Origin of the sequence: Arsenicicoccus dermatophilus (assembly GCF_022568795.1) — a bacterium.
Classification (GTDB): Bacteria; Actinomycetota; Actinomycetes; order Actinomycetales; family Dermatophilaceae; genus Arsenicicoccus; species Arsenicicoccus dermatophilus.
In genome coordinates this window covers 2,279,427-2,392,567 of record NZ_JAKZHU010000001.1, presented here as the reverse complement: position 1 = coordinate 2,392,567, position 113,141 = coordinate 2,279,427, and the positions used below count along the sequence as shown (strand labels likewise).

The window sequence follows — 113,141 nt, the reverse complement described above, 5'->3', positions numbered from 1 at the left end:
CACCCCGGCGACGCTGCCGTGGGCCATGGCCGCCGTCGGTGCGCTCATCGGCCTGCCGATGTTCTTCGAGATCGGCCTCGTGCTGCTGATCCCGGTGATCTACCTCGTGTCCCGCCGCTCCGGCCAGTCGATCGTCCGCATCGGCATACCGACCCTCGCCGGACTGTCCGCCATGCACGGCTTCGTGCCGCCGCACCCCGGACCGCTGGCCGCCATCGACGCCGTCAAGGCCAACCTCGGTCTCACCCTGGCCCTCGGCGTCGTCGTGGCCGTGGTGACCGTGATCGTCGCCGGCCCGATCTTCGGCAACGTCGCCGGCCGCTGGGTCGACGCCCCGGCGCCGGAGATGTTCGAGACGCGTGAGTCCACCACCAGTCGTCGCCCGGCCTTCGGCATCACCCTGGCCACCGTCCTGCTGCCCGTCGTGCTGATGATGGGCAAGGCGCTCGCCGACATCTTCATCGGCAGCAAGAAGGACCCGCTGCGCGCCTCCCTGGACTTCCTGGGCACGCCGCTCATCGCGCTGCTGATCGCCGCGCTCGTGGCGATGTTCACCTTCGGCCGCGGCGCCGGCTGGAGCATGCGGGAGACCGCCAAGTCGGTCGAGTCCTCCCTGCCCGGCATCGCCGGCATCATCCTCATCGTCGCCGCCGGCGGCGGCTTCAAGCAGGTCCTCATCGACACGGGTGTCGGCAAGCTGGTCGCCACCTGGGTCAACAGCTCCGGCATCTCGGTGCTGCTCGTGGCCTGGCTGGTCGCCGTGCTCATCCGTCTGGCCACCGGCTCGGCGACCGTCGCGACGGTCACCACCGCCGGCATCGTCGCCCCGCTCACCGTGGGCATGAGCCAGAGCCACATGTCGCTGCTGGTCCTCGCCATCGGCGCCGGCTCGGTGTTCTTCTCGCACGTCAACGACGCGGGCTTCTGGCTCGTCAAGGAGTACTTCGGCCTCAAGGTCTCCGAGACCATCAAGACCTGGTCGATCATGGAGACGATCATCTCCGTCACCGGTCTGCTCACCGTCCTGCTGCTGTCCGTCGTCATCTGACGACCGGCACCCCGGCGCCCGTCCCCGTGGGCTCACGGGGACGGGCGCCGCGCCGTGCGCTCGGGGAGATGCCCGCGACGGCACCGGCGCCGGGGTCTGGCGGCGAGCGGTATGACGGCGAGCGCGGAGCCCCTTCGAGGCGCCGCCGCGCTCGGTAGTCCTGCGGCCCGCGTGCGTGAGGATGCCTGACACCGGTCGTACCAATGAGTACGGTCCCGACCTCCGAATGGCTGACTCTGTCGCCGAATCGCCATCCGGGTCTGGTGTGTTCGCCCATCCAGAGGCACATTCGGACACGCACCGCTCACCGCCACGGGCCGACCCTGGTGTGTCGGCCTGTTCTGGCGTCCTCCTAGGTGAGCGAACCTCACGCAAAGTAAGGACCTTCATGCGTACCTCCCGACTGGTCGCCCTGTCCGGCGCCGCCCTCATCGCCACCTTCGGCACCGCCTCCAGCGCCTCCGCCGCCACCACCCCCGCCCCCGCGCCCGCCAAGGCCGCCGCCTCGTCCCACGGCATGGGCCTCGACCTCAACGTTGCCAAGGCTCGCAAGGCCAAGTTGGCCAAGGGCGTGCGCGCCTTCGGCACCGCGCAGGCGCTGCGTCCTGCCGGGATCAAGGCCGGCGAGGGTGACCTGAGCCAGTACGCCCTCACCCCGGGCAACCAGGGGAACATCGGCTCCTGCGTGACCTGGGCCACCGGCTACGCCGGCTACGGCATCCTGATGAACCAGCAGAAGATCAGCGGTGGCCCCATGGCCCCGATGTTCATCTACTCCCAGATCTCCCGCGGCAACGACCGTGGCACCACGGCCAGCGTCGCGCTGCCCATGGAGCAGGAGCAGGGCATCGACACCCAGTCGCACTACAAGCACGGCCCGGAGGACTACGTCAACCAGCCGACCCAGGAGGAGCGCCAGAACGCCGCCAAGTACAAGCTGAGCGGCTACAAGGAGATCTCCACCGACGCGGCCACCGCCCGTCCGGCGATCGAGGCTGCCATCAACGCCGGTCACCCGGTGCCGATCGGCATGCAGCTGCGCGAGAACTTCAACGACATGGACGCGCAGACGGCGGCCAACTACAGCTACCGTCCCGCGGGTCGCGCGATCGGTGGCCACGAGATCACGATCATCGGGTACAACTCCAAGGGCGTGAAGATCCAGAACTCCTGGGGCCCGAGCTGGGGCGACCGTGGCTTCTTCACCCTGTCCTGGGACGCGCTCTTCGGCGGGGACCTGATGGAGGCCCACACGATGGACGGTGTCCAGGGCGGCGCCCCCGGCCCCGCGCCCACCAACGGCCCGACCGACTCGCCCACCGACCAGCCGACCGACGAGCCCACCAACGGCCCCACGGACGAGCCCACCGACGGCCCGACCGACGAGCCGACGGACGGCCCCACGGACGAGCCGACGGACGAGCCCACCGACGGCTCTGACGACCCGGAGGACGGCGGCGACTGGTGGGACGACTGGTTCGGCGCCAAGAAGAAGTGACGACCAGCACTGACTGACCCCGGGCGTCATCGGCGTCCAGGGTGACCGGATCGGGTCCCCCGCCAGGCGGGGGACCCGATCGTCGTACCCGACCGGAGGAGCACGCGTGAACCGTTCGTCGATCCGTCTGTCCGTCCTGATCCCCCTCGTCGCAGCCCTGGCCGCCTGCTCGGGCGGTGGGGGCTCCACGCCGTCGTCGTCGGGCTCGTCGCCGGCGAGCACGGGACCGGCCACCGGCACGGGCAGCGCGCCGGCCAGCGGCACCGCCGAGCCGTCCGCCCGTCCCTCGCCCAAGATCAGCGGGCGGCTGTTCGGCCCCGAGGCGCACTGCATGGGACCGGCCAACTGCTTCCTCAGCAACCCCAAGAAGCTCTCCGAGAGCGAGCTCGCCACCATGCTCAAGGGCCTGTCCGGGGCCACCGCGGCCCCTCCGGGCGAGGCTCCCTGGCCCTTCGTGGTGCTGGACGCGCCGGAGGCGGGTCTGCCCGTGCGCTCCCGGCCTGCGCCCGACGCCCCGGTCGTGGCGGAGGAGGGGACGGCGCTGCGGCACCGGCTCGTCTACGCCTACTGCCGCTCCACCACCGGCCCGGACGGATGGTTCCGCATCCAGTCCCTGCAGGACGCCGCGGAGGGCGAGTACTACGTCGAGGGCCGTTACCTCCACGCCTTCCACCACGACGGTCAGATCCCCACGTGCCGCTGAGTCGGCTTGCGCCGGGCCGGTAGGCTGTCTCCTCGTGGCTGTCGACTTCCCCGAAGAGATCAAGACCCTGCGCGCGACGATGGACTCGGTGCGCCAGGTGACCAACCTCGACGCGCTCGCCGAGCAGATCAAGGACCTGGAGGCCAAGGCCAGCGCCCCCGACCTGTGGGACAACCCGGACGAGGCGCAGAAGGTCACCTCGGCGCTCTCCCGCGCCAACTCCGAGCGGGACCGGGTCGTAGGGATGGACAGCCGGATCGACGACCTCGAGGTCCTCGTCGAGATGGGCACCGAGGAGGGCGGCGACGCCGAGACGATGCGCGAGGCCGAGGTCGAGCTGGCGTCGATCCGCACGGCCGTCGGTGAGCTCGAGGTGCGCACCCTGCTGTCGGGGGAGTACGACGAGCGCGAGGCGGTCGTCACCATCCGCGCCGGCGCCGGTGGCGTGGACGCCGCCGACTTCGCCGAGATGCTCATGCGGATGTACCTGCGCTGGGCGGAGCGGCACGACTACCCCACCAAGGTCATGGACACCTCGTACGCCGAGGAGGCGGGCCTGAAGTCCGCGACCTTCGAGGTCAACGTGCCCTATGCCTTCGGCAACCTCTCCGTCGAGGCCGGCACGCACCGACTGGTGCGCATCAGCCCCTTCGACAACCAGGGTCGCCGTCAGACGAGCTTTGCCGCCGTCGAGGTCATCCCGCTCATCGAGACCACCGACACGATCGAGATCCCGGAGAACGAGCTCAAGATCGACGTCTTCCGCTCGTCGGGGCCCGGCGGCCAGAGCGTCAACACGACGGACTCCGCGGTGCGCATGACGCACATCCCGACCGGGATCGTGGTGTCGATGCAGAACGAGAAGTCCCAGATCCAGAACCGCGCCGCCGCCCTGCGCGTCCTGCAGTCACGCCTGCTGCTGGTCAAGAAGCAGGAGGAGGACGCCAAGAAGAAGGAGCTCGCGGGCGACGTCAAGGCGAGCTGGGGGGACCAGATGCGGTCCTACGTGCTGCACCCCTACCAGATGGTCAAGGACCTGCGGACGGAGTACGAGGTCGGCAACACCTCGGCGGTCCTCGACGGCGACATCGACGGCTTTCTCGAGGCCGGGGTCCGGTGGCGGCGCAACCAGGCCAACGCCAAGGACTGACCCGTCCGGCATACCTCCTGTGACGCAGACCCCCCGCCTGGATGCACCGGGTGAGGGGTCTGCTCCGTTCGGTCGCATCCCGATGCGCGGTTCTGGGTGTTCACCCTTCCGTGATCACGCTGTGACCTAGTCTTTGTCCATGGCATTGCTCTGGGGCGACACCCGCGCCGACCGACAGGTCCTGCTGCTGCGCCGGCGCGTGGAGCTCCTGGAGGAGCAGGTCCGCCTGCTGGCACGCTTCACCGGGATCGACCCGCACCACCTCCCGCAGGAGCGTGAGGTGCTCGGCGAGGAGGCGGCCCGACTGGCCCTCGCCGGGCACAAGGTCGCGGCGGTCCGGGCGCACCGCAAGGCCGAGCACGTCGACCTCAAGACCGCCGTGGTGGACGTGGAGACCTTCCTCGCCCAGCACGAGCGGGTATGACGACACGACTCCCACCTGGATCTATCACCGCGCGCAACATCTGATTATCGCTTTGCGATCACGACATCGCCGCCAGGTCCCGCCCGCGCCGCCCGCGGACGCCTAGGCTCGGCCCCGGCGGGGGCCTTCACCCTCGCGTTCCAAGCACGAGGGTGAGGCGCGCGCAGATGATCAGGTTCGACCACGTCTCGATGGTCTACCCCCGCGCCTCCCGCCCGGCCCTGGACGACGTGACCACCACCATCGAGCGCGGTCAGTTCGTCTTCGTCGTCGGGTCGTCGGGCTCGGGGAAGTCGACCTTGCTCCGGCTCGTCGTGTGCGAGGAGACCGCCACCGCAGGTCGGGTCACCGTCGCCGGCCGGGAGCTGGAGCGGCTGCCGCGTCGCGAGGTGCCGCGGCTGAGGCGCGAGATCGGCAGCGTCTTCCAGGACTTCCGGCTGCTGCCGGGCAAGACCACGGCGGAGAACGTCGGCTTCGCCCTGCAGGTCGTCGGGCGCACCCGGCACCTGAGGCGGCACGTGGACGAGACGCTCGAGCTCGTGGGACTGGCGGGCCTGGGCGACCGCTACCCGCACGAGCTGTCCGGCGGGGAGCAGCAGCGCGTGGCCATCGCCCGGGCCATCGCCGTCGGGCCGACGGTGCTGCTGTGCGACGAGCCGACGGGCAACCTGGACCCGGCGACCAGCCTCGACATCGTCACGTTGCTGGACGAGATCAACCGGCGCGGCACCACGGTGGTGATGGCGACCCACGACGACGAGATCGTGGACGCCATGGGCAAGCGGGTGATCGAGCTGCACGACGGCCGACTGGTGCGCGACGACGCGGTGGGCGCCTACGCGCTTCAGCGTCAGGCCGCGCTGCGGGCCGCCGCCGGGCCCCGCGACGCATGGGGGGATCGGGCCGCCGTGCCGACGGGCGACGCCGGTCGTGACGGCGACGGACGCGCCGTCGGCAGGACCGCGGAGGATCTCGCGGGCGCGACCCGTGTCGAGACGGGGGAGGACCGATGAGGGCGGGTTTCATCCTGCGCGAGGCGATGACCGGGCTGCGCCGCAACCTGTCGATGGCCGTCTCGGTGGCCCTGGTGACCATGGTGAGCCTGCTCTTCCTCGGCATCGGGATGCTCAGCTATCACCAGGTCCAGACCATGAAGGGCTACTGGTACGACAAGATCCAGGTCTCCGTCGTCCTGTGCAACGCGACCTCCGGGGAGGCGGCCTGCTCGCGGGGGGCGGCGACCGCGGCCGACCGGGCAGCGGTCGAGCGGCAGCTGAAGGCCATGCCCGTGGTGCAGTCCTGGCACTACGAGAGCCAGCAGGAGGCCTACCAGAACTTCCAGCAGCAGTTCCGGGACAACCCGATCGTCGCGGGCACCAGGCCCGAGCAGCTCAAGGCGTCCTACCGGATCAGGCTCACCGACCCGCAGGAGTACCCGCAGCTCACCAGCACCTTCCAGGGCTCGCCCGGCGTGGAGAAGGTCGAGGACCAGCGCAAGGTCGTGGAGCCGCTGATCGACCTGCTGTCGAGCCTGACCCTGGCCACGATGTCCCTGGCCGCGGTGATGCTGCTCTGCGCCGTGCTCCTGGTGGCGACCACGGTCCGCAGCTCGGCATACACCCGCCGACGCGAGACGGGGATCATGCGTCTGGTGGGGGCCGGATCGATGACGATCCGGGCGCCCTTCGTGATCGAGACCGTCGTGGCCGCGCTGTCCGGGGCGGCCCTGGCCATCGGCCTGCTCGCCGGGCTGCTGGGGTGGCTCTCCTCGCGTCAGGCGGGCCAGTCGGTGGTCTTCGGCGGGGTCGCCCTGGTGGGTCCGGGAGACCTGTGGCGGGTGGCTCCGTGGCTGGTGCTGGTGGCGGTCCTGGTGGCCCTGGTGACCTCCTGGTCGGCGCTGCGACGGCACCTGCGCGTCTGATTCGTCCGGTTTCTGAACCCTGGCGTGGGGCAGGGCCATTCGGGCTACCGCAGATGGCGAACGGGTGACTAATGCGTCACAACGGAACGAAGTTGTTCGTCACCGGTGGTGTGACTGATGTGACGGGTGGTACCAACGGAGAGTGCTGGGCTGCTGAGGCATCCCGCCGACCGTGTCCCCGACCACAGGATCTCTCATGCGCGCACTCACGCCCGGCACGACCCTGCGAGGCTCGCTGGCGCTCTGCTGCGCCCTCGCCCTGGGACTGCCGACGCCGGCCTGGGCCCAGGAGTCGGGGACGGACGAGCAGCTGCGCGGCCGCCAGGCCCAGGTGCAGGAGTCCCTGCAGGGGGCGCAGGGGCAGCTGGAGATCACCACGGCCGAGCTGGCCACGGCGTACGACGCCCTGGTCCAGGCCCAGGGTCAGCTGCCGCGCGCCCAGGCGCAGGAGACCGCGGCCACCCGGGTCTGGCAGGAGGCACGGCGCACCGACCGCGAGCTGGCCGACCGGCTGGCGGAGGCGACGGTCCAGGAGCAGCAGGCCACCGCGGAGCTGGCCGCCACCCGCACGGCCCTGGCCACGGTCACCGGACGGCTCGGGCAGGTGGCCGCCGAGATGCAGGCCGGCGGCTCCGGGGAGCTCGACCCGCTGAGCGTCCTCGTGCAGGCGCAGACCCCTGACGAGCTCTACACGCGCTACCAGGGCCTGGAGGCCGTGGGCAGCGTGCAGGCCCGGGACGCGCGTGACCTGGCGACCGCCCGCGCCGAGGAGACCGCCAAGCAGGCTCGCCTCGGCGCCGCCCAGGACGAGGTCGCCCGCCTCAAGAAGCAGTCCGAGCAGCGGGTCCGCACGACCGCCCAGGCCCAGGCCCAGGCGGCCACCGCCCGTGCCCGCGTCGAGCAGCTCGTCGCCCAGACCACCCGGGCCAAGGCCACGATCGAGTCGCGCAGGTCGGAGGAGGAGGCCCGGGTCGCCGACCTCGACGCGCAGGCGCGGGCGCTGACCGACGAGCTCGCCGACCGCACCCGCCGGCGCAAGGAGGCAGCCGCAGCGGCCGCCGTGCAGCAGGCCCGCGACGAGGCGGCGGACCGGGCCGCGGCCAAGGCCGCCGCGGCCCGAGAGGCTGCGCGGGAGTCGGCCAAGCAGACCGCGAAGGACTCGGCGAAGGATGCGGCCGACGCAGACACCGAGGGGGCAGCCGCGAAGGGGAAGCACGGGTCCGCCGCCGAGGCGGCGAAGGAGACTCCTACGGTGACCGGCAGCCCGGCTCCCCGGACCAGGGCGAAGGTGAAGGCCAAGCCGTCCGCCACGCCGCGGGCCCCCAGGCAGCGTGCTCCCGAGCAGCCGGCCGTCACGGCCGCGCCCCGCCCGCGCGCGGTCCCGCGCCCCGCCACCCCGCGCCGAGGCGGTGCCGTCCTCTCCATGCCGGCCGCAGGGCCGATCACCTCGCCCTTCGGCATGCGCTTCCACCCGGTCCTGAAGTACGTCAAGCTGCACACCGGCACCGACTTCGGCACCGGCTGCGGAGCGCCGGTCTACGCCGCGGCGGACGGGCAGATCGTCAGCGCGGGGTTCAACCGGGCCTACGGCAACCGCGTCGTCCTGGACAACGGCATCCTGCGCGGTCGCGACCTGGTCACCACCTACAACCACCTGACGAGCATCACGGTCCACGGCGGGCGCGTGCGGCGCGGGCAGCTCCTCGGCTACTCCGGCACGACGGGCTACTCCACCGGCTGCCACCTGCACTTCGAGACCATCGTCGACGGGGTCTTCCAGAACCCCATGCTGTGGTTGTGAGGTCGTCCTCCCGGCATACTCGCTCGAATCCCACCGCCCGGCGGCCCTAGACTGGACCGCTATGGCCAAGGAGCAGGGCACGAAGGTGATCGCGCGCAACAAGAAGGCGCGCCACGACTACCACATCCTCGACACGTGGGAGGCGGGCCTCGTGCTGTCCGGCACCGAGGTCAAGTCGCTGCGGCAGGGGCGGGCCAGCCTGGTCGACGGCTTCGCCCAGGAGTATGCCGGGGAGCTCTACCTCGAGGGCGTGCACATCCCGGAGTACTCCCAGGGCACCTGGACCAACCACGCCGCCCGCCGCCGGCGCAAGCTGCTGCTCCACCGCGACGAGCTGCTGACCATCTTCGCCAAGTCGCAGGAGAGCGGGCACACCATCGTGCCGCTGGAGCTGTATTTCAAGGACGGCCGGGCCAAGGTCGAGATCGCCCTCGCCAAGGGCAAGAAGCTCTACGACAAGCGGCAGACGCTGCGCGAGCGTCAGGACGGCCGGGAGGCCGCCCGGGCGGTGTCCGACGCGTTCAGGCGGGCGCGCGGCTGATCGGTGGCCGGTTGCAGGGAGCCGGTCGGTTAGATTCGCCGTCGTAGGGCTGTGCAGCCGACGAGCAGGGGGACCTCCATGAGCCTGACCACGACCGCTCGACCGGGTGGGACCGGGCGGCTGCCGGCGGCCCTGGCCGCCACGGTGGTGTCCCTGTGGCTGCTGCTCATGGGGGCGGTGCCCGCGTCGGCCGTGACCGCGTCGGCCATCGCCGCTCGGGCCGAGGGCACCGACCGGGTCCTCCACCTCGCCGTGGACTACCGCGTGGACGCCCAGGGCGGCGTCGACGTGACGGAGTCCTACCAGTACCAGTTCAACGACCAGGGCCGGCACGGGTTCACCCGCTATGTCCCCACCGTCGAGGGCTATGACCCCAAGGGTGGCAGCGCGGACAGCACGGAGCACCGGGTCTACGAGATCCGCGACATCAAGGTGACCAGCCCCGACGCGCCCGCCGACGCCTCGGTCAGCACCCTCGGCAACAACACCGTCATCCGGGTCGGCAGCGCCAGCCAGACCGTCAGCGGCACCAAGCACTACGTCATCAGCTATCACCTGGACCACGTCGTCAACGAGCAGAAGGCCGGGGTCGAGTTCTACCCCAACGTCCTGGGCAGCCAGTGGCAGCGGCCGATCGACCAGGTCGACGTCACGGTGACCGGTCCGGCGGCGCCGCTCAAGGTCGGGTGCACCTATGGCCCCGTGGGCACCAAGAAGGTCTGCGCGACGGCCACGAACGGCACCCCCGCGAGGTTCTCCGCCACGGGCCTGGCACCGCGCGACGCCATGACCGTCGGCGCGATGTTCCCACGCTCGGCCTTCACCGATGTCAGCAAGCAGATCGAGCAGGGCGGCCCGGAGACCTCCGACGGCCGCGTGGCCATGTCGCCGTCCGAGGCCAAGGCCCGCACCCTCGGCCAGCTCGGCGTGGGGCTCGGGGCGCCGCTGCTGGCCGCGCTCGGCATGGGGGCGCTGGTGTGGCGCCGCGGCCGGGACGAGCGGTACGTCGGGCTCGCGCCGGACACCCTGCCGGCCCCCGGTCAGCAGGTCGAGACCACCCGCGGCGGCAAGGCCCTGCCGGTGGCCGTGCGGTTCACCCCGCCGGACGACGCGACGCCGGGCCTCATCGGGACGATCTACGACGAGTCGGCCGACACCATCGACGTGTCCGCCACCGTCATCGACCTCGCGGTCCGGGGCTACCTGCGGATCGAGCAGACCCAGGACGGCGGCGTCTTCCAGACCAACGACTGGAAGCTGGAGTACCTCGGCACGCCCAAGCCGGGTGACCGTGGGCTGCTGCGCTACGAGCGGACGATCCTGGACGGGATCTTCACCTACGGCACGCCGGTGATGATGTCCGAGCTCAAGAACCGCTTCGCCCCGACGCTGGCCGCGGCCAAGCAGGAGATGTATGCCGAGACCGTGCAGCGCGGCTGGTTCCGCAGCTCGCCGGAGCAGGTGCGCAATGCCTTCGGCTGCCTGACCTGGCTGCCCTTCCTGCTCCTCGGCGGCTGGTTCTTCTTCGGCAGCGGGTCCTTCGTGGGCGCGCTGGAGTCCGACCAGATCGCCGGCATCGAGCTGCCCGTGCCGTCGCTGCTGCTCGCGGGCGCCGGGCTGTTCGCGGTGCCGTTCATCGTGCGGGCCCTCGCCAAGCGGATGCCCGCGCGGACCGCCGACGGGTCCGCGGTGCTCTACCAGGCCCGCGGGTTCCGGGAGTACCTCCTGACCGCCGAGGCCGAGCAGATCACGTTCGACGAGGCGCTGGACATCTTCAGCCGCTACCTGCCCTACGCCGTGGTCTTCGGCGTGGCGGACCGGTGGGCCAAGGTCTTCGCCCAGGTCGCGGAGATGGCCCAGGCCCAGGGCTACGACGTGGGCATGCCGACCTTCTACGTGTGGTACGGCGGGGGCTTCGGGGACTTCTCCGACTTCGGCAACGCCGTGGACTCGTTCTCCACGACGGCGGCCGGCGCGTTCAGTCGACGCCGGGCTCCTCGGGCGGCAGCGGGTTCGGCGACGGCGGGTTCGGGGACTTCGGCGGCTTCTCCGGCGACGGCTTCGGCGGGGGCGGCGGCGACTCCTGGTGAGGTGACCGGCCGCCGGGCGCCGACCGGGCGAGCCGACGAGAAGAGCTGACGACAGGACGCGTCGGGGGACGCGTGGAGATCGACATGGGTCGGGCCGCCCGGGCGCCGTGCGCCGGGCGGTCCGACCCACCGGGGGAAGGTCCAGGGGGACACGATGGCGAGGACGGATCTGGGTTTCGTGGTGCTCGGCGTGCTGCCGGTGCTGCTGGTGGCGGGGGTGCTGTGGTGGTTCCGGCGGCGACGCCGCGACGAGATGTACGTCGGGGTGACGCCCGGGGAGAGGCCCGCACCGGGCACCGGCATACGCACCCGTCGTCTGGGAGGCACGGGGGAGTGGACCGGGACGGTGGCGGTGCGGTTCACGCCCCCGGACGGGGTGACCCCCGGGATCGCGGGCACGGTCGTCGACGGACGCGCCGACCAGGTCGACCTCAGCGCGACCATCATCGACCTCGCGGTGCGGGGCCACCTCACGCTCACCGCGGTGCCCGGGGACGGCTCGACCCGGGCCGAGGATCCCGACGGGCCCTCGCGCGCCGTCGACTGGGAGCTGGAGCGGCACCGGGAGGTGCGCGACGGGCTGCGGCCCTTCGAGGCCGAGCTGCTGGGCGAGCTCTTCGCCGGCGGTGACCGGGTGCGGCTCTCGGCGCTGCGGGGGAGCTTCGGGATGACCTTGCGCAAGGCCCAGATCGGGCTCTACCGCGAGGTGGTGGACCACGGGTGGTACGTCGACCACCCGCAGCTGCGCAACCGGCGGCTCGGCTGTCTCGGCTGGCCGATCCTGCTCGCCGGTCTGGCGCTGCTGGGGCTGCTCGCGGTCGACCTGGTCACCCACCGGCGCTACGGGCCGCTCGAGCTGCTGCCGGGTCTCGGCCTGCTGGTCTCGGGGCTGCTGCTGGTGCGGGGCGGGCGGGGGCGGACCCCGCGCACGGCCGAGGGCACCGCGGTGCGGGTGCAGACGCTGGGCTTCCGGGAGTACCTCACGACCGCCGAGGCCGACCAGATCCGCTTCGAGGAGGCGCGCGACGTCTTCAGCCGCTACCTGCCCTATGCCATCGTCTTCGGCTGCGCCGACCGGTGGTCGCGGATCTTCGGCGAGGTCGCGGCCCGGGCCCACCTGGCCGGGGTCGCCGACGTGGCCTTCGACCTGGACTGGATCCAGGGCGTCGACCTGCTCGCGGACGTCGCCCACCTGGGGATTGACGTGGTCCGCGTGGTCGACGCCTTCGACGGGCCGGGGCTGGTCGACGTGGGTGCGGGGCTCGGTGACCTCGTCGACGGCGACCTGGTCGAGACGCTGTCCAACGGGCTGGGCGAGCTGGCCTCGGGGGTGGGCGACTTCGTGGCGTCGTCGGCGGACCTCGTGGACGGTCTGGACGGTTGCGACCTGGACGGCTGCGACCTGTGAGGTCGGCCCGCCCCCCGCCCCCCGGGCCGGGGGGCGGGGGGTGTCCCTATGTTCTTCGTCAAGCGGTGAGGGGCGTGGGTGCGGGCGCTGGGGCGCGGTAGGTCTCGTGGTTGCGGAGCATGGCGTGCAGGACGTCGCAGCGTCGTCGGGCGAGGCAGATGAGTGCGGCGTTGTGCTTCTTGCCTTGGGCGCGTTTGCGGTCGTAGTAGGCGCGGCTGACGGGGTCGAAGCGCAGGGCCGCAAACGCGGATAGGAACAAGGCTCTCTTGAGGTGCTTGTTGCCTGACCTGGAGGGGTGCTCCCTGCGGATGCTGGTGCCGGAGCGTCGCGTGACGGGGGCCAGGCCGGCGTACGCGGCGAGGTGTCCGGCGGTGGGGAAGGCCGAGCTGTCACCGACGTCGAGCAGGATCCGGGCTGCTGTCCTGACTCCGACGCCGGGCATCGAGGTCAGGACCTCGGCAAGAGGGTGGGCATCGAGGACTTTCTCGACCTGGGTGGCCAGATCGGCTCGTTGGGCCAGGGTTGTGCGCAGCGTCGCGGCCAGGTGTGGCAGGACCTGCTCACCGGCGGTGGTGCCGGCCACGACCACGGTCTGCTCGGACAGGGCCGCCATGATCGCGTCGGTGAGCTCGCCCGCGCCACGGGGGTTGGCCTTGGTGATGACGCGTGCCAGGCGTGCGCGCCCGGCGCGGGTGATGCCTTGCGGGCCGCCGAGGTGTTCCAGGACGGCCAGGCCGGCCTTGGTGGCGATCTTGGGTCCGAGGACTCGTTCGAGGGCGGGGTGGAACTGGGTGAGCAGGCCACGGATCCGGTTGCTGAGGCGGGTGGCTTCGGCGGCGAGGTCGTCGTCGAAGCCGACCAGGACCTTCAGCTCGGCCAGGGCCTCTTCGCCGACGTCCACGCGGCGCAGGGTGTGGGGCATGGTGCGGGCAGCGTCGGCGATGATGAACGCATCGCGGGCGTCGGTCTTGGCGTTGCCCGGGTGCAGGTCGGCGATGCGGCGCATCGCCAGCCCAGGCAGGTACGCGACCGCGATCCCCATCGAGCGGGCCACTGCGATCGGCAGGGCGCCGATGGTGTTGGGCTGGTCAACGATCACCAGGACCCGACCCCGGGCGGTCAAGGTCGTGAAGAGTTCTTCCAGCCGTGCCTGGTCCTGGGGTAGGGCCTTGTCGAAGACCTTGTTGCCCGCGCAGTCCAGGGCGCAGGCGTGGTGGTCTTGCTTGCCAACGTCCAGCCCGCACCAGATGTCGTAGCCGATGTCCTCGCTCATGACGGTGACCATCCTTGCATCGCAGGACCGGTCGCCAGGCTGTGGTGAAGCGTCAGCTGCCGGCACCCACGTTACGAAGAGACCTCATCTTGGGCCGTGTCCCTATCAGCGGTCAGACCGACGCCACCAGGCCCGGTGACAACACCCCCCCCGGATCATGGAAGAGACAGGGGTGGTAAGTCATGCCGGGCCCGGCGACCGTGACCCCGCACCGCGGGGCCACCAGCAAGGTAACGTGGGCGGGCTCGCCGGTCCGGTGCGTTCGTCGCGGCCTCCGGCCGGAGCCGGACGCCGCGACGCGAGACGGGTGCAGAGCGGGAGGCGGGGCGCCCAGGCCAGACGGACGAGGGACGCCCCGTCCGGCGGGCGGTATGCCGGGGCGACGCGGCCGCTCAGGCCCCGGCGGTGACCCGCACGAGCTGGCGGACCAGGGCATGGCTGCGCTCGAACGACGACAGCGGCAGGAACTCCGCCGTGCTGTGGAAGTTGTGCGCGCCGGTGAAGAAGTTCGGCGTCGGGATGCCCTGCCGGGACAGCCAGGACCCGTCGGTCCCGCCGCGCATCGGGAGGGGGAGCGGCTCGATCCCGAGGCCGCCCATCGCCCGCAGCAGGTGCGCCACCGCCGGGTCGTCCGGGGCCAGGGAGTCGGCGATGTTGCCGTAGACGTCCTCGACGGCCAGCTCGATCACGGCCCGCGGGTGCATCGCGCGCACGGCCTCGACGGCGTCGCGCAGCTCGGTCTTGCGGGCGGCGAACCGCGCCCGGTCGTGGTCGCGGATGCTCACGGTGAGGACCGCCTCGGCCTGGCCGCCGGTGATCCCGTCGACCCACAGGTAGCCCTCCCGCCCCTCGGTGCGCTCAGGGGTCTGGGCGCGGTCGAGCCGGTCGATCACGTCGGTGGCGACCAGGATCGGGTTGACCAGCACCCCCTTCGCGGCCATCGGGTGGGCGGTGACCCCCTCGACGCGGATCGTCGCGGTCGCCGCGTTGAAGGTCTCGGTCACCAGCTCGCCGAGCTCGCAGCAGTCGATGGTCCAGGCGTGACGCACCGGGAAGCGGTCGAGGTCGAGGGTGCGCACGCCGCGCAGCCCGATCTCCTCGTCGGGGACGAAGGCCAGGTGGACGTCGCCGTGCACCTCGTCGGCGCCCGCGTCCAGCAGCCCCGCCGCGGCCTCCATGAGCACGCTGATGGCGGCCTTGTCGTCGGCGCCCAGGACGCTGGTGCCGTCGGTGACGAGGAGCCGGTCGCCGGCATACCGCGCCAGCTCGGGGTGCTCGGCGACGCGGATCCAGCGGTCCCACCGCCGGTCTAGGCACACGTCGCCGCCGTCGTGCTCGACGACGCGTGCGTGCACCTCGGGGCAGAGGTCGACGTCGACGGTGTCCAGGTGGGCGCAGAAGCCCACGGCGGGCACCGGCGGGTGGCCGTCGGGCAGGGTCGAGGGGATCCGGGCGGTCAGGACCGCGGTGTCGGACAGGTGGACGTCCGCGGCGCCCATCGCCACCAGCTCGTCGCGCAGGAGCTCGGCCAGCTCGCGCTGCCCGGGCGTCGACGGCACGACTACCGCGGCGGCGTCGCCCTGGCTGGTGACGGCGGAGTAGCGAAGAAAGCGCTCGACGAGGGCGTCCTGGATCCCGTGCGTGTCCACGCGGTCATTGCACCACGAGGTCAGGCCACCACGACGAGGAGGTCGCCTCCCTCGACGGCTTGCGTCGGACCGATGGCCACGCGCTGGATCGTTCCAGCCACGGGGGTGGTGATCGCGGCCTCCATCTTCATGGCCTCGATGGTGGCGACCTGGGTGCCCGCCGTGACCTCGTCCCCGACCGCGACCGCGAGCGTCACCACCCCGGCGAAGGGCGCCGCCACCTGGCCCGGGACGCCCGCGTCGGCCCGCTCGGCGGTGGCCACCGCCGAGGTCACCGACTCGTCGCGGACCGAGATGGTGCGCAGCTGGCCGTTGATGGTGCACAGGACGTTGCGCATGCCGCGGGCGTCGGGCTCGCCGATGGCGGTCAGCCCCAGGAGCAGCGTCTTGCCCCGCTCCAGCGGGACCTCGTGCTCCTCGCCGACCGCCATGCCGTGCAGGAACTCGCGGGTGCTGAGCACGGACAGGTCGGAGTAGGTCTCCAGCGCCCGCTCCAGGTCCGCGGTCGGCCCGGGGAACAGCAGCCGGTTCAGGGTGCGCCGCGGCTCGGTCCGCAGCGCCTGCTCGTCGTCCGCGGAGAGCTCGGTGACGACCGGGCGGGCATGCCGGCCCGCCAGCGCCTTGGTCCGGAAGGGCTCGGGCCAGCCGGCGGGCGGGGTGCCGAGGTCACCGGCGAGGAAGCCGATCACCGAGTCGGGGATGTCGAAGCGCTGCGGGTCCTGCTCGAACGCAGCAGGATCTGCGCCGGCGCCCACCAGCGCCAGCGCCAGGTCACCCACGACCTTGGACGAGGGGGTCACCTTGACGATGTTGCCGAGGATCCGGTTGGCCGCGGCATACATGTCCTCGATCTCCTCGAAGCGGTCGCCCAGCCCGAGCGCGATCGCCTGCTGGCGCAGGTTGGACAGCTGGCCGCCGGGGATCTCGTGGTGGTAGACGCGCCCGGTGGGACCGGGCAGCCCGGACTCGAAGGGGGCGTAGAGCCGGCGGATGGCCTCCCAGTAGGGCTCCAGGTCGCAGACCGCGTCGAGGTCCAGGCCGGTGGCCCGCTCGGTGCCGTCGGTGGCGGCGACCAGGGCGGACATGGAGACCTGGGAGGTGGTCCCGGACATGGCGGCGCTGGCGACGTCGACCGCGTCGACGCCGGCGCCGATCGCGGCGAGCAGCGTCGCGAGCTGGCCGCCCGCGGTGTCGTGGGTGTGCAGGTGCACCGGCAGGTCGAAGGACCGGCGCAGCTCGGTGACCAGGCGCGCGGCCGCGGGGGCGCGCAGCAGACCGGCCATGTCCTTGATCGCGAGCACGTGGGCGCCCGCGTCGACGAGCTGCTCGGCGAGCCGCAGGTAGTAGTCCAGCGTGTACGTCCGCTCGCCGGGGTCGAGCATGTTGCCCGTGTAGCACAGCGCCGCCTCGGCGACGGCGTGGTCGGTCGCGAGCACCGCCTCGATCGCGGGCCGCATCTGCGACACGTCGTTGAGCGCGTCGAAGACCCGGAAGAGGTCGACGCCGGTGCGGGCGGCCTCGGCCACGAAGGCCTCGGTGACGGCCAGGGGGTAGGGCGTATACCCGACCGTGTTGCGCCCCCGCAGGAGCATCTGGATCGGGAGGTTGGGCAGGGCCTCGTGCAGCAGCGCCAGCCGCTCCCAGGGGTCCTCGTGCAGGAAGCGCAGCGCTACGTCGTAGGTCGCGCCGCCCCAGGCCTCGACCGAGAGCAGGCCGGGGAGCATGCGGGCGACGTAGGGCGCGACGTGCAGCATGTCGCGGGTCCGCACCCGGGTGGCGAGCAGGGACTGGTGGGCGTCACGGAAGGTCGTGTCGGTGACGGCCACCCGGGTCTGCTCGCGCAGTGCCCGGGCCCAGCCCGCCGGGCCGAGGTCCAGGAGCCTCTGGCGGGAGCCCGCGGGCGGGGCCTGGCGCCATACCTGCGGGTCCAGGACGGGCAGCTTGTCCCGGGCCGAGCGCTGGGTGCGCTGCGGGCCGTGGGGCTGGTTGACGGTGACCTCGGCGAGGTAGGTGAGCAGCTTGGTGCCGCGGTCGGCGGGGATGCGCCCCTGCAGCAGCTCGGGCCGCTCGTCGATGAAGCTCGTGGTCACGTGCCCGGCGATGAACTGCGGGTCGCCGACGAGCTGCTCGAGGAAGGCGATGTTGGTGGAGATCCCGCGGATCCGGAACTCCTGCAACGCTCGTTGGGTCCGGCGCACCGCCGTCGCGAAGTCTCGCCCGCGGCAGGTGAGCTTGACGAGCATCGAGTCGAAGTGAGCACCCACCTCGGCGCCGTCGAAGACCGTGCCGCCGTCCAGGCGCACGCCCGCGCCGCCGGGGGAGCGGTAGACCATGATCCGGCCGGTGTCGGGGCGGAAGCCGTTGGCCGGGTCCTCGGTGGTGATCCGGCACTGCAGCGCGGCACCGCGCAGCCGGATCGCGTCCTGCGTCAGGCCCAGGTCGGCCAGGGTCTCGCCCGCGGCGATGCGCAGCTGGGCGCTCACCAGGTCGACGTCGGTGACCTCCTCGGTCACGGTGTGCTCGACCTGGATGCGCGGGTTCATCTCGATGAAGACGTGCCGCCCGTCCGGGCCGAGCAGGAACTCCACGGTGCCGGCGTTGACGTAGCCGATGTGCCGGGCGAAGCGCACCGCGTCGGCGCACATCCGCTCCCGCAGCGCCGGGTCCAGGTCAGGCGCCGGGGCGATCTCGACGACCTTCTGGTGGCGGCGCTGCACCGAGCAGTCCCGCTCGAAGAGGTGGACGACCTCGCCGGTGCCGTCGGCCAGGACCTGCACCTCGATGTGCCGCGGGTCGACCACGGCCTCCTCGAGGTACATGCGGTCGTCGCCGAAGGCGCTCGCGGCCTCGCGCTGCGCCTCCTCGATCGCGGCGCGCAGCAGCGCGGGCTCGGCGACCCGTCGCATCCCGCGTCCGCCGCCGCCGGAGACCGCCTTGACGAAGAGCGGATAGGTGAATCCCTCCGCGGCGCGCAGCAGCTCGTCGACGTCCGCGCTCGGCTCGGAGTCCTTGAGGGTGGGCAGGCCCGCCTCCTGGGCGGCCTGGATGGCACGGGCCTTGTTGCCGGTCAGCTCCAGCACGGTGTGCGGCGGCCCCACGAAGGTGATGCCCTCCTCCTCGCACCGCTGGGCGAGGTCGGGGTTCTCCGAGAGGAAGCCGTAGCCGGGGTAGATCGCGTCGGCCCCCGCCTCCTGGGCGGCGTGGACCATCCCCGCCACGTCGAGGTAGGCGCGGACCGGGTGGCCCTGCTCGCCGATCTGGTAGGACTCGTCGGCCTTGAGCCGGTACTCCGCGTTGCGGTCCTCGTAGGGGAACACCGCGACGGTGGTGGCACCGAGCTCGGTGGCGGCGCGGAAGGCGCGGACGGCGATCTCGCCGCGGTTGGCGACCAGGACCTTGCGGAACATGGTTCTCCTTCGAGGGTTCGAGGTGGGAGGGAGGAGGCTAGCGCGGTGTGCCCCGATCCTGACGCAGATCACGTGCTCGATCGTGGGGGTGGTCACGGTGTGGTCCTGCCGGGGAGCTCGCCGAGGGCACCACGACGCGGGTCGTAGGCCCAACCGGGATCGGTCAGGATGCGGGCCAGGGCCAGCCCGGAGCTGACGGCGGCGACGAGGAGCATCGCCGAGCAGGTCTCGGCGAGGAAGTCCGGCATGGACCCGGCGTTCAGATGGTGGAGCGCCTGGTGCATCGTCGTGCCGGGCAGCATCACCACGGCTGCCGGCACCGAGACGGTGATGCGGGGCAGCTGGGCCCAGGCGGCGCATCCGGCCGCCAGGAGACCGAGCACGAGCCCGGCGGCGAGGCAGGCGTTCTGCGGAGGCTGGCCGAGGCGGGCGAGGCAGATCCGCACCAGGTTGGCACCGCCGCCGACCAGGGCGGCGAGGACCACCATCCGCAGGTGGGAGTTGAAGAGGACGGCGAAGGCCCCGACGGCCACCACGCCTACGACCGCGGCGACGGGCAGGCTCAGGGGCGACCCGCCCGACGGGGCGGGGAGCATGGCCGAGGCGCCCGTGAGCGAGGAGACCGACCAGGCGACGCCACCGGAGACTCCGAGGACGCTCGTGACGTGGACCAGCCGGCCCTGGGCCGCCATCACGTCCAGGTGGGCCAGGTCCAGGAGGGCCGTGTAGAGCGGGAACCCGGGCACCAGGTAGAGCAGAGCTGCGACCTGTCCTGCCTGGTGGACCGGCGCAGGCTGGTGCAGCAGGCCGACCAGGCTCGCCAGCAGGACATGGGTCAGGCAGGAGACCAGCGCTGCTGCGGCGACGGCGGCGAGGTCCGCGAGGTGTCGTCCGACGAGTTCCGTGCGGGCCCGCTGGCCCAGGCCTGCAGCCAGGCAGACGGCCAGGGCGTCCGCGATCCCCAACCCGGACGACAGGGCGAAGGCTGCGCATCCCACACCGGCGGCGAAGGCTCTGGTGGCAGGTCCCCAGCGCCCCGGGACCTCCAGCACCCGCGAGAGGCGGGCGTCGATGGACGACGCCGCCTCGTCGCTGCGGACCGTGGCCGCCAGGCCCTCCAGACGGGCGATGCGCCCCGCATCGACGTGGGGGCCGGCGACCTCGCGCACTATCGTCCGGAACTCCTCGCCCCGGCGAGCGGTGACCGCGATGGAGGTCATGGTCACGGTCGCGTCCAGGGCATCGATGGAACGGGCGGCGGCGACCGTGCGCATGGCCTGCCGCACCCGGTAGGAGCCGGTGCCCGCGGCTGCCAGGTGTCCGCCGAGGCGCAGGATCACGCGCACGTCGTCGCCCAGCCGGGTGCGGCCGACCTGCGGATCCGCCGAGATCACGTCATGGGGCTCGCCCATCGGTCTCATCGACACCTCCCGGGGCAACGGCGCGGGAGGATCGGCGCAAGGCCGGGGGTGGCCCCGGCACTCATCGCGTCCTGCCCTCGGCCGGGGCTGGCACGGCAGTCGTGGCAGGCGACCGGGCTCGTCCCCCGGAGGGGGCATCACCGTTGCGGGACAGCGCCGGGATCACACCGGCTTCGCTGGGACACGACCGGCCAGGGGGACCCTGGCGCGTCCATCATGGCACGGCCCGACCGGTGCTCTGCTCTCGGTGTCCGGCAGGGCCTCGCCCGCGCTGCCCGGCGGGACGGCCGACGGTGCCGCGGGATGCGTCGCGAAGGATCAGGCGACCTGGGCGATGTCGTACGCGACATACGCCCGGGGGGTCCCGGCCGGCGTGATCTGCACGGTGCGGCGGTGCCCGCCGCGCGGGGCGGCGACCCGGACGGTGACCGTGGCTCCGGCGGGTCTGCCCGCAGTCGGCGCGGGCGAGGTGGCGGCCCGCCCACCGACGCTGACCCGCACCTCGAGGGCGGCCCGGTCGGGGCAGGCGATGGTGAGCTCGCAGGTGCCCGGCGACCGCTCGTCCTGCCCGCCGACCAGGACGGTGGTGGTGACCGGTGGGGCACCGCCCGGCATCGTGCGTCGGGGTGTCGTCCGTCCAGGCGCGGTGCGTGCGGGCCGGGTCGTCCGGTGCAGCATCCGCGTGGTGCGGCGCAGCGTCCGGGCCGATCCGGCGTGGGTCCGGCCGGACAGCAGGAGTCCCACCAGGGCTCCGGCGAGGAGCGATCGGGTGCCGGTGACCAGCGACATGGCTCCTCCTCCTGACCGTGGTGGCGTGGCCCGTCGACCCTAGCGGCCGGGCCGGGCGCGGTCGAGACGAGGACCGTTGTCCCCCAGCATTATCCAGGAGCCGCTCGGGGTATTCCCAGGGAGCGCTGCCAGGCCCGGGCACGAGAGCGCCGGGGAAGGCGTGGCCACACCTGCCGCCGGTCGTCGGACCCGCCTGCGCCCCGACCCCCGGCTCACCCGGCCACCGGCGGTAGGTTGCCGGGGTGACCGGCGACGTGCTCCTGCCCGACAGCCCCGCGCGCGCCGCGGCGCAGCGCCGCACCGTCCGCACCCTCGCGGTCACCAACGCCGTCGGCGGCGTCGGCGTCACCACCGGCATCACCGTCGCCACCCTGCTGGCCGCCGACGTGTCCGGTCGTGAGTCGCTGGCCGGCCTGTCGCAGACCGCCCAGGTGACGGGCGCCGCGCTGTGGGCCTTCGTCCTGTCCCGCGTGATGACCGCCCGCGGGCGCCGGGTCGGCCTGGTCATCGGCTACGGGATCGGGATGACGGGGGCGCTGCTCTGCGTCCTCGCCGGCGTCCTGCGGTCCTTCCCGCTGCTGCTCGGGGCCGCCACGCTCTTCGGGGCCGCGGGCGCCGCCAACTCCCAGTCCCGGTTCGCCGCCACGGATCTCGCGACCGAGGAGCACCGCGGTCGCGACCTGTCCCTCGTGGTGTGGGCGACCACCATCGGGGCGGTCACCGGCCCCAACCTCGCGGGTCTGGGCGGGTCGCTCGCCATACGGCTGGGCCTGCCCTCGCTCACCGGCGCCTTCCTGCTCACCGCCCTCGCCCTGCTCGTCACCATCGCGCTGGTGCACCTGCTGCTGCGACCGGACCCGCTGCTCGCCGCCCGCCAGGAGCCGGGCCGCCCCACCCAGGAGGTCTCGGCGTGGGAGGTGGTGCGCACCCGGCCGACGGTCGCCGCCTGCATGGTCGCCATCGCCCTGGCCCAGACGGTCATGGTCGGCGTGATGATCATGACCCCCATCCACATGCGCCACGGAGCCGCGTCGGTGCAGGTCATCGGGCTGACCATCAGCGGCCACATCCTCGGCATGTATGCCTTCTCGCCCCTCGTCGGGCGGCTCGTCGACCGCTGGGGTGCCTGGCGGGTCATGCTCCTCGGTGCCGCGGTGGAGGCGGCGTCGGTCGCGCTGGCTGCGCTCACCCACGCCGGGGCCTCGTGGCTGCTGTCGCTGGCGCTCTTCGGGCTGGGGATCGGCTGGGCCTTCGCGATGATCGGCGCGTCGAGCTCGCTGGTGGGCGCCACCCCGCTGCTCGCGCGCGCCCCGGTCCAGGGGCTGTCCGACCTGTGCATGGGACTGACGGCCGCCGTCGGCGGGGCGCTCGCCGGCGTCGTCGTCGGCGCGCTCGGCTACCCGGCGCTCGCTCTCTCCTGCCTGCCCGCCTGCCTGGTCGTCGGCCTCTGCGCGGTGCGGGTGCGCCGCCTCGGCGGGCCTGACCGCAGCGGTGCCGGGGCGCCGCGATAGGTTCGGGGCGATCGCAGCCCACGGAGGAGACAGTCGTATGCCGGAGAGCCTGCCCATCGCCGCCCTGGCCCGCCCCGGCCACACCGAGGACGTGGTCTACGAGCGCCGCGGAGCCCTCGGCCGGATCCTGCTCAACCGTCCCCGGGCGATCAACGCGCTCACCACGCCGATGATCGACTCGATGCGCGAGCAGCTCACCGAGTGGGCGGCCGACGACGGCGTCGTCAGCGTCAGCATCGAGGGCGTCGGGCCCAAGGGCCTGTGCGCGGGCGGCGACATGCGGGCCGCCCGCGAGGCCACCCTGGCCGGGCGGCGCGACGCGGTGGACTTCTGGGAGCGGGAGTATGCCGTCGACGCCCAGATCGCCTCCTATCCCAAGCCCTACGTCGCCTTCATGGACGGGATCGTCATGGGCGGCGGTGTCGGCGTCTCGGCGCACGGGTCGCTGCGGCTCGTGACCGAGCGGACCCGGCTGGCGATGCCGGAGACCGCGATCGGCTTCTTCCCCGACGTGGCGGGCAGCTGGTGGCTGGCCAAGGCGCCCGGCGAGCTCGGGGCTTACCTCGCGATGACCGGCGCCTCGATGACCGGGGCCGACGCCGTCGCGACCGGGTTCGCCGACGCGCTGGTGCTCACCGAGCAGATCCCCGGGCTGCTCGACCGGCTGGAGGCGGGGGAACGGCTCACCGCCGACTGCGGCGAGGTGGACGCCGACGAGGACATCATGGCGAGTCCGCTGATGGCGCAGCGGGACTGGATCGACGAGGCCTTCGCCGGGGACGACGCCGCGGCGATCCTGGCGCGGCTCGAGGCGAGCCCGGTCGAGGCGGCCCGCGAGTGCGCCGCGGTCATCCGCACCAAGTCGCCGCTGTCGGTGTGCGTGGCGCTCGCGGCGGTGCGGCGCGCGACGGGGATGAGCTCGGTCGACGAGGTGCTCGCGCAGGACCTGGTGCTGGGGCACCGTTTCTGGGAGCGCTCGGACATGCCCGAGGGGGTGCGGCACGTGCTGGTCGACAAGGGCCAGGGCGAGCCGCCGCGGTGGCTCTACGACCGGGTCGAGGACGTGCCGCTCGACGTCGTGACGGGCATGTTCGTCCGCCCCTGACCGCACCCGGCGTCCCCCCGTCCGCGGACGGGGGAAGCCGTCAGGCGATGGCGACGACCGGGCCGTCGCCCACGTCGTGGGCGCGATACATCCCGGGAGAGTCGAACGCCAGCACCACCTCGCCCGCCGGCGTCGCCGCCACCAGGCCGCCGTCGGCGCCGCGCGCCCCCACGAGCTCGTCGAGCGCCTCGCGCACCGCCTGCTCCAGCGGCTGCCCGCCCCAGCGCAGCCGGGCGTGGATCTCGTGCGCCACCGCCCCGCGGACGAAGACCTCGCCCTGCCCGGTGCAGGACACCGCCACCGTCTCGTCCGACGCCCAGGTACCACCGCCGATCAGGGGGCTGTCGCCGACCCGCCCCGGCAGCTGCGCGGTGATCCCGCCCGTCGACGTCGCGGCGGCCACGTGGCCCGCGCGGTCCCGGGCGACCGCGCCCACCGTGCCGTGCCGGTACTCCAGGAAGTGGCCCGTCTCGCGGAGCATCTGCAGCCGCGCCTCGGTGACGTAGTACGACGGGTCGACGACCTCCAGCCCCCACTCCTCCAGCACGACCCGTCGCGGCATCGCCATGAGCACGTGGTCGGTCTGCTCCATCACGGCCCGCGCCGCCATGACGGGGTTGCGCGGCCCGTTGGCGCAGGTCACCGCCCCGGCGCGGGAGTCGCCCAGCATCACCGCGGCGTCCAGCTCGGCGGTCCCCTCCGTCGTCAGGGCGGCCCCACGACCGGCGTTGAAGCACTCGCTGTCCTCCAGCACCACGACGCTCGCACACACCGCGTCCAGGGCCGACCCGCCCGCGTCGAGCACCGCGCGACCAGCGGCCACGGCCCCACCAGCGCCGACGTGGCGGCCCGCTCCTGGGCGGGGGACAACGTGGCCGGGTCGACGCCCGCACCCCCGTGCAGCGCGATCGCGGGGGCGTCCCCGGCAGGCAGGTGGGTGAGCACGACAGGCGGCAGGGACGTCATACGGCCATTGTCGTATGCCGGTCCTCATGCCCTTCGCACGGCGTTCACCCGGCGTCTCTAGCGTGTGAGTCATGCGCACCCTCAGCCGCCTTCGCGGCCTCGCCCTCGCGTCCCTCGCCGCCGCCACGCTGATCGTCCCCGCCGCCCCCGCAGCCGTCGCCGCCCCCCTGTCCGCCGACGTCCAGCCGGTGGACGGCGCCCACGCCCACAACGACTACCTCCACGCGCGTCCCCTTCAGGACGCCCTCGACCACGGCTTCACCAGCGTCGAGGCCGACGTCTGGCTGGTCGAGGGCCAGCTGTGCCTGGGCCACACCGCGCCCGACTGCCGCAAGACCCTCGAGGGCAAGTACCTCGAGCCCCTCGCCGAGCGCGTCGCCACCCGCGGCGGCTCGGTCTACTCCGGCTGGTCGGGCACCTTCCAGCTGCTGATCGACGTCAAGTCGGACGGACCGACCACCTGGCCGGTCGTCGAGAAGGCGCTCGCCGCCCACCCCGAGCTGATCACCCACTGGCAGGACGGGGTCCGCAGCCCCGCTCCGGTGATGGCCGTGATCTCCGGCAAGCGCAGCCTCACCCAGATCTCGTCCGCGCCGACCCGCTGGTCGGCCTACGACGGTGGCCTCGGCGACCTGGACCGGGGGCTGTCGCCCGAGCTCATGCCCATGGTCAGCGGGGACTGGTGGGAGACCTTCACCTGGCGTGGGGGCTACCCGATCCCGGCCGACCAGAAGGCCCGCCTCGAGGCCTATGCCGCCAAGGCCCAGGAACACGGCTACACGCTGCGGTTCTACGGCACCCCGGACCTCGACGACCCGGCCACGGCCGCCAAGCGCCGCAACGTCTGGAACGCCGAGAAGGCTGCCGGCGTGCACTGGCTCAACTCCGACAACCTCGCCGTGCTGGAGAGCTACCTGCGCGGGCGCTGACCGACGAGGCGGGCACGGCCGGGAATCTCGGTCGTGCCCGCCTCGTTGCGCCGGGTAGACTCACGGGTCTGGCCGGGTCCGCCCGGCGCTGCTTGACAAGTCCACAGCGTGACGTGCCCGTCCCATGGGGGTGATCGGTTTCGACGTCGGTCGATCTGCCAGGGGAAGCGGGCCGAGGATGCTGAGTTGTCTCGTTAACGCCCTCAGCAAACCAATAGGTGCCAATTCCAAGCGCACCGACTTCGCCCTCGCCGCCTGAGCGAGCCCGAAGTCTGTCGACCTAGGCCTGATCTCGTCCTAGTGCTCGGCATCAGCTAGAGATCTTGCTGCGCGCCGGTGTCGGGACGGCGCGCGGGACTCCTTCTCGACTGGGCCTGTCAGGGGACGTGTGCGCGCGAGCCCTGGGGCCGAGAAAATCCTCAGCGCACTGCGCCCGGAGAAGCCCTGGTGCGTCGTCGGCGGACGCGGGTTCGATTCCCGCCACCTCCACCACCAGAAGTCAGGCACGTCACGCCGTGGACCGTCAGCAGGGATGACGAGGGCCCCACCCGCTCGCCGGGTGGGGCCCTCGTCATCCCTGCTGCTCGTCCTCAGTGGTGGTCGGCGGCCCGGGATCGACCGTCCCGGGCCGGGAGCTCACAGGCCGGGGATGTCGGTGGGGGAGGTGCCCGTCTGGCCCTGCTGGGCCTGGTGCGTGGCGAGCTGCTCGGCATACTCGCGCTTGACGGTCTCCATGTCGAGCGCCTTGATCTGGGAGATCAGGTCCTCCAGCGCGGCCGGGGGCAGGGCGCCGGGCTGCATGACCAGCGGCACACCCTCGCGGAAGGCCATGATCGTGGGAATCGAGGTGATCTGCAGCATCGACGCCAGACCCTGCTCGGCCTCGGTGTCGATCTTGCCGAAGACCACGTCCTCGTGCGTGTCCGACGCAGCCTCGAAGACCGGGGCGAACTGGCGGCACGGCCCGCACCAGGCGGCCCAGAAGTCGAAGAGGACGATGTCGTTGTCCTGGATGGTCGACTCGAAGGTCGCCTCGGTGATCTCGCGGGTGCTCATGCCCCTGCCAACGAGCCGGGGCGCCTGGGGATTCCCCGCGGCCGGCCGGGGTCCGACGGGGACTGCTACCATGGGTGCACAGTCTCGCTTGTCCTGCCCTGGGATCGACGTGCGTCGGAGGTCTTCCGCGTATGTCGGGTCGCAGGGGCAGGTGCGGAGACCGAGCCCGGCTCACGGTGCTCGTTCACTCCACGGCGATCGCCCCCCTGGGGCCGGGCTCACCAGCCCTCATGGCCGCTGCCCGACGGCGGCCCACGAGAAGCGAGACGACGCCGGCGGCAATCCTCCGACCGGCCCGACCGGGCTCCCGCAGCTGGAGCCTGAGGCTCGTCTTCATCGTTGCCCTCGCCAGGTGGCTCGAAGCGTGCCTGCCTCTGCGAACAGGGAAAACTGCTCATGAGCAACATCAATCGATCCGGCGCGCCCAAGAAGGCCCGCTGGAGCACCGCCAAGAAGGTCGACGCACGCCGCGCCCCCTCCACCCACCGCGGCCAGGGTGACCGTGACGACCGACCCCAGCGCGAGGGCGTCGTCCGCAAGCCGCGCTTCGAGCGGGACGACCGTCCCCGTCGTGAGGGTGGCTATGACCGGCCGCAGCGCGGTGGGGGTTTCGACCGCAAGCCGCGTTTCGACCGTGACGACCGGCCGCGTCGTGAGGGTGGTTACGACGGCCCGCGTCGTGAGGGTGGCTATGACCGGCCGCAGCGCGGTGGGGGTTTCGACCGCAAGCCGCGTTTCGACCGTGACGACCGGCCGCGTCGTGAGGGTGGTTACGACGGCCCGCGTCGTGAGGGTGGCTATGACCGGCCGCAGCGCGGTGGGGGTTTCGACCGCAAGCCGCGTTTCGACCGTGACGACCGGCCGCGTCGTGAGGGTGGTTACGACGGCCCGCGTCGTGAGGGTGGTTACGACGGCCCGCGTCGTGAGGGTGGCTATGACCGGCCGCAGCGCGGTGGGGGTTTCGACCGCAAGCCGCGTTTCGACCGTGACGACCGGCCGCGTCGTGAGGGTGGTTACGACGGCCCGCGTCGTGAGGGTGGCTATGACCGGCCGCAGCGCGGTGGGGGTTTCGACCGCAAGCCGCGTTTCGACCGTGACGACCGGCCGCGTCGTGAGGGTGGTTACGACGGCCCGCGTCGTGAGGGTGGCTACGACCGGCCGCAGCGCGGCGGGGGTTTCGACCGCAAGCCGCGTTTCGACCGTGACGACCGCCCCCGCCGCGACCGCTTCGACGCCGAGCAGCCGGGTGCCCTGCACGACGAGCGCTCCCGCTCCTGGAGCGACGAGGAGGAGCGTCAGGCGATGGGCCTGGCCGTCGACCTCCCGGCCGAGCACGCGGATGCCGAGGTGACCGAGGACAACGGCTTCACGGCGCTCGGCCTGCCCGACGCCCTCGTCGAGCGCCTCGCCCGCGACGGCATCACCACGCCCTTCCCGATCCAGGTCGCGACCATCCCCGACGCCCTCGCGGGCCGGGACGTCCTCGGCCGCGGCCAGACCGGCTCCGGCAAGACCCTGTCCTTCGGGCTGCCCCTCATCACCCGCCTCGCGGCGGGCGGCCACGCCAAGCCCGGCCAGGTCCGCTCGATCGTGCTGGTGCCGACCCGTGAGCTCGCCCAGCAGGTGAGCGACGCGCTGCAGCCGCTGGTCCACGTGATGGGCCTGCGTCACAAGCTCGTGGCGGGCGGCATGCCCTACCCGCCGCAGATCGCCGCGCTGGAGAAGGGCCTCGACGTCCTCGTCGCCACCCCGGGCCGGCTCAAGGACCTCATCGATCGCGGTGCGGCCGACCTGTCCCACGTCGAGATCGCGGTCCTGGACGAGGCCGACCACATGGCCGAGATGGGCTTCCTGGAGGCCATCAGCGAGGTCCTCGACCTCATCCCGGCGGGCGGTCAGCGGCTGCTGTTCTCCGCGACCCTGGACCGCGGCATCGACACGGTGGTCGAGCGCTACCTCGTCGACCCGGTGACCCACGAGACCGACCCGGGCACCGCCAGCGTCGACACGATGGACCACCACATCCTGCTGATCGACCCGATGCACAAGAAGGTCATCACCGCCGAGGTGGCCAACCGCACCGGCCGCACCGTCGTCTTCGTGCGCACCAAGCTGGGCGCCGACCGTGTCGCGCTGCAGCTGCGCGAGCAGGGCGTCTTCGCAGCGGCCCTGCACGGTGGCCTCTCCCAGGTGCAGCGCAACCGCGTCCTCACCGGCTTCAAGGACGGCACCCTGCCGGTCCTCGTCGCCACCGACGTCGCGGCCCGCGGCATCCACGTCGACGACGTGTCCGTGGTCCTGCAGGTCGACCCGCCGGCCGACCACAAGGACTACCTGCACCGCTCGGGCCGCACCGCCCGCGCGGGGGAGCGCGGCACCGTGGTGACCCTCGCGCTGCCGCACCAGCGCCGCCAGATGGAGCGGCTGGTGGAGCAGGCGGGCGTGGACGTCACCCCGGTCAAGATGGCCCCCGGCGACCAGCGGCTGTATGACGGCGTCGGCGCGCGCACCCCGTCCGGCGAGGCCGTCGACGAGGGGCGCTACCGCCGCCTGATCGAGGGCGAGCCGCGGCCGTCGCGCGGTGGTTTCCGTCGCAGCGGGTCGCGCTACCAGCACGTGGGTCGCCGCAACGACCGCACCTTCCGCAGCAACGACCGGGACCGCGGCAACGACCGTGACCGGGGCGGCTACCGCGGCAGCCGTCGCCATGAGGGCTGATCGCCCGGTCCATGAGCACCGGCAGGCGCCGTTCCCCGCAGCGGGGAGCGGCGCCTGCCGCCATACGGGCCGCTGTCGCAGGCCGCCAGGACCTCCTCGTGTGCACAATGGCCCTGTGCTGACCCCCGACCTCACCGGACGACTGCTGGTCGCCATGCCCGCCATCGACGAGGGGATCTTCGCGCGCTCGGTGGTGCTGGTGCTGCACCACGGCGACGACGGCGCCCAGGGGGTGGTCCTCAACAAGCCCGTGGACGCCCCCGTGGACGCCGTCCTGGACGGCTGGCAGGAGCACGTCGTGGCCCCGGAGGTGCTCTTCCAGGGCGGCCCGGTCGGGTTGGACTCGGCCCTGGGCGTTGCCGTCGTGCCGGGCCTGGCCCAGCGTGAGATCCCCGGCGTGCAGCGGCTCTTCGGGGGAGTGGGCGTGGTCGACCTGGACTCCGACGCTGCGCCGGTGATGGCCGCCGCGAGCGGGGTGCGCGTCTACGCCGGCTATGCCGGGTGGACGGCGGGGCAGCTGGAGGCGGAGGTGCACGAGCGGTCCTGGTACGTCGTGGACCGGGAGCCCGGCGACATCCTCACCGACGACCCGACGACCTTGTGGCACCGGGTGATGCGACGACAGCCGGGCCGGGTGGCACTGGCGGCGTACTTCCCCGACGACGAGGACTACAACTGAGGGGGCCGACCTGCGCGGCGCTGCCTACACTGGCCCGCATGAGTCAGGGATATCCCGAGATGCCGCCGGACCCCTTCGCCGAGCCGGGCGGGCTGAGCACCTCCACCGCCGTCCTCGAGCGCGAAGAGGTCGAGGAGCAGCTCCAGGAGCCCGGCGACCACGAGCGCTTCTCGCACTACGTCCGCAAGGAGAAGATCCTCGAGTCGGCGATGAGCGGCGAGCCCGTGGTGGCGCTGTGCGGCAAGATCTGGGTGCCCGGCCGGGACCCGAAGAAGTTCCCGGTGTGCCCCATCTGCAAGGAGATCTACGAGGGTCTGCGGGCACCGCAGGACGGCGAGGACTGAGCGGTCCGCTCACGAGAAGTAACTTTCAGTGACTGAAAGCGGATATTTCCTCTACTCTGAGTGACAGGTGCAGATCGCACCAGCACCGCGACCGAAGGACACCGTCATGCGCCTCGTCACTCGCATCGTCACCGCCCTCGCCGTGGCCGGCCTCACCCTGGTCGCCGGTGGCGCCTCGGCCCAGGCCGCCCGCAGCACCGACACGGTCATCCGGATCGAACAGTCGCCGGACACCCTGATCCGCATCGACTGATCGCCGACGCCAGGGGGACCACCTCGCGTCGTCCACCTCGCGTCGCCTGCGTGACGCCGCGCCCGGCGGTGCGGTCGTCCCCAGGCCGACGTCGGCCCGCCCCGGCCCGGGCGGGTCGCCGTCGGTCCACGTCAGGGCTGTCAAGGACCCCCGCTCGGCATGTTGATCAGGGAAACCGTCTAGCCTGCAGGACGCCATGAGTACCTCTGCCGCCGAGCACCTGTCCCCAGCCTTTCCCGAGCGAGCGGCCTGGGGGACGGCGGGCAAGCTGCGAGCCTGGCAGGCGGAGGCGCTGGAGCGCTACCTCACCGACCGGCCGCGCGACTTCCTGGCCGTGGCCACGCCCGGCGCCGGCAAGACGACATACGCCCTGCGCGTCGCCACCGAGCTGCTGCGCCGCGGGGTGGTGCGCCGGATCACCGTGGTCGCCCCCACCGAGCACCTCAAGGTCCAGTGGGCCGAGGCGGCCGCCCGCGTGGGGATCCAGCTGGACCCGACCTTCACCAACGCGGCGGGAGCGCACAACAAGGCCTTCGACGGGGTGGCGCTGACCTATGCCCAGGTCGCCACCAAGCCGCAGCTGCACAAGGCGCGCACCGAGGCCGCGCCCACCCTGGTGATCCTGGACGAGATCCACCACGGCGGCGACAACAAGTCCTGGGGCGACGCCATCCGCGAGGCCTTCGAGCCCGCGGCGCGGCGACTGGCCCTGACGGGCACGCCCTTTCGCTCCGACACCAATCCCATCCCCTTCGTGCGCTACGAGGAGGGACCCGACGGGATCCGCCGCTCGGCGTCGGACTACTCCTACGGCTATGCCGAGGCGCTGCGTGACGGGGTGGTGCGGCCGGTGCTCTTCATGGCGTATGGCGGCGCGATGCGCTGGCGCACCCGGGCCGGCGACGAGCTGGCCGCCCGCCTCGGGGAGCCGCTGACCAAGGACCTGACCGCCCACGCCTGGCGCACCGCCCTGTCACCGCAGGGGGAGTGGATCCCCTCGGTGCTGCGCGCCGCGGACAAGCGCCTCACCGAGGTGCGTCGGCACGTGCCCGACGCCGGGGCGCTGGTCATCGCCACCAACCAGACCAACGCGCGTGCCTATGCCCGGCTGCTGCACGAGCTGACCGGCGAGAAGCCCACCGTGGTCCTGTCGGACGACGCGGGCGCCTCCAAGCGGATCGAGACCTTCGCGTCGTCGACCGACCGCTGGATGGTCGCGGTGCGCATGGTGTCCGAGGGCGTCGACGTGCCGCGTCTCGCCGTCGGGGTCTACGCCACCTCGACGTCGACGCCGTTGTTCTTCGCCCAGGCCGTGGGGCGCTTCGTCCGGGCCCGCAAGCGCGGCGAGGTCGCGTCGGTCTTCCTCCCCTCGGTGCCCACCCTGCTCGAGCACGCCGCCCGCCTCGAGGAGGAGCGAGACCACGCCCTCGACCGGCCGAAGAAGCCGGGCGAGGAGGAGCCGCTGTGGGCCGAGGAGGACGGCCTGCTGGAGGAGGCCAACCGCGCGGAGGGCGCCAGCGACGAGCTGCAGGGCTCCTTCGAGGCGCTGGAGTCCGACGCGGAGTTCGACCACGTGCTCTTCGACGCCCAGCAGTTCGGGCTCGTCGCGGACGTCGGGTCGGCGGAGGAGGACGGCTATCTCGGGCTGCCGGGCCTGCTCGAGCCCGACCAGATGGCGCACCTGCTGCGCGAGCGCCAGCGCCGGCAGCAGCCCAACGCCCGGGCGCAGGAACGCCACGAGGAGCTGTCCACGCATCGCGCGCTGCAGGCCCAGCGCAAGGAGCTCAACAAGCTGGTGTCGGCCTATGCCCGCAAGACCGGCACCAAGCACGCGATCGTGCACGCCGAGCTGCGGCAGGTGTGCGGCGGCCCGGCCCTGGACCAGGCCTCGAGCGAGCAGGTGGCCGCCCGGATCGACAAGATCCGCAACTGGTTCGTCGGCCGGCGGTGACGGGCGCGGCGACGGCGTCGGCCGCCGCAGGGGGCGACCGGGTCACCACCCGGTCGGGGGTGTCCGGTAGCCTGCCCTGACCATGTCGGATCTGGTCCTGGTCATCCCCGTTCGCGGGGAGCAGGATGTAGGCGGACGCCCGCCAGGGGGAGGGCGTCGTACCGAGGGAGAGATCATGCACCGCACCACGATCGTCACCTGCACCGCCGCCGCGCTCGCGGCCCTGTCGACGGCCACCGCCGTGGCAGCCGCGCCAGCGACGACGACCGTCGCCGCCCGTCCGACCGCCGTGGCCGCCCGGCCTGCCGCCGCCACGCCCGCCGTCAAGAGGTCGTACCTCGTCGCCACCCACGTGGGCAGGACCGCTCGCCTGCAGCTGGTCAGCCGGGCCACCGGGGCCGTCACCGCGACCCTCGCGACCGCCCCGATGACCGGCGGCCGCAACCCCCTCCAGGGGGCGTCGATCGCGCCGGACGGATCGGTCCTCGTGGTCAAGGAGGGACGCACGCCCTATGACGGGCAGCTGCTGCGCATCCGCGGCGGCCGGGTCACCGCCCTCATGACGGGCGTGCAGGCTGCCAAGGTCTCGCCCGACGGTCGGCGCCTGGCCGTCACCCGCTTGTCGCCCGACACCGACCGGGACGGACGCGGCACCGCGTCGCTGCAGGTCGGGCCGGTGAGCGGGACGGGCATGCGGCCCATCGCCGAGGAGACCTTCCCGGTCCGAGGGGGCGGGCTGCCGGCGCACGACCAGGCGATTCCCATGGTGCGGACCTGGCTCGGCAACCACGACATGGCCGTCGCGTGGGGCGTCGAGGACAACGGGAACGTCGCCGTCGTCTCCGCCGACCGCCCGTCGACCATGCGGTCCTGGCCGCGGGTCAGCGGCGACTCCAGCACCGACGTCGCCGGCGTGGTCGGCAGCATCGCCGTGGTGCCGGTCTACGTCAAGAACGGCTACGACATGGTCCACGTGTCGCCGGCTCGCCCCCGTGGCGTCAAGGTCGCGCACCTGAGGTTCACGCGGGACTCGGTGACCCCGGTCAAGAGCTACCTGCGCAAGATCGGGGCCGCACCCGTCGACGCGACCTACGCGCGGCTGCCCTATCGCGCCACCAAGGGCGTCGTCCTCGACCGCAAGTTCACCGGCCGCTGAGTCGAGAGCGCCCACGTGCCCCTGGGGGCGCAGGCGGTGGGGCAGGCACCATGCCGCTCAGGGGGCGTGGTCGACCGCCGCGTCCACCAGGGGTGTGGTGCGGGTCGCGAGGCGGGTCGCCAGGGAGATCACGGTGGTCGTCCGGATCACCGACCCGCCCGCGACCGCGTCGTCGAGCACTCGCTGGACGTCGGCGTTGTCCCGCCCCACCAGTCGGATCCAGATGTCGCCGCTGCCGGTGATGGTGTGCGCCTCGAGGACCTCGGGGATGCGCTCCAGCTCGGCGACGACCCGCTCGTGCCCGTGGTCCTGACGGATCTCGAGGGTGACGAAGGCCATCACCGGATAGCCCAGCGCTGCCGGGTCGACGGTGGGGGCGAGCGACCGGATGACGCCGCGCTCCTGCAGCCGGTCCAGCCGCGACTGGATGGTGCCGCGGGCGACCCCGAGCTGCCGGGCCGCGCCCAGCACCCCCAGGTGCGGGTCCGCGGTGAAGGCGTGCAGGATCCGGCGGTCCAGGTCGTCGATGCCCATGAGGCACATTGTCCACCCGGTGGGGGAAGTTCGGCATGCCGCTGGGCAGGTTGACCAGTGAACAGGGTCAAGGTTGCCGGAGAGTCAGGTGACCCACACAGTTAGGCACCATGACCGACACGACGCTTGACCTTACGGCGCAGGAGCGCCAGGCCGACCTCGACCTCAACCAGCTCAAGCAGCTGGTGGGCCTCGTGGACTACGACGAGGCGCAGGACCCCTTCCCGGTGACCGGCTGGGACGCCATCGTGTTCGTCGTCGGCAACGCCACCCAGGCGGCTCACTACTACCAGTCTGCGTGGGGCATGACGCTCGAGGCCTACTCCGGCCCCGAGAACGGCAACCGCGACCACAAGTCCTTCGTGCTGCGCTCGGGATCCATCCGCTTCGTCCTCAAGGGCGCGGTCGACCCGGAGAGCCCCCTCGTCGCGCACCACGGCCGTCACGGTGACGGTGTCGTCGACATCGCGCTCGAGGTCCCCGACGTCGACAAGTGCGTCGCGCAGGCCAAGGCCTGCGGCGCCACCGTGATCGAGGAGCCCCGGGAGGTTTCCGACGAGCTCGGCACCATTCGCTACGCGTCGATCGCGACGTACGGCGAGACCCGCCACACCCTCGTGGACCGCTCCCGCTACACCGGCCTGTACTGGCCCGGCTACACGCCGATGTCCTCCTCCTTCGTCCGCCGCGAGGGTGCGCCCAAGCGCCTCTTCCAGGCCCTCGACCACATCGTCGGCAACGTCGAGATGGGCAAGATGGACGAGTGGGTCGACTTCTACAACCGCGTCATGGGCTTCGTGAACATGGCCGAGTTCATCGGTGACGACATCGCGACGGACTACTCCGCGCTGATGTCCAAGGTCGTCGCCAACGGCAACCACCGGGTGAAGTTCCCGCTCAACGAGCCCGCGGTCGGCAAGAAGAAGTCGCAGATCGACGAGTTCATCGAGTTCTACCAGGGTGCCGGCGCCCAGCACCTGGCTCTCGCGACCGGGGACATCATCCGGACCGTCGACGAGCTGCGCGCCAACGGCGTGGAGTTCCTCGCCACCCCGGACACGTACTACGAGGACCCGGAGCTGCGGGCCCGCATCGGCGAGGTGCGCGTGCCGATCGAGGAGCTGCAGTCGCGCGGCATCCTGGTGGACCGCGACGAGGACGGCTACCTGCTGCAGATCTTCACCAAGCCGCTGGGTGACCGCCCGACGGTGTTCTTCGAGCTGATCGAGCGGCACGGGTCGCTCGGCTTCGGCAAGGGCAACTTCAAGGCGCTCTTCGAGGCGATCGAGCGTGAGCAGGAGCTGCGCGGCAACTTCTGATCGACTCTCCAGGACGGCGGCCGCCGACCCCACAACGGCGTGGGGTCGGCGGCCGCTCTCACGTCCGGGTCCGCGGGGCCTGCGGCGGCGTCATCGGCGGCGTGTGCCGGAAGGCCCCGGGGGCGCGAGTCCGGGCGGCCAGGTCAGGCGGGGGTGAGGTCGGGCAGGTCGACGACGAAGTCGCCCGCCTCGTGCGGATACTCGTCGCCCATCGACGGCTCTCCCGCCAGGTGGGCGCCCACCTCGGGGAAGATCGTCAGCAGGTGGTCGTCCAAGGCCCAGAAGGTGTCGGCCCACTCGTGGTGGCGGGCCTGGGCGGGGGAGAGGAACTCGCCGTTGAGCGGCAGCGGTGAGGACGCGGCCTGGCTGTCGACGAAGGTCGACCCGATCGGGGCGCCCGGTCGCGGTGCGACCCGCCCGGTCCGCGCCGCGAAGGTCACGTGGTCCGCGTAGCCCTCCTCGAAGGAGCCCATCGCGATCTCCACGAAGACCTCGCGGTAGCCGTCGTGGTCGTAGAGGAACATCCAGTAGACGGCACAGGTCTCGAGGTCCTCGGTGATCCTCCCGGTGTAGAGCACCCGACGGTCGGCCAGGGGACAGGGACACGGAAGGACCGTGCGGCCCCATGACTCCAGCTGGTAGATCATGGCCGCACCCTAGCGCCGCGCGGTGGTGCGGATCTGCGTCGGGGTCGGCTCCTCCAGGTCCTCCGCGAGCGCTCCGCGGAACTGCGCGCGGTAGAGGCGCGCATAGGCGCCGCGCTGCGCGAGCAGCGCCTCGTGCGAGCCCTGCTCCACGATCTGCCCGTGCTCCATCACCACGATCCGGTCGGCGTGCCGGATGGTCGACAGCCGATGCGCGATGACGAAGCTGGTGCGGTCCTGACGGAGCCGGTCCATGGCCTGCTGGACCAGGGCCTCGGTGCGGGTGTCGACCGAGCTGGTGGCCTCGTCGAGCAGCAGGATCGCCGGGTCGGCAAGGAAGGCGCGGGCGATGGTGAGCAGCTGCCGCTGACCGGTGGACAGTGCCGACCCCTCGTCGTCCAGGACGGTGTCGTAGCCGTCGGGCAGGGTGCGGACGAAGTGGTCGGCGTGGGCGGCCTGGGAGGCGGCCACCACCTGGGCTTCGGTGGGGTGCTCCGCGCCATACGCGATGTTGTCCCGGATGGTGCCGCTGAACAGCCAGGTGTCCTGCAGCACCACGCCGAAGGCCGACCTCAGCCCGCCCCGAGGAAGGTCGCGGATGTCCTTGCCGTCGAGGGTGATCCGGCCCCCGTCCACGTCGTAGAACCGCAGCAGGAGGTTGGCCAGGGTGGTCTTGCCGGCGCCGGTGGGGCCGACGATCGCGATGGTCTGGCCGGGCTCGGCGACCAGGTCGAGGTGCTGGATGAGCGGCTGGTCGGGGGAGTAGGCGAAGGACACGTCCTCGAAGGCCACCCGTCCGGCGACCGGCCGGGTCGGCGTCCGACCGGCACCCGTGGGGCCCGGGGCGTCCGGCGTGGCCGACGTGTCGGTGGCGGACGTCGCCGGCGCGACCAGGTCCGCCGACTCCTCAGGGGCGTCGAGCAGGGTGTAGACCCGCTCCGCCGAGGCCACACCCGACTGCAGCATGTTGGCCATGGCGGCCATCTGGCCGAGGGGCTGGCTCAGCTGGCGGGTGTACTGGATGAAGGCCTGGACCCCGCCGATCGACAGGGCGCCCGAGGCCACCCGCAGGCCGCCCAGGACGGCGATGAGCACGAAGTTGACGTTGGAGACGAACCACATCGCCGGCTGGATGATCGAGGAGACGAACTGCGCGCGGAAGCCCGCGTCGTACAAGGCCTCGTTGTGCCGGGCGAACTCCCGCTGCGACTCGGCCTGCTGGCCGAAGACCTTGACGAGGAGCTGGCCGGTGTAGGCCTCCTCGACGTGACCGTTGAGCCGTCCGGTCGCGGCCCACTGCTCGCGGAACTGCGGCTGCGCCCGCTTGGCGATGACCATCGTCAGCCAGGCCGCCACGGGCACGCTGATGATCGCGATCATCGTCAGCAACGGGGAGATCGTCAGCATCATGACGATGACCCCCACCACCGTCAGGGCGGAGTTGAGCAGCTGGGTCATGGTCTGCTGCACGGACTGCCCGACGTTGTCGACGTCGTTGGTGGCCTTGGACAGGATCTCCCCGCGGGCCTCGGTGTCGAAGTAGCGCAGCGGCAGGCGCTCCAGCTTGAGCTCGACGTTGCGCCGCATCCGGTAGACCGTCTGCTGCACCACGGTGGTCGTCAGCCAGACCTGCACCCAGGTGAGCAGGGACGACAGGACGAACAGCGCCAGGGCGAGCAGCAGCAGGCGGGCGACCGCGTCGGTGTCGATGCCGTGCCCGGGCACCAGGTCCGGCATGCCGGACACGAGGTCGGCCAGCTGGCCCCGACCGTGGGCTCGCAGGGACTCGGCGAGCTGGTCGCGGGTCGTCCCGGCGGGCAGGGTCCTGCCCATGGCGCCGGCGAAGACCAGGTCGGTGGCGCGGCCGAGGATCTTGGGGCCCACGACGCCCAGGGTCACCCCGACGACGCCGAGCAGGAGTATGGCGAGGACGTGCCCCCGGTGGCTCATCAGCTCGCGCAGGAGCCGCCGCCCGGAGGCGCGGAAGTCGTCGGGCCGCACGACGGGGGCGCCGGCACCCATGTGCCCGGCCCGCCGGCCCTGCGGGGCGCGACCGGCGTCCTGCGGCTGGGGGCGCTCGCTGGTGGCGGGGCTCACGCCGCCTCCTCCTGGCTCAGCTGGGACAGGACGATCTCGCGGTAGGTCTCGCAGCCGGCCATGAGGTCGGCGTGCCGGCCGCGGCCGACGATCTCGCCCTCGTCGAGGACGACGATCTCGTCCGCGTCGCGGATGGTGCTGACCCGCTGGGCCACGACGATGACGGTGGCCTCACGCACCACGGGGGTCAGCGCGTGGCGCAGGGCCGCGTCCGTGGCGTAGTCGAGCGCGGAGAAGGAGTCGTCGAAGAGGTAGACCAGCGGTCGGCGCACGATCGCGCGGGCCATGGCGAGGCGTTGTCGTTGCCCGCCGGACACCGTGGTGCCGCCCTGGCTGATGGGAGCGTCCAGCTGCCCCTCCATCGCCTCGACGAAGTCACGGGCCTGGGCGATCTCCAACGCCGCCCACAGCTCCTCGTCGGTGGCGTCCTCGCGCCCGAGCCGCAGGTTACTCGCGACGGTCCCGGAGAACAGGTAGGGCCGCTGCGGCACGAGTCCGAAGCAGCCCCACAGCTCGGCCGGGTCCAGCCGGCGTACGTCCACCCCGTCGATGGTCACCCGCCCCGTGGTGACGTCCATCAGGCGCGGCACGAGGTTGAGCACCGTGGTCTTGCCGGCTCCCGTGGAGCCGATGACCGCCAGGGTCCGGCCGGGTCTGGCCTCCAGGGTGATGCCGCGCAGCACCGGGTCGTCGGCGCCGGGATAGGTGAAGGAGACGTCCTCCAGCCGCACCACCCCCTCGTGCACCGCGCCGCGCACCGGGTCCGCGGGCGGCAGGATCGTCGGGCTGGTGCCGAGCACCTCGTCGATGCGCCTGGCTGACACCTGGGCCCGCGGCAGGACCATGAACATCATCGAGGCCATGAGCACCGACATGAGGATGTTCATCAGGTAGGTCATCATCGCGACGAGGTCACCGACCTGCATGTCGCCGCTGTCGATCCGCAGGCCGCCGAACCACACCAGCGCCACGGTCGAGGCATTCATGACGAGCATGATCAGCGGGAACATCGAGGTCATCAGCCGCCCCGCCCGGATCGACACGTCCCGCAGGTCCTCGTTGGCGACCGCGAAGCGCTCCTGCTCGGCGCGGTCCTTGACGAAGGCCCGGATGACACGGACGCCCGTGATCTGCTCGCGCAGGATCTGGTTGACCGTGTCGACCTGGACCTGCATCCGGCGGAACAGCGGGTGCAGCCGCCAGATGAGCAGCCCGAGCGAGACGAGCAGCACCGGCACGACGACCAGCAGCAGCGCGGACAGCGCCCGGTCGTGGTGCAGGGCGAGGACCACCGAGCCGATGATCGTCACCGGGGTCGAGGACACCAGGACCAGGGTGAGGAAGGCGAACATCTGGACCTGCTGCACGTCGTTGGTCGTGCGGGTGATGAGCGACGGCGCGCCGAAGCGCCCGAGCTCCTCCGCCGCGAAGGTCTCGACGTGCTCGAAGACCTCCGCCCGCAGGTCACGCCCGAGGCGCATCGCGGTGCGGGCTCCGAAGTAGATGGCGGTGAGGTTGGTGAGGATCTGCAGCACGGTCACGCCCAGCATCAGGGCGCCGACGCGGAGCACGTAGCCCGTGTCCCCGGTCGCGACGCCCTTGTCGATGACGTCGGCGTTGAGGGTGGGCAGGTAGAGGTTGCAGAGGACCTGGAGGGTCTGGAAGGCGGCGACGATCAGGAGGGCGCCCCGGTGGCGGGACAGGTGGCGGCGCAGGATCGCGGAGAGCACGATGCCCACGCTATCCCCCCCGGTGCGACATCCTCCCGGACTTCGCCGGGACGGGGGGTGACGACCTGGTGACGTGGCACCCTAGGGGCATGACGCAGCCTTCAGGGTGGTACGACGATCCTCAGGACCCCGCGTTCCTGCGCTACTTCGACGGGGTGACGTGGACCGACCACCGCGCCCCCAAGGTCGCGCCGCAGGTGCAGCGGTCCAGCATCGGCGAGGGGCAGCGGGCCGAGGACTTCCACCGGCCGACCGGCCAGGGTCCCGCCGGGGCCAGTCCGTACGTCGTGCCGTCGGGCCAGGGCGGGGGCCAGGGCGGCTACGGGACGGGCACGTACGGACCGGGCAGCTACGGGCAGCCGTCGTACGGATCCTGGCCCCAGCAGGGCCAGGTCCCCCCGGGCCACTGGCCGGCGTATGCCGCGGGCCCCGTGGGCCCGGACGGCCAGCCGCTGGCGGGGTGGTGGCGACGCGTCGGAGCCCACGTCCTGGACAGCCTCCTGCTCTCCCTGCTGACGGTCCCGCTCGCGATCAGCCTGCTGCGCGACTGGATCCCCGAGGTGCAGGCGTGGATGGACCAGGTCGCCGCCCAGCCGGAGACGACGACCACCATGCCCGCGATCCCGCAGCCCGACACCACGACCCTCCTGCAGGTCGGGGCGGTCACCCTGGCGGTGTTCTTCGTCTACGAGATCGGCTGCCTGTCGCGCTGGGGCCGCACCCTCGGGCGCGCCGCCACCGACATCAGCGTCCGACGGGCCGAGGCACCCCTGACCGTGCCCTTCGGCCGGCTCGCAGCCCGCACCGTCGTCAAGCGGCTCGGCGACCTGGTGCCCATCCCCTTCCTGGGCATGGTGTTCAGCCTCGTGGACGTGCTGTGGCCGCTCGGGGACAAGCAGCGTCAGGCCCTGCACGACAAGGCCGGCCGCACCCTGGTGGTCCGCGGACGCGTCGCCCGCGAGGATGGCGGCCGGGTCGGTCCGGGCCTCCCCGGCCAGGCCCCCGGCGACGACGGCCCGACCACCCGGCCATGACCGCCTCCGAGATCCTCGTCCGGCCGCGCCGCGACGACGAGGTCGCGACGCGCGGCTGGTCGAAGGGCTCTGGGAGCAGGCACACGGCCGTCCGTGGCACGAGCTCGGGGTGGTGCAGGTGCTGTTCACCTCTCTCGCCGGGCGGGGGACCGGGGCCGGGGCGCTGCTGCTCGACACCGCTGAGCCCGTGCCCTCCACGGGTGCCCGGCGTGGATCTGCGCACCTCCTGCGCTCGCAGCCCAGGTCGGTGGTGCCGGTCAGCCCACGCGTGGGGTGCCGTCGAGCTCCACGCCCGCGGCCCGCAGCTCGGCCAGCGCCCGGCTGGTGGTGTCGGCGGCGACCCCGGCAGTGAGGTCGAGCAGGACGCGCGTGTCGAAGCCCTCGCGGGCCGCGTCGAGCGCAGTCGCCCGCACGCAGTGATCGGTGGCGATGCCCACGACGTCCACGGCGGTGGTCCCCCGGGCGCGCAGCCAGTCGGCGAGCGTCTCGCCGGCGACCGATCGACCCTCGAATCCCGAGTAGGCAGCGGCATGCTCGCCCTTGCGGAAGGTCTCCTCGACGTGGCCGAGGGCCGGCTCCAGGCGCGGGTGGACCTCGGCGCCCGAGGTGCCGACCCGGCAGTGCACCGGCCAGGAGTCGACGTAGTCGGGGGTCTCGGACCAGTGGTCGCCGGGGTCGACGTGCCAGTCCGCGGTCGCGACGACGTGCGCGTACTCCCGCACCGCCGGCGACAGGAGCAGGTCGGCGACGTCCGCGGCCACGGCCGCGCCACCCGCGACGGCCAGCGACCCGCCCTCGCAGAAGTCCCGCTGCACGTCCACGACCACCAGCGCGCGAGCCCTGCCGGGACCCTGCTCGTCGTGGACGACCTTGGCGTCGCTCATCGCTCGTCGTCCTCGTAGATCGTCGGGATCGCCGGCTCGCCGCGGGACAGCCGGCGGGCGCGGGCGGGCAGCTCGGCGACCGACGACTCGTGCCGCGCCCGGGCGGCCGCCAGTGACTGGTCGCCGCACGCCTCACCGCCCGCCATCAGCTGCACCAGCAGCTCACGGTCGTTGCCGTCGTCGGTCGGGCGCTCGCCGATGCCGATCACCTCGGCCTCGGCGGCACCGCGCTCGTCCAGGCGGCGCAGGGCGTACTTGCGGCCTCCGACGGAGGTCTTGGACACGGAGGCCTTGGCCACCGAGACCCACTGGCCGTCGTCGCCCTTGCGGGAGACGAGCTTGTAGACCATGCCCGCCGTCGGGGCGCCCGATCCGGTCACCAGCGAGGTGCCCACGCCGTAGCCGTCCACCGGCGCGGCCGCCAGCGCGGCGATGGCGTACTCGTCCAGGTCGCTGGTCACGGTGATGCGGGTCGTGGTCGCCCCGAGCTCGTCGAGCTGGGCGCGTACCTCCCGGGCCTGCGCCACCAGGTCGCCGGAGTCCAGCCGCACGCCACCCAGCTCGGGACCGGCGACGGCGACGGCCTCGGCCACGGCGGCCTTGACGTCATAGGTGTCGACCAGCAGCGTCGTGCTCTTGCCCAGCGACTCCACCTGCGCCTGGAAGGCGTCGTGCTCGGTGTCGTGGAGCAGGGTGAACGAGTGCGCGGAGGTGCCCGTCGTGGGCACGCCATACCGCCGACCCGCCTCGAGGTTGGACGTCTTGTCGAAGCCCACGATATAGGCCGCGCGCGCGGCCGCCACGGCCGCCTCCTCGTGGGTGCGCCGCGAACCCATCTCGATCAGCGGGCGCTCCTCGGCGGCGGTGACCATCCGCGAGCCCGCGCCGGCGATGGCGGAGTCGTGGTTCATGATCGACAGGACCAGCGTCTCCAGGATGCAGGCCTCGGCGAAGGTGCCCTCGACGACGAGGATCGGCGATCCGGGGAAGTAGACCTCGCCCTCCGGGTAGCCCCACACGTCGCCGCTGAAGCGGTAGCCCGCGAGGAACTCCAGGGTGGTCTCGTCCACGACCTCGTGCTCACGCAGGAAGGCGATCTCGTCGTCGCCGAACCGGAAGCGCCGGATCGCCTCGACCACCCGGCCGGTGCCCGCGACGACGCCATACCGTCGCCCGTCCGGCAGCCGCCGGGCGAAGACCTCGAAGACGCAGTCCCGGTGGGCCGCCCCCGAGTGCAGGGCCGCCTGCAGCATCGTCAGCTCGTAGTGGTCGGTGAGGAGGGCCGTGCCGGCCACGTCGCTAGTCACGCGACGCACTCTAACCGGGCCCGACGGCGCAGCGGGGGCGGACCGCTCGGACGACGAGCGGCTCGCCCCCGCTGCGGGGAGGATCGTCTGACGGATTCGGTCGGTATGCCGGATCGGCCGACCCGGACGAGCAGGATCAGCCGATGCCGATGCCCAGGGTGTAGGCGCCCGAGCCGCTCGCCGCATCCACCCAGATGCGGTAGGCCCCGGCGGGGCTCGCATAGGTGATCCGCTCCTTGCTGGTGGGGCCGGTCGACCTGGCCACCGTGGCCCAGCCGGAGCCCGTCCACCTCTGCAGGTACATGTCGAAGTCCGCGTTCGTGGGCCCGGCCAGGCAGATGTCCTGGTCGCCCTCCCTCGAGAGGGAGTAGTAGGAGTTGTGGGGCTCCCGGCTGTCGCCGCCGGTCTGCAGGGAGCCCTTCCACACGGTGGGGTAGCTGCCGCAGTCGCCGCCGGGCGCAGGTGTGGGGTCCGGGGAGGTGGTGGTCGGGGTCGGCGTGGGGGTCGGAGCCGTGGTGGTCGGGGCCGGGGTCGGGGTGGTGGGCGCCGGGGTCGGCGTCCCGACGGAGCCGTTGACGTGGAGCAGCCTGTTGGGCGAGCCGTTGGTGCCCTTGACGACGTCCTTGGTGGCGGTGTCGATCAGCGCCTGCTGGGCCTGGGCCTGGGTGGCGTCGGGGTTCTTCTGCACGTACAGCGCCAGGCCACCGACGACGTGCGGGGTCGCCATGGAGGTGCCCGAGATGGTGTTGGTGGCCGAGCTGCTGCCGGTCCAGCTCGAGGTGATGGTGGAGCCGGGGGCGTACAGGTCCACGCAGCGACCGTAGTTGGAGAAGCTCGACGCGGCGTCGGTGCTGGTGGTGGCGCCGACGGTGATCGCGCTGGGCTCGCGGGCGGGGGAGCTGCCGCACGCGTCCTTGCTGTCGTTGCCGGCGGCGACGGCGATGATCACCCCCGACTCGCCGAGGCGCTTGACCGCGGCGTCCAGGCCGGAGTCGGCGCCGCCGCCGAGGCTCATGTTGGCGACGGCGGGCTTCTTGGCGTTCCTGATGACCCAGTCGATCCCGTCCTCGACGGAGGACCCGGCGGACGAGCCGCTGCACCCGAGCACCCGGACGGGCACGAGCGTGGTCTTCTTGGCGACGCCGTAGGTCGTGCCGCCGATGGTGCCGGCGACGTGGGTGCCGTGACCGTTGCAGTCCTCGGGGCTGCGGCCGTCACCCATGGCGTTGTAGCCGGCCTCGGTGCGGCCGGTGTACTCCTGGTGGGACATGTTCATGCCCGTGTCGATGACGTAGGCATGCACGCCCGAGCCGTCGCCCTGCGGGGCGTAGGTGTTGTCCAGGGGGAGCTGGCGCTGGTCGACGCGGTCCAGGCCCCACGTCACGGAGGCACGCTTGACCGTGGGCTCGGCGACCAGCTGCACGGCCGGGTCCTGGCGCACCGCGGCGAGCGCTGCCGCGTCCATGGCGGCGGTGTAGGCGCCCAGACCGGTGAGGGTCTTGTGGACCTTGGCGCCCTTGTCCTTGCCGCGGGCGGCGGCCGCGGTGGCGACCTCGGCGATGGTCCGACGCCCGGCGAGGGTGGCTCGCTGACCGGCCTGGGTGTCCTTGAGCATGACGACGTAGGTGCGTTCGCCGGCGTCGGTGACGCTGTGGCCGGCGGCGAGCTGGACGGGGGTGAGCGGGGTGGCGGTGTCGTCGGGGACGGCTGCGGCGACGGGGGCTGCCGCGGCCGAGGCGACCATGAGGGTGGTGAGGGCGAACGATGCCGCGAGACGGTGGCGCATGGGGGGCTCCTGGGCGGGATGAGGACCGGGGCGCTCCCTGTCATACGTTCTGGCGGTGCCCAGCGGAAGGCTGCCTCGGCGTGGCCCGTCGTGACTTCATACGTTCAGCGCACGGCCAAGAACTCACAGTGACACAGCTCGGGGCGAAGAATTCCCGGCATGGGCCGTGGGGCCGCCCGCGCGACACAGTCTCGGAGCACCCGGTGTGAACGTTCGTCCACCCCCGACCGTCCCTCTCGCCGATCTGTCGGGACGGTGGTGCCAGGAGCGGTGTGCGGACGCGCCCCGGACCTGGCAGGTCCGGGGCGCGTCGGGTGCGGGGTGCCGTCAGGCTCGGGTCACTGGACCGTGATGTCGTCGATGACGAAGGAGGTCTGGTTGATGGAGTCCTCGGTGGCGGCGAGCTTGAGGGTGACGGTCTTGCCGGCGTGCTTGGTCAGGTCGATGGTCTTCTGGACGTAGCCGTTGGTCTTGTCCAGGTTGGAGTAGGACGCGACCGCGGTGCCGTCGATGGTGATGGTGGCCTTGTCGTACTTGCTGTAGGCGGTGGTCTCGGCGGTGTCGATGGCGACCCAGTAGGTCAGCTTGGGGGAGCCGGTGGGGACGGTGATGGTCTGCTGGGCGTACTCGCTGGTGGTCTTGCCGTTGCCGCCGAGCCACAGCTTCCAGGTGCCGGAGTGGGCCTTGCGGCCGGTGTTGTCGGTGATCGGGCCGTTGGAGCCGGTCCAGCCGGACTGGCCGGCCTCGAAGTCGCCGTTGGTCACGGCGTTGCCGCCGGGCTGCGGGGTCGAGGTCGGGGTGCCCGTGGGCGTGCTGGTGGGGGTGCCCGTCGGCGTCGGCGTGGGGCCGTCACCGCCGCCGGTGAAGTCGTTGACGTAGAGCAGCCGGTTGGGCGTGCCCGACAGGGTGCCCGTGAGGACGTCCTTGGTGGAGCTGTCGACGATCGCCTGCGCCGCCTGGGCCTGGGTGGCGCTGGGGTTGACCTGGGCGTAGAGCACGAGCCCGCCGGCGACGTGCGGGGACGCCATCGAGGTGCCGGAGATGGTGTCGGTGGCGGTCGAGCCGCCCTTCCATGCGGAGGTGATGTCCTCGCCGGGGGCAGCCACGTCGACGCACTTGCCGTAGTTGGAGAAGTAGGCGAGCTTGTCGGACTTGTTGGTCGCCGCGACGGTGATCATGGAGGGCTCGCGCGCCGGGGAGTTGTTGCAGGCGTCGGTCGAGTCGTTGCCGGCCGCGACGGCGGTCAGGATGCCCGCGTCCACGAGCCGCTTGACGGCCTGGTCGAAGGCCGGGTCGGCGTCGCCGCCGAGGGAGAGGTTGGCGACGGCGGGCTTCTTGGCGTTCTTGACGACCCAGTCGATGCCGTCCTCGACGGAGGTGCCCTTGGAGGAGCCCTCGCAGGTCATGACCCGCACGGGGACGACGGTGGCCTTCTTGGCCAGGCCGTACTTCGTGCCGGCGATGGAGCCGGCGACGTGGCTGCCGTGGCCGTTGCAGTCGTCGCTGGTGCCGCCGAGGGCGGAGAAGCCCTGCTCGAGGCGCCCGGTGAACTCGGTGTGCTTGGCGTTGACGCCCGTGTCGATGACATACGCCGTGACGCCGGAGCCGTCACCCTTGGGGGCGTAGGTGTTGTCCAGGGGGAGCTGGCGCTGGTCGACGCGGTCCAGGCCCCAGGTCTCGGAGATCTTCTTGACTCGCTGCTCGGAGATCATCAGGACGTCGGGGTCGCGGCGGACCTTCTCCACGGTGGCGGCGTCCATCGTCGCGGCATACGCGCCGATGCCGGTCAGCGGCTTGACGTCCTTGGCGCCGGCGGTGGCGCCACGCTTGGCCGCCAGCGTGGCGGTCTGGGCGACGACAGCGAGGCCCCGGTCGCTCTTGCGGTCGGCGGCGGGCTTGTCCTTGAGGACCACCAGGTAGCCCTTGTCGCCCGAGGCGATCGCCGTGTGGCCCTTCGCGAGATGGACGGGCGCCGGGGCGCAGGGCTCGTCGGCGTGAGCGGCGAGCGGGGCGAATCCGGCGAGGACGAGGGCGGCGGCGCCGAGGCCCACCGCGCGACGTCGGGCGGTGTGGAGGGACATGGGATCTCCTGACGAGTGAAGCGATATCCGGGCAAGTGAGCCCGTACGGGTGATTATCCTCAGCCCCGACACAGGTTCCTGTCTAGCCTCCGTTCGTCTTTCTCTCGGTGAACTTTTCGTCACAGGAGCAGCCCGAGGAGTCAGGCGGGGGCGCCCGCGTCAGGTCGTGATCGATCCTGCATATGCCGATCAGGGCGTCCCGGGCCGGTGGCCTGGGACGCCCTGAGGCGGTGGGGGTGTGGGTCAGCCGATGGTGATGTCGTCGAAGACGAAGGAGGTCTGGCGGGTGTAGTCCTCGCTGGCGGAGAAGCCGAGGGTGATGGTCTTGCCGGCGTACTTGGTCAGGTCGACGGTCTTCTGGACGTAGCCGTTGGTCTTGTCCTGGGCGGAGTAGGACGCGACGGGGGTGCCGTTGATGGCGACGCGGGCGTTGTCGAAGCGGGCGTACTTGCTGGTCTCGGCGGTGTCGATGGCGACCCAGTAGGTGAGCTTGGGGTTGCCGGTGGGGACCTTGACGGTCTGCTGGGCGCGCTGCCAGTTCATGCGGCCGGTGCCGGCGAGCCAGAGCTTGCCGGAGCCGGAGTGGGCCTTGCGTCCGGGGTTGGTGTTGATGACGCCGGGGGTGGCGCTCCAGCCGGTCCCGGCGGACTCGAAGTCACCGTTCTTGACGGCGTTGTTGGTGCTCGGGGCCGGGGCGGAGGTCTCGGTGGGGACCGGGGCCGGGGTGGTGGTGGACGTCTCGGTCGGGGTCGGCGCGGGGGTGGAGGTCTCGGTGGGGACCGGGGCCGGGGTGGTGGTGGACGTCTCGGTCGGGGTCGGCGCGGGGGTGGAGGTCTCGGTGGGGACCGGGGCCGGGGTGGTGGTGGACGTCTCGGTCGGGGTCGGCGCGGGGGTGGAGGTCTCGGTGGGGACCGGGGCCGGCGTCGAGGTGGGGGCCGGAGCCGGGCCCTCCTTGAAGTCGTTGACGTACAGCAGGCGGTTGGGCGTGCCGTTGAGGGAGCCCTTGAGCGCGTCCTTGGTGGCCGTCTCGGTCAGTGCCTGCGCTGCCTGCTCCTGGGTGGCGCTGGGGTTGACCTGGGCGTAGAGCACGAGCCCGCCGGCGACGTGCGGGGACGCCATCGAGGTGCCGGAGATGGTGTCGGTGGCGGTCGAGCCGCCCTTCCATGCGGAGGTGATGTCCTCGCCGGGGGCAGCCACGTCGACGCACTTGCCGTAGTTGGAGAAGTAGGCGAGCTTGTCGGACTTGTTGGTCGCCGCGACGGTGATCATGGAGGGCTCGCGCGCCGGGGAGTTGTTGCAGGCGTCGGTCGAGTCGTTGCCGGCCGCGACGGCGGTCAGGATGCCCGCGTCCACGAGCCGCTTGACGGCCTGGTCGAAGGCCGGGTCGGCGTCGCCGCCGAGGGAGAGGTTGGCGACGGCGGGCTTCTTGGCGTTCTTGACGACCCAGTCGATGCCGTCCTCGACGGAGGTGCCCTTGGAGGAGCCCTCGCAGGTCATGACCCGCACGGGGACGACGGTGGCCTTCTTGGCCAGGCCGTACTTCGTGCCGGCGATGGAGCCGGCGACGTGGCTGCCGTGGCCGTTGCAGTCGTCGCTGGTGCCGCCGAGGGCGGAGAAGCCCTGCTCGAGGCGCCCGGTGAACTCGGTGTGCTTGGCGTTGACGCCCGTGTCGATGACATACGCCGTGACGCCGGAGCCGTCACCCTTGGGGGCGTAGGTGTTGTCCAGGGGGAGCTGGCGCTGGTCGACGCGGTCCAGGCCCCAGGTCTCGGAGATCTTCTTGACTCGCTGCTCGGAGATCATCAGGACGTCGGGGTCGCGGCGGACCTTCTCCACGGTGGCGGCGTCCATCGTCGCGGCATACGCGCCGATGCCGGTCAGCGGCTTGACGTCCTTGGCGCCGGCGGTGGCGCCACGCTTGGCCGCCAGCGTGGCGGTCTGGGCGACGACAGCGAGGCCCCGGTCGCTCTTGCGGTCGGCGGCGGGCTTGTCCTTGAGGACCACCAGGTAGCCCTTGTCGCCCGAGGCGATCGCCGTGCGGCCCTTCGCGAGATGGACGGGAGCCGGGGCGGAGGACTCGTCGGCGGACGCGGTGGTCGGGGCCAGGACGGTGGCGGCGATGGTGGCGGTGGCGAGGGTCAGCTGGGCCGACGCACGCAGGAGATGACGCATGGATGCTCCCAGAGCGGTGGAGGGATCGTTCACGGGTGTAGAGATGCGATGCCAGTCCTACGGCCTCTCCCGGGCTGTGCCAAGGCTGCGGCGGTCCGGGCCCCCCAGGATCATCCTTTCGGACCCGTCGACGGTGCGCACAGTGAGCAGGCACAGCACCATTGGCCTGTCACGACCGTCGTGGTCGTGCACGCGCCAGCCCGCTGCTCCTGACGCGCAGTGATCGGCCCTCGGGGTCGGCATCCGGGGCAGGACGACCCGGCCGAGCCCGCCCCGGAAGCAGCTCGTCGGCTCCGGCGACCTCCGGAGGGCGCGGTCGCGGGACCTACACTGACGCCATGTCCGTCGCACCTGTCGAGCTCGACCAGCCGCGGTCGCAGGAGGCTCTCGCCCCCGACCTGCCCTGGGTGACCCTGGTGTGGAACGACCCGGTCAACCTCATGTCTTACGTGACCTTCGTCTTCCAGGAGTACTTCGGCTACGCCCGGATCCACGCGGAGCGGCTCATGATGGACGTCCACCTGGAGGGTCGGGCGGTCGTGAGCAACGGCAGCCGCGACCAGATGGAGCGCGACACCGAGGCGCTGCAGGGCTACGGCCTGTGGGCGACCTACCAGCAGGACTCCTGATGGCTCAGGCATTTCGTCGGCACGGCGACACGGTCGTCGGTCACCTGGACGAGGACGAGCGCGACCTCGTCGTCAGCCTCCTGGGCCAGGTCGCCCGCCTGGTGCGGGAGATGGACCCGCCCATGCCGGAGCTGACGGGTGACCCGCTGGCGGACGCGATGGCCGGGCTCGACCACGCCCCCCGGCCCCAGGCCGACCCGGCGGTGCGTCGGCTCTTCCCCGACGCGCGGCGGGACGACGGCGAGCGCGCGTCCGTGGAGGGCGAGGAGTTCCGCCGGCTCACCGAGATGGGGCTGCGGCAGCGCAAGGTCGCGACGATCGACGCCGCGATCACCCTGCTCGCCCGGGCCCGCGACCCCGAGGTGGTCACCCTCTCGCCCCAGGAGGCGGGGCAGCTGACGGTGGCGCTCACGGACGTGCGGCTGGTCCTGGGGGAGCGCCTCGGGCTGCGCGCCGACGAGGAGCCGGAGGAGCTCGAGCTGCTCGTCGAGCGGCATGGCGAGGACGACCCGCACGTGCAGACCGCGGCGCTCTACGAGTTCCTCACCTGGCTGCAGGAGACGCTCGCCGAGTCCCTGATCCGCTGAGTCGCTCGGCGGTCCAGGGGGTCCGCAGGCCAGGCCGTCAGAGGCTTGGTCACGATTCGGATGCGGCGGGCACCACTGGGTGAAATTTGCATTGCGCTGCATTGCGCTGCATAGTGATGCATGACAGGGTACGGGCACCGCACCCCCACAGGAGGTCCCCGTGCTTCGTCGCTCCGCCCTGTCCACGGCCACCGCCATCACCCTCGCCGCCACCGCCTCCCTCGCGCTGACGGCCTGCGGGTCGGACTCCCTCGACACCCCCTCGACGGCAGGCAAGGCGGCGGGCACGGACTCCGCCCCGGCCACCCAGACCGTCGACGCGGCCCTGGCGGCCAAGGTCCCGGCCGCGATCAAGGCCAAGGGCACGGTCACGGTGGGCTCGGACGCGTCGTACGCCCCCAACGAGTTCATGGGCGCCGACGGCCAGACGGTGACGGGCATGGACGTCGACCTGTTCGCCGCGGCGATGCAGAAGCTCGGTCTGAAGGCGGAGTTCACCAACGCCGAGTTCCCGTCGATCATCCTGGGAGTCACCAGCGGGAAGTACGACGTGGGCGTCTCGTCCTTGACCATCAACGACGAGCGCAAGAAGCAGGTCACCATGGTGCAGTACTTCAACGCCGGCACCCTGTGGGCGGTGAAGAAGGGCAACCCCACGCAGGTGGACCCGGACAAGGCCTGCGGCCTGAAGGTCGGCGTGCAGAAGGGCACCGTCCAGGTCGACGACCTCGCCGCCCGCTCCAAGAAGTGCACCGACGGCGGCCGACCCGCCATCACCACGGTCGTCGAGACCGAGCAGTCCAAGGTCACCGCGGACCTGGTCTCCGGCAAGGTCGAGGCCATGGCCGCCGACTCTCCGGTCACCAACTACGCCATCAAGCAGACCAGCGGCCAGCTCGAGGTCGTCGGCACGATGTACGACTCCGCGCCGTACGGCATCGTCGTCCCCAAGGCCCAGGCCGACTTCGCGCAGGTGATCTCCGAGGCCTACGCCGCCCTGGCGAGGTCCGGGGACTACCGGAAGATCCTCGACCGGTGGAACAACGCCGACGGCGGCGTCTCCTCCTTCACCGTCAACCCCTGACCCATGGCCACCTCCGTCACCGAGCCGGTGCGCCCGGACGGCCCCGCCGCCGACCGGCCCGGCGCCATCGACGCGCGACCGGTGCGGCACCCCTGGCGCTGGGTCGCCGTCGCGGTCATCGCCGTCCTGGTCGCCATGCTGGTCAGCTCCTTCCTGACCAACCCGCGCTGGGACATCCCCTTCATGCTGCGGGTGATGAACTACACGCCCGTGCTCAAGGGGCTGATGCTCGGCACCGTCATCGGCACGGTCATCGCCATGGTGATCGGCGTCGTCCTCGGCGTGGTCCTCGCCGTGATGCGGCTCTCGGCCAACCCCGTGCTCAGCGGCACGGCCGCGGTCTACACGTGGTTCTTCCGCTCGATCCCGCGCCTGGTGCTGCTCACCATGCTCGGCACCGGCATCGGCTACCTCTACCCGCAGCTGTCGATCGGGGTCCCCTTCGGCCGGCAGCTCGCCGGGGCGCTCGGCCTGGACTGGGACGCGACCTTCGCCACGGTGGACATCAACGCGTGGTCCAACACCATCTGGGCCGGGGCGATCGGGCTGGGCATCTCCGAGGCGGCCTACATGGCCGAGATCGCCCGTGCCGGCATCCTGTCGGTCGACCCGGGCCAGCGGGAGGCGGCCCAGGCCCTGGGCATGTCGTCCGGGCAGACGATGCGCCGGATCGTGCTGCCGCAGGCGATGCGGGTGATCGTGCCGCCCACCGGCAACGAGACCCTCGCCATGGTCAAGGACACCTCGCTGCTGTCCGCGGTCCCCATCAGCTGGGAGCTCTTCTACCAGACCCAGGTCATCGGCAACCGGACGCTCAAGATCATGCCGACGATGATGGCCGCGGTGTGCTGGTACGTCGTGATCTGCTCGGTCCTGATGGTCGGCCAGTACTTCCTGGAGCGGCACTTCGGTCGCGGCTTCGGCAGCAAGCCGTCCCGGCGACAGCAGCAGGTCGACCACCTGCTCGGCACCACGGGGAGCCACTGATGACGGGCGGCGGCATGACGAACGGCGCCGGGGCCACGGCGCAGGAGAGTCCTCGCGCCACCGAGCCGGCGAGGCAGCCGCTCGTGCGGGCGCTCGGGGTGCACAAGGCCTTCCACGGCAACGAGGTGCTCAAGGGCATCGACGTGGATGTGCACGAGGGGCAGGTCGTGTGCCTGCTCGGGCCCTCGGGCTCGGGCAAGACGACCTTCCTGCGGTGCATCAACCAGCTGGAGTCGATCGACCGTGGCCGGATCTGGGTCGACGGGGAGCTGATCGGCTACCGCGAGGTCGGCGGCAGGCTGCACCACCTCACCGACGCCCAGGTCGCGGCCCAGCGTCGGGAGATCGGGATGGTCTTCCAGCGGTTCAACCTGTTCCCGCACATGACGGTGCTCGCCAACGTCATGGAGGCGCCGGTGCAGGTCAGGCGCGAGGCCAAGGACGTGGTGCGGGAGCGGGCGCTCGGGCTGCTCGACCGAGTCGGGCTGGCGGAGAAGGCCGCGGCCTATCCCGCCCAGCTGTCCGGCGGTCAGCAGCAGCGCGTCGCGATCGCCCGGGCCCTGGCGATGCAGCCCAAGCTGATGCTCTTCGACGAGCCCACGTCGGCGCTCGACCCCGAGCTGGTGGGGGAGGTGCTCTCGGTGATGCGGGAGCTCGCCGCGTCGGGCATGACGATGATCGTGGTGACCCACGAGATGGCCTTCGCCCGGGACGTGGCTGACCGGATCGTCTTCATGGACGGCGGAGTCGTGGTCGAGGAGGGCACGCCCGCCGAGGTGATCGGGGCGCCGCGCCACGAGCGGACCCGCGCCTTCCTGTCGCGCAGGCACCACGAGTGACCTGCCGGGGCGGTCGGGATCGCCTGGGCCGCCGGGCCCGGCGGATCCGGCCGCCCCCGGCAGGCCTGCGCGGGCAGGCAGGTCAGGCCGCACTATCCTCCTCGGGTGAGCGACGCACCCATCGGCATCTTCGACAGCGGGTATGGCGGGCTGACGGTGGCGCGGGCGGTGCTGGACCAGATGCCCAGCGAGTCCATCGCCTATCTCGGGGACACCGCGCGGGCGCCGTACGGCCCCAGACCCATCGCGGAGACCCGCCGCTATGCCCTCGAGTGCCTCGACCGGTTGGTCGACCACCGGGTCAAGTGCCTGGTGATCGCCTGCAACACCGCGTCGGCGGCGGTGCTGCACGACGCGCGGGAGCGGTATGTCGTGCCCGTCGTCGAGGTGATCCGCCCGGCCGTCCGGCGAGCGGCGGCGGCCACCCGCAACGACGTCGTCGGGGTGATCTCCACCCGCGGGACGCACCAGTCGCGGGCCTACCCGGACGCCTTCGCGGCGGCTCCGCAGATCCGGGTGATCAGTCAGCCGTGCCCGCGCTTCGTGGAGTTCGTCGAGTCGGGGGTGACGGGCGGCAAGGAGGTCGTCGAGGTGGCCCGGGAGTACCTCGAGCCGGTGATCGCGCAGGGCGTGGACACGCTGATCCTCGGGTGTACCCACTACCCGCTGCTGACCGGCGTCCTGTCCTATGTGATGGGAGACACGGTGACACTGGTGTCCTCCGCGGACGAGACTGCCAAGGACGTCTACCGCGTGCTGGCGGACGCCGACGCGCTGCGCCCGGCCGACCAGGGGACTCCCGTCCACAGCTTCACGACCACGGGGGACCCGGCCGAGTTCCGGCGACTGGCGCGCCGGTTCCTCGGGCCCGAGGTGGACACCGTCTTCGCCGACGACAGGGGGGCGCCGTGAGGATGACCGTCATCGGGTGCTCGGGGTCCTTCCCGGGGCCGGAATCGCCGGCGTCCAGCTATCTCGTGCAGGCGGAGGACGCCGACGGGCGCATCTGGTCGGTGCTGCTGGACCTGGGCAACGGCGCGCTCGGCGTGCTGCAGCGGCACCTTCCCCTGGGGTCCGTCGACGCCGTGCTCCTGTCGCACCTGCACCCCGACCACTGCCTGGACATGTGCGGGCTCTACGTCACCCAGAAGTACCGTCCCGGCGGCCCCGGCACGCCGGTCCCGGTGTGGGGTCCGGTCGGGACCGGCGAGCGGCTGGCCCAGGCGTACGGCGGCGGCGAGGGCTCGGACCTGTTCGCCGCCTTCGACTTCCACGACTGGGTGGCCGGGTCGCCCGTGACCGTGGGGCCGTTCACGATCACCGTGGCCGAGGTGTGGCACCCGGTCCTGGCCTACGCCGTGCGGGTCGAGGCCGACGGCGTGGTGCTCGTCTACTCCGGCGACACCGACCTGTGCGAGGGGCTCGTGTCGCTGGCCTCGGGGGCGACCCTGCTGCTGGCCGACTCGGCCTTCGTCGAGGGACGGGACGCGACCCGGGGCATCCACATGACCGGGCGTCGGTGCGCGCAGGCCGCCGTCCAGGCGGGGGTGCAGCGGCTGATGCTCACCCACCTCCCGGCGTGGAACGACCCGCAGGTGTGCCGCGCCCAGGCGGCGCAGGTGTGGCCCGGCGAGGTCGAGCTGGCGCAGCCCGAGGTGACGTACTCCCTCTGAGCGGAGCCGCCCGAGCTAGCAGGCGGTGAGCTCCTGGAAGGTCGCGTAGAGCAGCCAGAAGTGCTCGCCGCGGAGCGGTGCGCCGGTCAGCGAGCTCTCGAAGTAGCTCAGGTGGGTGATCCAGCCGGGCAGGTAGGACGCGGCCAGGTCACCGAGGTCCTCGTGGCGCAGCACCAGCAGGCAACGGTCGGCGCGGTCCTCCAGGGACAGGTCGAGCTGGGAGACCGGTTCGCCCGGGAGCTGCCAGGTCAGGTGCAGGAACTCGGCGGGGGAGTGGTCCAGGACCCGGCTGCGGCAGGGATGGCCCGGCTCGTGCTCGATGACGAGCTCTGCGCCTGGGTCCAGGGAACCGCTCACCAGCCGCCCGAGCCACTGCGGGAGGGTCTCCGCGCGGACCAGGTGCTCCCACACGCGGTGCCGGTCCGCGGTGAGCACCCAGCCGATACGGACGCCACCGGGCACGGGCCCGGTCTCCACGAGAGGCATGGCTCGATGCTGCTCGGCCCCAACGGTGATCGCAACCTGCCACCCCACGGTGACGCGGATGCGTCCGGCGTGACGGACGGGGGCTAACGGGCCTCGCGGGACAGCGCGGACGGCCACCACGTGCGCGGACCCAGCTCGCGGACGAGGGCGGGCACCAGCAGGGAGCGGACGACGAAGGTGTCGAGCAGCACACCGAAGGCCACGATGAAGGCGACCTGGACCAGGAAGCTGAGCGGCAGCACCCCCAGCGCCGAGAAGGTCGCGGCGAGGACGATGCCCGCGCTGGTGATCACCCCGCCGGTGACGGCCAGACCGACGAGCACGCCCTCGCGGGTGCCTCGCGCCCGGGCCTCCTCGCGGACCCGGGTCATCAGGAAGATCGAGTAGTCGATGCCCAGCGCCACGAGGAAGACGAAGCCGTAGAGCGGCACGGTCGGGTCGACGCCGGGGCAGTCCAGCACCCAGAAGAACAGCACCCCGAAGACCCCCATCGTGGCCGCGAAGCTGAGGACGTTGGCGAGGGTCAGCAGGATCGGGGCGACCAGGGAGCGCAGCAGGAGCACCAGCACCAGGAAGACCACGAGCAGGATGGCCGGGCCGACGACGCGCAGGTCATGGACGCCCGCGTCGCGCGAGTCCAGTCCCTGCGCGGCCGTGCCACCGACCAGGGCGGACTCGTCGATCGGGTGGACCGCCGCGCGGATCTCCCGCACCACGTCCTGGGCGGCGGGGGTGTCGGCGGCCGCGGTGGTGGTGGCCTGCAGCAGGACCCGGCCGTCGACGGCCTTGGGCGGCTCGCCGGCGCCGGGACGGCCGCCCGCGCCCCCGGGCTGGCCGCTGAAGGGAACGACCGAGGCGACCCCGTCGATCCCCGTGACGGCGGCGGCGGCTCGGGCGAGCCGGTCCTGCGCGACGATCACCTGCACGGGTGCGCCGGAGCCGCCGGGGAAGTGCTCGGCGAGCGCCTGGCCGCCGGTCACGGACTCCACCGGGGTGGTGAAGAAGGACGACTGCGGGGCGCCGTCGGCCTCGATCACCGGGACGCAGGCGGCGCAGGCGGCGAGCAGCAGGGCGGAGGCGACCCAGGCCCGGCGCGGGTGGTCGCCGACGAGGCGGGCGACGCGGCCCCAGACGGTGCGGCGGGAGGTGTCGGCCAGGGCGTCCTCGGCGTGCGCGTGGTCCACCCGGGGGATGGCGGGCCAGAAGATCCGTCGTCCCGCCAGGCCGAGCACGGCGGGCAGGAAGGTCAGCGCCGCCAGGATCGCCCCCGCGATGCCCAGGGCGCCGATCGGCCCCAGGCTGCGGTTGTTGCCGAGGTCGGACAGCAGCAGGCAGAGCAGGCCCAGGACCACGGTGCCGCCGCTGGCCACGATCGGCTCGACCGACCCGCGCCAGGCCCGGGCGAGCGCCGTCCAGTGGTCCTCCTGGTCGTGCAGCTCCTCCTTGTAGCGCGCGACGAGCAGCAGCGCGTAGTCCGTGGCCGCGCCCACCACGAGGATCGACAGGATGCCCTGGCTCTGGCCGGACAGGCTCAGCCGGTCGCCCTCGGCGAGCGGGTAGAGCACCAGACCGGCCGCGGCGAGCCCGAAGATCGCCGTCACCAGCACCGCGATCGGCAGGACCGGGCTGCGATAGACGACGAGCAGGATCACCAGCACCACCCCGAGGGCGACGAGCAGCAGGATGCCGTCGATGCCGGCGAAGGCCGTGGTGAGGTCCGCCGTGAAGCCGCCCGGCCCGGCGACGTAAGCCTGCAGCCCGTCCGCCCGCAGGTTGCCGTCCCGCGCCGTGCGCAGCGCCTCGGCGACGGCCCCGACCGGCTTGATCCCGTCCACCTCGGTGGCGGTGCGGGTGCTGTCCACGGTGACGGGCACGAGGAGCGCCTTGCCGTCCTGCGACGGTATGGCGACGACCGGGCCGGCCAGGAAGTCCTTGACGGTCCGGGTCGAGGAGCCCGGCAGGCGCAGGCCCGGCACCGAGTCGGCATAGCGCCGCACCGCGGCGAGGTCGGCCGGGGTGAGCCCCGAGTCCCGGGTCACCACCACGAAGTACGGCAGCGTGGTCTGCGGCTGGAAGCGCGCGGCCACCTCCCGGGCCTTGGTCGACTCGGCGCCCGCGGGCAGGAAGGACGCCTGGTCGTTCTTCTGCACCGTCGACAGCTTGCCGACCAGCGGGCCGCCGAGCCCCCCGACGGCCAGCCACCCGACGAGGGCCAGCACGGCGATCGCGAGCCACCCGGGTCGGCGGCGAGCGGTCGGGGCGGGGTGCGATGCCGTCATACGGCCATGACACCACGGGGGAGAGCGACCTGCCCGCAGGCTCGGAGGGGGGCGGGGCAGGTGTCCGGGAGGTGAACATCGTTGGCTAGCGTTGGGGTATGACGAAGGGCGTGGCGGTGGCGGGCGGGGGCCCGGTGCAGGTGGAGATGGTGCAGACGAAGGGGCTGGCGCACGCCGTGGCCTGGCAGCGTCGGGTGGGGTGGGCGGCGATCGCCCTGGCCCTGGCCTGGCTGGTGCTCAACGCGGTCCTGCTGCGACTGCTCGTCACCGCGCACGCCGCCCCGCCGGTCGGCAACGAGCACTGGTGGGAGCTGGAGCGTTCGCTGGAGGGGTGGAGCAACGTGGCAGCCATCGTCGACATCGCGATGCTGCTGACGGGCTACACCTGGGTGCGCTGCGCCGAGCGACTGGCGCAGCGGCTCGACCCGTCCGCCCGGCCGAGCGGTGACTTCACCAGCCTCCTGGGGTGGATCGTGCCCGTGGTGAGCTGGTTCTACGGCCCGTGGGTGATGTGGCGGGTGCTGCGGGCCACCGGCGTCGGCCGCCGGTTGCGCTGGGTCCTGTGGCCGGTGTGGGCCTACGGCTGGGTGCGGGTGATGGAGGTGCAGATCGGCGCTCGCTCGTCCGGCGGGCACCAGAGCCTCGGGGTCTTCGAGGACGTGCTGGCCTTCCGCGACGGGCTGACCACCTTCGAGGGCACGCCCGGGGAGTGGACCGCGCACTACGCCGCCGTGGTGGGCACCACCTGCCTGTGGGCGGCGATCATCGTGGCCGTGGGCGCGGCGCAGCGTCGTCGGCTGGCGCAGCCGGACGACGCCGGTCGGCATACGCCCTGACTAGGCTGGGGGACATGACTGATCGCCACGACGGCCGCGCCCCCGACCAGCTCCGCGAGATCCGGATCACCCGCAACTGGCTCGACCACGCCGAGGGCTCGGTGCTCGTCGAGTTCGGGCGCACCCGGGTCCTGTGCGCGGCCAGCTTCACCGAGGGTGTGCCGCGCTGGCTCAAGGGGCAGGGCAAGGGGTGGGTGACGGCGGAGTACGCCATGCTCCCGCGCTCGACCAACACCCGCTCCGACCGGGAGTCGGTCAAGGGCAGGATCGGTGGCCGCACCCACGAGATCTCCCGGCTGGTCGGCCGCTCCCTGCGTGCCGTCGTCGACACGAAGGCGCTGGGGGAGAACACGATCGTCGTCGACTGCGACGTGCTGCAGGCCGACGGCGGCACCCGCACCGCCGCCATCACCGGTGCGTATGTCGCGCTCGCGGACGCCATCACCACCGGACGGGAGCAGGGCGCCATCGCCCGGACCGCGCAGCCGCTGCGGGGCTCGGTCGCCGCCGTGTCGGTGGGCGTCGTCCAGGGGCAGCCGGTCCTCGACCTGGACTACCCCGAGGACTCCACCGCCGACACCGACATGAACGTCGTGATGACCGGCGACGGGCGCTTCGTCGAGGTGCAGGGCACCGCCGAGGCCGAGCCCTTCGACAAGGCCACGCTGGACGCGCTGCTCGTCCTCGCGACCGACGGCTGCGCCGAGCTCACCCGGCTGCAGGCCGAAGCGCTCGAGCAGGCGCCGCGGGAGCGGATCCGATGAGCCGCCTGGTCCTCGCCACCCGCAACGCCGGCAAGGTCCGCGAGCTGCAGGCGATCCTCGCCGAGACGCTGCCGGACGTCGAGGTCGTCGGGCTCGACGCCTTCCCCGGGCTGGAGGACGTCGTCGAGTCCGGCGTGACCTTCGAGGCCAACGCCACGCTCAAGGCCACCTATGCCGCCCGGACGACGGGCCTGCCTGCCGTCGCCGACGACTCGGGGCTGTCCGTCGACGTGCTCGGCGGCGCCCCCGGGGTCTTCTCCGCACGCTGGGCGGGACGCCACGGCGACGACCGGGCCAACCTCGACCTGCTGCTCGCCCAGCTCGCCGACGTGCCGGACGAGCACCGAGGAGCGCGCTTCCGCTGCGCCGCCGTGGTCGCGCTCCCGGACGGCACGGTCGTCTGCCGGGAGGGCGACTTCCCGGGGACGCTGACCCGGGAGCCGCGTGGGGACAACGGTTTCGGCTACGACCCGATCCTGCAGGTCGACGGCGACACCCGCACCGCCGCCGAGCTCGCCGCGGAGGAGAAGAACGCGATCTCCCACCGCGGCAAGGCCTTCCGGGCGCTCGCGGCGGAGATCCCCCGGCTGCTCGGCTGAGCCGCTCGGGCTCCGCACGGGCGAGCGGGTCGACGTGCCCCGCCCCAGGAGCCTCGTCCGTGCGGGCAGCTCGACACCAGGCTCAGTCGTCGCGTGCGGGGCGCGCCCGGTGGGACTTCACGTCGGAGCGACGCGCCTTGGCAGCGAGGCGCCGTCGCTGAGAGCCCTTGGTGGGCTTGGTCGCTCGCCGGGCGGGCGGCGGCGGGGCCAGGGCGGCCCGCAGGTCCGCGGCGAGGCGCTCGCGGGCGGCCACCCGGTTGCGGCGCTGCGAGCGGTGCTCGGAGGCGTCCACGGTGACCGCGCCGTCGACGAGCCGGGCACCCAGGTGCGCCACGACGCGGCTGCGCTGGGACTCGGTGAGCGCGGCCGACGACACCGGTGACCACGACAGCTGGACGCGCGAGTCGGTCGTGTTGACGCCCTGCCCACCCGGGCCGGAGCTGCGCGAGAAGCGCTCGACGAGCTCGGCGGCGGGGATCACGAGACCCTGGGGCAGCCCGGGTCCGGGCGGCACGGACAGGTCGCGGGTCGGCATATGGCCATCATCGCAACCCGGCCGCAGGCAGGGAGGAGGGGCGGGGCGGTGCGCACGGCGGGACTCGAACCCGCACGCCGGAGCACAGGAACCTAAATCCTGCGTGTCTGCCAGTTCCACCACGTGCGCGAGACCCGGTCGGCTGGCACCGCCGGGCTGGGGGCGAGACTACTCGCCCAGGCCGAGCAGGCCGGACAGCATCGCGACGTGCCCCTTGGCCTTGACGTTGTAGCGCGCGAGCTCGACCCGGCCCTGCTCGTCGACGACCACGGTGGAGCGGATGACCCCGGTGATGGTCTTGCCGTAGCTCTTCTTCTCGCCATACGCGCCGTAGGCCTGCAGCACCGCCAGCTCGGGATCGCCGAGCAGGGGATAGGTGAGGCCCTCCTTCTCGCGGAAGCGCGCCAGCCGCTCGGGGGCGTCCTTGCTGATGCCGACCACCTCGTAGCCCGCGGCCCGCAACCGCTCCAGCGAGTCCCGGAAGTCGCAGGCCTGGGTGGTGCAGCCGGGCGTCATCGCCGCGGGGTAGAAGAACAGGATCACCTTGCGCCCTCGGAAGTCCCGCAGCGAGACCTGCTCGCCGGTGTCGGAGGGGAGCGTGAAGTCGGGCGCGAGGTCGCCGGTCTCGAGACGGGCCACGGGGAGCCTCCAAGGGGTGTCTGCGGCGGGTGGTTGCAGCCCGAGCCTAGGGGGTATGACGAGGGTCGAGCCGCGTCTGCGCGGGATCCCGACCAGGGCACCCCGCCTGCGTTATCGTCACATCGAGGACCTGCGTCCAGCACGCCTAACGACCGCACGAGGAGATCATCGTGACCGACCAGAACAAGTCCGTGTCCGAGCTCGAGTCCGACATTGCCAAGAGCCGCGAGCGGCTGGCCGCCACCATCGACGAGCTGGCCTTCCGTGCGCAGCCCAAGAACATCGTCGAGGAGCAGAAGCGTGCGCTCCGCTCGACGCTGATGAGCAAGTACCGCTCGTTCATGGGCACCACGTCGGCCGACGGCTACGGCATCGCCCACGACGAGGACGCGTCCGCGGTCGACATCGCCAAGGCCAAGGCCGAGGACCTCAAGCTGCAGGCCATGGTCAAGGCCGACGAGCTCAAGGCGCAGGCGACCGCCAAGGCCGGTGACCTCAAGGCGCAGGCCACGGCCAAGGTCCAGGACCTGACCTCCTCGCGCTCCTCGAGCACCTCCGGCCAGGGCTTCGCCAGCACCACCACCAACGCCGACGGCACCACGACCTACGTCACCGAGGGCGCGGCCGGCACCGACCTCAAGACGCGCGCCCAGGTCGCCGCCGACCAGGCCCGCCTCAAGCTCGACGAGGTCACCCACGACAGCGACGGCGAGCTCCGCACCGACCGCGTGGCCACCGGCCTCGCCGTCCTCGGCGCGGCGCTGGTCGCCATGGGCGTCGCCAAGCGCAACGGCGACGAGGACTGACACCACCTCCTCCTTCTTCCCGCCCCGGCCGCGTCGCACGGCCGGGGCGGCGGCGTGCCTGGAGGCGCGTCCGACGTGTGCGGCGCGCTGCGGACGGGCCGTCGCAGGAGTGGTCAGACCCTCGATTTCACTGTCGGGCGGTTTGCTGCTAGAGTTTCACCTCGTTGCGCCGCTAGCTCAATGGCAGAGCAAGTGACTCTTAATCACTGGGTTCGGGGTTCGAATCCCTGGCGGCGCACCAGACTTCACGAAGGCCCTGGTCATCCGACCAGGGCCTTCGTCGTGCCCGGGCGAGGTGAGTCCGCGCGACCGCCGGGGGTCATGTCTCCCCAGGGAGCACGCACCGCCTGTCCATCCCGATCTGGCTCTTCGGACTCGAGCGTGGGTTGAGCACGGCGGCGTGGCTGGTGGTGCGGGTCGAGTCGCTGCCGGACGTGGCAGGGTGCCCGGTGTGCGGTGTCGTCGCGCACGCCCACGACCGTGACGACGTGACCTCGGTGGACGTGCCCTCGTTCGGTCGGCCGGTGCGGCTGGTGTGGGTCAAGCGCCGGTACGCCCGCCCCGAACCGGCCGTCTGCATCTCCTCCCCACGAGGCTATGGGCAAGAACATTCATTCGACTGATGTCGTGGTCGAGACCAGGAAGAGGATCTGCGCAGTGCCCGGCCGGACCCTTCTGGGCTCCTTGGAGCACGGAGAGGCACGCCTCCATCTCTCGGCTGAGGAAGGAAAGGGTGGACCCCGGTCCCGGGAGAAGATTCCTGGGCTACACCCGGAACATCCTCACCAGCATGGACACCATGACGACGATGCCGATGCCTGCCAGGCATCGGATGATCGGATCCTCGAGCCACAGGACCGCCAGCGTCAGAAGGAGGATGCTGGTGGCGGCGGACAGGCTGTGAAGGGCTAGAAATTTCCTTCGCAATGTTTGTCCTTCCCACATACCCATGTGACGGACCCGCGCAGCTCGCCGGGTCTGGTTGTGCCCAGGCTGAGTCTGCACCGGCCGAGCGTGGTCGTCGGCTCTCTCAGCGCAGGTGCTCGTCGAGCTCCTCCGCGCGGGTGGCGCGGCTCCTGCGGCGGGCCTGGCGCCGCCCGGCCCACACGAGCGGGATCACCAGGCCGAGCGAGACCAGCGGAAGGATCCAGCCCCACGCGCCGCCCGAGCTGCGGCGAGGCGCAGCCGAGGTCGTCGGGGCGGCGGCGGACGGCGCGCTCGAGGTGGTGGTGCTCGGGGTGCTTGCGGAGGCCGTGGCTGCGGCGGGGGCGCCCTTGACCGTGAAGGTGATCTGCCCCGAGATCCGGTGGGTGTCGGCGCTCACCACGCTGTAGACCACGCGGTAGGCTCCGCCGCCCAGCCCGGTCGGCAGCGACGCGGTGACCGTGGGCCCGGCGCTGCTCGTGGTCACCGGCAGCTGGGCCCCGTCCGGCCCGGTCACCAGGATCTTGCTGAACTGCCCCTTGACCGTCTCGTTGAAGGTCAGCGACACCGCCCGCGGCGCAGCCGCCAGCGTGGCGCCGTCGGCAGGGTCGGACCCCACGAGGGCGGAGTGGGCCGACGCAGTGGGTGCGGCCAGCAGTCCCCAGACCAGGGCGAGGACGCTGACGAGCGCAGCGAGCGGCATACGGGCACGGGTCGGGGTGGTCACGCGGTCCTCCGGGTCGGGACCGCGTCTGCGGGGCAGGTTGTCCACAGCGCGACGCGGTCCGGTGGTCGTTCGTCCCCAGGGTGTCACGTCCGCCGGTCGGTGCGGCGCCGGCGTCCTTAGTCTCGGACGCGGTCGTCGGGCGTGGCGACGTGGTCGAGGAGGGTGTGGATGGACGTGGTGATGCTGGCCGGGTGCGCGCGCGAGCTGGACGAGCGGGCGGAGTGGTTGGCCGTGGCGGCGGCCCGGGTGGCGGCTGAGGCCGCGGCGGTGGACTGGGAGTCCGCTGCCGCGGACCTCGCCCAGCAGCAGGTCGGCGGGCTGCTCCTGCTGCTGCGGGCGAGCAGTCGGCAGACGCAGCTGGCGGCCGCGGCGGTCCGGGCACACGTCGAGGCGGTGACGGCCGGTCTGGCAGCGGTGGAGCGGGCGGCCCGGGTCTGCGTCGAGGGAGTGGCCCGGTGAGCGACGAGTCGTATGCCGGGCAGGGCGTGCGGATCACCGGGGTCGTCGGCGGTGCGGGTGGCGTCCGCGTCGTGGTCGACGACGTGCAGCGCCTCGGGCTGCTGTGCCGTCAGGTGGCCGAGGAGCTGTCCGAGGGCGCGGTGGCGCTGGCGGTGGCCCGGGCCGCGGGGGCCGTGTCGGCGACGGCGGGGCTGTCTCCGGCCACGGCTGCCGTCGCCCAGGCGGCCCTGGCCCCGGTGGCGATCGGGCCGACCTCGCCACTGGTCGTGGGCCTCGGGGCGAGCGCGCTCGGGCGCGACCTGGTGACCGCCGCCGCGGCCTACGACCTGGCGGAGCGGACCGCCACCACGCTGTGGGACGGCGTCGACGCGAGCCGGGTCGCGGTGCGGGCCGCGGTGGCGCTCGGGCAGCCGGAGCTCGTCGCCGCAGGGGTGCTCGACGGCTACGTCGCCGAGTCGGTCGCGGCGGGCGAGCCGCTGGACCCCCAGGAGGCGTTCGGCCGCTGGGCGGTCGACCGAGGCCCGGCGCTGGAGCACGACCTCAACGGGGCGGCGGTGCTGGCGGCGTCCTTCGCCGCCCATGACCAGGCCCGTCGCGGCCAGGCCCCCATCGGTCCCCATGCCGAGGCGACCGCCGTCGGGGTCGACGCCCACGCCCTCGCGGACCGGTGGGCGGACGGCGAGCCCGCCATCACCGACCAGCCCGCCCCGCCCCGCGTCGACCCCGCGGCGGACTCGTCGCTGCTCGCCCACACCCCGGCAGAGACCCCCCGCGGGGTGGCCGACCTGCTCACCGGGGTCGCCGAGACCAACGACGCCCCGGACGGCGCCGTCGCCCTGCGGACCATCACCTCCACGGCGCCCGACGGGACGGCCCGCCGCGCCCTCGTGGTGGACGTGCCCGGCACCGACGCGTGGAGCGCCCCCGGCGCCGTCGACGACCGGGTGCGTGACCTGGGCGGCAACGTGCGGCTCCTCGGCGGCGAGGACTCGGCCTACTCCCGCGGGGTGGTGGCCGCGGTCGTGGACTCCGGCGTGCCGCGGGACGTCCCGATCACCCTCGCCGGGCACTCCCAGGGCGGTATGGCGGCCCTCGTCGCCGCCACCGAGCTGCGTCGCCGGGGCTACCGGGTCACCCACGTCGTCACCGCCGGGGCGCCCATCGGTAGCCTCCGGCAGCCCGACGGCGTCACCACGCTCGCGCTGGACGGCGACCAGGACGTGGTCACCAAGCTCGACGGGCGGGCCAACCGCGACCAGGCCCGCCGGGTGACCGTGCGGTTCGCGAGCGGGCTGCCCGACCCCGCGGGCAACCACGCGCTGGGGACGTACGTGCAGGCCGCCCGCGAGGTGGACCGGGCGGCGCCCGCCGACCCCTCGCTGCGGCCCGTGGTGGCGCAGCTGCGCGAGGAGGGGGTGCTGCCGCAGGGGGAGGCGACGACCTCGGTGCGGCGGGTCTACGTGCGGCGGCGCCTGGACGGCGGCCGGCCCGGACCTCTCGGCGGCGGGTGAGCAGCCGGCTGCCGGGATCCCACGGTCGTCGGGGGCCAGGTGGAGGGGCAGGCGGCACGGTCGCCGGGGGAGGACCCCCGGCATACGAAACGGCCCTGACCAGGACATGTGTCCGAGTCAGGGCCGTTGCCAGGGTGAGTGACGGGACTTGAACCCGCGGCCACCTGGACCACAACCAGGTGCTCTACCAGCTGAGCTACACCCACCATGCGAGCTGCCACGGAGACCGTGACGAGCAGCGCGGACAATACTAGCGCGAAATTCGGGTGCCCGTGACCACGGGTCGGTGGGCGCCACCCGGACCCCGCCGGGAGCCGCCGTGTCGGTCAGGAGGCGGTCGGGTCGGGCGAGCCGTACTTGCTCGCGATCGCCTTGGCCTGGTCGCTGGTCGGGCCCGGCTGCGGCACGAAGACCGCCTCGCGGTAGTACCGCAGCTCGGCGATCGACTCGGTGATGTCCGCGAGCGCCCGGTGGCCGCCGAACTTCTTGGGGGAGTTGAAGTAGGCCCGCGGGTACCACCGGCGCGACAGCTCCTTGATCGAGGAGACGTCGATGATGCGGTAGTGCAGGTGGGCCTCCAGCTCGGGCATGTCCCGGGCGAGGAAGCCACGGTCGGTGGCCACGGTGTTGCCGCCCAGCGGCGCCTTGCCAGGCTCGGGCACCCACTCGCGGATGTAGCCCAGGACGGCGGCCTCGGCGTCGGCCATCGACATACCCCCCTCGAGCTCGGCGAGCAGCCCGCTCGTCGTGTGCATCTCGCGGACGAAGTCGTTCATCTGCTCCAGCGCCTCGGCGGGCGGGCGGACGATGACGTCGATCCCGTCGCCGAGCTGGTTGAGCTCGAAGTCGGTGACCAGGGCCGCGACCTCGATGAGCGCGTCGTCGGTCAGCGACAGACCGGTCATCTCGCAGTCGATCCAGACGATGCGGTCGGTCAGGGCCTTGTCGGTGGGCGTCGAAGTCACCTGATCACCATAGCGAGCCCGGCCCGGACCTCCGCAGACGCATCGGTGGGCGGACGTGGCCAGCGGTTACCCTGCACGCATGAGCCGTGACCGGGGGGAGAGCGGGACGGGGGCAGGTCGTCCCCTCCTCGCCCCTCACGGCGTGCTCCGCCGGCTGCTCGTCTCCGCGCTGCTCGTGATCGGGTTCGGGCTGTGCGCGCTGGTCTTCGTCGCCGCCGTGGGGGGCTCGACCGGGCTCGGGGCCGGGCTGCTCGGCCTGATCTTCGCCGCGCTGCCGCTCGGGATCGTCGTCCCGTCCTTCCTGTGGATCGACCGGCTCGAGGCCGAGCCCCGCTGGCTGCTGCTCGTGGCGCTGGCCTGGGGTGCCCTGGTGGCCACCGCCGTCGCGCTCGTCGCCAACACCGGCACCATGGCGATCATCGCGGGGGCCACCGGGGAGAGCCCGACCAGCGTCGGCGCCGTGCTCGTCGCGCCCGTGGTCGAGGAGACCGCGAAGGGGCTCGGCCTGGTGCTCGTCCTGCGCCTGCAGCGCTGGGAGCTGGACGGCGTGGTCGACGGCCTGGTGTATGCCGGGATCATCGCGGCCGGCTTCGCGTTCGGCGAGAACATCCTCTACCTGGGGCGGGCGTTCAACGAGGCGGGCGCGGAGGGCTTGTTCGCGACCTTCCTGCTGCGCGGCGTCGTCGGGCCCTTCGCCCACCCGATCTTCACCTGCTGCACGGGCTTCGGGGTGGGCGTGGCGACCTACCGCCGGCCCGGGGTGGTGCGCGTGCTCGCGCCGCTGCTGGGCTGGACCCTCGCCGTGGCCCTGCACGCGGCGTGGAACCTCTCGGCGGTCGCCGGGCTGGACGGCTTCCTCGCGGGCTACCTGTCCATGCAGGCCCCCGTCTTCGTGGCCTTCGTGCTGCTCGCCCTGTGGGCGCGGCGCCGCGAGGCCCGCACCGTGGTCACCGAGCTGGGCCGTTATGCCCGGGCCGGCTGGTTCACCGACGCGGAGGTCTGGATGCTCGGTTCGGTGGCCGCCCGCCGCCAGGCCCTGGCCTGGGCGAGCGCCGCGCACGGCCGGCCCGGCAAGGTGGCGATGACCGGCTTCCTGGACGCGGCCAGCGACCTGGCGATGCTGCGGCACCGGATGCAGCTCGGCGATGTCGACGACGCGGTCCTGGCCGAGGAGCGTCGCCTGCTCGACCGGGTGGTTCGCTGCCGTGCCGAGCTCGCCCCGGGCCCGACGCGGTAAGGTTAACGGCAGGTTAACGATTCGCACGCCCCGCGCCACGGCCCCACGGCCGCGCCGACCTGGTCGCCAGGTCCGGTCGGCCGGGGCGTCATGACGGACAGGGATGACGAACCACGTGGCACGAGCCCAGCTGATCGGCGCCCGGACCCCCGACCCGCGCACCCTCGTCGACGTCCTGGAGCAGGTGGCCCGGGAGCACCCCGCCGCCCCGGCGCTGGACGACGGCACCCGGGTCCTCACCTACACCGAGCTGCTGGCCGAGGCCGGCGCCTTCGCCGAGCGGCTGCGCGGCGAGGGGGTCCGCCGCGGCGACAAGGTCGGCATCCGGGTCCCCTCCGGGACCTGCGAGCTGTACGTCGCGATCGTGGCGACCCTCCTCGCGGGCGCGGCCTACGTCCCGGTCGACGCCGACGACCCCAGCGAGCGCGCTGAGCTCGTCTTCGCCGAGGCGCGCGCGGCCGTCGTGGTGACCGCGGGCCTGCGGCTGCTGCGCCTGGACCTCGACGCCGACCGCGAGCCGGACGCCGACCCGCGACCCGGCCTGGACGACGACGCCTGGGTGATCTTCACCTCCGGCTCCACGGGCACCCCCAAGGGCGTCGCCGTCACCCACCGCAGCGCGGCGGCCTTCGTGGACGCCGAGGCGCGGATGTTCCTGCAGGAGGCGCCGCAGGGCCCGGGCGACCGGGTGCTGGCCGGGCTGTCGGTGGCCTTCGACGCGAGCTGCGAGGAGATGTGGCTCGCGTGGGGTCACGGCGCCTGCCTGGTGCCCGCGCCCCGCGCACTGGTCCGCACCGGCATGGACCTCGGGCCCTGGCTGGTCGAGCGGGGCATCACGATCGTCTCGACGGTGCCGACGCTGGCGGCGCTGTGGCCGGCGGAGAGCCTGGACGCGGTGCGGCTGCTGATCTTCGGCGGCGAGGCCTGCCCGCCCGAGCTCGCCGAGCGGCTCGTGCGCCCCGGCCGGGAGGTGTGGAACACCTACGGCCCCACCGAGGCCACCGTCGTCGCCTGCGGTGCCGAGATGACGGGGGAGGGGGCCGTGTCGATCGGCCTGCCCCTGGACGGCTGGGAGCTGGCGGTGGTCAAGGACGGCGAGCTCGTCGCCGAGGGCGAGGTGGGCGAGCTGATCATCGGCGGCGTCGGCCTCGCGCGCTACCTCGACCCGGCCAAGGACGCCGAGAAGTACGCCCCGCTCCCGCTCCTCGGGTGGGAGCGGGCCTACCGCTCGGGCGACCTGGTGTGCTACGAGCCCACCGGACTGATCTTCATGGGTCGCGCGGACGAGCAGATCAAGCTCGGCGGCCGGCGGATCGAGCTCGGTGAGGTGGACGCCGCGCTGCAGGCGCTGCCCGAGGTCGTCGGCGCCGCCGCCGCGGTCAAGACCACCGACGCGGGCAACCAGGTGCTCGTGGGCTACGTCGTCCCGGCCGCCCCGGCGACCTTCGACCGCGCCGCGGCCCGCCAGGAGCTCGCGGGCGTCCTGCCCGCCGCGCTGGTGCCGCTCATCGCCGTCACCGACACCCTGCCCACCAAGACCTCCGGCAAGGTCGACCGTGCCGCCCTGCCCTGGCCGCTGCCCGACCTGGCCCCCGCCCGCGGCGACGACGGGGTCGAGCTCACCGGCACCGCGGCCTGGCTCGCCGAGCAGTGGTCCGCCGTCCTCGGCGCCCCGGTCACCAGCCCCGACGACGACTTCTTCGGCCTCGGCGGGTCCTCCCTCACCACGGCCCAGCTCGTCTCGGTGCTGCGGCGCACCCACCCCGAGGTCACCGTCGCCGACGCCTACGCCCACCCCCGGCTGGCCGACCAGGCGGACTACCTCGACGGTATGGCGGCGCGGCTGCGCACCGACAGCACCCCGCCGCGCGCGGTGCGGCCGGTGCCGCGGCGCGCCCAGCTGACCCAGATGCTTCTCGGCATACCGCTGTCGACGCTCACCGGGCTGCAGTGGCTCGTCGCCGTCGCCCTGGTCAACAACCTCGCCCACCTCCTGGTGGACGTGCCCTGGGCCCCCACCGCGCCCTGGTGGGCGATCGCGCTCGCGTGGGTGCTGCTGCTCACCCCGGTCGGGCGGATGGGCATCACCGTGCTCGGCGCCCGCCTGCTGCTGCGCGGGCTGCAGCCCGGGACCTATCCGCGCGGCGGCTCGGTGCACCTGCGGATCTGGGCCGTGGAGCGGCTCGCCGAGTCCGTGGGTGCCGTGACCATGGCGGGGGCGCCGTGGATCGTCTACTACGCCAAGGCCCTCGGCGCGACCGTCGGGCCCGACGTCGACCTGCACACCCTCCCGCCGGTCACCGGGCTGCTCACCCTTGGCCGCGGCTGCTCCGTCGAGCCGGAGGTCGACCTCGCCGGCCACTGGCTCGACGGCGACGTCCTCCACGTCGGGCGGGTGACCGTGCGGCCCGGCGCCGTCGTCGGCGGCCGCTCCACCCTGGGCCCCGGCGCCGAGGTCGGGCGCGACGCCGCGGTCCTGCCCGGCTCCTACGTCACCGGCGTCGTCCCCGACGGCCAGCTGTGGGCGGGCTCGCCCGCGACCCGCGTCGGTCGCGCCCGCCCCACCTGGCCTGCCGAGCGACCCGTCCGCTCCCGCGCCTGGCTGTGGCTGTACGCCGCGAGCGCCGTCGTCGTCGGGCTCCTGCCCACCCTCGCGGCGGTGCCCGGTGCGGCGCTGCTCCTGCGGGCGGTCGACGGCACCTCCGGCCTGCGGCAGGCGCTGCTCGCGGCCCTCGCCTGGACCCCGGTCGCCACCGTCGTCTCCATGCTCGCCCTGATGCTGCTCACCCTGGTGTCCGTCCGCCTCCTCGGCCTCGGGCTGCGACCCGGGCACCACCCCGTCCGCAGCCGGATCGGCTGGCAGGTCTGGGCCACCGAGCGGCTGCTCGACAGCGCCCGGACGCTGCTGTTCCCGATCTACGCCAGCCTGTTCACGCCGGTGTGGCTGCGCCTGCTCGGCGCCAAGGTCGGCCGCAACGTCGAGGCCTCCACGGTCCTGCTGCTGCCCGCCATGACCCGGATCGGGGAGGGCTCCTTCCTCGCCGACGACACCATGATCGCGTCGTACGAGCTCGGCGGGGGCTGGGTGCACATCGAGCGCGCCAAGGTCGGCAAGCGGGCCTTCCTCGGCAACTCCGGGATGACCGCGCCCGGACGCTCGGTGCCCAAGAACGGCCTGGTCGCCGTGCTGTCCGCCGCCCCCCGCAAGTCCAAGTCCGGCTCCTCCTGGCTCGGCTCGCCGCCGGTGCGGCTGCAGCGCCAGGCCACCGACCACGACGTCTCCCGCACCTATCGCCCCCGCCGCCGGCTCAAGGTCGCCCGCGCCCTCGTCGAGCTGTGCCGCCTCGTGCCGGTGGTGTGCACCGTGGCGCTCGCCGTGTGCGTCGTGGGTGCGCTCGAGCTCGCGTGGGCGGGCGTCGGCCTGTGGGCCGCGGCCCTCGCCGGGGGAGTGGTGCTGCTGCTCGCCGGCGTCGTCGCAGGCCTGGTCACCGTCGCCGTGAAGTGGCTGCTCGTCGGACGCCTCCGCGTCGTGGAGCACCCGCTGTGGAGCACCTTCGTCTGGCGCAACGAGGTGGTCGACACCTTCGTGGAGATCCTCGCGGCGCCGTGGTTCGCATGGACCGCGACCGGGACGCCGGTGCTCAACCTGTGGCTGCGGCTGCTGGGCGCCACGATCGGGCGAGGCGTGTGGTGCGAGACCTACTGGCTGCCGGAGGCCGACCTGGTCACCCTCGGCGACGGCGTCAGCGTCAACCGGGGGTGCGTGCTGCAGACGCACCTCTTCCATGATCGGATCATGCAGATGGACACCGTCACCCTCGACGCCGGCTCCACCATGGGCCCGCACGGCGTCATCCTGCCCGCGGCGAGCCTGGGCGCGGCCACCACCGTCGGCCCCTCCTCCCTGGTGCTGCGCGGCGAGCACGTCCCCGACGGCACCCGCTGGATCGGCAACCCGGTCGCCCCCTGGCAGGTGGGCGCATGAGCCCTGCCTCGGCCCACGCCGATCCCTATGTCCCGACCCACGGCGACCCCACCTGGCGGCCCGTGCACCACGACCTGGTGCTGGACTACCGCGTCGCCAGCAACCGGCTGTCCGGGCGGGCCCGCGTCGTCGTCGAGCCGGTGACCCGCGTGCGCAAGGTGACCTTCGACCTGGCGCCGCGGCTGGCGGTCGTCAAGGTGCTCGTCGACGGGGGGCGGGCACGCTACGCCCACAAGGGTGCTCGGCTCACCGTGACCCTGCCCCGGGAGATCGGCCCCGGCACCAGCGCGGCCGTGGAGATCCAGTGGAACGGCAACCCGGCCCCCTCCCGCGGGCCCTGGGGCGAGGTCGGCTGGGAGGAGCTCACCGACGGCGTCCTCGTCGCCGGGCAGCCCGACGGCGCACCCACGTGGTTCCCGTGCAACGACGTGCCGGGGCTGAAGGCGTCGTACTCCTTCGAGGTGACCTGCGACTCGCCCTACGCCGTCGTCACCAACGGCGAGCTCGTCGGACGGGTCACCCGCGGGTCCCGGACCACCTGGACCTACGAGCAGCGCGAGCCGATGGCGAGCTATCTCGCGAGCCTGCAGATCGGCCCCTATGCCACGATCCCGCTCGCGGACGCGCCCGTGCCGCAACGGATCCACGCGCCGGCGCGGCTGCGCGCCCAGGCCCTGCACGACTTCGGACGGCAGCCGCAGATGGTGGCGCTCTTCACCGACCTCTTCGGGCCCTATCCCTTCGGGGCGTACGACGTGGTGGTCACCGACGACCCCCTCGAGATCCCGCTCGAGTCGCAAGGTTTCAGCACCTTCGGGGCCAACCACTGCCACGGGCGGCGGCACGAGGAGCGGCTCGTCGCCCACGAGCTCGCGCACCAGTGGTTCGGCAACGCCGTGGGTCTCGCGAGCTGGCAGCACATCTGGCTCAACGAGGGTTTCGCGTGCTACGCCGAGTGGCTGTGGGCGCCCGTCGGCGGCGGTCAGTCCACGGATGCCTACGCCCGCCGCTGGCACCGGTCGCTCTCGGCCCAGCCGCAGGACCTGGTGCTCGCCGACCCCGGCGCGGAGGACATGTTCGACGACCGGGTCTACAAGCGTGGCGCCCTGACGCTGCACGCGCTGCGGATGACCCTGGGGGAGGAGGCCTTCGGCTCGCTGGTGCGGACCTGGGTCGCGGACCACCTGCACGGCACCGTGACGACGCAGGACTTCCTGGACCACGCCGAGTCGTATGGCGGGGAGGCGGTCCGCACCCTGCTGCACAGCTGGCTGCTGCAGCCCACCCTGCCCCGGCTGCCCACCCGCTGAGGGCGGCTGCGCTCGGGGCAGCCGCCCTCGGCGGCGGGCTCAACCGAGGTCGAGCAGCTCGTCCCCGTCGCGGCGGGTGACCTCCATCGCGGCGACCCGGTCGTCGGCGTCGTGCAGCGCCACGGCCGCCACGTGCCCGTCCGGTACCCGCAGGTCCTCCAGATGGATGACGGGACGAGGCTCCTCGGGCCACCCGACGACGGCGGGCTCCTCGTCCGGCGGGGTCACCCGCACGCTGGCCGGATCGACCGTCAGGCCGTGGCCGGTGGCCTTGAGGGTGGCCTCCTTGCGCACCCACCAGGTCGCCCGAGCCCAGGTGCGCTCGCCCTCGGGCAGGGCGGCCAGCCGGGCCTGCTCCTGGGGGTGCAGCGACACCTCGTCGAATCCCTCGAAGTCGCAGGCCGACTCGACCTCCACGTCCACGCCGACCGGGCCGTCGGGAGAGAGGGCGACGGCGACCAGGTCACCCGCGTGCCCGAGCGAGACGTGCACCCCCAGGTCGGGGGCCTCCAACCGGCCGTGCTCGTCGGATCCGCAGGTGGGACACCGGCGCTCGAGCACGATCTCGCCGGCGTCGACGCCGCAGCGCACCGCGAGCGCCCGCCGCAGCAGCACGTGCGAGGCGACCAGCCGGGCCCGGTCCTGGGCCCGCACGAGGGTGTCCAGCCGGGCGAGCTCGCCGTCGTCCAGCAGCCCGCGCAGCGCCGGGGTGTCGACGACGCGGGCGACGTGGACCTCGACGTCGGCGGTCTTCATGGCGCCATGCTCTCCCTGCCGCGCCATGCGCGCTCGTCGGCAGGGGTCCGACACGCGACTAGACTCGTGCTCCCGGCCTCCATAGCTCAACGGATAGAGCATCGGCCTTCTAATCCGACGGTTGCAGGTTCGAGTCCTGCTGGGGGCGCAACGCGGAAACTCCCCCGCCACCAGGCATCATGCTGGTAGCGGGGGAGTCTCACCGGACGCGCACACAGGGTGCCCGTCAGTCGGTCAGTCAGTCAGGTGCTGGTCAGGCAAGATGACGGCCCTGATACTCACCGGACGCAGACACGACGACCGGGTCGCCGTCGTCGTGGACAGGGTCAGCCGGACCGGACACGACCCGGCCCTCGCCGTCGACACGGGCGGCGACCTTCGCGGCAGGCGTGACCTGCGCGCGGATCACCAGGCCCACGAGGACCATCCCGACCCCGAGGATCGCTGCTCGCTGATCCTCCGTGACCGGCACCCGGAACGCGACGAGCAGGGTGAGGACCGCGCCGATGGTCTGCGTGACGAGCGCGGGCTCGGCCTTGATATTCGCGGCGATCACCGCGAGGACCCGCTTCACGCCACGACCTCGGGCACGATCACACCGGCGTCGTAGAACAGCATCTCGAGCGTCTCGATGCCGACGGTGCCGGTCATGTCGTCCTCGGTCCAGCCGCGGGACGGTCCGACCCAGTGGCGGAAGGTGTCGATAGCAGCCTGGGTGTCGGTGCCTGCGATGCCGCGCCAGTAGTAGGCCTGGGTTACGAGACCGATGCGGTAGAGGCTGGCGAGGACGATCTTGACGGTGAGGTCGTCGCGCTGCGTGTGGGCCTTCACGCCGGCCTCGGCTGCTCCGTCCGCGGCGAGAGCGCGGTTCAGGGCAGCGACAGACAGGACGTCGCAGCTCTTCGCGGTGTCCACGACGTAGGGCTTGTCGACGCGCCGCCATCCGGGGGCGATATCGGTGCGCTTCGCCGGGGCGTTGCTGTTGCCCGCGGCGAGGGCGTCGGTGAGGCCCTCGGCCTGCATCTGCTCCAGCAGCGCGCCCATGTCGATCCAGCCGCGGATGACGGAGCGGGCCCGGTCCCGCAGCCACACGCCGCCCCCGTTGTTCTGGGAGCCAGCGTTGCCCGGGGAGGTGTTCCCGCCGATCTGCCGGTAGCCGGCGTAGTCGCTGGCGTCGGGGGCGCTGGTCTCGACGTGGGTGGCGTGCCCGGTGTGGCCGTCGTCCATGAGGGAAAGGTCGCCGGTCTGGGGGGAGTAGTCCCCGGTGCGCCACACACCGCGGTCCTTCGCCATCGACTCCAGCCACGGGCAGTAGAAGCTGTTGCCGTTGGGGAAGAGCTTGCGGAGGTCGACGCCGAACTGGAGGAGCCCGCCGGTGGGGGTTGCCGCGCACCACGGGGATCCCTGGAAGGAGGGGCGCACGTAGCCCCACAGGTCGCGGTCGGCGCCTGCGAGGTGGAGGGTGACGCGGTTGCTGCCGGCCGGGTCCTCGGTGCGGCCGACCTGGGTGCGCAGCCAAGAGACGTAGCGGGCGAGGAGCTGGCGGGCAGCCCCGGGCGCCGCGGCGGCGAAGCCGAGCGCTTCGGTGGGGGCGTCGGCCTTGCCGGGCTCGGGGTCCGGGATCCCGGTCAGGTCGGGCAGATCGGCCGGGTTCGGGTCGAGGGTGGGGTCGATGCCAACGATGTGGTCGGACATGGGTGCCTCCTGGGCATGGGAAAGCCCCCGGCCGGGGTGGTCCGGGGGCTGGTGGGCGGTCGGTCAGGGCAGGTCGGGAAGGTCAGGCGGGGTCTCGCGCTGCCGCAGCGCGGTCCAGTTCTGGACGATGGCGTGGGCCCAGTCGGTGATGAGCCGCAGCGCCTCCTCAGAGCGGGCCGAGCGGTTCTCGGCGGCGTCGGCGCGGCGGGTGGCTTCCGCTGCGGCAGCCTCAGCGCGAGCGGCTCGCGCCTCCGCTACCTCAGCGCGCTCAGACGCCGCCTTGGCGATGCCCAGCACGTACGCCAGATCACCACCACCAGCAGCGATCCGGTCGTCCTGGGTGATCGGCGTCTGCTTCGCGTCCTTGCGGTCGCGCTGCAGCACGGCGAGGATCACGGTGACGATCCCGCCGAAGATGCCGGCCGCGAGTTCGTAGGCATTCACTCAGTGCCCCCTGATGCGGCGGATGGTGCGCTCCTCGCGCCGGGATGCCCTGACCCGCCACAGCGCGGCGGCAGCGATGCTCAGGGCCATCCCGTAGGGCAGGGCCGACTCCACGCGGTACCAGGCGACGCACGCGGCGTACCCGACCCACGCAGCGGCGCCGAGGGTCAGGCCGGCGCGCTCGATCCGCCACCGCACCGCCAGGTCGTCCCAGCGGCGCAGCATCGCGATGAGCACCAGTGCTCCCCCCACGGCGAGCGGCAGCCCGAGCGCGAGGCACACGAGGTCGGGCAGCTCGGTGAGGGAAGGGGAGGGGTCGAAGCTGTGGTCCCAGGTCGCGGCGGTGAGCATGATCCCGGCGGCGATCCACCAGCCCATGAAGATCAGCTCCCACGGGTGCCGATCGAGCATCCCCGCGACGCGGTCTCGCAAGCGGTCGGGCGTGGCACGGTCCATCAGGGCTCCTGGGGGATGTAGAGGATTCCGGTGTCGCTGTCGAGCCAGGGCCCGGCGTCGGTCGGTCGGTCGGTGGGGGGTGGGCCGTTGCCCTCGTCCCATGTCTGCGGTGGAGGTGGGGGCGGCTGGTAGGCGTATGCCGGGATGAACACGGGCGGCTCCGGTGGGATGCTGAGGGCATGAGGCGAGGGATGCTCACGGCAGTGGTCGTGCTGGCTGTGGCGGGATGCTCGGGGCGGGCACAGGGTCCCGCCCCGGCGCCGCCGGTGGTGGGCACGGCAATGGCCGGGGCATGGCTGCAGGTGGCTCGGCCGATGACCGACGGCACCCCTACCGACGCCGAGCTGGAGGCGGTGAGGGTGTCGGCGTGCCGGGCCGTGGCCGAGGGCGCGGATGGTGCGGGGGTGATGCGCCGGATCGTGGCGGAGCATCGCGTCACGGTCGGGCACGTGCACCGCCGCGACGCGGCGCAGTTCACGGCGTCGGCTGCGTCGATGTGCTCGTGACCACATCGCCCCCACCCCTGGGTCGGGGCACCTCGCGGCCGTCGACTGACGGCCAGTTGGCGCACTCCATCAAACCGCGCCAGCATGCCGCGCATCGGGGCGGGCATCACACCTAGGCGGTCGGGTACCGTTCGCATGGACAGCGAGCTTTTGAGAGGGGGCCGACATGGACATCTACCGCACTCCGATCCTGACGGCCCGTGACGCCGCCCGGCACCTGCGGATGCCGGAGTCGACCCTTGACGTCTGGCTGAAGCCGCTCGATGGCGCGGAGCCACTGGTGCACTCCGTCGTCCCCGAGCGGCGCGGATGGCCTCGGGTCCCTTTCGTCGGTGTCATCGAAGCCCATGTCCTGCGCGAGCTGCGCACGGCAGGCATCCCTATGGACGAGATCCGCAAAGTCGTGCAAATCCTCCGCGAAGGGATGAGCGACCCCTATGCCCTGGCGAGTAGCCGACTGGCCACGATTGGAGACCCCTCCGGCGCGGCTGGGAAGGACTCGCGGCTCTTCGCGGAGCTCGACGACGCCCTCGTGAATCAGCACAACCAGGGCTCGATCCGGGAGGTGCTCGCCAGCCATCTCCGGTTCGTGAAGTGGGACGACGAGGGTCGCCCGAGGGCGTTGCGGCTGTCGCAGTACCCGGACAGGGCAGAGGTCATCATCGATCCTCGTTTCGCGTGGGGTAGTCCTGTCCTCGCAGAATCCAGGACTCCGATCGAGGCCGTCGTCTCTCTCTGGCAGGCTGGCGAGCCCATGGATGTTGTAGCCGAGGAGTTCGACCTCAGCCGCGACCAGGTAGAGGACATCTGTCGCGTTGCGGCCGCCTGAGTTCTTCGCCGACCGCAATCTCGGACGGGTGACCGTTGCCCGGCTGCGCGATGCCGGTTGGACGGTCCACATGCTCTCCGACGTCTACCCACGCGACGCCCAGGACGTGCCTGACGACACGTGGATCCGGTACGGCTGCGACCGCGGCTGGCCCCTGCTGACCAAGGACCGCCGCATCCGCTACCGCACGGAGGAGTTGTCCGCTCTGACAGATGGCAGTTTTCTCTTCTGCTTGGCGAGGCAGGATCTCAGGATGGACCAGATGGTGGAGGCCTTCATCACGGCCCGCCCTCGCATCGAGAAGGCGATCGATCGCAGCGACGCAGGGTTCTGGCACATCTACGCGGACGGGACCATCAAGCGGATGTGGCCGTAGCCCCGTGGGGTGGTGGCGTCGCCGTGCTCGTGATCAGGGCTGGTCTGGGGGCATCCACGGTGAGGCCGGGGCGTGGATGTCCTGGTATGCGGTGAGGGACTGGGGGTAGGTCTCGAGACGGTGGTCGTGGCCGTCGCCGGTGAGGACGTTGTTGTAGATCTCGTAGGCGTAGCCGTAGGCGCGGTGCCAGCGGGCCAGCTTATGGACGAAGCGGGGGTCGTCGCCGGTGGTGCCGTGGGGGTTGGTGGGGTCGTAGGGCCATAGGCCCCACTCGGTGTGGCCGAGAGCTTTGCCCTTGGCTCGGGCGAGCCGGACCTGATCGGCGAGTCCGTTCTTCCCTGCTCCGCGGGTGCCCTCGGTGATCCACGCCCACCGCTCCTCGAGCGGCGTGGGCTGCCCTTGGGGCGCCGTCGTGGCGCCCCACATGTAGTCGTAGCAGCCGATGCCGATGACGTCGATGTGCTGGTGCGCGGCCGTGGGGTACATCGACGCGAAATCGCCGGTCCACAGCTCGGTGCCGACGTTGGGGCACCACTCGATGCGGCAGGCGGGCATGGTGTCCTTGAGGATCTTCGCGACGCGCGCGAACGCGGCATTGTAGGACGCGAGGCTGCCCTGGTCGTCCCTGGTGAGGGACCACGGGTGGCCGGCGGCGTTGTGCTCCCATCCGAGGCGGATGATCCCGTTGCGGAGCTCGGGGTGGTCTTGCGCGCTGGTGGCCCAGGATCGGAAGTGCTCGTCGTGGCCACCGCCCGCGACGGCGGCGAGGTCGCCGGAGGTCTCCGCCGCGACGAGCGCGAGGCTGGTCGACCAGCGGCGGCCCGGCCTGGCAGTGACCCAGGCGGCCCACTCGGTGTGCCCCCAGGGCGTGGCGATGTCGGCCCAGGTGGAGTAGCCCGCGAACTGGTGGCCGAGGGGGACCTCCAGGCCGTGCGCGGCGATCCAGGCGTCGAGTGTTCCGGGGTCGTTGCCGGTGAACATGCCCCGCAGCGGTCGGACGGGAGGGGTGGCGGCGCCGGAGCCGGTGACGGATCGGCGCGCCGGGGCGGGGAGGGTCACGTCACACCACCACGGTGGGCAGCCACGTGTCGTGGATGCGGTCGAAGTCGGGCAGCCCGGTCGGGTCGGTCGCGGATCGCCACTCCACCCACGTCGCGGCAGGGCGCCCGCCCGTGCCGGGGGTGTCGGCCTCCTCGACCTGCACCAGCGTCACCGTCATCGGCGAGGCCGCGTCGTTGCTGATCTTGACCTTCATGCCGTTGACGGCTCCGGCCGGGACCTGGGTGTACGCGCTGGCGTAGGACCCCGGGCCAGTCCAGGTCGGGTCCCACCCGGGGCCGTTGATCCATCCCCAGGACGCGTCGAAGTAGCCGACCTCGGCGTGCCCGGAGGCGCCCGCGGTGACCTCGACGCGGGTGCGGACGCTCTTGCCGACCGGGACGTCGAGGGCCAGGGTAAGCATCGAACCGGCAGGGATCGTCGCGGCGCCCCCGCTGATCGACCCGGCCGTCCCTTCCCACTCCCACCCGGTCGCGTCGTCCAGGGCGGACACGGAAGCGGGGACGTAGGTCGTCCCGGGCGTACCGCCCTTCGTCGTCCCGTCCCACAGGTAGGGCAGGACCCCGTCGGCGGCGGCCCCGATCGCAGCACGCGCCGCGGCGGCGTCCTGGGCTCCAGCCAGCGCGGCACCCACCTGGGTGGGCACGGGACGCTTCCTCACCTCGGCCGCGGCCTTCGCGTTGACCGCGTCAATGCGGGCGAGCAGCCGGTCGAGGACTTCCTGGATCGTGGCCATGTCAGCTCCAAGCCTGGTCGATGGGGGCAGCAGTGGTGGTCGGGTCGGTCACGGTGCTGCCACCGCTGAGCTTTGTGGTGGTGGTCCCGGCCGGGGTAGCCCCGGTGAAGACGATCGTGTCGAGGACCGCGGTGCCGCCGTACGCCTCGATGCGGTAGTCGACGGTCTCTGCCCACTGCCCGGCCGTGCACGCGGGCGCGACGAGGTCACCTGCCCCGGTCTGGAAACCCTGCGACCCGTCGTACAGGCAGGTGATCTGCGTGTCGGCGCCCGAGTCGACGTGGACGGTGCCGGTGATGGTCATGCCCTCCACCACGGCGACTGTGACCGTCGCCTCCCCGCCGTCGGGGATGGTGAGCTTGCCCCCGGAGACCGTGGCGCCGCCCTTGAGCATCCACACGCCGGCATCGTCCATGCTCGTCTGCGCTGCGGTGAGGAGCGGCTTCGTGGAAGCGGGCGCTGCTTCGTACACGAGCCCGGTGTCGAGGTCGAGGACGGGTGTGGTCACGGGACCGGTCGGGGCGCCGTGCTGCGCGACGAGCGTCCCGGTGGGCACGGTACCGCCGGCAGCCGCTGGCGTGACCCAGGTCACGGCGCCACCAGACCGGCCAAGGAACTGCCCATCCGTACCGCCCGACGGAGTGATCAGCGCGCCAGCGTCACGCACCTGCTGCTGCGTGGGCCCGGCCTGCGGTCCCCACACCGGGCCGCTGTCGGTCTGCTTGAGGACCTGCCCGGCGATCCCCCCAGCTGGGACCTGCCGGATTGTGTTGACCGCGTCGGTGAGGATCGTCTTCGTGACCAGCGGAGGCGTGGAAGCCGCCGCCGTCGCCACCGTCGCATAGCCCAATCCGTCGGTGCTGACCGTAGCGCCGCTGCCGCTCTTCGCGTCAGCGGGCACCCACGACGACGTCGCAGCCGAGTAGGTGAGGACCTGCCCGTCCGCGCCAGACGGCAGCGCAGCGCCACCGGCCCCCGCAGGCGGGTTCACCCACGCGGGCACCCCGGACGCCGTCTGCGTGAGGACCTGCCCGGCGATCCCGCCAGGCGGGGTGCCGAGCTGGATCTTCTTATACGTGGTCATAGCGCGGTGGCCTCCGTGAGGTAGAGGATCTGCTGGTCAGGGTCGACGGTGGGGGCCGCCGCGGTCGTTGGCTCCCCACGAGACGCGGTGAGCGTGACCCACGGGTCTGTGCCGTAGGGCACGTGCAGGACACTGGTGGTGTCGTCGACCCAGGCGGTAGACGCCGTGTCGGGCGGCGCCCCGTCACCGTGGTCGATGCCGCCGGACGGCGCCGGCGGCAGGTACAGGACCCCCGCCGCGTCGTCCACATAGGCCCTGGTGAGGCCATCCGGGGGAGGACCCGATCCGTGGAGCAGCGCCAGGGTGTGCCGCACCACGTACACGTCGCAGCCGATCCACACCCCACCAGCCCGGCGCGCCACCTGCAGCTCGCGCAGTCCTCCGCCGCGGACCGCCTGGACGACGCGGACGCGGGTCAGGCCGTCGAGCGCAGTCACGATGCGACCGGGCCTCGGTAGTCCTTCGCGGTCACGTACATCCGCTCCCAGGGAATCGGTCCGAGGTCGCCCTGGTCCGGCCCGCAGATCGCCTTCCACGGGTTCGTCCCGGAGCCGCGGTACTGCTCGCCACGGACCATGACAGCTCCGGACGTGTCGGTGATGATCAGGCCCCATTCCTGCGCGATGTAGCAAATCATCTTCTGGAAAGGCGTCAGGTTCGCGGCGGCCACGTTGAAGGTCGGGTCGAGAATGAGACGGGAAGCCTGCAGCAGGCCATACGTGTTCGGGGACCACGCGTCGGACGTCTTCGCGGGCCACGAAAACGTGTCATAGTCGCCGTCGCACTTGGGGAACTCGACGCCAATGGCGTGGTCGATGTGGCGGCCATTCGCGATGAACTGCTGCGCCTCCCAGATCCCGATGTGCATAGGCCCACCAAGCAGGCCGGACGCGACGACGGATCCCTTGTCGAACTGCCCGCTGGCGCTGCTCCACACGTTGTCGGTGCGGGCCGCCGTGTAGAACTGCCAATCGCCGTTCTTCATCTCCCAAACCCACCCGCCATAATGAATGCCGGTGGCGATATCCACCCACTCGGCGGAAAGGTCGGTGCCATTAGCCGGGGCGAAATCCAACGGGAACGGACAATTGCGGAGCATCGTCTCGTAGTTGTTGTTCCACCGATCCTCGGTCCACGGGCGCTCGGCGGTGACGGTCTGCCTCGGGGAGAAACGCCGGTAATTTCCGCCACCCGACGACACCGGGCCGGCAGGCTTGCTCGTGTCGACGAGATACACGGGGATGTTGAAGATGTCCGCGTTGATCCCAGCTCCGGTCTCGTCGGCCATCACTCGCACCCGCCGCCCAGCTGCGAATCGGTCGGTCGGGTTGTGCGCCGGCCAGCCTTTCCCCGGAGCCCGGAACTGCGTCTTCCCCCACAGCGCCTTGTACGCGTCGGGGTGGAACGGCGACCCGCCCGCGACCAGCGCGGTCGTGGACGGCGGGGTCGTCGGCGTCGTGGACGGCGGCGGAGTAGTCGGCGCAGGAGCCGGGTCGCTGCTCGTGCCGGCCTTGATCACGTCGACCTTGAGGTCACCGATGAGGAAGTGCGCGGTCCGGCCACGAGCGTCCACGCCGACGAGGATGAACTCCGTCCCGGCCGGGATCGTCACGTCCAGGGAGTACGTTCCCGGCGTCGTCGGCAGGGCAGCAGGCGCGACGTCCTGGTCGGTGGAGTACAGCCAGTCGCCGCCACCCCCACCGACACAGTCCACGAGGATCCCCGCCTGACCGGTCGACCCGGCCAGGACAGTGACGGTGACGCGGACGACGGACTTCTCCGCTACCTGAGCTGCCGTCGACACGTTGAAGTACGACACGCTGCCGGAGCTGACGACCATCTGGCTGCCGCTGATCGAGCCCGTCGGCGCCGTCCACCCGTCCGAGCTGTCGAAGGTGGTGGTGTAGACCGTGGTCCCGGACGGCGCGGTCGATGCCGGGGCCGTTGTCGTCAACGTCACCGCTGTCGCCGGGCCCATCGCCCAGTCGCTCGAGACAGCCGCGATCTTGATGGTGTGGGTGGTGCCGCCGGTCAGTCCGGTCGCGGTGTACGACAGCGCCGTGGAGCTCACGTTGACGGGGGCTCCGCTGTCGACGGTGACCTGGTAGCCGGTGATGGTGCGGCCCTGCCCGACAGTCGCGGCCGTCCAGGACACCGTCATGCTGGTCTCGGTGACGCTGCTGCTCTTCACCGTCACCACGGACGGGATAGCGACGGCACCACCGGCACGGACGTCCTTGATGCTGGAGGTGTACTGCGCAGTCGCGTTGGTCGTGCCGACTGTGCCGAGCTGCGCGCCGCGCTGCCCCTCGCTGGTGGAGTGGTAGATCTCGCCCCAGACGTTCGCGGCGTTCGCAGCGAGCCACCGGTAGACGTCGGCGATGAACTTCGGGTTGTCCCGGCCGCCGGGGGTGAGGGCTGTCAGGGCCCACTCCGCGAGGCCCAGCTTCACGCCCTTCGCCTTCGCGAAGGCGAGCCAGTCGTCGAGGCCGAAGGGGTCGGTCTTGATGGTCTGCCATGCGGTGTCGCTGGTGTCGGCGGGCCACCAGTCCCACATGGTGAGGCCGATGACGTCGACCTTCCCGTCGACGTACACGTCACGGGGCTGCGCGATAGTGTGGGACGCCCCGAGCGACGGCGCCCACATGACCTGCACGGCGGGGTTCGCGGCCTTGATCGCGTCGTACGCCTTCGCCCACGCGGTACGCCACTGGGTGGCGTTCGCGTCAGTCGCGGCCCAATGCACCGTGTCGAGAGTGAACTCCCTCCCGAGGACGATGGTGTCGCCGTCGCGGAGCATCTTCGCGAGCTGCCCCCACGACGCCGCGTTGGTACCGGCGGCAGCCTGATCGATCGTGGAGTTTGCGGGCCAGAGTGGGACCTGCACGGCCAGGCGGGTGCCCGTGTGCGGGCGGGTCGTCCACGACGTGGACAGCAGCGTGGTCCACGACGCCGGGTCGGGCTTGACGTAGAAGACGTCGAGGGGGACCCCGCGGGTGGCCTCCAAGGCGGGCACGTCGGCGACGGTGGGGGTGTACGCGCCGGACAGGAACGGCATCCCCGACGCGGAGAGGACAACGCCGCCATCGGGCGTGGTGCCGCCCGTCGTCGGGGCCGGTGTGGGAGCCGGGGCAGTGCCTCCGGTGGACCCGCCGGGCGTGACGGTGCCGGCGTCGAGGAGCACGATCGACCCATCCGCGAGCGCCCCGGGGTCGGTCGGGTTCAGGTAGACCGGGACCGGCAGGGTGGCCCCGTTCATGACGAGGGTGCCCTTCTGGCCGCTCGCGGTGGTGGCGTCGGCGGCGTACTGGCGGGCCGCCTCGGCCGCGGTCTTCGCGGCATTCGCGGCGTCGGCTGCCGCGGCGACGCTGGTGCGCACCGAGGTCACCTCGTCGATGGCGCGCTTCGCCGCGTTGACCGCGTCTATCACGATGGGCACGACTTCCCCTGCGACGACAGGCTTGATACTCGCCACGCCGGGCTTCGTCAGCTCGAACCGGGCGTACTTGTCGGTGCGCAGCGACGTCATCCCGGACTGGCCGCCGGCTGTAAACGTCACCGGGGCGCCGGTCTCCGCGTCGACGAACCGCACGACCTGGTTCAGCGCGGCACGAACCGAGCCGCCGGCGTCGGTGTACACGATGGCGCCCTGGAAGAGGTAGTCGGCCATGGTGGCTCCTAGCTGGTCGGGGGGAGTCGGCGCTCGACGTCGCGGAGGCGGGCGTCGAGGCGGTTGACGAGGGTGGTGAGGTCGCGGACGCGGCGGGCGAGGGCTGCGAGGTCGCGGAGGAAGTCGGCGGGGCGGGGTGGGGCAGCCATACGGTGGGCCTTCCTAGAAGCCGAGGACTCCGGCGGGGGTGACGGACCGGTACTGCACGACTGCGCTGGAGGTGCGGGCGTTGTCGTCGGGCTTCACGGACGCGCCGGTGAGGCGGGTCGTGAAGACGATGGGCTGGATCTGCTTGCCGGGTGGCGCGTATGAGTAGGTGTCGGACTCGATGGACACGACCGCGTCGTCGCCGGGCTGCCAGGCCCCGTAGTCGGGGTCGCTGGCGAACGTGGAGAACTTCCAGCTGGTGGTGAATCCGCGGCGGGCGGCGAGGATGCCGCGGGCGTATGCGTCCCGGGCGGCTTTCGTCGGTGCGGCCGGACCGGCGACGACGACCTCCCGCAGCGGCCATCCCGCGGCGAGTAGGTCGTCGGCGCGGGCGTGTCCGGGCTCGTCGGTCTGGTCGGCGTCGGTGGCCTGATGCGTGGTCCACACCGCCGTCGCAGACCCCGCGCCGGTCATGTCGTCGCCCGGGTCGGTCAGGATGTTCCCGCCGTGGCGGCGCTTGGGGAGGACCCGGCCCTCGTCGTCTGTCATCCAGATCTCGTCGGGGGTGGGGTAGAGGTGCTGCAGCGTGGACCAGGCCCGGCCCGCCTCGGGGAACCTGACGGGCGGGGCGGTGTCGTAGTTCGCGACGAAGTCCAGGCTGATCCGGGACTCGGAGACCGGGCGGCCCAGGCGGGGTGCAACGCGCAGCACCCGCCGTGGCTGCGCCGCGGTTCCCTCGACTGACAGGCACCACTCGGGTGCGCCCTCGGGCTCGCACAGGTCCTCGATGACCGACATGACGCCCTTGAGCGACACGGCGCGGAGGTCGTCGGCCATCGTCACCGTCGACCCGCCATCCACGGCCTGCACCTCGAGGGGCCAGTCGGCGCCGACCCGGGTGGTCGCGGCGCCCGCGATCATCCTGATCAGCGCGACGCGGGAGTAGTCGACGACATCCTCGCTGACGAACATCGCCGGGGAGAAGCGCACGTCCTCCAGCGCAGTACCCCACTCCAGGGCGTCGATGCGGTACGTACGCTCCCCGGACCGGTGCCGGGAAGTGACCACACCACCCCACCTGACCTGGTCGTCCTCGCACACGAGGACACCGGTCGTGAACGGCCGCACGATCGGGAGCCACGCCGCCCCGAACCGCGGCACCGGAAGTGAGAAGCTGCACTTGCCGTGCTCGCTGACGGCCCGCTCGAACTCGATGTCGTGCGCTGGGAGCTGGTCGATGATGCGGTCGTCGCGCCACCCGGTGGCGTACACGTCCCAGCCCACGGGTCAGCCCACCGGCCAGGACAGCCCCGAAAGGCTGATCCATCCGGTGGCGTCGAACGGGTAGCCGGCCCCGTTGGCGCGGTCGTTGGTGAGCCACAGACGGTGGGAGCCGTCGCTCATCACGCGGTAGTCAACGCGGACCGTGTCAGCACCGGTGGTGAGCTTTGCGCGCGTGTCGTAGCAGAGGACCCCGTCGACGGCCTGGCGGGCGTCCGCGGGGATGGTGAGGAAGTCGTTTCCTGCGCTGGTCCCGGACCACGTCCCGGTGGGGGAGATGAAGTCAGGCTTGATGAAGCCGCGCAGGTACGCGATGCCGTCCTTGACGCGGTACTGGGGGGGCTGTGCTGACCCGCCGTACGAGACCCAGTTCGAGTAGATCGGCAGGTTCTTCCAGCCGGTGTCGCCGGTGGTCCACGATGTCCCGTTCCACTCGCTGCGCTCCCGCGTGCTGGTGTTGTAGGCCTGCTGGCCGGGCATCAGGTAGCCGGAGGGGATCGCGTCGCGCTGCGCCGTGGTCGAGTGGAGGAGGACCCCGCCGCGCAGCGCCGTCCACCGCCACAGCGGGGTGACGTTCGCCGCGGTCAGGCCCTTCGCGTTCGCCGGCACCAGAATCCGGAACATCGCGTAACTGCTCTCGGGGAGCGGGGGGTCGACGGGCTGCGTCGACGGGGTGCCCTGCCACGTCGTGAGCGTCGTCTCCCCGCTGCCGGGGTTGACGCGGACCCCGGCGATGTCGATCCTCGCGGTCGTCGCGGCCGGGGCCTTCCCGAGGACGTCGAGCTGCGCGGCGGGCTGCGCGTAGATGAAGTCGCCCGGCGTCGTCCCGGAGCCGTTGATGACGGCCGCGAAAGCGGTGCACGTGAACGCCCCGCTGGGAGTGGCGGTCGCGACGAGCTGCGGGCCGCCGCCCTGCGCAGGCAGGATCCCCGCGAGCGCACGCCCCGACGACGACGCCGTGATCCACGCCGCGGTCTGGACCTGGAACTCGTCGGCCGTCTGGCCGAGCTGGAGCAGTGCCTTGGTCATAGCCAGGCCCCTTCCTTCGCGATGATCGTGAGGGTGCCGTCGGGGTCCTCCCCGGCGGCGGTGAGCTGGAGCGTCTGCCGCATCCCGGGGTACACGGCCAGCCACGACCCGGCCCACGCCGTGCACCACTTCTGGCTGGTGACGCCGTTGAGGAGGACCGTGCGCTGACGGCAGTCGATGTCGAGCCACTGCCCCTCGGAGAGCTGCCCGTTGTACTGGATCCACTCGCCGGTCTCCGGGCAGGAGATCCGTGGGGTCGCCGCTGTGGTCTGCAGGCGCATCCGCGGCCACCAGGGCGTGTTCCCGGCGTTGTAGAGCGCGACCCGGTCGGAGATGCCTTCCTCACCGGTGGGCTCGTGCCAGTCGGTGGGGTACTCCCGGGGCCACTGCCAGCCCTCACCAGCCCGGGCCTTCGCGTGGAGGACCGCGGTGAGCAGCACATCCGGGGAGTACTTCGCCGGGTCCGGGGCGGTGAGGGTGAGCTGCCACTCCATGACCCGCGCCCCGTGGAGACGGGTCTTGATGACGCCGTCGAGCTCGACGTCCTGGACGTATCGGCCGGTGGCGTCGGTCCAGTCGAGGACGCCCTCGCCGATGTAGGCGAGGGCTAGGAGGTCGTCCTTGGAGCGCAGGAGGGCCTCGTTGTCGTCGGCGCGGATGACGCCCTCGAACGTGAACGTGTGCGCGTCCAGGACGCTGGTGCTGGGGTGCGCGCCGTCCTGCTGGGCTTTCTGCACGCGGGTGCGGCGCACCTCCGGGCTGGACCAGTAGCCTTCCTCCCCGCGCAACGTCCACTTCGACCCGTGACGGTCGATGCCCTGCACAGGCTGACCCATGATCGTGCACATCGGGATCACGCCGCGAACCCCCCGTACTGGCCCATCTGCCACGACAAGCTCGCGGCGACCTGCTGCCCGGTGTGGTACCCGGACCGGGCCTCGGTGACGTTGATGGTCTGGGACCCGATGAGCGCCCGCCCCACCTGCGCCGGCGGCAGGGAGGGGATGCTCGCCGCGGGGATCGGACGCAGCGCCAGGCTCGGCCCGGAGACCGCGGTAGCGGCGCGAGCAGAGCGCGCAGCGACCTCCGTGGCGGTGAACGAGATGACCGGGTTGCGCGTCGCGACGGGCTTCTTCTTCCCCGCGAGCTCGTCCGCGAGGGCCTTTTTCTGCGCGTCGTACCGCTCTGAGTCGAGGATGTTCCCCTGGATCCCGGACAGTGTCTTCGTCGTCGCGCGGGCGGCTTGCGCCGCGATCGCGCCAGCGGACTCCTCGCCCTCGTTGAGGAGGGCGAGGGCGAGCTTGGTGTAGCCGCGGCGCTGCAGCATGCGGATGTTGGCGAGGAACGTCGCGGAGGTGAGCATCGCGGTGCGCTTGCTCGAGGCGTATCCAGAGAGCGCGCCGACCGCGGAAGTCCACGCCGAGGCCTTCCCCGCGATCGCGTCGCGGCGTGCTTCGAGCCCGGCGGAGTACTGAACCTGCCCGGCCATGGCGCGGATCTTCGCGAGGGGCAGGCGGGCAGCGTCGTGGGCGACTCGACCTGCCTGGGCCTCGCCCTGCTGGAGGAGCGCGTCGGCGAGTCCGGGGTAGCCACGCCGGTAGATCGTCTCGACGTCGGCGATGAATGCCGCGGACGCGCGGTTGTTGGTCGCGGCGGTCGCGGTCCACTGCGAAGTGACGCCCATCCTGGAGGTGCGGCCGGCGGTGTTCATCGCGGTCTGCGTGGAGCGGACCTCGGCGTTCGCGGCGTGGTACTTGCGGAGCGCTTCGGCGGCCTTCCACGACGCGTCGGCGAACGCCTGCGTGCCCCGCTTCGCCTTCCTCAACTCGGTCTGGGCCTCGAAGTTGGCCTTCGCAGCCTGGTGCTGGGAGTCGATCGCGGAGTACCACGACTCGCGGAGCTTGGCGACGTCGGCAGCGCCGACGGGGGAGTACCCGGCGAGCATCTTCGTGGTGTCGGCGCGGTACCCGCCGCCGCCAGTGGACCCGCCGGTGGCGAAGCCGGGGACGCGGAAGCGGCCGGCTCGGGCGGCGGCACGCAGGGAGTACATGGCTGCGTGGCCGCCGACGGCATCGACCTCGGCTCCGGTCCACACGTGCTCGTGCCGGGAGAGGTTGACGACGCCAGAGGACAGGAAAGCGGTGATGCTGTCGCTGGTGCGGGACCCCGGACCGTGCACGGCGCCCCCGTCTGGGAGGGCAGTGAGGTAGTCGTTGACGCCGCCGCCGGTCGCGTAGCCCGGGACCCGAACGGTGCGTGCCGGACCGCCGTCCGCGTTGCCGAGCAGGCCGCCGATGGCGCCGGTGACGCGCTGCACCACGTTGATCACAGCGGTGCGGGTCCGGGTCAGGGCGTTGATAGCGCCCTCAGCAGCACTGGTAGCGGCTTTCACTGCGATCGTGCCCGTGCTGGAGTTGGCCTTCGCGACAGTCCCGCCGATGCTCTTCATGGCGGGGCCGTTGTTCGCGGCGAGGGTGGCGGTTCCCTTCGCGCTGTTGGCGGTTCCCTTCCACTGCCCGACGGTCGCGTTCGCGGGCCCGGACTGCGCGCCCAGCGTCGCCGTTCCTCGGGCGCCGTTGGCGGTGCCCTGCCAGCCGTGGAGGATGCCCATCGCTGGGGCCGCGTTCGCGGACAGCAGAGGCGTCGGGCGGGTGGCGTTCGCGGTCGCCGCCCACCCAGACAGGATGCTCATCGCCGGGCCGGCGTTCGCGCCGATCGTGGCCGTTGCCGTGGTCCCGTTCGCCGCTGCCTGCAGCACAGCCAGGGATGACACGCCGGGGACGATGTTCCCGCCGATGCTGACCTGAGCCTGCGTTCCAGCAGCAGCCGCAGCGAGCGCCCCCAGCGACGACACCCCAGGGGTCACGTCCCCGTTGATCGGGACGGTCACGTTCCAGGTCGCGAGCATCGACGCGAGTCCCTGCACCTGCCCGACAGCCGCGCTGGTGTCGGCGTTCGCGCCGACGGTGACGACCTTCCCGTCCACGCCGATCAGCTGACCGGTGAGCGCGTCGACCTTCCCGCCCGCGATGTCGAACCCGGACGCGTCGACCATCGTCTGGACGTTCTCGGGGATCAGGCCCATGCTCGTCGCGAGTGCCCCGGCCTGCGCCGCGGTGAGACCCATCGCGGTGCCCTGCGCGATGAACGCATTCCGTCCGGCTTCGACACGGGCGGACACGGACGCGACGGACTCCCCCGCTTGCAAGGACTTCGCGGCGAGGTTGAGGGTGGCGTTGGCGACACCATCAAGGGCGGCCTGGTTCGCACGACCCTTCTCCGTGCCCGTGTCCAGGGTGCGGCCGTTCTTCGCTGCGGCCTCAGCGGCGCCGTCGAGGGCAGCCTGGTAGCCGCGGACGGCCTCACGCTGCCCACCGATCGAGGAGCCCATCCCGGCAATCGCCTTCGTGAGCTGGTCAAACTGCCCAGCAGCCTCGCTGGCCTTGTCACCGGCTGCCTGGACCTGCCCACCGACGACGGACAGCCCCGCGCTGGCCTGACCCGCGCCGCTACCGATCTTCCCAGCCGCGGTACCCGCCTGATCCGCGGTCACACCGAAGGCCGCGGCGGCCTCGGACGCAGATGCCCCGGCCTCGATCATCTCCCAGTACCGGCCACGCGCGTCGGCGAGGTTGCCGTTGAGGCGGAGCAACGCAGACCCGGTCGAGTCGACGGCCCCGTCGGCGTCCATGTGCGCGCCGACCATGTCGTCGATCTTCTGCCGGTATGCGGCGTACGCCTCACCGGTACCGGTGACCGCCGCCGCGAAATCCGACATGGACACGCCCGCGGCCTGCGCGGTCTGGGTGACTCCGTCCTGCGCTGCCTGCGCGGCGAAGGCCTTCCGCGTGTACTCCCCGACAGCACTGCCGTCGGCCTGGTATGCGGCGGAGAGCTCCTGCACCTTCGCGGCGGCCTCAGCCTGCTTCTGCCCGAAGATCGTCAGGGCCGCGCCGGCGGCGGCGAGAGCGATGCCCCACGGCCCGCCGAGGAGACCGACAAGGCCACCGACGGCTCCCTTGAGCCCGCCCATGCTGGTGCCCACGGAGCGGGCCGTCGCGGCGATCCCAGACAGGGGGCCAGTCGCGCGTCCGGCGGCGGAGCCGGTGTCGGTGAGGGTCTTGGCGAGCAGGCTTCCGCGGGAATCGGACGCCGCGGACACGAAGGACCGCACACCAGCACTGGACGAGCCCATGCTGGTGCCCACAGACAGGGCAGCGGACGCGGTCTGCGCGAGCGGCGCTGCGGTCTTCCCCGCAGCGGCAGCGGTCTCGGTCAGGGACTTCGCAAGGACCTGGGAGCGACCATCCCCCACGGCTGCGGAGAACGCACGCGCCGCAGTCGACGTGGACGCCAGCTCGGTGCCCACGGTCCGGGCCGCCGTAGACACGGTCTGCAGCGGCGTGGTGGCCCGGGCAGCGTCGGAAATCGACGACAGGAACGTCTTCCCGGCCGCGCCGGCGCGGGTCATAGCAGCCTCGACACGGGGACCGACCAGAGCCATCGCCGTCAGCGCGGACACGGTGCCCATCACCGGTGCGGGCACCTGCCCGAGGACGTTCACGAGCCCGGTGACGCCCTGCACCGCCGGGCGCAGGAACCCATCGCTGAGTCCGCCACCCTTGATGAACAAGGTCTCCAGCGACCCACCGAGCTCCTCGAGGTCGCCCTTGAGGTTGTCGTTGAGGGCTGCGGCCTGCCGGGACGCACCGCCCCACTTCGTGACCGCCGCCGCGGCCTTGTCCCACTCCGATGCGCCGGCAGCGATCGCAGCGTTGGCGCCACGGACCGCGTCGGCGCCGAAGATCGTCGCGAGCGCGGCGTCCTTCTGGTTCTGCGCCATCCCCTTCGTGCTGGTCTGCAGCTGGTCGAAGATGGAGCGCATACCGACGAAGCGGCCCTGCGCGTCGTACACGCTGAGGCCGAGCTGGTCCATCGCGGTGCGGGCCTGGTCGGTGGGGTTCTGGAGCCGCTGGATCATCGTCTTCAACGACGTGCCCGCGTCGGACCCGGTCATGCCGGCCTTGGCGAAGAGGGTGAGGGCGGTCACGGTGTCCTGCATGGACATGCCCATGCCGTGTGCCACCAGGCCGGTCTGGTTGAGGGCGTCGCCCATGTCCTTCACGGACCCCTGCGCGCTGTTGGCGGCGTTGGAGAGCATGTCGGCGATGCCGGGGACGTGGCGGCCGGTGAGCTCGAACTGGGTCATCGCGCTGGCGGCGGTCTCGGCGGCGTCTGCGACGTCCATCTGCCCGGCCGCGGCGAGGTTCAGGGCGCCGGAGAGCCCACCCCGAGGATGTCCTTCGTGGAGATGCCCGCCTTGGCGAGCTCGTTGATCCCGGACGCGGCCTCGGTCGCGGAGTACTTCGTGGCCTGACCTGCGCTGATGGCTGACGCGCGCAGCGAGTCGAGCTCTGCTCCGGTCGCGCCGGTGTTGGCGCGGACCCCGGACATGGCGGCGTCGAAGTCGAGGAAGCTCGTGGCGAGCTTGGCGATGCCGCCGGCGACGACGAGGCCCCCGACGGACATCGCGGATGCCTTCGCGAACCCGGCCAGGCCTGCGCTGGCGCGGTCGATCGCGGACGCGGTGCGGGTCGTGGCGCGCTCGGTGGCCTGCCCGGCACGGACCGCCGCGGCCCCGGCCTGCGTGTGGGCGCGCTCCGTTCTGGCGGTCGCGGCGACGACCCGGTCAGCGCTTCCGGCCTGCCGGGCGTAGGCCTGCTCCACCGCGGCCGAGCCCCGGGCCGCGGACGCCGCGACCCGGGACTGAGCCTGCTCTGCCTTCGCCGCGCCGGACGCGAGCCCGGACATGCCCGCCTGCGACGCCGCACCGGACCGCTTCGCGGCGGCCTCGAACTTCTCGACGGCGGCGGTGGCCCGCTGGAAACCGGACACCAGGTCCGTCACGTCGCCACGGAGAGTAACGGTGGTGTTGAAGTCAGGCACCTAGGCCCTCCTCTCCTGGCGGGTGTTGTGGGGGTGGTGAAGTGGGTGGCGCGCCGACCTCGGACCAGATCGGGACCTGGTCGGCGAAGGGGTTGACGGCGGCGGTCTTCCCGCCGTCACGGACCCGCAGCAGCGTCCCCGCGGGCGGGCCCTCCTCACCGAAGGACCTGGACGCCTCGGCCAGGGCCTCCCCCGCCGTGCACCGTGCCTTCTCCACGACCCATAGGTGGTCGGGGTCGAGAGCGTCAGCGGACCACTGCCCGCACCCGCACGAGCAGATCCGACGGTCGTGCTCGGCGACGGCCTGCGCGAGGAGCCGAGCGGTCTCCCCCCACTGCGGCCACGGCAACCCGAGGTACGTGACCGGGGAGACGCGGTACGCGCGGGCGTCCCGCAGGTGGGTGAGGAGCCCTACCCAGCGGGGGTGGTGGAGGGCCTCAGCGAGAAATCCGCGGTCATCCCCCACGACGTGGGACCGGCCTGGGACAGGGCCGCGGTGCACGCTGCGTCGATCCGCTCGAACTCGTGCGGAGCCGCCTCGTGAAGACGGCGCATGGTGTCCGTGGTGACCCCGGCCGGGGTCACGGTCATCTCCGCGGTGACGTGGTAAGTGAACTCCTGCACCAGGTCGTCGGGGACCGCGCCGCCGGGCTGGGGCTCCACCCCGCGGGCCTGGCAGAACTCCGTGCGGGTCTGCGCGACCCAGTCAGCGGACCGCTCCTGCACCACCCACTCCACTGCGGACTCCTGGTAGGTGCGGCGCAGCTCCTCAAGCCGCTCCCGGGCCGCGAGGAACGCCGCAGCAGCGTCATCCTCGGCTGGGGTACCAACGACCGCGGCATGTGCGCGGCCGAGGTCCTCCAGCTCGTCGGCAAGGGCGTCGGCCTGCGCGACGAGGTCACCGCGGGGGTAGATCCGGATGCGGCGCAGGACCGGGCGGATCCCGGCGAGGAACTCCTCCAGGTCGAACGCAGCAGGGTCAGGGTCGGGGGTGGTGACGGTGGTGAGGGACGCCTCCACCACGTCAGCGTCAGCGGTGTCGGCAAGGGAGCGGTCGACGGAAGCCATGAGGGTTGCCTTGTCTGCGGGGCCTGGCGCGGGGTGAGGTGCTGGTGGCCCCGCAGGCCCCGCAGACGGCGGGGCCACCAGCGATCAGGGAGACGCGGGTCAGGGCGTCGCGCCGGCGACGACACCGTTCAGCTCGGCGTTCTGCACGAGCACGGGGACCTGCGCCTTGATGTAGCCCTCGGCGGGCTGGTCGACGGGGTTGTCCGTGAGGACCTCGAAGATGCGGTACTCGTCACCAGAGGCCCACGGCTCGGTGCTCTTCTTGCTGGTGAACCGCTGCACCAGGTACACCGTGGTGCCCTTGAGCTTCATCATCTGGTAGGCGCCGTCGCCGACGTTGTCGACGGCGGCGGTCTCGGCCTTCCCAGTGGCGGGGTCGAAGTAGCGGAAGAGGATCAGGTTCGCCTCGTAGTTCGAGACCGTGGGGACCTTGACGTTGCCGTCCTGGCACAGCGCCTTCTCATCGACGGTGTCGGACTCCGTCGCGCCGAGCTTGTAGTCACCGGACAGGACCCGGCAGGAGATGTCGAGGCCGGCGTTGAGCTCCGCGAGGGTCGCGGCCTTCCAGTCCTTGGGCGGGGTGGTGAGCGCGGTCAGCTTGATGTGGCCGTCGGCGAGGGACTTAGGCATGGGTCACGCCTCCTGGGTGTGGGTGTCGGTGGTGGGGTCCGGCGTGACGGCCGGGGAAGTGGCGGCACCGACGACCGCGGCGGCGGCCGTCGGGTCGTCGGTGAGGGCGGGCGCGGCGTCCGGGTTCGGCTTCGCGAACCGCCCGTTCGACGGGACGGGCTTGAGGTGCGCCGCGAAGGGCTGCTCGAGCCAGTGCCGCGGCACGGGGTTCTCTAGCTTGTCGCCGGTGCGGACGTCGTAGACGAGCACGAAGTCGTCGTGCGTGGGATCGGCCACGGGTGCCTCCTGGGTGTGGGTATGCCTGGGTGGCCCCTGGCACCCGGGAGGGGTGAGGGCCTGGAATGGGTGGTGCGGGGCTTAGGGGAGCTGCACGGTCAGCAGCAGCGGCGCATACCAGCGGGGCGGGTCGAAGGTGATGTCCTTCGCGATCGGGGTGCCGCCGGGGACGCCCCGGAACGGGCCTGCCCCGGGGAGTGGCGCCCATCCGGTGAGCACGGCCCGGGCCCGGGTGATGGCGTGCTCGCAGCGCTCCTGGTCGCCGCCGACGCACGTGACCTGCAGGTCGAGGTGGTCGAGGTCGCGGTGCCCGGCGAGGTCCTGGCTCCGTTCGTCCTCGACGCCGGCGGACAGGTACAGCACCACGTACGGGTGGACGCGGCGGTCGGGGTCGGTGGGTGCGACGTCGGTGGGGGAGCGCAGGACGTTCACGGTCGGCGCGGTGGCCTTGAGGCGCGCCTCGAGAGCGGCGCGTACGTCGGTGATCGTGTAGCCGCTCACGACAGGGCGATCCTGGGGATCTGCTCCACCGCGCGGGCGAGCATCAGCCCAGCCGCGACACCGGCTGGGCGCATGTGGGGTCGCGGCGCCATCCGCGCCGTCCCGTACTCCACGTACACGCCGTAGGACGCCCCGGACGTGACGGTCCCGGTGGAAGCGGCCCCACCGGTCGTGGATCCGTGGATCGACCCCCGCAGCAGGCCCGTGTCGACGGGGGCCAGTGATCTCGCGGTCCGCTCGCAGTGCATCGTCGCGGCACGCACCGCGGCCGTGTTCGCCTGCCGGGCGCGCGGCCCAGCGGCCTTGAGCCGGGCCGCCGTGGCAGCGAGGTCACCGGTGTCGATGCTGATCGTCGGCATGGCCCTACCTCCTGCCTACTCGGCGTGCTCGCAGATGAGGACGCGGTCGAACTCCTCCGACCCGCGCAGCCGCTCCATCACGGTCAGGCGGGTCCCGACGATGTTCTCGGCGGTGTGCTCGTCACGGGTCGCCGTCACGGTGACGACCATCCCCGCAGCGACGGTCTCCGACCCGGCCGCGTAGACCGGGACGGTGACGCGGTACTGGCGGCCGGTGATCTCCTCACCAGCCTGCTCAGCCTGAGTGGCCTCTCGGATCCGCACGACCCGGCAGGGAGTGCCGTCCGGGACCACGATGTACGGGGTTGCCGCGGCCCTCGTTCCGGTGGCGTCGTCGTAGACGCCGGGGGTCTCCCGGGCCGGGTCGGTGATGACGCAGGTCGCGTTCATGGACCCGATGACGACGGCCTGGTGCGCGCGGGACCACGCGCTGTGGATCATCTCCGTAGCGGGGAAAGGCACCAGTCACATCCCCGTCACGGTCGGCCACTCGGTCAACTCGGGACGCCGGCCGTACGGGTCGTCGCTGATCCCGCCGACCACGACGCACGCCCAGTCGTCGCCAGCGTCCTCGTCGGTCTTGTCCTTCGCCTGCCGGCGCAGGAGCGCGGCCCGCTTCATCAGGGCATCGGCGACGGCGGTGCCGTCGGTGGCGAGGTCCTGCGTGGTGATCTTCTTCCCGACCAGGGCCTCGGACGTCGCGATGGCCTCGCATGCGTCGGCCGCGGCGAGGCGCACGTTCCCGCCGTTGAGGGCGAGGAAGTCAGCCACGTCCTGGCTGGTGAGGTACTGCTGGACGCTGGTGTCGGCGATGAGGAGCCGCACCTGCCGCTCCAGCGACGGCGGCTCGACGGCGGGGACAGTCACGGGCGGTGGTCCTCTCGACGACGGGGGCATGTGGGTGGTGGGGCGCTGGACGCGCTGCTGCAGGCGGGCGAAAGGGGAGCGCACCCCCGGTGCTCAGCCGAACCGGGCCAAGGACCCACCCAAGCGGCCATCACCCGACACGCGGAACACGATCCGGGGGTGCTTCGCGGGTGTTGACGCCCCACCACCAAGCAGGGCCCAGGTGGCCGGCCGACGCTGTCGTGGCGGCCGGCCACCTGGGATGGTCAGAGCCGCGGGCGCTGCTCCGCGGCGACCATTGCCTCGAGACGCTTCTGCTCATCGGGGGTGGCCTTGCGGGCGCCCTCGGGGAGCAGGTGCTTCGCGCTGTCGAGCCACGCGCGCGGCGCGGTCGGGATCGACGGGATCGGCGCACCGGAAGCGGCCACGACCCACACGTGCCCGTCGGGGGCCTGCGGGACACCGGCCGCCGCGCTGGCGGCGCGCTCCTCCAGGAGCGCGTTCCGGGCCTCCAGCTCGGCGACGCGGGCAGCGAGGTCCGCCTGCGCCTGGGCGTCCGTGTCCGGCGCAGGCGGGGGCGTCGGGGCCTGGGCGTCGGCGTCGGTCTTCGCGGCGTCGGTGTTCACCGTGCTGGTCGTGCTGGTCTTGGCAGTAGCCATCGTCAGATCACCTGTCCTCAGGAGAGCATCGCCGCGACGTCCGCGGCCGTCGGCATACCGGTCGGCTCGGTCGTGCCGCCGGTGTTGTCGCTCGCGTACGTGAGCGTGGGGTCACCGGTCGCGACGCCCATGACATGACGTACGCGGTACTCGATGGAGTCGTCGTCGAACGAGCCCTCGGACGGGGCGAGGTCACCGCCGCCCAGCGCACGGCCCTGGTTGTTGCGGTACCGCAGGTCCGGGGTCTCGTAGCCGACGAGCTTCGCGAACCAGAACGGCTGGCGCGCAGCGGTGCCCGGCTTCGGGATGACCATCCACGACGTGCCCGGCCGCTTCTCATCCACGACCAGCTCGAACTTCCCCGCCAGCGGGTTGGAGCGGGTGATCTTCGAGCCGTCCGCCAGGGTCGTCTCGATCTGCGTGGCCTCCAGCAGGGACCGTGCGACGAGCTCCAGCGCGGGCCCCACGACGAGCATCTTCGACTGGAAGACGATGATGCCGCCGAGGTCGGGGTCACGCTTCGTGGACAGGAAACGGTCGACGCGCAGCAGGTTGGTCCGGTTCAGGACCATCGTGCCGAGGTTCTTGTTGGTGGCGTTGAAGAACGCCGTGGCCGGCGCTCCGGTGGTCAGGTTGTACATGAGGGACAGGGCCTTCATGTCCTCCGTGTTGACCGCGTACTGCGGGAACTGACGGACGACGGCCATGAGCTGGTCGAGGTCGTCGTTGAGCATCGCCTCCCACGACCACCCGTACCGCAGACCGGTCTTCCCGACCTGGATGAAGTACTCGCCCAGGCTGCTGCCCTTCGCCATGGGGTAGCGGGTCAGCTCGGGGATGTCCCGCAGGTGGTCCGTCCCGTCGTGCAGCTGCGCGATGCTCTTCGGCTTGAAGTTACGCACGGTGGTGGGCGTGAAGAACTTGCCCCACTGGGCGGGGATGGCCGGGTAGGTGCGCTCGATCTGCCGGTCGAGGGCGGCGCCGGTGGCCCAGCGCACGAGGTCGCTGGTGGAGATGGCCTCCGTGAGGCGCCGCTGAGCGGTCTTGTCGCCGTAGATCGCGTCGCGCATCACACTGGTGGTGCGCTCCACGACCTTCACGCGGGCCCTGTCAGCCTCGGTGACGGGCTTCTCCAGTCGCCGACGCATCAGCGCAGGCGCCGCCATCGGAGAGATCTCGGACTCGGCGAGCTCGAAGGGGTCAGACTTGGTGATCGTCATGGTCAGGCCCCTCCTCAGAAGCCGAGGTTGACGTAGATGGTGCCGGGGCCGTTGGCCTTGGTGCCGCCGATGACGGAGCCGAGGTCGGGCTGCCCGAAGGACGCGCCGATGCGAGTGCCGCCGGTCGCGGTGGTGGTGACGGTCTGCTTGACGCCGTCTCCAGCGGACACGTACAGGGGGGTACCGACGGTGGTGACGGCATCAGCGCAGGGAACCTCATACACGCCGCGGAGCCACACGGTGGCATTGCCGATCGGGTTGCTCGTGTTGGCGGTGTAGGGCTTGGCCGGGTCGATGGGCTCCTGCCGGTCGGTCGCGGCGACACCGACGTACGCGCCGACCACGACGATGTCCCCGGCCTTGGTGTCGGCCGGGACGGGCAGGGAGATCTCGTCGCCGTTGCGGAGGATCTCGTTCTTCATGTCAGATCACCTTCGTGATGTCGTCGAGGGCGGAGTCGATGGAGGCGACGTAGTCGGCCTCGGTGAGGTCAGCGGGGGTGATCCCACCGAAGCCGCGGACCTGACCGGCGCCGCCGGCGGCGGCCTTCTCCACGGCCGCAGTCTTCACAGCCTCGGTCAGGGCGGCCTCGTCGAGGTCACCCGCCTCCGTCAGGGGAAGGTCAGCGGTCAGACCGCGACGCTCCAGCTGGGTGAAGGTGACGCGATGCTCGGCCTCCACCGCCGCGATCACATCGCCGGCGCGGGCGGTGCGCGCGACACGACGCGCCTCGACGAGCTGGGCCTCGGCGGCGTCCGCGCGCTTCGTGGCCTCGGTCAGGGCCGTCTCGAGCTGGGTGGCCCGGCCGGCGTCCGTCTCGAGCTGGCGCAGTCGCGCCTCCTCGATCTGGGGCATGGCATCCTCCTGGGGATGGGTGGTGGTCCCGGCCGGGGCGACCGGGTGGACGTGGTGCGGGGTCTGGTGGGCCTCGCTCACCGCGGTGGGGGTGAGGGGCTGGTAGGTGGTGACGGCACGGACGTCGACGGGGGCGCCGGTGAGGGTGAGCACGCCGTCCTGCTCGACGTAGGGCTGCTCAATGAGGCGGGTGTCTCCGCCGTCGGAGCCGACGGCGATCCACGCGACAGACCGGTCCGGGTCGAAGTCCCGCAGGTACACCCACATGCCGGGCCCGCTGTGCGCGGCGCGGGCAGCGCGGTCCAGCTGGTCCTGCATGTCCTCCGTGGACGCCTCGGCGACGGAGCCGCGGGCGGACTCCAGGAGCGCGAGGACCTGACCTCCGCGGCCGGCGCGGGTGACGACGTCGACGGACTGGCACTCCACCAGCTCGGTGATGAGACGTCCCTTGCGGCCCTCTGCCTCGCCCTCGGTCATGGACCCGGTCGCGACGATGGAGACGCCGACGGCATCGAGGAAGGTCGGGTCGGTGAGCATGTCTCGGTAGCGGCCGACGGCCTGCGCTTCGATGACGGGTCCGCCGAAGGTGTCGTCCCAGACCGCGCCGGAGACGGCGACAGCGGCGAGGTCGCGGACGTCCCGCTCGGGTCTGTCGTACCGCTCCGACTCGCTGGGGTGGTTCATGTACATGTGCAGGCCCTTGCCCCACACGCCGGCCTCCAGCGCGTTGCGGAGGACCTTCTCGGAGTAGTAGCCGCTAGACCCCCATCCGGGGGAGATGATGCCGATGCGGAGTCGCCCGGTGGGGGAGTCCTTCGGGGCGTCGAGGATGACCGGTGCTGCGGTCTCGGTGATGCGCTTCACGCGGTCCTCCTGGGGAGCAGGGCGCTGGTCGGGGTGGTGGTGTAGGAGTCGCGCCACCCTGAGGTGGAGCGGCGGGTAGCGAGGGCCGACCATTCGACGTCGCCGGAGCGCAGCGCGGCGGCGACCCTGCGCCCCACGATGTGGTCTTGCACGGCGGGTGGTTGGGCGTCGAACCAGGCGCGTGCGTCGGGGAGCACGTCGTCGGGTTCGTCGAGGTCGAATCCGAGGTCCCGCCATGACCGGGTGAGGGGCAGCGCGGTGCACCGGCACTGCTGGTGCCCGAGGGGGCCGGCCTCACCTGCGGGGTGGCGGGTGCCGTGCATGGCCAGGCATGCGGGGCAGGTGCGGCGGTCCAGGGTCGCGCACCACGTCCACCCAGCCAGGACGGCCGTGTTCGCGGAGCGGGTCTCCCGGCTCGCGGCGCGGTGCGCGTCGAGGAGCTCGGTGCGGGCGATGACGAGGGCGCGGTTCCGGGCACCGTTGAACTCCGCCTCGATCCCGCGGGTGATGCGGCGGGCGGTGGCGCGGGGGTTCTCCCCGGCCGCTACCGAGCGGACGAGGTGCGCCTTCACGCGCGCCGTCGCGTCATCCGACAGAGGCCTGTGCAGCGCGGTGATCTGCTCACCCGTCCGCTTCACGATCGCGTCGAGGGCTGCCTTCGTCGGGTCCGTCCACGCCACGGCCCGCCCCAGGGGGAGCTGCGAAACGGCGAGCGCCTGCGTGGAGTCGACGGCGGCGCGGACCACCCCAGTGACAGCAGCCGTAGCCGCCGCATGCGACACCGCGACCAGACGGTCCAGCTCGCCGGTGATGTGGTCGAGTGCGTCCCGGACCCGCTGCTCACGGTCCAGGCGCGCCACGATCCCAGGCGTCGTGTCCGCACCGGCCACGGCGTCCTCCACGGCGGCCTGCCACTCGTCGGCCAGGGCCTCCCAGGCGCGCGCCCACTCGGAGTCGATCAGCGACGTCACCTCGACCACGGCGCGGCGCAGCGCGGCGCGGACCCGGTCGAGATCGTCGAGGGTGTCGGTGGTGACGGCCACGGGCTACACGTCCTGCTGCTGCAGGTCTGGGGTCTGGCCGGGCGCGAGGCCCTGGTACACGCCCTGCGTCTGGGAGCGGGCACGGGCCGAGTCGACCGGGTCGACCCAGTCGCCGTTCTCGTCGGTGATGTCGTCGATGATCTCCTCGCCGCCGTCGATCTCCAGGGCCCGGATGAGGAGCTTGGTGATCTCCAGCGGCGGCAGCTTGCCCGTGGCGTCGGCCGTGTTGATGGCCTGCATGAGCACGGCCAGGTCGGGCTTGCTGATCGGGGGGAAGTCGACGTCGATGGCGTCGGAGACGTCGCCGGTCAGGACGTACCGCTCGCGGCCGGTGACGGGGTCCACGGTCGGGGTGCCGCGCAGCGCCCCGCCCGGGGCGCGCATGCTCGACTGGACCGCCCAGTCCAGGACGCGCCGGTCGATGCTGGCGTGCAGCTCGCGGCGGCGCCCGAGGACCTCTTCCAGGGGCCGGTCGAGGGTCTCCGCGGTGGCTCGCGCGCCGGTGACGCCCGGGTCGGCGAGGAGCATCGTGACCGGGACGTCGAGGGCCGCGGCGACCATCGCGGCAAGGGGCCGGCCGGAGTTGCTGTCGATGGTGGCGCCGGACTTGCCGATGGCCTCGAACCTCTGGCCCTCGCTGGTGATCATGGTCTGACCGACGGGTGCTCCCTCGACGGTGGCGGGTGCGAGGGCGGCGCGGGTCTGCCCAGCCTTGGAGCCCTTGCTGGTGGCCTGGAACGCGAACTTCGACAGGGCCTTGACGAGCTTGGCCCAGTCGGTGAGGAAGTCGCGGTAGCCCTGAGCCCACGACAGGGCGGCGTAGGTGTCGGGGAGGCCGTAGTCGAGTCCGTCGACCTGGTTGACCTTGGCCATCAGGATCGGTGTGTCCCAGTCGATGTGGTCGCCGTCGATGCTGGTGGGCTTCGACCGGGAGTAGGTGACGCCGAGGGCGGGGTGCCACACGTGGGTGACGGTGTCCCGGGTTGTCGCGGTGACCGTGTCCCGGCCGGGGGTGAGGGTCATGCGTGACGACGTGACGCGCCGCTTGTAGAACCAGGGGTCGTCGCGGTCGTCGGGGTTGGAGATGACCTGGATGATGTCGGCGACGGGTACCCTGCGGGCCTGGACGCGCCCGTCGGCGGGGTTCGTGGGCAGCGCCACGCAGTAGGTCCCGTCGGTCGCGAACGCGCGCTCCCGTGCCTCCCTCGCCTGCGCCCCGGAGTACGTGGCCTCCTGGTCGGTGAGGAACATCTGCACGACGTCGTCGACGTCGGGGTCGTCAGCGGCGATCGTCGGCCCGGCACCCCACACGTAAGCGGCGCGCAGCGTCACCGCGCGCCGGATCAGCGGGTCAGCGACGGCCATGACCCGAGCCAGAGCAGCCCGGTCGAGGAGCTTCTCCCGGGTGATCGGCGCCCGGTCACCCGGGCCGCCGGAGAGGAGCGACCACCCCTGCTCGTCGACCCGCAGGGAACGCTCGGCGTCGGCCGCAGCCTCTTCGAGCTCTTCGAGGCGGTGCTCCAGCTGCGCGAGCTCGTGGGCGGGGACCTCGATGGTGGCGGGGGTCTGCTCGGGCATCTCGTTCACCTCGCCTCGCCTCGCCTCGGGTATGGGAGCGGCCCCGCACCCTCGGGGGAAGAGGTGCGGGGCCGCGTTGAAGGGGGCCGTCAGGTCAGCCGTACAGGCTGCCGCCGTAGCCGTTGGTGTTGTAGCGCCAGGGGTCGGGCGTCTGCTCGCACGCGCCGATCAGCGCGGCACCGGTCGCAGCGACAGCGGCGAGGGTCTTCATCATGGCGGGGCTCCTGGTATTTGTTCACTCGGGTGCGGGCATGGCTCGCCCGACGGGTGAGACGCTACACGCTACGAAACGTAGCCTGTCAAGCGACACGCGCGATCAGTAGTCGTCGGTAGCCCACCCCAGATCCAAGGCGCCCTCGTCACCGAGGACGTCCTCCGCGTCCCACACCACACCCGTCAGCATCGGCACCACCAGCAGCCGGTGCACCGCCTGACTCATCGCGTCGACCTGATCGTCATGCTTCCCGGCCGGGAACAGCGACGCCTCCGCGAGGAAATCCCCCACCCACGGCACCGAATCCGGCGGGATGAGCACCTGCCCCGCCTCGATCACCGGGGACACCGCCTCCACCCGCGACGTCTTCGACCCCTCCGGCAGCACAGGAATGAACCCCCCGAGCTGCGACTGCAGGGCGCTGATGACGGCTGGGCCGTTGGCCTTGTCCTCAACGAGCTTCGCGATCGCCTGAGGCCAGCGAGCCGTGAGGGCACGGACCTGCTGCACAGTCTCCGCGAACGACCACCTCCCGCGGACCTGGGCGAGGAGCCACGCCTGGTGCCCGCGGCGCATCCACACCTGCCCGACGACGAAGTCGCTGGTGTCGGAGCCCTTGAACGCCATGTCCCACGACTGAACGACCTCCAGCCCCGCGGTGTCGGGGATGATGCGGGCCCCGTCGTCACGGACGAGGTACGGCGGAGCATCCCACCGCTTCCACCACGCCGGCTTGAGGATGCTCCCCTCCGACGGCGTCGGGCGGCCCTGGTAGAGAGCGGCCCAGTCACGGGACCCGGCGGTGATCTTCCGCTGCTCCCACTGCTCCCGGGTGCGGCCCCGCGCCGAGACCATGAACTCGCCGTACTGCCGGCCGAGGGGGTCGTTGTCGGGGTCGTCGCACTGCGCGGGGATGTTCACTACCCGCCACCGGTATCCGTCCTCCGCGGCGAGGAGCCGGCCAGCGAAATCATCCTCGTGCCAGCGAGTCATGATGACCACCACAGGCGCCCCCGGCGCGAGCCGCGACGACGCCGTCGACGTCCACCAGTCCCACACCTTGTCCCGCTGCAGCGCAGAAGCCGCCTCGGCGCGGTCCTTCACCGGGTCGTCGATGATCATCAGGTCACAGGGCTTACCGGTAAGGGACCCGCCCACACCCACGGTGTACACGCCACCGATGTGCCCTTCGAGCATCCACTCGTTCTGCGCCGAAACGTCCGGGCGGACCGCGAGGCCACCCATCGCCAGACCGTGCTCACCGATGTCGTCGCGGATCACGCGCCCCCACCTGCGGGCCATGACCGCGGAGTACGACGCGATGATGACCCGTAGGTCAGGGTTCCGGGTGAGCGCGAGCTCCGGGAACGCGCGAGAAGCTCTCTCACTGTTGTGAGTCGGGAGCATGGTCCGGCCGGCTAGGAACGTGTGGTCTGGCGAGTCGACCTCGATGCAGACCGTCGGCACTGACTCGCATGGGGAAGCCGTGACGTATCGGACGTTCGCGACGCTGGAGTCCTTGCACCTGCGTGCCTTCCGGGCCAGGTGGGCGGCGTCGGCGAGGTAGAACCGGACTCGGTACTTGGGCCCGCAGTCTCGTCCGTTAAGGGTGGCACGGCCCGTGGTCATGACGGCCTTGGCTCCCAGGGTGTAGATCAGTTCGCGGACTCCCTCAGCAAGCCGGAGGTTGGTGGAGCAGAACTCGACCTGCCCCTTGGGCATCACGTAGCCGTCGGAGTCGATGAGGCCCTGCAAGAGCGCCAAGCGCTGCGCACGACCAGCACGCAGATACACCGCTGGGATGTGCTTGTCCCCCAGCACACCTGCTTCCCGTAGGGCTACCTTGGCGGGGCTTGGGCGTCCGCCCCGGTTTGCCCAGCCATCAGGGATCATCGACCAAGCAAACCGGGCAGAGTGTCGCAGGGGCCAACCCGCTTCTGTGAAGCGCTGGCGGACCTCTATGTCGTCGGGGTGACTGGTAATCATGGGTTGGAGCGTGGTGCCGTCACCGAGCCACACGCCGAGCACATAGGGGTCTAGCGGGAGCTCGACGTCGGGTAGGTCCAGGCCATCTCCGGTGAGGATCTGCGCTGCCTTGCCCCGTGGCTTGGCCAGGTCGGTGGTCTCCAGGATGCGGGTCGGTCCGTTCCTGGTTCGCCGGGCCACCCACTCGTGCGCGGCGTCAGCGATGATCCGTTCCCCGTCTCCAGTGGTCACGGCGTAGCAGTCCCGCCCTTCCCACACGGGAGACACCCACGTGACTGTGCATGGCTTACCGTCACCGTCCAGCACGAGGTCACCCGGGCGAAGCTCACCCATCGTGGTCCACCCGGCCGGGGTCGGTATCGGGGTGTCCAGAGCGAGCGCCTTGCCCTCCTGAGGTGCGACGCTGATGATCAGGCGCGCGTCGGGTGTGGTGAGAGCCCACATCAGCTCGCGGTCGATGAGGTCGAGGGCTGGGGTCTGCACGGTCCCGGGGCGGAGCGCGCGTGCGAGATCGCCGGGGGTGGCCCATCCAGCCCCGGCGATCTGCTCTTGCTGGGCGAGGCGCTGCAGCGCGGTGCCCCACATGCTGGGCGTGGCTACTCCTCCTCGACGATCTCGGCGTCCTCGATGGGTTCGTGCTGCTCGGTCTGATCGAGGCGGGTCAGCTCGCCCTTCACGAAGGTCATCGCGGCTTCGCGCTGCTCGGTGGTGACGGACGCGGCGGCGAGGGCACCGGTGATGAGTCCGAGGACGATCGTGGCTTGCGTCTCCTGGAGGGCCTGCTGCCGCTCGGCGATGCCGTGGGCGTGGGTGGCTCCGTACAGGTCGACGATGCGGTCGTGGGCTTTCATCACGATGTCCGCGGCCTTCGGGTCACCCGTGATCGCGGCGTCCCAGTGCCCGGCTGTGATCTTGTTCATGCGGAGCGCCTGGATGTCGCGGACACGGCCGGCTTCGCCGGGGTCGCGGGATCGCTCGAGGGCGCGGTCGATGGCTCGCATCGCCGCGGACCGGGTCTTCCAGCCGCACTCGTCCGCGATCTCGGCGTACGTCTTCCCCCTGGCGCGGAGCGTCAGTGCGCGCTCTTCGAGGGTGATCTGGTCGACGGGGTTGCGGCGCTTCCTCGGGGCGGTCACGACGTGGTCTCCTTGCGGGCCTGGTTGAGGGCGAGAGCAGCGGTCACCGCAGTGGGGTCCCACAGGGATGCTCCGGCCTTCGTGGTACCGGACCGGCAGATCACGCCTCGTTCGAGCTGGGTGCGGATGCTGGAAGCGGTGGTGCGGATCCCCTGGGCGGTGAGGATCTTCACGAGCCGGTCGGTGGAGACGAGCTCGACGGGCTCGGGAGCCCACTGCCGCCGCCACCAGGTGATCGCGCCGTCGGAGCCGCACCGGTCGCAGGTCGCTTCGATGATCGGGGGAGTGTCGCGGCCGGGCACGGGGGTGGGTTCGGTGGCGTACACGGGGCCCCCGCAGATCGCTTCGCCGACGGCGCCGGGGTCGGTGGGGTTCTTCCCGGTGCGGGTGAGGTGGCAGGTGCCGATCCGCTGCCGCGGGTAGGGGTCGGTGAGGGCCTGGACGGTGCGTGCGGCGCGGATCACGTCGAGGGTGAACGCGGCCCAGTAGGCGCCGTCGTCCCATGCGCGGATCCGGGTGAGGTGGTCACGGAGGCAGCGCGCGAGGCCTTGCGTGCTGCCGGTGCCGTGGTCGCAGGGCCCGTGGTGGTGGCGGTACGCGGACACCCAGTAGGTGAGGGTGCAGTGCACGTCGGCTCGGGTGAGCGCGGCCCCGGGGGGCAGGCTCCCCGGGGCATGCCGGCTGCTGCTACCTGTGGTCTTGGGTGGGTCTGCGGTGGCGTCCCAGTCGTCGTGGATGCGGGTGAGTGCGTCGCGGATCGTGGCGATGCTCACGCGGGGCTCTTCCGGGTGAAGGGGATGACGTTGCCTCGGGTGAGGTGGTCAACCTGCGCGGACAGGGCCTCGGTGATCTCGGCGAGCCTGGCGACGCACGACGGGCAGTACCCCTCCCACGGGTGGAGCTGCGCGGGGGTGGGCTGCCGGGTGGGTGTGGTGGTGCCGCAGAGGCCGTGGGTGGGGTCCGCGGTGGTGGGGATGTGGATGCGGCGCATGGTGTGGCCTCCGGGGCTGCAGTGTGTTGCGTGATGGGCTACGGACAGGGTATGCGTAGGCTCCCAGTGGCGGGCTAGTTGCCTGACCGCCCGGCTTGTTCTCGTGCTTCGCGCTCCAGGCGGGCAACCTCGCGAGCGATGGTCGGCGGCAGATATGGCCGTTCGGATGTGCGGGTTGCATCCATCACCTCCACCCAGCTGGTGCCGAGGAAGTCGATCAGCGCGTCGACCTCGTCGATGGTGAACGGGGTGCGGCCATTGATCTTGCGGCTGAAGGTGGTTGGGGTGAGGGATAGGAAGGCGGCAGCGTCCATCTTGGGGACGTTGCGGGCCGCGAGCAGTCCGCGAAGGTGCGTGGCGATGCGTGCATGGCGGGGTTCTCTCATGTGAAGAGAGTACCCCGATGGCAGACAAGTAGCAACGCTTCTATGTTGACTACTTCCACTGAGTGCAAGTAGTCTTCTTTCATCGCTAGCCGGCAGGCATGGCGATGGGGTCCCGGCGCTGATCTGGCGAGATGAGCCGGGACCCCACCATTCCAAACAGGAGGAAGTGTCCCACATGGACCTCGAACTCTTCACCTACGGCGACCAGCAGGTTCGCACCGTCGTCATCGACGACGAGCCGTGGTTTGCGCTCGTCGACCTCTGCAAGGTCCTCAACATCAACCGCCGCGACGTGAAGGACCGCCTTGACGATGGGGTGGTCGCCACCCACCCCATCCCTGACCGTATGGGCCGCATCCAGAACGCGCTCATCGTCAACGAGGACGGCCTCTACGACGTCATCCTCGAGTCCCGCAAGCCCGAGGCCAAGCGCTTCCGCAAGTGGATCACCAGCGAGGTGATCCCCACCATCCGCAAGACCGGCCACTACGGCACCCCATCTGCTCCGGCCTTCACGCTTCCCCAGACCTACGCCGACGCGCTCAAGGAGCTTGCCGCGACGGTCGAGGCCAAGGAGGCCGCCGAGGCTCAGGCGATCGCATCTGCGGCGTATGCCGAGCAGCTGGAGCCCGCCGCGTCGGCGTGGGCGGAGGTTATGGACGCTGACGGGACGTACGACATGAACGCGACCGCGAAGATCCTCGGGACCGGCCGGGTCCGCCTCATGGCCCAGTTGCGTGCTGATGGTGTCCTCAACCTGGACAACCTTCCCCGCCAGCAGCACGTCAACGCGGGACGGTTCCGGGTGAAGGTAGGTAGGCCTTGGCAGAAGCCGGACGGGACGATGCACGTGTCGCGGTCGACGAGGGTCACGCCGAAGGGTCTGATGTGGGTCGCGGACCGGTACGGCTACCGTCCCGGGTCGGGCGGCATGTTCACGATGGGGGTGTCCGCGTGAGCACCGAGTGTGTGGCGGCGGCGATCTCGTCTCAGGCGTGCCCCTCGTGGTGCGTGATGTCTGGTGACGACCACATCGACGAGCTTCCTGAGACTGGTGGGGTCGTGGTGCACCGCGGGGTGTTCTCCTCGCACCCTGCCCTGTACACGGTCGACGTGGCGTTGACGACGACGGTGGATGGTCGTCTTGTCGATGGGGGAGAGCCAGCGGTGTTCGTGGAGGAACCTCGTCCGAGCAGCCCGGTCGGCGTGTTCGCGGACATGGGGGCTGATCTGGTGTCAGCAGCCCGAGCGGTGGCAGTGCCGGTCGGAGTCGTGTGACTGGTTAATGCTGGCGGGGGCTTTAGGTCCCCGCCAGCATCCCCGGATGGACGTCTCGTCTGGGCGTCGTCTATGGGGTCGGCCACGCGGGGGTCGCATCCTTGGGTCGGGTGGCCTGCTGGGTGCGGCCGAGCCGGTCGGTGATGGGGTATCTCTGACATACCCCATCCGGGAGGCGGCTTCGTCGTTCAGGTGGTGGGTAGGTGTGTGCGCCAGGCTGCGGCGCAGATCAAGGTGGACACCACCACAGCCGCCACGTTGAGGGCGTCGCTGTCGGCGCGCAGCGGGGTGAGGGTGATGCGGCCGTCGCGCCAGGGCACGCCGGCACGGGTGAGGGCGTCACCGAGGATGTGGATGGCCGCTCCGGTCGCTGACGCCGCACCGATCCACCAGGCCGGCTCACCGGTGTACGTCCAGATCGCGACGCCCATCAGGGTCCCGATGGTGAGGAGGACCGCGACGGTGGACGCGCGGTGGGTCCACCCGCGGTGGCCGGTGGTACGCCGCACGGCCCAGGACAGGACGGGCGCGTGGCGGGAAGCGATAGACCGGCGGGTGTCAAGGTCGGGGGCGAGAGCGAAGACGGTGGTGGTCGCGGTCCACGCGGCGAGATGCGGACCGGGCAGCCCGAGGGGCGCGGCTGCCGCGGCGCCGAGGGTGATACCCATCACGGCGTGCGTCGCTCCCCTCACGCCAACGCCTCCAGTGCGTTCCAGGTGCCGTAGATGATCGCGAAGCACGTGCCCGCGAACGCGGCGTCGATCAGCGCGGAGCGTGCTGCCCACCTGACTGGCTGGGAGCGGAGGCTGTGGCCTTCCCTCGCGGCGGTGCGCGCGGTGACGGTGAGGGCGGTGAGGACGCAGGCGGTGTAGACGATGGCGACGGCGATCACGGCTTGAACCCCACAGCCGGCTCCGGTGCCGGGTCGTAGTCGGCGTGGGCCTGGACCTGCGCGCGGATCGTGTCGGCGAGCATGATGTGGGTCTGCGCGAGGTCGCAGTACATGGCCTGCAGGCGCATCTGCCCGTCGGTGAGGCGCTCCTGCGCGGTGAGCCAGGTGTCGACGATTGTGGTGATGCGCTCGGCCTCACGCATGTGCCTCTCGGCGTCGGCGAGGTTGGTCATGGCTGGTCCTTCCAGGTCTTGCGTCCCACCTTCACGGGCCGCTCAGGAGTGGTCTGGGTCTGGTGGGTGCGCTGGTGGGCGGCCACCTCGGTGAGGATCGCGTCCACGTCCACCGGGGTGGATGGCTCGAGCCGCCACGGGCAGCCGGGCTGGTCGCACACGATCACGGTCACGCCGCCACCCCCCGGGCGAGGAGGGCGCGGGCGTCGTCCATGTCGCGCTGCGCGGTCCGCGGCTTCACGGTGATGCCCTCGGCGGCGAGGAGACCGATCAGCTGCGTGGATGTGGCGTCAGGGTCGCGGGTGATGAGGTCGCGAGCGGCGTGGACGCGGTAGGTCTTCTCGGCGCGCATGCCCGGTGGGGGAGTGGTGGGGGAGTGGTGGGGCTCCTCCCCCACCGTCTCGGCCTCGGGCTGGGGTTCCGGGTCGGGCGCAGTGACGGGCCGGTCAAGGACGACCGGTCGAGCAGCCGGGAGGGCGGGAGCAGTCACCGGCTCCCCCACCACGACCACGCCAGGCAGCCCCGCGATCGCGTCGAGCCCAGCCAGGGTCACCGCGACCCGATCCGCGGCGTCACGGCCAAGGACCCGCACGAGACGCCGGCCACGCCACGCGAGGACCGCCCGCCACACGCCGTGGCCAGTACGGGCGCGCTGCACAGCGACCGCGGTGGCGAGGACCCGGGCATCGTCGCGGGTCGCGCGCCACGAGGCTCCCGTGTCGTCGCGGTCCCCGATGACCACGCGGTGCCACAGCCAGCACGCGACGAGGGGAGCGACCACGCGGGCGACGGCCGCGAGCGCGACCATCGCCGGGGCGTCACCGTGACGGGTGACGACGTCATGCGCGGCGGCAAGGACACCGGACAGCAGCGACAAGATCCATGTCGCGGCGAGGTCGGTGCGTCCGGCTCCGCCACGCTGGATGGCCTGACGCGCCATCAGCGCCGACGCGATGAGCGCGGTCTCCAGGAAGCACGCGAACGCGACCGCGGCCGTGAGGGAGAGGCCGACGACGTCGTGCCAGAGGGCGACCTGGCCGATGGCGGACAGGACGGTGGGGATGACCGCGGCGAGCGCGGCGACACCGACGACGGAGCGATCAGTCCAGCGGGTCATGGTCACTTCCCTTCTCCATAGCCGGTTGGGAGAAGCAGGTCACGCTGATGGATCAGATCCCGAGCCGGATCTATCGCCTGCTCCTGGGCGCGGCGCGCGGAGTCTGGGTCGCCAGACGCTTCCCACCCACAGATGCGGATACCGGACTGACTCCGCTGCTGCAGCGTCCACTCCCACTTCTGCCCGCACTCCCGGCACTGGATGACGGCGCCGACGCGGAGGCCGGTCGCGTCGTCCCCAGTGGGGGTGCAGTCGTGCTTGGTGCCCGGGTCCTCGACGAGGACGTAGCGGTCCTTGCGGGGTCCCTTGGGTATTGCCTCAGGGTCAGGCGCGGCGGCCGAGCGGCGCACGGCGGACTGGCCGAGAGGAGGCGTCGCTCCGGATGCCTTGTCAGTTCCGGCGTAGCCACCTGTCTTGGGCGCCCGCCAGAAAGGCCGTGGGGCCCAGCGATGCGGCTGCTTCGAGGTCACTGCTGACCCCCCGTCCCCGTCAGGCCTGCAAGCGCCTCCACAGCGCGGGCACGCGCCGCGGTGGCAGAGCGCTCGATGGCACGCTCGACGAGCCCGGACATGTACTCCTTGGCGGCCGGCCCGTCGCCGCCCGTCAGCTCACCCCGGAGCACGTCGGGGTGAGCGGTGATGATCCCGGGGATGTCGGCGATGGCGTCGCCGGCGGCGTCGAGGACCGCGGTGAGCCGGCCAGCGGCCGGGTGCTCCGGGTCAGTGTTCGCGGCGATCAAGGCGAGGGTGCAGAGGATGTCGGTGGACTCCTCGATCGCGGTGCCTCGGGTACGGGGTGCGTTCGTGTTGCTGGTCACTGCTGGTCTCCGTTCTCGGGCCGGGCGGCCCACTCGGTGACGACCCCGGGGCAGGGGTCGGCGTGCTCGGGACCGGTCGGCCCGTCGAGCGTCCCCGACACGCTGCGTGCCGGAAAGGTTGCGCCGGAACCGTCCGGAACAGTAGGCTCGGCCGCGAGCGGCCGATCACATGATCCGGCCGCTTCCGTCTTTCCGTTCCGGTCACGCCACGTAGCGAGAACGCCGCGGCCCCACCGGTCCGTGCGCCCCGCCCACTCCCCCAGGGAAGCGCCCGTCGGGACCGGCCGGCCCTCCGCCACCAGCGCGTCGAGCAGCGCGAGCGCTTCGTCCCGGCCCCGCTTCGGGCCGCCCTCCCACGCCTCCACGCGCGGCACCACCACCAGCGGCGGCTCCCCCGGCGCGTCCTCGTACACCGTCACCGGAGACACCGGCTCCGGGGCCTCCACGACGGGCAGCTCGGCTGTGTCCACCACGCTCGTGACGGGCTCCGTCACGGTGCCGCCGGGCACTCCCCGGGAGGGCGCGAAGTCCCGCACCAGCGACGCGATCATCTCGTCCGTGACCAGGTTGAACCGGACCTTCCGGTACCCCGGCTCACCCTCCCGCTCCACGAACGCGACCCCCCGATCCCGGCTGAAGTCGAGCTTGTGGGCGTCGCAGCCGGCGTCGCGGGCGCCGTACCCCATCACGAGGTCCACGTGCTGCTGCTCCTTCACGCGCAGGAGCACACGCACCGGCGACAGGTCACGGATCGCGGACAGACCGGAGTCCTTGCGGGGGTCCTGCGTCGCGGTGATCACGCAGTACCCGATCGCGGCGCCCTTCGCGAGGATCGACTTCAAGCACGCGTCGATCAGGTACGCGGACTTCTTGTCGAGGATGGACATGAGCGCGAGGACCTCGTCGATGAGGATGACCTCGAGGGGCATGTCGTGGGT

Annotated in this window: 108 protein-coding genes, 4 tRNA genes, 1 other RNA gene and 1 riboswitch (2 of these 114 cut by a window edge); of the genes, 46 read left to right on the top strand and 67 right to left on the bottom strand. The window is 72.0% G+C overall.

Annotation, left to right across the window (positions count from 1 at the left end):
* The 11 genes from MM438_RS11050 to MM438_RS10995 form a co-directional block, all read left to right on the top strand.
* Positions 1-1,048, top strand: the 3' portion of a protein-coding gene (locus MM438_RS11050) for a GntP family permease (RefSeq protein ID WP_241452542.1). It extends 338 nt beyond the left edge of the window; the window shows 1,048 of its 1,386 coding nt (coding positions 339-1,386); its start codon lies beyond the left edge, outside the window; its stop codon occupies positions 1,046-1,048.
* Positions 1,049-1,436: 388 nt separating this feature from the next.
* Positions 1,437-2,546 (top strand): C1 family peptidase, encoded by a 1,110-nt coding sequence (locus tag MM438_RS16370; protein ID WP_277627962.1) that lies wholly within the window; start codon positions 1,437-1,439, stop codon positions 2,544-2,546.
* Between the two features lie 106 nt (positions 2,547-2,652).
* Positions 2,653-3,249 carry a hypothetical protein gene (locus MM438_RS11035; RefSeq protein WP_241452541.1) on the top strand — a complete coding sequence of 199 codons (597 nt, stop codon included), beginning with the start codon at positions 2,653-2,655 and terminating at the stop codon, positions 3,247-3,249.
* A gap of 34 nt (positions 3,250-3,283) precedes the next feature.
* A complete protein-coding gene (gene prfB / locus MM438_RS11030; protein WP_241452540.1) occupies positions 3,284-4,399 on the top strand; it encodes a peptide chain release factor 2 in 1,116 nt (371 codons plus the stop codon).
* 139 nt (positions 4,400-4,538) lie between these two features.
* The gene (locus tag MM438_RS11025) at positions 4,539-4,823 is read left to right on the top strand and encodes a hypothetical protein (protein ID WP_241452538.1); all 285 of its coding nucleotides are present in this window, start codon (positions 4,539-4,541) and stop codon (positions 4,821-4,823) included.
* A gap of 167 nt (positions 4,824-4,990) precedes the next feature.
* Positions 4,991-5,836 carry a cell division ATP-binding protein FtsE gene (locus tag MM438_RS11020; protein ID WP_241452536.1) on the top strand — a complete coding sequence of 282 codons (846 nt, stop codon included), beginning with the start codon at positions 4,991-4,993 and terminating at the stop codon, positions 5,834-5,836.
* Positions 5,833-6,744: a permease-like cell division protein FtsX gene (gene ftsX, locus MM438_RS11015; protein WP_241452534.1), complete on the top strand. Its 912-nt coding sequence runs from the start codon at positions 5,833-5,835 to the stop codon at positions 6,742-6,744. Before MM438_RS11020 ends, ftsX begins: the two co-directional genes overlap by 4 nt.
* A gap of 196 nt (positions 6,745-6,940) precedes the next feature.
* Complete coding sequence (locus MM438_RS16365; RefSeq protein WP_277627961.1) at positions 6,941-8,545, top strand: peptidoglycan DD-metalloendopeptidase family protein; 1,605 nt, start codon at positions 6,941-6,943, stop codon at positions 8,543-8,545.
* A gap of 61 nt (positions 8,546-8,606) precedes the next feature.
* Positions 8,607-9,086, top strand: coding sequence for an SsrA-binding protein SmpB (gene smpB / locus MM438_RS11005; protein WP_241452532.1), 480 nt, complete (start codon positions 8,607-8,609; stop codon positions 9,084-9,086).
* A 78-nt stretch (positions 9,087-9,164) separates the two neighbouring features.
* A complete protein-coding gene (locus tag MM438_RS11000) occupies positions 9,165-11,225 on the top strand; it encodes a DUF2207 domain-containing protein (protein WP_241452531.1) in 2,061 nt (686 codons plus the stop codon).
* 105 nt (positions 11,226-11,330) lie between these two features.
* Positions 11,331-12,584: a DUF2207 domain-containing protein gene (locus tag MM438_RS10995; protein WP_241452530.1), complete on the top strand. Its 1,254-nt coding sequence runs from the start codon at positions 11,331-11,333 to the stop codon at positions 12,582-12,584.
* 58 nt (positions 12,585-12,642) lie between these two features.
* Here the strand turns inward: MM438_RS10995 and MM438_RS10990 are convergent, their stop codons facing one another.
* From MM438_RS10990 to MM438_RS10970, 5 genes are all read right to left on the bottom strand, one after another.
* Entirely contained in the window at positions 12,643-13,857 is a 1,215-nt protein-coding gene (locus MM438_RS10990) for an IS110 family RNA-guided transposase (protein WP_241451276.1), read from the bottom strand.
* 392 nt (positions 13,858-14,249) lie between these two features.
* The gene (gene pepT, locus MM438_RS10985; protein WP_241452529.1) at positions 14,250-15,506 is read right to left on the bottom strand and encodes a peptidase T; all 1,257 of its coding nucleotides are present in this window, start codon (positions 15,504-15,506) and stop codon (positions 14,250-14,252) included.
* 20 nt (positions 15,507-15,526) lie between these two features.
* Positions 15,527-18,913, bottom strand: coding sequence for a pyruvate carboxylase (locus MM438_RS10980; protein ID WP_241452528.1), 3,387 nt, complete (start codon positions 18,911-18,913; stop codon positions 15,527-15,529).
* 92 nt (positions 18,914-19,005) lie between these two features.
* On the bottom strand, positions 19,006-20,325 hold the full coding sequence (locus MM438_RS10975; protein ID WP_241452527.1) for a threonine/serine exporter family protein: 1,320 nt from the start codon (positions 20,323-20,325) through the stop codon (positions 19,006-19,008).
* Positions 20,326-20,446: 121 nt separating this feature from the next.
* Positions 20,447-20,506, bottom strand: a riboswitch (cobalamin riboswitch).
* 146 nt (positions 20,507-20,652) lie between these two features.
* Positions 20,653-21,123, bottom strand: a complete 471-nt coding sequence (locus tag MM438_RS10970) for a hypothetical protein (RefSeq protein WP_241452526.1) — start codon at positions 21,121-21,123, stop codon at positions 20,653-20,655.
* A 242-nt stretch (positions 21,124-21,365) separates the two neighbouring features.
* Here MM438_RS10970 and MM438_RS10965 point away from each other — a divergent pair, with 242 nt between their 5' ends.
* Together MM438_RS10965 and MM438_RS10960 are read left to right on the top strand one after the other, a co-directional pair.
* Positions 21,366-22,634, top strand: a complete 1,269-nt coding sequence (locus MM438_RS10965; protein WP_241452525.1) for an MFS transporter — start codon at positions 21,366-21,368, stop codon at positions 22,632-22,634.
* A 37-nt stretch (positions 22,635-22,671) separates the two neighbouring features.
* Entirely contained in the window at positions 22,672-23,739 is a 1,068-nt protein-coding gene (locus MM438_RS10960; protein ID WP_241452524.1) for a 3-hydroxyisobutyryl-CoA hydrolase, read from the top strand.
* A 40-nt stretch (positions 23,740-23,779) separates the two neighbouring features.
* On the opposite strand, the gene MM438_RS10955 is transcribed toward MM438_RS10960, so the two are convergent.
* Positions 23,780-24,562 carry an isoaspartyl peptidase/L-asparaginase family protein gene (locus MM438_RS10955; RefSeq protein WP_241452523.1) on the bottom strand — a complete coding sequence of 261 codons (783 nt, stop codon included), beginning with the start codon at positions 24,560-24,562 and terminating at the stop codon, positions 23,780-23,782.
* Between the two features lie 214 nt (positions 24,563-24,776).
* Here MM438_RS10955 and MM438_RS10950 point away from each other — a divergent pair, with 214 nt between their 5' ends.
* Together MM438_RS10950 and ssrA are read left to right on the top strand one after the other, a co-directional pair.
* Entirely contained in the window at positions 24,777-25,634 is an 858-nt protein-coding gene (locus MM438_RS10950) for a PI-PLC domain-containing protein (protein WP_241452522.1), read from the top strand.
* 126 nt (positions 25,635-25,760) lie between these two features.
* Positions 25,761-26,126, top strand: a transfer-messenger RNA (tmRNA) gene (gene ssrA, locus MM438_RS10945).
* Positions 26,127-26,270: 144 nt separating this feature from the next.
* On the opposite strand, the gene trxA is transcribed toward ssrA, so the two are convergent.
* Positions 26,271-26,690 carry a thioredoxin gene (gene trxA / locus MM438_RS10940; RefSeq protein ID WP_241452521.1) on the bottom strand — a complete coding sequence of 140 codons (420 nt, stop codon included), beginning with the start codon at positions 26,688-26,690 and terminating at the stop codon, positions 26,271-26,273.
* Positions 26,691-27,023: 333 nt separating this feature from the next.
* Positions 27,024-27,947 carry a hypothetical protein gene (locus MM438_RS10935; protein ID WP_241452520.1) on the bottom strand — a complete coding sequence of 308 codons (924 nt, stop codon included), beginning with the start codon at positions 27,945-27,947 and terminating at the stop codon, positions 27,024-27,026.
* 45 nt (positions 27,948-27,992) lie between these two features.
* Between MM438_RS10935 and MM438_RS10930 the strand changes: the two genes are divergently transcribed.
* From MM438_RS10930 to MM438_RS10905, 6 genes are all read left to right on the top strand, one after another.
* On the top strand, positions 27,993-29,408 hold the full coding sequence (locus MM438_RS10930) for a DEAD/DEAH box helicase (protein WP_241452519.1): 1,416 nt from the start codon (positions 27,993-27,995) through the stop codon (positions 29,406-29,408).
* Positions 29,409-29,523: 115 nt separating this feature from the next.
* A complete protein-coding gene (locus tag MM438_RS10925) occupies positions 29,524-30,087 on the top strand; it encodes a YqgE/AlgH family protein (protein WP_338155544.1) in 564 nt (187 codons plus the stop codon).
* 38 nt (positions 30,088-30,125) lie between these two features.
* Positions 30,126-30,431, top strand: a complete 306-nt coding sequence (locus MM438_RS10920) for a DUF3039 domain-containing protein (RefSeq protein WP_241452518.1) — start codon at positions 30,126-30,128, stop codon at positions 30,429-30,431.
* A 106-nt stretch (positions 30,432-30,537) separates the two neighbouring features.
* Positions 30,538-30,684, top strand: coding sequence for a hypothetical protein (locus tag MM438_RS10915; protein WP_241452517.1), 147 nt, complete (start codon positions 30,538-30,540; stop codon positions 30,682-30,684).
* 196 nt (positions 30,685-30,880) lie between these two features.
* Positions 30,881-32,635, top strand: coding sequence for a DEAD/DEAH box helicase (locus tag MM438_RS10910; RefSeq protein WP_241452515.1), 1,755 nt, complete (start codon positions 30,881-30,883; stop codon positions 32,633-32,635).
* A gap of 175 nt (positions 32,636-32,810) precedes the next feature.
* The gene (locus tag MM438_RS10905) at positions 32,811-33,791 is read left to right on the top strand and encodes a TolB-like translocation protein (RefSeq protein ID WP_241452514.1); all 981 of its coding nucleotides are present in this window, start codon (positions 32,811-32,813) and stop codon (positions 33,789-33,791) included.
* A gap of 57 nt (positions 33,792-33,848) precedes the next feature.
* Here MM438_RS10905 and MM438_RS10900 read toward each other — a convergent pair whose 3' ends face one another.
* Positions 33,849-34,325 carry an Lrp/AsnC family transcriptional regulator gene (locus MM438_RS10900; protein ID WP_241452513.1) on the bottom strand — a complete coding sequence of 159 codons (477 nt, stop codon included), beginning with the start codon at positions 34,323-34,325 and terminating at the stop codon, positions 33,849-33,851.
* A 110-nt stretch (positions 34,326-34,435) separates the two neighbouring features.
* On the opposite strand from MM438_RS10900, the gene hppD reads away from it, so the two are divergent.
* A complete protein-coding gene (hppD, locus tag MM438_RS10895) occupies positions 34,436-35,644 on the top strand; it encodes a 4-hydroxyphenylpyruvate dioxygenase (RefSeq protein WP_241452512.1) in 1,209 nt (402 codons plus the stop codon).
* Positions 35,645-35,787: 143 nt separating this feature from the next.
* Here the strand turns inward: hppD and MM438_RS10890 are convergent, their stop codons facing one another.
* The 3 genes from MM438_RS10890 to MM438_RS10880 form a co-directional block, all read right to left on the bottom strand.
* Positions 35,788-36,291, bottom strand: coding sequence for a hypothetical protein (locus MM438_RS10890; RefSeq protein ID WP_241452511.1), 504 nt, complete (start codon positions 36,289-36,291; stop codon positions 35,788-35,790).
* Positions 36,292-36,300: 9 nt separating this feature from the next.
* Positions 36,301-38,310 (bottom strand): ABC transporter ATP-binding protein, encoded by a 2,010-nt coding sequence (locus MM438_RS10885; RefSeq protein ID WP_241453443.1) that lies wholly within the window; start codon positions 38,308-38,310, stop codon positions 36,301-36,303.
* A 71-nt stretch (positions 38,311-38,381) separates the two neighbouring features.
* Positions 38,382-40,115 carry an ABC transporter ATP-binding protein gene (locus MM438_RS10880; RefSeq protein WP_241452510.1) on the bottom strand — a complete coding sequence of 578 codons (1,734 nt, stop codon included), beginning with the start codon at positions 40,113-40,115 and terminating at the stop codon, positions 38,382-38,384.
* A gap of 89 nt (positions 40,116-40,204) precedes the next feature.
* Between MM438_RS10880 and MM438_RS10875 the strand changes: the two genes are divergently transcribed.
* Positions 40,205-41,149 (top strand): RDD family protein, encoded by a 945-nt coding sequence (locus MM438_RS10875; protein WP_241452509.1) that lies wholly within the window; start codon positions 40,205-40,207, stop codon positions 41,147-41,149.
* A 257-nt stretch (positions 41,150-41,406) separates the two neighbouring features.
* Here the strand turns inward: MM438_RS10875 and MM438_RS10870 are convergent, their stop codons facing one another.
* The 5 genes from MM438_RS10870 to MM438_RS10850 all read right to left on the bottom strand — a co-directional run bounded on the left by MM438_RS10870 (position 41,407) and on the right by MM438_RS10850 (position 49,379).
* On the bottom strand, positions 41,407-42,033 hold the full coding sequence (locus MM438_RS10870; protein WP_241452508.1) for an isochorismatase family protein: 627 nt from the start codon (positions 42,031-42,033) through the stop codon (positions 41,407-41,409).
* A complete protein-coding gene (locus MM438_RS10865) occupies positions 42,030-43,340 on the bottom strand; it encodes a nicotinate phosphoribosyltransferase (protein ID WP_338155543.1) in 1,311 nt (436 codons plus the stop codon). The genes MM438_RS10870 and MM438_RS10865 overlap by 4 nt, the downstream gene beginning before the upstream one ends.
* A 136-nt stretch (positions 43,341-43,476) precedes the next feature.
* Positions 43,477-45,126 (bottom strand): S8 family peptidase, encoded by a 1,650-nt coding sequence (locus tag MM438_RS10860; RefSeq protein WP_241452506.1) that lies wholly within the window; start codon positions 45,124-45,126, stop codon positions 43,477-43,479.
* A 338-nt stretch (positions 45,127-45,464) separates the two neighbouring features.
* On the bottom strand, positions 45,465-47,207 hold the full coding sequence (locus MM438_RS10855) for a S8 family peptidase (RefSeq protein ID WP_241452505.1): 1,743 nt from the start codon (positions 47,205-47,207) through the stop codon (positions 45,465-45,467).
* Positions 47,208-47,450: 243 nt separating this feature from the next.
* Positions 47,451-49,379 (bottom strand): S8 family peptidase, encoded by a 1,929-nt coding sequence (locus MM438_RS10850; protein WP_241452503.1) that lies wholly within the window; start codon positions 49,377-49,379, stop codon positions 47,451-47,453.
* 338 nt (positions 49,380-49,717) lie between these two features.
* Between MM438_RS10850 and clpS the strand changes: the two genes are divergently transcribed.
* From clpS to MM438_RS10815, 7 genes are all read left to right on the top strand, one after another.
* The gene (clpS, locus tag MM438_RS10845; protein WP_241452501.1) at positions 49,718-50,008 is read left to right on the top strand and encodes an ATP-dependent Clp protease adapter ClpS; all 291 of its coding nucleotides are present in this window, start codon (positions 49,718-49,720) and stop codon (positions 50,006-50,008) included.
* Complete coding sequence (locus MM438_RS10840; RefSeq protein ID WP_241452499.1) at positions 50,008-50,595, top strand: DUF2017 family protein; 588 nt, start codon at positions 50,008-50,010, stop codon at positions 50,593-50,595. The genes clpS and MM438_RS10840 overlap by 1 nt, the downstream gene beginning before the upstream one ends.
* Before the next feature lie 160 nt (positions 50,596-50,755).
* Positions 50,756-51,679 (top strand): ABC transporter substrate-binding protein, encoded by a 924-nt coding sequence (locus MM438_RS10835; RefSeq protein WP_241452498.1) that lies wholly within the window; start codon positions 50,756-50,758, stop codon positions 51,677-51,679.
* A gap of 3 nt (positions 51,680-51,682) precedes the next feature.
* Positions 51,683-52,666 carry an amino acid ABC transporter permease gene (locus tag MM438_RS10830; RefSeq protein ID WP_241452497.1) on the top strand — a complete coding sequence of 328 codons (984 nt, stop codon included), beginning with the start codon at positions 51,683-51,685 and terminating at the stop codon, positions 52,664-52,666.
* Positions 52,667-52,680: 14 nt separating this feature from the next.
* Positions 52,681-53,505 carry an amino acid ABC transporter ATP-binding protein gene (locus tag MM438_RS10825; RefSeq protein WP_241453438.1) on the top strand — a complete coding sequence of 275 codons (825 nt, stop codon included), beginning with the start codon at positions 52,681-52,683 and terminating at the stop codon, positions 53,503-53,505.
* A gap of 105 nt (positions 53,506-53,610) precedes the next feature.
* Positions 53,611-54,417, top strand: a complete 807-nt coding sequence (murI, locus tag MM438_RS10820) for a glutamate racemase (RefSeq protein WP_241452496.1) — start codon at positions 53,611-53,613, stop codon at positions 54,415-54,417.
* 2 nt (positions 54,418-54,419) lie between these two features.
* Complete coding sequence (locus MM438_RS10815; RefSeq protein WP_277628339.1) at positions 54,420-55,178, top strand: MBL fold metallo-hydrolase; 759 nt, start codon at positions 54,420-54,422, stop codon at positions 55,176-55,178.
* Positions 55,179-55,193: 15 nt separating this feature from the next.
* On the opposite strand, the gene MM438_RS10810 is transcribed toward MM438_RS10815, so the two are convergent.
* The gene (locus MM438_RS10810; protein WP_241452494.1) at positions 55,194-55,664 is read right to left on the bottom strand and encodes an SRPBCC domain-containing protein; all 471 of its coding nucleotides are present in this window, start codon (positions 55,662-55,664) and stop codon (positions 55,194-55,196) included.
* A gap of 83 nt (positions 55,665-55,747) precedes the next feature.
* On the bottom strand, positions 55,748-57,943 hold the full coding sequence (locus MM438_RS10805) for an MMPL family transporter (RefSeq protein WP_241452493.1): 2,196 nt from the start codon (positions 57,941-57,943) through the stop codon (positions 55,748-55,750).
* 98 nt (positions 57,944-58,041) lie between these two features.
* Here MM438_RS10805 and MM438_RS10800 point away from each other — a divergent pair, with 98 nt between their 5' ends.
* From MM438_RS10800 to MM438_RS10790, 3 genes are read left to right on the top strand one after another with little or no spacing between them, the layout of a single operon-like run.
* Positions 58,042-58,779 carry a hypothetical protein gene (locus MM438_RS10800; RefSeq protein WP_241452492.1) on the top strand — a complete coding sequence of 246 codons (738 nt, stop codon included), beginning with the start codon at positions 58,042-58,044 and terminating at the stop codon, positions 58,777-58,779.
* Positions 58,780-58,793: 14 nt separating this feature from the next.
* Entirely contained in the window at positions 58,794-59,543 is a 750-nt protein-coding gene (gene rph, locus MM438_RS10795) for a ribonuclease PH (RefSeq protein WP_241452490.1), read from the top strand.
* Positions 59,540-60,142, top strand: a complete 603-nt coding sequence (locus MM438_RS10790; RefSeq protein WP_241452489.1) for an XTP/dITP diphosphatase — start codon at positions 59,540-59,542, stop codon at positions 60,140-60,142. The genes rph and MM438_RS10790 overlap by 4 nt, the downstream gene beginning before the upstream one ends.
* Before the next feature lie 82 nt (positions 60,143-60,224).
* Here MM438_RS10790 and arfB read toward each other — a convergent pair whose 3' ends face one another.
* The 3 genes from arfB to bcp all read right to left on the bottom strand — a co-directional run bounded on the left by arfB (position 60,225) and on the right by bcp (position 61,316).
* A complete protein-coding gene (arfB, locus tag MM438_RS10785) occupies positions 60,225-60,677 on the bottom strand; it encodes an alternative ribosome rescue aminoacyl-tRNA hydrolase ArfB (RefSeq protein ID WP_241452488.1) in 453 nt (150 codons plus the stop codon).
* 49 nt (positions 60,678-60,726) lie between these two features.
* Positions 60,727-60,806, bottom strand: a tRNA-Leu gene (locus tag MM438_RS10780).
* Positions 60,807-60,845: 39 nt separating this feature from the next.
* A complete protein-coding gene (gene bcp / locus MM438_RS10775; RefSeq protein ID WP_241452487.1) occupies positions 60,846-61,316 on the bottom strand; it encodes a thioredoxin-dependent thiol peroxidase in 471 nt (156 codons plus the stop codon).
* A gap of 170 nt (positions 61,317-61,486) precedes the next feature.
* Here bcp and MM438_RS10770 point away from each other — a divergent pair, with 170 nt between their 5' ends.
* The 3 genes from MM438_RS10770 to MM438_RS10760 all read left to right on the top strand — a co-directional run bounded on the left by MM438_RS10770 (position 61,487) and on the right by MM438_RS10760 (position 62,745).
* Positions 61,487-62,122: a DUF3618 domain-containing protein gene (locus tag MM438_RS10770; protein ID WP_241452486.1), complete on the top strand. Its 636-nt coding sequence runs from the start codon at positions 61,487-61,489 to the stop codon at positions 62,120-62,122.
* Positions 62,123-62,288: 166 nt separating this feature from the next.
* A tRNA-Lys gene (locus MM438_RS10765) sits at positions 62,289-62,363 on the top strand.
* A gap of 145 nt (positions 62,364-62,508) precedes the next feature.
* On the top strand, positions 62,509-62,745 hold the full coding sequence (locus tag MM438_RS10760) for a transposase family protein (RefSeq protein ID WP_241452485.1): 237 nt from the start codon (positions 62,509-62,511) through the stop codon (positions 62,743-62,745).
* Between the two features lie 142 nt (positions 62,746-62,887).
* Here the strand turns inward: MM438_RS10760 and MM438_RS10755 are convergent, their stop codons facing one another.
* Both MM438_RS10755 and MM438_RS10750 read right to left on the bottom strand, forming a co-directional pair.
* Positions 62,888-63,127 carry a hypothetical protein gene (locus MM438_RS10755; protein ID WP_241452484.1) on the bottom strand — a complete coding sequence of 80 codons (240 nt, stop codon included), beginning with the start codon at positions 63,125-63,127 and terminating at the stop codon, positions 62,888-62,890.
* A 25-nt stretch (positions 63,128-63,152) separates the two neighbouring features.
* Positions 63,153-63,773, bottom strand: a complete 621-nt coding sequence (locus tag MM438_RS10750; RefSeq protein WP_241452483.1) for a copper resistance CopC family protein — start codon at positions 63,771-63,773, stop codon at positions 63,153-63,155.
* A 168-nt stretch (positions 63,774-63,941) separates the two neighbouring features.
* Between MM438_RS10750 and MM438_RS10745 the strand changes: the two genes are divergently transcribed.
* Positions 63,942-64,232, top strand: a complete 291-nt coding sequence (locus MM438_RS10745) for a hypothetical protein (protein WP_241452482.1) — start codon at positions 63,942-63,944, stop codon at positions 64,230-64,232.
* On the top strand, positions 64,229-65,743 hold the full coding sequence (locus MM438_RS16780) for a thioesterase domain-containing protein (RefSeq protein WP_241452481.1): 1,515 nt from the start codon (positions 64,229-64,231) through the stop codon (positions 65,741-65,743). Before MM438_RS10745 ends, MM438_RS16780 begins: the two co-directional genes overlap by 4 nt.
* Positions 65,744-65,876: 133 nt before the next feature.
* Here MM438_RS16780 and MM438_RS10735 read toward each other — a convergent pair.
* Positions 65,877-65,949 (bottom strand) — tRNA-His (locus MM438_RS10735).
* A 120-nt stretch (positions 65,950-66,069) separates the two neighbouring features.
* Positions 66,070-66,708 carry an oligoribonuclease gene (gene orn, locus MM438_RS10730; protein ID WP_338155542.1) on the bottom strand — a complete coding sequence of 213 codons (639 nt, stop codon included), beginning with the start codon at positions 66,706-66,708 and terminating at the stop codon, positions 66,070-66,072.
* A gap of 79 nt (positions 66,709-66,787) precedes the next feature.
* Between orn and MM438_RS10725 the strand changes: the two genes are divergently transcribed.
* The 3 genes from MM438_RS10725 (at position 66,788) to MM438_RS10715 (ending at position 73,240) form a co-directional block, all read left to right on the top strand.
* Positions 66,788-67,945: a PrsW family intramembrane metalloprotease gene (locus MM438_RS10725; RefSeq protein ID WP_241452480.1), complete on the top strand. Its 1,158-nt coding sequence runs from the start codon at positions 66,788-66,790 to the stop codon at positions 67,943-67,945.
* Positions 67,946-68,048: 103 nt separating this feature from the next.
* Positions 68,049-71,930, top strand: coding sequence for a Pls/PosA family non-ribosomal peptide synthetase (locus MM438_RS10720; RefSeq protein ID WP_241452479.1), 3,882 nt, complete (start codon positions 68,049-68,051; stop codon positions 71,928-71,930).
* Positions 71,927-73,240, top strand: a complete 1,314-nt coding sequence (locus tag MM438_RS10715) for a M1 family metallopeptidase (protein ID WP_241452478.1) — start codon at positions 71,927-71,929, stop codon at positions 73,238-73,240. Before MM438_RS10720 ends, MM438_RS10715 begins: the two co-directional genes overlap by 4 nt.
* Positions 73,241-73,279: 39 nt before the next feature.
* Here the strand turns inward: MM438_RS10715 and MM438_RS10710 are convergent, their stop codons facing one another.
* Complete coding sequence (locus MM438_RS10710) at positions 73,280-73,996, bottom strand: 4'-phosphopantetheinyl transferase family protein (RefSeq protein WP_241452477.1); 717 nt, start codon at positions 73,994-73,996, stop codon at positions 73,280-73,282.
* A 75-nt stretch (positions 73,997-74,071) separates the two neighbouring features.
* Between MM438_RS10710 and MM438_RS10705 the strand changes: the two genes are divergently transcribed.
* Positions 74,072-74,144, top strand: a tRNA-Arg gene (locus MM438_RS10705).
* A gap of 105 nt (positions 74,145-74,249) precedes the next feature.
* Here MM438_RS10705 and MM438_RS10700 read toward each other — a convergent pair.
* From MM438_RS10700 to MM438_RS10685, 4 genes are all read right to left on the bottom strand, one after another.
* Positions 74,250-74,570 (bottom strand): hypothetical protein, encoded by a 321-nt coding sequence (locus MM438_RS10700; RefSeq protein ID WP_241452476.1) that lies wholly within the window; start codon positions 74,568-74,570, stop codon positions 74,250-74,252.
* Positions 74,567-75,691, bottom strand: coding sequence for a hypothetical protein (locus MM438_RS10695; protein ID WP_241452474.1), 1,125 nt, complete (start codon positions 75,689-75,691; stop codon positions 74,567-74,569). Before MM438_RS10695 ends, MM438_RS10700 begins: the two co-directional genes overlap by 4 nt.
* A 63-nt stretch (positions 75,692-75,754) precedes the next feature.
* The gene (locus MM438_RS10690; RefSeq protein WP_241452473.1) at positions 75,755-76,135 is read right to left on the bottom strand and encodes a hypothetical protein; all 381 of its coding nucleotides are present in this window, start codon (positions 76,133-76,135) and stop codon (positions 75,755-75,757) included.
* The gene (locus MM438_RS10685) at positions 76,136-76,591 is read right to left on the bottom strand and encodes a hypothetical protein (RefSeq protein WP_241452472.1); all 456 of its coding nucleotides are present in this window, start codon (positions 76,589-76,591) and stop codon (positions 76,136-76,138) included.
* A 314-nt stretch (positions 76,592-76,905) separates the two neighbouring features.
* Between MM438_RS10685 and MM438_RS10680 the strand changes: the two genes are divergently transcribed.
* From MM438_RS10680 to MM438_RS10670, 3 genes are all read left to right on the top strand, one after another.
* Positions 76,906-77,097 (top strand): hypothetical protein, encoded by a 192-nt coding sequence (locus MM438_RS10680; RefSeq protein ID WP_241452471.1) that lies wholly within the window; start codon positions 76,906-76,908, stop codon positions 77,095-77,097.
* 166 nt (positions 77,098-77,263) lie between these two features.
* Complete coding sequence (locus tag MM438_RS10675; RefSeq protein ID WP_241452470.1) at positions 77,264-77,926, top strand: DUF433 domain-containing protein; 663 nt, start codon at positions 77,264-77,266, stop codon at positions 77,924-77,926.
* A 28-nt stretch (positions 77,927-77,954) separates the two neighbouring features.
* Positions 77,955-78,302, top strand: a complete 348-nt coding sequence (locus MM438_RS10670) for a PIN-like domain-containing protein (RefSeq protein WP_241452469.1) — start codon at positions 77,955-77,957, stop codon at positions 78,300-78,302.
* A gap of 33 nt (positions 78,303-78,335) precedes the next feature.
* Here MM438_RS10670 and MM438_RS10665 read toward each other — a convergent pair whose 3' ends face one another.
* The 29 genes from MM438_RS10665 to MM438_RS10530 form a co-directional block, all read right to left on the bottom strand.
* Entirely contained in the window at positions 78,336-79,361 is a 1,026-nt protein-coding gene (locus MM438_RS10665) for a glycoside hydrolase family 26 protein (RefSeq protein WP_241452468.1), read from the bottom strand.
* A gap of 1 nt (position 79,362) precedes the next feature.
* Complete coding sequence (locus MM438_RS10660; RefSeq protein WP_241452466.1) at positions 79,363-80,097, bottom strand: hypothetical protein; 735 nt, start codon at positions 80,095-80,097, stop codon at positions 79,363-79,365.
* A 1-nt stretch (position 80,098) separates the two neighbouring features.
* A complete protein-coding gene (locus tag MM438_RS10655) occupies positions 80,099-81,181 on the bottom strand; it encodes a hypothetical protein (RefSeq protein WP_241452464.1) in 1,083 nt (360 codons plus the stop codon).
* Entirely contained in the window at positions 81,178-81,618 is a 441-nt protein-coding gene (locus MM438_RS10650) for a hypothetical protein (RefSeq protein WP_241452462.1), read from the bottom strand. Before MM438_RS10650 ends, MM438_RS10655 begins: the two co-directional genes overlap by 4 nt.
* Positions 81,615-84,851, bottom strand: coding sequence for a fibronectin type III domain-containing protein (locus MM438_RS10645; RefSeq protein ID WP_241452460.1), 3,237 nt, complete (start codon positions 84,849-84,851; stop codon positions 81,615-81,617). Before MM438_RS10645 ends, MM438_RS10650 begins: the two co-directional genes overlap by 4 nt.
* A gap of 8 nt (positions 84,852-84,859) precedes the next feature.
* Entirely contained in the window at positions 84,860-85,000 is a 141-nt protein-coding gene (locus MM438_RS10640; protein ID WP_241452459.1) for a hypothetical protein, read from the bottom strand.
* A gap of 13 nt (positions 85,001-85,013) precedes the next feature.
* A complete protein-coding gene (locus MM438_RS10635) occupies positions 85,014-86,282 on the bottom strand; it encodes a hypothetical protein (protein ID WP_241452458.1) in 1,269 nt (422 codons plus the stop codon).
* Positions 86,283-86,285: 3 nt separating this feature from the next.
* Positions 86,286-87,308 carry a hypothetical protein gene (locus tag MM438_RS10630; RefSeq protein WP_241452457.1) on the bottom strand — a complete coding sequence of 341 codons (1,023 nt, stop codon included), beginning with the start codon at positions 87,306-87,308 and terminating at the stop codon, positions 86,286-86,288.
* Complete coding sequence (locus MM438_RS10625) at positions 87,305-88,144, bottom strand: phage distal tail protein (RefSeq protein WP_241452456.1); 840 nt, start codon at positions 88,142-88,144, stop codon at positions 87,305-87,307. The genes MM438_RS10630 and MM438_RS10625 overlap by 4 nt, the downstream gene beginning before the upstream one ends.
* 17 nt (positions 88,145-88,161) lie before the next feature.
* On the bottom strand, positions 88,162-92,556 hold the full coding sequence (locus MM438_RS10620) for a phage tail tape measure protein (RefSeq protein WP_277627959.1): 4,395 nt from the start codon (positions 92,554-92,556) through the stop codon (positions 88,162-88,164).
* A 20-nt stretch (positions 92,557-92,576) separates the two neighbouring features.
* Positions 92,577-93,254, bottom strand: a complete 678-nt coding sequence (locus MM438_RS16775; RefSeq protein WP_338155541.1) for a phage tail tape measure protein — start codon at positions 93,252-93,254, stop codon at positions 92,577-92,579.
* A gap of 411 nt (positions 93,255-93,665) precedes the next feature.
* Complete coding sequence (locus MM438_RS10615; protein ID WP_241452455.1) at positions 93,666-94,322, bottom strand: hypothetical protein; 657 nt, start codon at positions 94,320-94,322, stop codon at positions 93,666-93,668.
* Between the two features lie 99 nt (positions 94,323-94,421).
* A complete protein-coding gene (locus tag MM438_RS10610; protein ID WP_241452454.1) occupies positions 94,422-94,952 on the bottom strand; it encodes a phage tail tube protein in 531 nt (176 codons plus the stop codon).
* A 3-nt stretch (positions 94,953-94,955) separates the two neighbouring features.
* Positions 94,956-95,228, bottom strand: coding sequence for a hypothetical protein (locus tag MM438_RS10605; RefSeq protein ID WP_241452453.1), 273 nt, complete (start codon positions 95,226-95,228; stop codon positions 94,956-94,958).
* Between the two features lie 81 nt (positions 95,229-95,309).
* The gene (locus MM438_RS10600) at positions 95,310-95,729 is read right to left on the bottom strand and encodes a hypothetical protein (protein WP_241452452.1); all 420 of its coding nucleotides are present in this window, start codon (positions 95,727-95,729) and stop codon (positions 95,310-95,312) included.
* Positions 95,726-96,088, bottom strand: a complete 363-nt coding sequence (locus MM438_RS10595) for an HK97-gp10 family putative phage morphogenesis protein (protein WP_241452451.1) — start codon at positions 96,086-96,088, stop codon at positions 95,726-95,728. Before MM438_RS10595 ends, MM438_RS10600 begins: the two co-directional genes overlap by 4 nt.
* Positions 96,089-96,103: 15 nt before the next feature.
* Complete coding sequence (locus MM438_RS10590; RefSeq protein WP_241452450.1) at positions 96,104-96,550, bottom strand: DUF6093 family protein; 447 nt, start codon at positions 96,548-96,550, stop codon at positions 96,104-96,106.
* Positions 96,551-96,553: 3 nt separating this feature from the next.
* Positions 96,554-96,955, bottom strand: coding sequence for a hypothetical protein (locus tag MM438_RS10585; RefSeq protein WP_241452449.1), 402 nt, complete (start codon positions 96,953-96,955; stop codon positions 96,554-96,556).
* A gap of 245 nt (positions 96,956-97,200) precedes the next feature.
* The gene (locus MM438_RS10580) at positions 97,201-97,593 is read right to left on the bottom strand and encodes a hypothetical protein (RefSeq protein WP_241452448.1); all 393 of its coding nucleotides are present in this window, start codon (positions 97,591-97,593) and stop codon (positions 97,201-97,203) included.
* A 17-nt stretch (positions 97,594-97,610) separates the two neighbouring features.
* Entirely contained in the window at positions 97,611-98,813 is a 1,203-nt protein-coding gene (locus MM438_RS10575) for a Mu-like prophage major head subunit gpT family protein (RefSeq protein ID WP_241452447.1), read from the bottom strand.
* Positions 98,814-98,827: 14 nt separating this feature from the next.
* Positions 98,828-99,235, bottom strand: a complete 408-nt coding sequence (locus MM438_RS10570; RefSeq protein WP_241452446.1) for a capsid cement protein — start codon at positions 99,233-99,235, stop codon at positions 98,828-98,830.
* A 1-nt stretch (position 99,236) separates the two neighbouring features.
* Positions 99,237-100,532 (bottom strand): hypothetical protein, encoded by a 1,296-nt coding sequence (locus MM438_RS10565; RefSeq protein ID WP_241452445.1) that lies wholly within the window; start codon positions 100,530-100,532, stop codon positions 99,237-99,239.
* Positions 100,529-101,575, bottom strand: a complete 1,047-nt coding sequence (locus MM438_RS16770; RefSeq protein WP_241452444.1) for a phage minor head protein — start codon at positions 101,573-101,575, stop codon at positions 100,529-100,531. The genes MM438_RS10565 and MM438_RS16770 overlap by 4 nt, the downstream gene beginning before the upstream one ends.
* Positions 101,576-101,578: 3 nt before the next feature.
* On the bottom strand, positions 101,579-103,153 hold the full coding sequence (locus tag MM438_RS10555; protein ID WP_241452443.1) for a hypothetical protein: 1,575 nt from the start codon (positions 103,151-103,153) through the stop codon (positions 101,579-101,581).
* Between the two features lie 316 nt (positions 103,154-103,469).
* On the bottom strand, positions 103,470-105,938 hold the full coding sequence (gene terL / locus MM438_RS10550; protein ID WP_241452442.1) for a phage terminase large subunit: 2,469 nt from the start codon (positions 105,936-105,938) through the stop codon (positions 103,470-103,472).
* Between the two features lie 11 nt (positions 105,939-105,949).
* A complete protein-coding gene (locus MM438_RS10545; protein WP_241452441.1) occupies positions 105,950-106,489 on the bottom strand; it encodes a hypothetical protein in 540 nt (179 codons plus the stop codon).
* Complete coding sequence (locus tag MM438_RS10540) at positions 106,486-107,262, bottom strand: hypothetical protein (protein ID WP_241452440.1); 777 nt, start codon at positions 107,260-107,262, stop codon at positions 106,486-106,488. The genes MM438_RS10545 and MM438_RS10540 overlap by 4 nt, the downstream gene beginning before the upstream one ends.
* The gene (locus MM438_RS10535) at positions 107,259-107,480 is read right to left on the bottom strand and encodes a hypothetical protein (protein ID WP_241452438.1); all 222 of its coding nucleotides are present in this window, start codon (positions 107,478-107,480) and stop codon (positions 107,259-107,261) included. The genes MM438_RS10540 and MM438_RS10535 overlap by 4 nt, the downstream gene beginning before the upstream one ends.
* Positions 107,481-107,554: 74 nt before the next feature.
* Entirely contained in the window at positions 107,555-107,866 is a 312-nt protein-coding gene (locus MM438_RS10530) for a hypothetical protein (RefSeq protein WP_241452437.1), read from the bottom strand.
* A 175-nt stretch (positions 107,867-108,041) separates the two neighbouring features.
* On the opposite strand from MM438_RS10530, the gene MM438_RS10525 reads away from it, so the two are divergent.
* A complete protein-coding gene (locus tag MM438_RS10525; RefSeq protein ID WP_241452436.1) occupies positions 108,042-108,824 on the top strand; it encodes a phage antirepressor in 783 nt (260 codons plus the stop codon).
* A 508-nt stretch (positions 108,825-109,332) separates the two neighbouring features.
* On the opposite strand, the gene MM438_RS10520 is transcribed toward MM438_RS10525, so the two are convergent.
* From MM438_RS10520 to MM438_RS10490, 7 genes are all read right to left on the bottom strand, one after another.
* Positions 109,333-109,836 (bottom strand): metal-dependent hydrolase, encoded by a 504-nt coding sequence (locus tag MM438_RS10520; protein WP_338155540.1) that lies wholly within the window; start codon positions 109,834-109,836, stop codon positions 109,333-109,335.
* Positions 109,833-110,036 carry a hypothetical protein gene (locus MM438_RS10515; RefSeq protein WP_241452434.1) on the bottom strand — a complete coding sequence of 68 codons (204 nt, stop codon included), beginning with the start codon at positions 110,034-110,036 and terminating at the stop codon, positions 109,833-109,835. The genes MM438_RS10520 and MM438_RS10515 overlap by 4 nt, the downstream gene beginning before the upstream one ends.
* Complete coding sequence (locus MM438_RS10510) at positions 110,033-110,269, bottom strand: hypothetical protein (RefSeq protein ID WP_241452433.1); 237 nt, start codon at positions 110,267-110,269, stop codon at positions 110,033-110,035. Before MM438_RS10510 ends, MM438_RS10515 begins: the two co-directional genes overlap by 4 nt.
* The gene (locus MM438_RS10505; protein WP_241452432.1) at positions 110,266-110,442 is read right to left on the bottom strand and encodes a hypothetical protein; all 177 of its coding nucleotides are present in this window, start codon (positions 110,440-110,442) and stop codon (positions 110,266-110,268) included. The genes MM438_RS10510 and MM438_RS10505 overlap by 4 nt, the downstream gene beginning before the upstream one ends.
* Positions 110,439-111,386 (bottom strand): hypothetical protein, encoded by a 948-nt coding sequence (locus MM438_RS10500; RefSeq protein ID WP_241452431.1) that lies wholly within the window; start codon positions 111,384-111,386, stop codon positions 110,439-110,441. The genes MM438_RS10505 and MM438_RS10500 overlap by 4 nt, the downstream gene beginning before the upstream one ends.
* A 466-nt stretch (positions 111,387-111,852) precedes the next feature.
* Entirely contained in the window at positions 111,853-112,203 is a 351-nt protein-coding gene (locus tag MM438_RS10495) for a hypothetical protein (RefSeq protein WP_241452430.1), read from the bottom strand.
* Positions 112,200-113,141, bottom strand: the 3' portion of a protein-coding gene (locus MM438_RS10490) for a type IV secretory system conjugative DNA transfer family protein (RefSeq protein ID WP_241452428.1). The gene runs 939 nt beyond the window's last position; 942 of the gene's 1,881 nt are visible here — the last part of the coding sequence; its start codon lies beyond the right edge, outside the window; its stop codon occupies positions 112,200-112,202. The genes MM438_RS10495 and MM438_RS10490 overlap by 4 nt, the downstream gene beginning before the upstream one ends.

Excerpts from the sequence above, each read along its gene's own strand:
- MM438_RS10655 (WP_241452464.1), bottom strand. The coding sequence starts at position 81,181 with ATGACCACGTATAAGAAGATCCAGCTCGGCACCCCGCCTGGCGGGATC.
- MM438_RS10915 (WP_241452517.1), top strand. The coding sequence starts at position 30,538 with ATGCGCCTCGTCACTCGCATCGTCACCGCCCTCGCCGTGGCCGGCCTC.
- MM438_RS10610 (WP_241452454.1), bottom strand. The coding sequence starts at position 94,952 with ATGCCTAAGTCCCTCGCCGACGGCCACATCAAGCTGACCGCGCTCACC.
- MM438_RS10875 (WP_241452509.1), top strand. The coding sequence starts at position 40,205 with ATGACGCAGCCTTCAGGGTGGTACGACGATCCTCAGGACCCCGCGTTC.
- MM438_RS10680 (WP_241452471.1), top strand. The coding sequence starts at position 76,906 with ATGACCGACGGCACCCCTACCGACGCCGAGCTGGAGGCGGTGAGGGTG.
- MM438_RS10900 (WP_241452513.1), bottom strand. The coding sequence starts at position 34,325 with ATGGGCATCGACGACCTGGACCGCCGGATCCTGCACGCCTTCACCGCG.
- MM438_RS10595 (WP_241452451.1), bottom strand. The coding sequence starts at position 96,088 with ATGCCGACGATCAGCATCGACACCGGTGACCTCGCTGCCACGGCGGCC.
- MM438_RS11000 (WP_241452531.1), top strand. The coding sequence starts at position 9,165 with ATGAGCCTGACCACGACCGCTCGACCGGGTGGGACCGGGCGGCTGCCG.
- MM438_RS10840 (WP_241452499.1), top strand. The coding sequence starts at position 50,008 with ATGGCTCAGGCATTTCGTCGGCACGGCGACACGGTCGTCGGTCACCTG.
- MM438_RS10725 (WP_241452480.1), top strand. The coding sequence starts at position 66,788 with ATGAGCCGTGACCGGGGGGAGAGCGGGACGGGGGCAGGTCGTCCCCTC.
- rph (WP_241452490.1), top strand. The coding sequence starts at position 58,794 with ATGACTGATCGCCACGACGGCCGCGCCCCCGACCAGCTCCGCGAGATC.
- MM438_RS16370 (WP_277627962.1), top strand. The coding sequence starts at position 1,437 with ATGCGTACCTCCCGACTGGTCGCCCTGTCCGGCGCCGCCCTCATCGCC.
- MM438_RS10790 (WP_241452489.1), top strand. The coding sequence starts at position 59,540 with ATGAGCCGCCTGGTCCTCGCCACCCGCAACGCCGGCAAGGTCCGCGAG.
- MM438_RS10990 (WP_241451276.1), bottom strand. The coding sequence starts at position 13,857 with ATGAGCGAGGACATCGGCTACGACATCTGGTGCGGGCTGGACGTTGGC.
- MM438_RS10810 (WP_241452494.1), bottom strand. The coding sequence starts at position 55,664 with ATGCCTCTCGTGGAGACCGGGCCCGTGCCCGGTGGCGTCCGTATCGGC.
- MM438_RS10720 (WP_241452479.1), top strand. The coding sequence starts at position 68,049 with ATGACGAACCACGTGGCACGAGCCCAGCTGATCGGCGCCCGGACCCCC.
- MM438_RS10890 (WP_241452511.1), bottom strand. The coding sequence starts at position 36,291 with ATGATCTACCAGCTGGAGTCATGGGGCCGCACGGTCCTTCCGTGTCCC.
- MM438_RS10870 (WP_241452508.1), bottom strand. The coding sequence starts at position 42,033 with ATGAGCGACGCCAAGGTCGTCCACGACGAGCAGGGTCCCGGCAGGGCT.
- trxA (WP_241452521.1), bottom strand. The coding sequence starts at position 26,690 with ATGAGCACCCGCGAGATCACCGAGGCGACCTTCGAGTCGACCATCCAG.
- MM438_RS10620 (WP_277627959.1), bottom strand. The coding sequence starts at position 92,556 with ATGGACGTCGCAGACGCCGCCGAGACCGCCGCCAGCGCGATGACCCAG.
- MM438_RS10685 (WP_241452472.1), bottom strand. The coding sequence starts at position 76,591 with ATGGACCGTGCCACGCCCGACCGCTTGCGAGACCGCGTCGCGGGGATG.
- MM438_RS10640 (WP_241452459.1), bottom strand. The coding sequence starts at position 85,000 with ATGGCTGCCCCACCCCGCCCCGCCGACTTCCTCCGCGACCTCGCAGCC.
- MM438_RS16365 (WP_277627961.1), top strand. The coding sequence starts at position 6,941 with ATGCGCGCACTCACGCCCGGCACGACCCTGCGAGGCTCGCTGGCGCTC.
- MM438_RS10905 (WP_241452514.1), top strand. The coding sequence starts at position 32,811 with ATGCACCGCACCACGATCGTCACCTGCACCGCCGCCGCGCTCGCGGCC.
- MM438_RS10660 (WP_241452466.1), bottom strand. The coding sequence starts at position 80,097 with ATGGCCACGATCCAGGAAGTCCTCGACCGGCTGCTCGCCCGCATTGAC.
- MM438_RS10580 (WP_241452448.1), bottom strand. The coding sequence starts at position 97,593 with ATGGCTACTGCCAAGACCAGCACGACCAGCACGGTGAACACCGACGCC.
- smpB (WP_241452532.1), top strand. The coding sequence starts at position 8,607 with ATGGCCAAGGAGCAGGGCACGAAGGTGATCGCGCGCAACAAGAAGGCG.
- MM438_RS10885 (WP_241453443.1), bottom strand. The coding sequence starts at position 38,310 with ATGGGTGCCGGCGCCCCCGTCGTGCGGCCCGACGACTTCCGCGCCTCC.
- MM438_RS10970 (WP_241452526.1), bottom strand. The coding sequence starts at position 21,123 with ATGTCGCTGGTCACCGGCACCCGATCGCTCCTCGCCGGAGCCCTGGTG.
- MM438_RS10860 (WP_241452506.1), bottom strand. The coding sequence starts at position 45,126 with ATGCGCCACCGTCTCGCGGCATCGTTCGCCCTCACCACCCTCATGGTC.
- MM438_RS10745 (WP_241452482.1), top strand. The coding sequence starts at position 63,942 with ATGGACGTGGTGATGCTGGCCGGGTGCGCGCGCGAGCTGGACGAGCGG.
- MM438_RS10980 (WP_241452528.1), bottom strand. The coding sequence starts at position 18,913 with ATGTTCCGCAAGGTCCTGGTCGCCAACCGCGGCGAGATCGCCGTCCGC.
- MM438_RS10910 (WP_241452515.1), top strand. The coding sequence starts at position 30,881 with ATGAGTACCTCTGCCGCCGAGCACCTGTCCCCAGCCTTTCCCGAGCGA.
- ftsX (WP_241452534.1), top strand. The coding sequence starts at position 5,833 with ATGAGGGCGGGTTTCATCCTGCGCGAGGCGATGACCGGGCTGCGCCGC.
- MM438_RS10710 (WP_241452477.1), bottom strand. The coding sequence starts at position 73,996 with ATGAAGACCGCCGACGTCGAGGTCCACGTCGCCCGCGTCGTCGACACC.
- MM438_RS10950 (WP_241452522.1), top strand. The coding sequence starts at position 24,777 with ATGCGCACCCTCAGCCGCCTTCGCGGCCTCGCCCTCGCGTCCCTCGCC.
- MM438_RS10615 (WP_241452455.1), bottom strand. The coding sequence starts at position 94,322 with ATGGCTTCCGTCGACCGCTCCCTTGCCGACACCGCTGACGCTGACGTG.
- MM438_RS11020 (WP_241452536.1), top strand. The coding sequence starts at position 4,991 with ATGATCAGGTTCGACCACGTCTCGATGGTCTACCCCCGCGCCTCCCGC.
- MM438_RS10715 (WP_241452478.1), top strand. The coding sequence starts at position 71,927 with ATGAGCCCTGCCTCGGCCCACGCCGATCCCTATGTCCCGACCCACGGC.
- MM438_RS10805 (WP_241452493.1), bottom strand. The coding sequence starts at position 57,943 with ATGACGGCATCGCACCCCGCCCCGACCGCTCGCCGCCGACCCGGGTGG.
- MM438_RS10575 (WP_241452447.1), bottom strand. The coding sequence starts at position 98,813 with ATGACGATCACCAAGTCTGACCCCTTCGAGCTCGCCGAGTCCGAGATC.
- hppD (WP_241452512.1), top strand. The coding sequence starts at position 34,436 with ATGACCGACACGACGCTTGACCTTACGGCGCAGGAGCGCCAGGCCGAC.
- clpS (WP_241452501.1), top strand. The coding sequence starts at position 49,718 with ATGTCCGTCGCACCTGTCGAGCTCGACCAGCCGCGGTCGCAGGAGGCT.
- MM438_RS10510 (WP_241452433.1), bottom strand. The coding sequence starts at position 110,269 with ATGACCAACCTCGCCGACGCCGAGAGGCACATGCGTGAGGCCGAGCGC.
- MM438_RS10995 (WP_241452530.1), top strand. The coding sequence starts at position 11,331 with ATGGCGAGGACGGATCTGGGTTTCGTGGTGCTCGGCGTGCTGCCGGTG.
- MM438_RS10815 (WP_277628339.1), top strand. The coding sequence starts at position 54,420 with ATGACCGTCATCGGGTGCTCGGGGTCCTTCCCGGGGCCGGAATCGCCG.
- arfB (WP_241452488.1), bottom strand. The coding sequence starts at position 60,677 with ATGCCGACCCGCGACCTGTCCGTGCCGCCCGGACCCGGGCTGCCCCAG.
- MM438_RS10530 (WP_241452437.1), bottom strand. The coding sequence starts at position 107,866 with ATGAGAGAACCCCGCCATGCACGCATCGCCACGCACCTTCGCGGACTG.
- MM438_RS11025 (WP_241452538.1), top strand. The coding sequence starts at position 4,539 with ATGGCATTGCTCTGGGGCGACACCCGCGCCGACCGACAGGTCCTGCTG.
- MM438_RS10800 (WP_241452492.1), top strand. The coding sequence starts at position 58,042 with ATGACGAAGGGCGTGGCGGTGGCGGGCGGGGGCCCGGTGCAGGTGGAG.
- MM438_RS10555 (WP_241452443.1), bottom strand. The coding sequence starts at position 103,153 with ATGCCCGAGCAGACCCCCGCCACCATCGAGGTCCCCGCCCACGAGCTC.
- MM438_RS10825 (WP_241453438.1), top strand. The coding sequence starts at position 52,681 with ATGACGAACGGCGCCGGGGCCACGGCGCAGGAGAGTCCTCGCGCCACC.
- MM438_RS10535 (WP_241452438.1), bottom strand. The coding sequence starts at position 107,480 with ATGCGCCGCATCCACATCCCCACCACCGCGGACCCCACCCACGGCCTC.
- MM438_RS10500 (WP_241452431.1), bottom strand. The coding sequence starts at position 111,386 with ATGACCCGCTGGACTGATCGCTCCGTCGTCGGTGTCGCCGCGCTCGCC.
- MM438_RS10855 (WP_241452505.1), bottom strand. The coding sequence starts at position 47,207 with ATGTCCCTCCACACCGCCCGACGTCGCGCGGTGGGCCTCGGCGCCGCC.
- MM438_RS10830 (WP_241452497.1), top strand. The coding sequence starts at position 51,683 with ATGGCCACCTCCGTCACCGAGCCGGTGCGCCCGGACGGCCCCGCCGCC.
- MM438_RS10920 (WP_241452518.1), top strand. The coding sequence starts at position 30,126 with ATGAGTCAGGGATATCCCGAGATGCCGCCGGACCCCTTCGCCGAGCCG.
- MM438_RS10525 (WP_241452436.1), top strand. The coding sequence starts at position 108,042 with ATGGACCTCGAACTCTTCACCTACGGCGACCAGCAGGTTCGCACCGTC.
- MM438_RS10570 (WP_241452446.1), bottom strand. The coding sequence starts at position 99,235 with ATGAAGAACGAGATCCTCCGCAACGGCGACGAGATCTCCCTGCCCGTC.
- MM438_RS10930 (WP_241452519.1), top strand. The coding sequence starts at position 27,993 with ATGGGCCTGGCCGTCGACCTCCCGGCCGAGCACGCGGATGCCGAGGTG.
- MM438_RS10960 (WP_241452524.1), top strand. The coding sequence starts at position 22,672 with ATGCCGGAGAGCCTGCCCATCGCCGCCCTGGCCCGCCCCGGCCACACC.
- terL (WP_241452442.1), bottom strand. The coding sequence starts at position 105,938 with ATGTGGGGCACCGCGCTGCAGCGCCTCGCCCAGCAAGAGCAGATCGCC.
- MM438_RS10645 (WP_241452460.1), bottom strand. The coding sequence starts at position 84,851 with ATGGCCGACTACCTCTTCCAGGGCGCCATCGTGTACACCGACGCCGGC.
- MM438_RS10695 (WP_241452474.1), bottom strand. The coding sequence starts at position 75,691 with ATGTCCGACCACATCGTTGGCATCGACCCCACCCTCGACCCGAACCCG.
- MM438_RS10975 (WP_241452527.1), bottom strand. The coding sequence starts at position 20,325 with ATGGGCGAGCCCCATGACGTGATCTCGGCGGATCCGCAGGTCGGCCGC.
- MM438_RS10625 (WP_241452456.1), bottom strand. The coding sequence starts at position 88,144 with ATGGGTCAGCCTGTGCAGGGCATCGACCGTCACGGGTCGAAGTGGACG.
- MM438_RS10630 (WP_241452457.1), bottom strand. The coding sequence starts at position 87,308 with ATGACCAAGGCACTGCTCCAGCTCGGCCAGACGGCCGACGAGTTCCAG.
- MM438_RS10850 (WP_241452503.1), bottom strand. The coding sequence starts at position 49,379 with ATGCGTCATCTCCTGCGTGCGTCGGCCCAGCTGACCCTCGCCACCGCC.
- MM438_RS10675 (WP_241452470.1), top strand. The coding sequence starts at position 77,264 with ATGGACATCTACCGCACTCCGATCCTGACGGCCCGTGACGCCGCCCGG.